This window comes from Butyricicoccus faecihominis, assembly GCF_024462775.1.
Taxonomy (GTDB): Bacteria; Bacillota; Clostridia; order Oscillospirales; family Butyricicoccaceae; genus Agathobaculum; species Agathobaculum faecihominis_A.
In genome coordinates, this window is sequence record NZ_JANGCE010000005.1 from 1 (window position 1) to 115,343 (window position 115,343).

Consider the following 115,343-nt stretch of genomic DNA (forward strand, 5'->3'; position numbering starts at 1 on the left):
CCATCGGCATGACCTACGTGATCATATCGGGCGGCATCGACCTTTCGGTCGGCGGCATCTGCGCGCTGGTCAGCGTGCTGTACGGCATGCTGCTGCAAAAGGGCGTTCCGTTCGGCGTCGCGGTGCTGGCGATGCTGGGACTGGGTCTGCTGCTGGGCCTGTGCTACGGCTTCTTCGTGGCCAAGGTGGATATCCCGCCCTTTATCGTCACGCTGGCGGGCGTCAATGTGTGCAAGGGCATCGCGCTGGTGCTGACGGACAGCGCCGCGGTCGGCGTGACCGATCCGTTCACGCTCGACGTGGGCAGCCTGAGCTTGCCGACCGCGCCGGCGCTCGTCCTGCTCGCGGCGGCGGCCGTATACTGTGTGTACAACATGGTGCAGGGGGCCAAGGCAAAAAGCTTCCGCTGGATCAATATTCTGTTCCTCGTCATTTTGGCGTACAGCGCGTATCTGGTGATGAACAGCAAGGGCATCCCGTATCTGGCGCTGATCTGTATCGCGCTGATTTTGATCTTTAACTTTGTATTGAACCATACGGTGTTCGGCAAGGGCATTTACGCGGTGGGCGGCAATATCGACGTGGCGCGCATGGCCGGCGTGAAAACGGTCAAGGTATTGGTGAGCGTTTACGTGGTGGACGCGATGCTCGCGGCGCTCGGCGGCGTACTGACCGCGGCGCGCCTTGGCGCGGGCGCGCCGACCATCGGCACCAACTGGGAGTTGGACGCGATCGCGGCGGTCGTCATCGGCGGCACCAGCATGACGGGCGGCTCGGGCAAGCTGACCAAAACCGTGATCGGCGTGCTGCTCATCGGCGTACTGAACAACATGCTGTCGCTGATGAACGTGCAAACCAACGTGCAGATGATCTTTAAGGGTCTCATCATCCTCGGCGCGGTCGTGCTCGATAAGGTGACCTCGAACCAGCAGCGCTGAGCGTGGGCAGGGCGGCACGAAGGATGGGCAAGGGAAACAACGAAACGACCTAGGCAAACCGTCACAACACTGCGGAATAGGAGAATAACATGTTAAAAAAGTTTACGGCAGCCCTTCTCAGCTTACTTACGCTATCTTTGGCGGCATGCGGCGATCAGCAAGGTTCTCAAGGGAACGCATCGGACTCTGCGGATTCCAGTACGGAAAAGACCTATAAGATCGGTTTTGTGGCCAACGGCGCGACCCTGTGGGAGTATCCGAAAAGCAGCATCAATTTTTATATGGAATTGCAGGAAAAGTACCCGATCGAGGTCGTTGTGTTTGACGCGCAGGGCGACGCGGGCAAACAAAGCACGCTTGTGGGCGACGCGATCGCACAGGGGTGCGACGCGATCACGATCATTCCGATCGATAACAAATCGGTGATCCCCGCCTGCACGGAAGCGATGAATGCGGGCGTTCCGGTTTTCAATCTGGGCAGTGTGGACATGGGCGAGGAAAACGCGGGTAAATCCTTTGTTTCCATGATCGGCGCGGGCAGCGGTTTGGCGGCTTCCGAGATCATTGGCGAGGCGTTTGTCGAGCATCTGGAGCCCGGCAGCAAAGTCGTTTCCATTATCGGGGTTGCGGGTACCAGCGAAACCGAGCAGCGCAACGAGGTATGGCAGAAAATGTGCGAGGAGCACGATATCGAGATACTGGATGTGCAGAGCACGGACTGGGATGCCAGCAAGGCGCTGCAGATTATGCAAAACTATTTGGTGCAATATCCGCAAATCGACGGCGTGTTCTGTCAGTGGGATGACGGCATGGTATCCGTGGCCAAGGCGCTGGAAGCCGCGGGGCGTTTGGAAGGCACCTTTTTGGCGAGTATCGACGGCAACAAAAACGGCTTTGATCTGGTAAGGGACGGCACCATGTATTGTACGGCGGCGCAAAATCAGAAGGAGATTTGCGAAAAGGCGGTCACGACGACACTGGATTATCTGGCGGGCAACGAAGTGGAACCCTACATCACCATTCCCTATATTAAAATCACCAAGGAGAATGTGGATGAGTACAGCCCTTGGTGACCGCATCGGTTTCAGGTAACAAAATGCGGATCGGGCCGCCGGGATGCGTAGTCTTTGGCGGCTTGAATTCTATCATGTTAGGAGGCGGACCGTGCATTCAGAGAATATCTTGGAGATTAACGGCGTTTCAAAGTCGTTCCCGGGCGTCAAAGCGCTGGATCATGTCTCGATAGCCATCCGGAAGGGCGTCGTACACGGCATCGTGGGTGAAAACGGCGCGGGAAAATCTACGTTGATGAAGATCCTGTCGGGCGTGTACCGGGCGGATCGGACGGAAGGCTCAAGCATCTGGTTTGATGGGAAACAAATGGAGATTAGCTCCCCGATACAGTCGATGCAATTAGGGCTGAGTATTATTTATCAAGAGTTTAATTTGGTCGATTCCATGTCTGTCGGCGAAAACATTTTTCTGGGCAGGTTTCGGGAAGCGGGCGGTATGCAAGCGCTGCACCGTAAGGCGAGAAGCGCCTTGGATCGTATCGGCTGCGACATTGACACACGCGCCATGGTGGGCGATCTCAGCATCTCGCAAAAGCAGATGGTAGAGATTGCAAAGGCGATTTCGCTGAACAGCAAGCTGATCATTATGGACGAGCCAAGCACAACGCTGACAAACGACGAGATGGAAAACCTGATTCGGCTGATCAACGAGCTGCGGGCCGATGGGATCACGATCATTTATATTAGCCATAAACTGGAGGAAATCTTCGCGCTGTGCGATCAGGTCACGGTGATCCGGGACGGCAGCGTGATTGGCACGCGCGATATTGAGGATATCACGCGCGAAGAAATGGTCTCTATGATGGTGGGGCGTTCTATCGAAAGTGAATTCCCCCCGAGGCCGCAAACCGCGGGCGATGTGCTGCTTGCGGTGCATCACCTGCATACGAACAAGCTGCACGATGTTTCCTTTCAGGTAAAGGCGGGGGAAATTCTGGGCTTGGTCGGTCTGGTGGGCGCGGGCCGGACCGAGATCGTGCGGGCGCTGTTTGGCGCGGACGCGAAACAAAGCGGCGAGATCCGCATTCATGGCGAGGCGGTGACGATCCGCAATCCGGTGGATGCAAAAAAAGCGGGAATCGGGTTTGTTACCGAGGATCGGAAACAGCAAGGCCTGTTCATGCGGTTTTCCGTAGCGGATAATATCGTGGTCGCCACGATGAACAAGCTGGCGAAACGCGGCTTTGTCAGCAAACGCAGGGAGGAGGAGATCGCACAGGGCTATGTGGAGAGCTTGGGCATTAAAACGCCGAAGCTGTCCACGAAGGTCATGAGCCTTTCGGGCGGCAATCAGCAAAAATGCATCATTGGAAGGTGGCTGGAAATGGAGCCGCGCGTCCTGATTTTGGACGAACCGACCCGCGGGATCGACGTCGGCGCCAAATATGAGATCTACCTGCTGATGAAAGAGATCGCAAGCAAGGGAAACGCTATTATACTAATCTCTTCCGAACTGCCCGAGGTGTTGAACCTGAGCAACCGTTGCCTTACCATTTCGGCCGGCCGCGTTGTAGGGGAGTTTGACCCGGCGGTGGACTCGGCGGAACGCATCATGCAGAGCATATTGACATAGGGGGGCGTGGAATGAGACAAGCCACAAAAGGAATGCTTTATAGGTTTACGGCAAATTACATGATCTTGATCGCCATTTTTGTTCTATGCGCTTACAGCGCGATCGCAAATCCCGTCTTTTTGCGCATGGATAATGTTCTAAACGTCGGCCTACAGTCCGCCGCGATCGGGATCGCCGCGCTCGGCATGACGACGATCATGATCGGCGGCTATATCGATTTGTCGCTGCCGGGCATGTTCGCGCTCACCTCGGTCACATTTTGCAAGGCGGCCGAATGGACGGGCAATCCATGGATCGCGATCCTTGCCGCGCTTGGAATGGGACTGGCCGCCGGCGCGCTCAACGGTGCGATCATGGTGCTGTTCGGCGCCAGAACCATGAACAACATGTTGTTCATCTCCTATGGCATGGGTATGGTATTCAAGTCGCTAACGGCGTTTATCAACGACCGGGTCATCAACCTGACGCCGCACCCTGTGTTCAAGGCGATCGGAGAAGAACGCCTGCTGCGCGTCCCCATCTCCTTTTTGATCTTTTTGGCGATCGTGCTGCTGATGCATCTGTTTCTCAAAAAGACCGTATCGGGAAAGTCGATCTACTATTTAGGCTGTAATTACGAAGGCGCGCGGCTGGCCGGTATCAATACCAGACGCACGGTGCTGCTCATCTTTATAATCGGCGGGTTACTGGCCGCGGCGGGATCGATCGTCAATGTTGCGCAGGTGTCGCAGGCAAGCACCAATTCGGGCTATAACTATGAAATCAACGCCATCACCGCGGCGGTGCTGGGCGGTACGGCGTTCAAGGGCGGCCGGGGCGGCGCGTTTAATACATTTTTGGGCGCGATTATGTTTGTGCTGCTGGCCAACTCGCTTCAGCTTTTGGGATTCAGCGCGTATGCGCAATATGCCATGAAGGGCCTTATTCTGGTGGCGGTGATCCTGCTGGACAGCAAAAAGGATGTTTTGGAGGCGCGAGGATGAAAAAAGAGATCTGGCGCCGCGACGGCGTACTTCGGTTTTTCAAAAAGAATATCGCGGTGGATATCATCATTTTGTTTTTTATAGTCGCTCCCTTTATGAATGCTTCTTTTCTCAGCGCCTACAACCTATCTCAGATATTGGTGCAGACCGCGACGACTCTAATCGTGGCGGTTGGGGTTATGTTTGTCATCATCACGGGAGAATCCGATCTGTCTATTGGCGGCCTCATGTGTTTGTCGGGGATCGTGGCCATATACCTGCAGCCGGAACTTCCGCTGCCGGTCATTTTGCTGATCGTCATGGCGATGGGCTGCGTGCTCGGCTGTTTGACCGGCCTGCTTGTATCCGTTTTAAAGCTCGATGCGTTTATTGTGACGCTGGGCATACAAATGATCTATCTGGGCGTCAACCTGATCATAACGGACGGTCAAACCGTGGTGGGGGAAGACCCCGCGTTTGTACAATGGGGGACCGGCAAGCTGTTTCAATTTGTGCCCTATGCGTTTGTGATCGCGCTCACGCTGGTAGTGATCGCTTATTGGGTGCTTTCCCGCACCCAATTCGGCCGCGATTGCTACGCGGTGGGCGGCAACTATGAGGTGGCGAAGTATGCGGGTATCCGCGTGGTGCGGCAAAAGCTCCTTTGCTATGTGATATGCGGCTGCTTGGCGGCTCTGGCGGGGTTCTTCCTGTCGGCGCGCATGAACGCGGGCAACGGTAATTTCGGTACCATGATCCCGTTTAACGTCCACTGCGGCATCGTCATCGGCGGCACGTATCTATCGGGCGGCACGGGCGGCGCATGGCACACGCTGGCGGGTATTTTAATGATGAGTGTGCTGCAAAACGTGATGAATATTATAGGCGCGGACGCATATATCCAGCAGCTGGTGCAAGGGCTGATTATCGTATTGATTATCGGGTTTGCCTGTTACGAGCAAACGCGTAAAAAGCAAGCGGCCTGATCGCTTGGGAAAGGATAAAAGACATGAAAAAGAGGATTTTGAACGAACGGCTGGCCGCCATTTTGGCCAGCGCGAGACACGGCGAAATGATTTTTGTCGCGGATGCCGGCAGCGGTTCTTCCGACAAGGCGTTGGTGCCGCTCGATCCCAGCGTGGAGTATCTGGATTTGGGCGTGGTGACGGGGGTGCCCAGCTTTTTAGACGTCGTCACGGGCATGGCGGCGGCAGGCGATATCGAATCGATCATTGTGGCGGACGAAATGCCGCGGGTGAACCCCGCCTATTATCAGGCGTTGGTCGATCTGGTGGGCAAGGAAAACGTATGGCTGGTGCGGTACATTCCGGAACTTTATGACCTGCGCAACAAATGCAAAGCGATGGTGCAGACCGGCGACTATGGCCTGCAGGGCAATGCGATCTTGGTCGCGGGCTATCCCAGCGAGAATATTCCCCTGAAATGGCTGATGGACAGAGATCCGGAAACCTATAACGAAAAGGAGAAATAAACGATGCCGTACCTGTCAAACGAGCCAGCGGTGTTCTACCGGGTATGGAACACGGAATGCCCCAAGGCAAACGTTGTTTTCTTGCATGGAGCGGGCGAGCATAGCGGCTTATACCATCGGTTTGCCGCCGGGCTCAACGCGGAAGGATATCGGGTCTGGGCGATCGACCATATCGCCCATGGACATACGCCGGGCTCGGTCGAAGCGGTGTATGAAGTAAGCGCGCTGGCCGATAACGCACGCCGGCTGATTCGTTTGGCGCAAGAGGAGACTGACGCGTTAAAAACCGTGCTGATCGGCAACTCGCTGGGCGGCGTTACCGCCGGCTTGCTGATGAGCATGGAGGACGCGCCTGCGATCGCGGGGCTGGTGCTCACCTCAACGCCGCTGGCGCCGCTGCAAAACATCGATGAACTGGACAAGGCGATCATGTCGCTGGAGCCGACCTATCTGGACGAACTTGCCTCTGATCCCTTGCTGCCGCGTATGGAACCGCTGGATTATGACCGGCTGGACGCCGCTATGTGCAAGGCGGTCGAACAAATGCAAAGCAAGGCCCCTTGCTGGCCGTTTCCTGTTTTGCTGATCAATGGGGAAAACGATGTGCTGGCCCTGCCCGAAACGGCAAGGGCATGGGCAAAGAACATCCCGCGCGGCCGCGCGTTGACCGTCAAGGGTGGACATCATGATATTCTCAATGATACGAGCTATGCCGTAGTGACCCGTCTGATCGCTTCGTTTGTTTTGGAAGCGACAAACCCATATTTGCTGTACTAGAGCGTCCCAAAGAGGCAAAATACATGAAAGTCTACACAAAGGATATGATACACGGATTACCAAACAACGCCCCGGGCGCTCCTTTAGGGAGCGGCCGGGGCGTTCAGACTGTAGACAAAGGTCTCACGCCGCAGCGCGCATAGAAAGGAAAATGGAGCGAAGCGACGTAAAATCCGTTTTTTCGGGGGCGTGTACCTCGAAAAAACACCTCGACCCGCGCCACCGGGCGCGTAATCCGGGGGTATCGAGACCGGTTTCTCCGGAACTGGTCGAGTATCTAGGGGGCATTGGATGCCCCCTAGACGTTGTTGCATATGTGCGGTAAAAATGCAGCAGCGATCGTTTAGCAGCGCGCCGTGGCAAACGCTTCATAGGAGCGCACGCCTTTTTGCAGGCGTGCGAGTCCGTCCGTCAGGCGCTTTCGCGGACAGGCGATGTTCATGCGCAAAAAGCGGTCGCCGTTGCCGCCGAATTCCGCGCCGGGGGATAGCCAAAGCCCGGTCTCGTTCCGGATATGCCGGGCAAGCTCCTGCGACGACCAGCCTGCTTTGCCGCAATCCAGCCACAACAAATAGGTTGCTTGCGAAGGCACGAGCGATAGCTGCGTAAGCTCCGCCGCTAGAAATTCCCGTACCAGCGCTTTGCCGGCGGAAATGTGTTCCCGCAGCGCGTCCAGCCACGCGCCGCCCTGTGTAAAGGCGGCGATCGCCGCGTCAATGGCAAAGGCGTTGGGCTCGGCTATTTCGTCGGTATTCAGCGCCCGCCATACCTTGTGCCGCAACGTGGGATCGGGCGCCATGGCCGCCGCGGTTTGCAACCCGGCCAAATTGAACGCCTTGGTCGGCGCGAGACAGGTAACGCTGTTTTGCATGCAATGCGCGGATACGGATGCAAAAGGCACATAGGCGCGGCCCGGATCGGTCAAATCGCAGTGGATCTCGTCGGACAGCACCAGTACGTGATGCGTCCAGCACAGCTCGCCGATGCGGGCGAGCGTTTCGCGGCTCCACAGGTTGCCCGTCGGGTTGTGCGGATTGCATAGCAGCAGCAGCGCGGTCTGCGGGTCGGCAAGCTTGCGCTCTAAATCCTCCCAATCGATGCGGTAGGCCGCGCCGTCGTAAGCAAGCGGGCTTTCAAGCACGCGCCTGCCGTTGTTCCGGATCGAGCTGAAAAAGCAACCATACACCGGCGTCATCACCAGTACGTTTTCGCCGGGCGTGGTCAGCTTGCGGATGACGCTGGATAGAATGGGGACCACGCCCGAGGCGAACACCAGCCAGTCCTTCTCCATAGCGAAGCCGTGCCGCTCGCGCCACCAGCCGCAGATCGCCTCATACCACTCCTCCGGCACGGTCGAGTAGCCGAACAGACCGCTTGCGGCGCGGGCCTTGATTGCGGCTGTGATCTCGGGCGCGGCGGCAAAGTCCATGTCCGCAACCCACATGGGCAGTTCATTTTCCGCCGCGCTCCACTTGAGAGAATGCGTGCCGCGCCGGTCGATCAACGTGTCAAAATCATAATTCAAGAATGCACCTGCTTTCAGTCGGTCCGAACGGTCGCTTCCACCTTGCCCGCGCCGAGCGCCGCCGCCAGTCCGGCGGGTTCGTCCACTTGGCCCAAACGGGAATAGCGATACGAGCGGGAAAAGCCTTTGTAAAACAGCACCCATTTTTCATGCGGCAGCGCCCCTCTCTTAAACGGTTTTTCCCATCCGGTACGCAGATTCGAGCGCGGCGGGAAAATTCTTGATTTGTCCCATGCCGTCCGCGCCGCAGCCGCGCGCCACACCGGCGAGTTTCGCGCTTTCAAAGCAGGAAATCCAGCCCTCCAACCCTTGCACAGCGCCGTCCGTCGCGCTATTGTCGCTGTCCGCCGCCGTGGCCAACAAGTAGATATCCCGAAACGCGTACTCGCCCGGAAAAAGCGGATTGGAGCGGTCGAGCAGCGTTTTCATCTGCCCGCACATTTCGTAAAAATAGATCGGCGTGGCGAAGGCGATGACTTCCGCCTGCCGCATCTTTTCCACGATCTCGTTTGCGTCGTCCCGGATCACGCAGCGCCGCGTCTTTTGGCACGCCAGACAGCCCCGGCAAAAACCGATCGTTTTGTCATACAGGCACACCTTTTCCGTTTCGTGTCCCGCGTCCCTCGCGCCGCGCAGGAATTCATTTGCCAGCGTTTCCGAATTACCGTCAATGCGCGGGCTGGTGCAAACGACCAGAACTTTCTTACTCATATTGTTTCCTCCGTTTTGATTTTTTTCATGATACGGGCGGGCACGCCGCCTACAACAGTACGCGGCGGCACGTTCTTGGTGACCACCGCGCCCGCCGCGACGATCGCGCCGTCGCCAATGGTCACGCCGGGAACAACGGTCGCGTTTGCGCCGATCCAGACGGATTGACCGATTACGATCGGCGCAGGGCGCATGATATGCCGCCGCGCCGGGTCTTCCTCGTGGTTGAGCGTCGCCAGCACCACGTTATGTCCAATCAGCGCGTTATCGCCGATCACGATGCCGCCCTGATCCTGAAAGCGGCAGCCGGTGTTGATGAATACGTTTTTGCCGACACGGATATTTTTGCCGTAATCGGTGTAGAAGGGCGGGAACAGGCAAAAGCTATCGTCCTCCGGTTGGCCGATCAACGCGAAGAAAAGCGCCCGCACCTTTTCCGGTTCGTGGTAGGCCCCGTTCAGTTCCTGTGTCAGCCGAAGCGCGCGCTCGCTTGCGGCGCGCATAACGGCCGGGTTCTGCAACCCTAAAGCGATATCTTGATTCTCCATCCTCTTTTACTCCTCCGCGCTGATGTGGACGATCTTATTGCCCCAGCCCTCCAGCACGGGATTTTCCGTGACCGCGGTCTGGAATTCATCGGTAACCGCAAACGCACCGATCTTGGTGTACTCCCCCGCGACCTCCGCGTCCTGATAAATCAGCACGATGCGGCCCGGCTCGGCGTAATACACCTCGCCCGCTTTTTCGGATGAAATGGCATTGGGCGCGGCGGGTACCTCATACCGGCTGGGGATGTCGTAATACTGCATGACCTCCCAGTTTTCAAAGTCGTCATATGCTTGTGTCAAGTAGGGACGTAAAAAAATATGAGATATTTTTGAACCACCATCAAATCACATCGTTCTATTCCCTGACTGCCCTCATTATACCGTACCTACTACATTTTTGAAAGACAAAAGGGTGGCAGCCACAGGTGTCATCCCCTGTGACTGCCGCCCTTGGCTTAACCGTTCATACTCTTTGCAATCCCTGCAATTCTTGCATAGAAATCAGCTTCCGGCAGTCCTACCACACCCGAAGTCGGTGTCAGTATTTCAACGCCGTATCCATTCAATTTCTTAGCACAGTCTAAAAACTCGCTTGTCTTTCTTGTAATCCTGTCAGGATTAACCACAAGCAAGATGTCTATACGCTGTTTAGAAGCAGCGGAAAACACATCGGCCATGCCGTGCCTTTTAATGGACGATCCATGCGCTGTCTCGGCGGTAATACCGATAATTTCAAAGCCCTGTTGTTCAGAATAATCCACCAGTAACTGCTTCTGCTTTTCCAATGCCATGGTATCAGGGTTTGCTACCCTGCAATATATCCAAACTCTTTTATGCTGACTCATTTTTCTCTCCTTTTTCTGAAAAGCTCCACTCGATATGAATGGATTTGTCATTGTAAACATAAACGCAGTCCACAAAGTCAACTACCATCTGCCGTGTAAGGGCATCTGCCTGTAAATAGCGTATGAGCTTTGGTTCACCCTGCTTGGCGGCGGCCAGCTTACTCCGCAGTTCTGTGAGTTCTGCTTCTGCCGCTTCAGCCCGCTGTGCCATCTCTGCCTGCTCCCGTGACAGCTTATCCCGTTCCTGCCGATACTTCTCCCTGCTGATCTTTTCCTCTGCCATCGCATCGTACAGTTCAGCTTTCTGCTCATCTATCTTGGCACAGGCGCCCTGATAGGAAGTGACCTGTTTTTGCAGGCTGGCAAGCGTATCCGTGTTCCCGGCCTTTAGCAGCAGTTCTTTTTCGTCCATCAGGGTTTTTATATAGGCTTGAATGGCAGTCAGCACAACGTCTGCGATTTCACTTTCCCTGACGCTGCCCTCCATACATCCAAAACCGGCAGTCCGGTATCTTGTCTTGCAAAAATATTGGGGATTGGAACGTGACCGTCTGATCAGGGAATAACCGCAATGCCCGCACCGCAGTTTATCCGTAAAAAGGTATATCCCTGCCTGCTCTAAGTCCCGTTCCACAAATTCCGCCAAATGTTCCTGCGCTTTCAGAAACTCCTTTGCGCTGACCAGCGGTTCGTGCCGTTCCTCTGCAATGATCCAATCCGACCTGCTGTTTTTAAGGGTTTTCCTGTTCCCGACCTGTGGGCGGTATCGCTTGCCGTAGATGGTCTTGCCTAAATACCGTTCATCCCGCAGTATGCTTGTGATTGTGCTCTCATTCCATAGGTCGGCGCCTTTTACCCCAATCCACCATTTATGATAGCAGCCCTGACTGTTCTTGATGGCGCTGGGGGTAGGCACTTTCTCGGCATTGAACAGGCGGGTGATTTCCATCATGGTCATTCCTGCGCCAGCCAGTTCAAAAATGCGCCGGACAATCCCTGCGCTGTCCCGGTCAGCGACAAGCCGGTGTTTGTCCTTTTCGTCTTTGCGGTAGCCTATGGGGGCAAAGGGGCTTAAAAATTCACCTTTGCGCGCCTTTGTCTGTAAGCCGCTTTTTACTTTCAGGGACAAATCCTTGCTGTAATAGCTGTAAATCACGTTGCGGAACGCAATATCCACACCGCTGGTCTTGCCGTTCATTTTGGCGCTGTCATAGCCGTCGTTGACTGAAATAAAGCGGATGCCGAGAAACGGGAATATCTGATCCACATAGTCGCTGACCGTGATATAATCCCTGCCAAACCTTGAAAAATCCTTTACGATGATACAGTCGATTTCCTTTGACTTGGCTTTCTGCAAAAGTTTCTGCATATTGGGCCGTTCCATGCTGGTGCCGGAAAATCCGTCATCACACAGTTCCATGACCTCACAGCCCTCAAACTCCGGGGACTGCCCGATAAACCGCCGGAGCAGGTCGCGCTGGTTGGAAACGCTGTTACTCTCGTCCCTGATTCCTTCACGGCTGTCCTCGTCCTCCACAGAAATACGGATATACAAAACAATAACGAAGGTTTTATTCACTGGCCGCCACCCCCATCGGAGGGAACAGCCATTCTTTCATGCACTCATATTCGTCCTCAAATCGGAGCCGCACGGCGATATTGGAGCTGCTATATACAGTAATCCGGTCAATCAGTTCCAACGCCATGCCCCGTGTCAATTCCGGCGCCTCATGGATAGACAGAAGCGCTCTGAGCCATGCCGGTTCGCCGGTTCCCGGTTCCACGACAGCCGCATTCTGTGCCTCCAGTTCTTCCAGCAGCGCTCTTTGTTCTTCTTCCTGCTCTATGTAGCGGTTTCTGGCGTAGAGATAGTCGTGCTCATTCATCAGGTGGTCTAAATAATCGTCATAGAGAGTTTCCCGCAGACGGGCAATCCGGTCAAGCTGTTCTTCCGCCTGCATGATACGGCGGAGGATTTCCTGTTTTTTAGAAAGATTGAGCGCCTTTCTGCCCGCACTTTTTATCAGCCTTTCCATATCCAGCGCCGTTGCAAAATGGGACTGAATTACTTGGGAAACGGCTTCTAAAAGGACATCCTCCGGCACCCTGACACCGACACAGCGGCTGGAATCCTCCGTATGGGTATGGCAGTAAAAAAAATACCGCACATGGATTCCGGGGTCTTTTACCTTGTTTTCGTGGATGTTTCTCTGGCGTGTAAGTTTTCTTCCACAATCCCCACAGTAAACAAGCCCTTTTAAGATGTTTTCAGGATTAATGATTTCCGGGAAAGCCCCTTGTCTGTCATCAAACGTCTGCTTATCCTGTTCCGCCATTCTCTGTACCTTGTCAAAGGTCTGCCAGTCAATAATAGCTTCGTGGGTGTTTTTTACGACCGTCCACTTTTCTCTCGGCTGGGTGGTGCGTCTCTGTCCTTTCCAGAGTGCCTTGCGGGTCTTACCCTGTACCACATGGCCTAAGTAAACCTCACTTCGGACCATGTTTTTAATGGTCTGTCCCGTCCAGATGGAAGCAGCAAAGCGTTTAGACTTCACCATTCCTTTTTCAAAACGGTAACGGCTGGGGGATGGAATCCCCAGTTCAGTCAGCCTTTTTGCGATTTCCTGATAGTCCATACCGCTTAGGCGCCACTGAAAGATGTTACGGACAACCGGGGCGGTTTCTACGTCCACCACAAGGCGGTGCTTATCCTCCGCAGATTTTAAGTAGCCATATGCCGCCCAGTTTCCGATAAACTCCCCCCGTTCCTGCTTCTCTTGCAGCACGGGGCAGATTTTCTGTGAGATGTCACGGGCATATACATCGTTCACCAGATTTTTCAGATGCATAGAAAGACTGTCCGAGGTTGCCGGGTCGATGCTGTCATAACCGTCATTCACAGCGATGAAACGGACTCCCATAAAGGGAAATATCTTCTCTAAATACTCACCGGCTTCTATATAATTCCGTCCAAAACGTGAAAGGTCTTTGACGATGACACAATCCACCTTGCCCGCCCGTATATCATCAAGCAGACGTTCAAAATCATCACGTTCAAAATTCACCCCTGTTTCCCCATTGTCTGAATAGACGGAAAAGAGGGAAAGGCTGGGGTCACTTTCGATATATGCCCGGACAAGGGCTTCCTGATTTTCAATGGAATCGCTGTCGCACTGATGGCCGTCCAGCACGGAAAGCCGCACATACGCCCCTGTGCTATACACCCGCAGTTTCGGTTTTTCCTGCACGGGCGCCCTGAATCTGCTTTTCCTTGCCATGTCACACCGCCTCCCTTCCGGAAGGTACGGTCAGAGCCGGATTGATACGCTCCACGCTCTGTATCAGTGACATCGCGCTGTCATACTCACACTGAAATTTGAACTTTATGTTTATCCGCTGATTTTCAAAGACTAATATGCGGTCAATCAGTTCCACCGCCAGCTTACGGTTCAGTTCCTCAATATCCTGATACTGTTTGAAATAGGCGATCCATTTCTGTTCCTCGGATTTTCCATCCACAAGCCGGTCTATTTCCTGCTCCAGCGAGAGGATTGCTTCTCCGGCGTTCTGTGCCTTCAGGTCATACCTTTTGCCAAAAGCGATGTAATCCTCACGGGAAATGATACCGTCCGCGTAATCCTCGTGGAGCTTCATGCGGTAGAGCTGGTATTTTTCCGCCTCGTCCTGCTTGGCTTTGAGGCGTTCATCCATCTTTTTAATCTGACGGCTGGTGTAGGGCAGCTTTGCAATAGCGGCAAGTATCTGTTCCACATCAAGGACAGAACGGATATGCTCCCGCACAGCCGCAAAAACGGCCTGTTCCAGCAGAATGTCACGGATACTGTGGCTTTTACAGCCGCTCTTTTCCTTGCTGCCTGAACAGATATAGTAATAATAGGGGTGATCTGCGGTGGAGTTGTTCTTTCGCACCATGCTCCGCCCGCAGTCGGCACAGTAGAGAAGCCCTCCCAGCGGGAAAACAGTTTCCTCGCCGGGCGCCGTCCGGGTATCGGTGCGCAGGATTTTTGCCACATTCTCAAAGGTATCACGGCTGACCGCCGGTTCGTGTGTGTTCTCCTTTACCGCCCACTGCTCCTCCGGCACGGCAAACTGCTTTTTGACTTTGTAATTGGGACTGCTGCGCTTCCCCTGTTCCAGCGTTCCGATATAGACGGGATTTTTCAAAATGCGGAGGACGGCGGTTGCTGTCCACACCGCTTTGGGATTACGTCTAAAGGGTGTCTTATAGGTACTCCCCAGCAGCCGCTTATATTCAAGGGGAGAGGGGATACCCTGTTCGTTCAGGCGGTCGGCAATCGCTTCCGAGGAATATCCATCTAATATCAGATGGAACATATCCTGCACCACACCGGCCGCAAACTCGTCAATAATAAGGTGGTGCTTATCCTCCGGGTCTTTCAAGTAGCCAAACATGGCAAAAGGCGCGATGAACTGCCCTTTCCTGCGCTTAATGTCCTGATGGCTGCGTATCTTGATAGAAATGTCCCGGCAATAGGCATCGTTCATTAGGTTTTTTACCGGCACAATCAGATTGTCCGATGCGGTTCTCGGCTTTGCGCTGTCATAATCATCGTTGACAGAAATAAACCGCACACCCATGAACGGAAAGATTTTTTCAATATATTTTCCTGTTTCGATAAAGTTCCTGCCCAGACGGGAAAAGTCCTTGACGATGATGCAGTTGGTTTTCTTATTCTTGACCGACTCCATCATTCGGATAAAATCAGGCCGGTCAAAGTTGACCCCCGTATATCCGTCATCAATCCATACTTTATGGAGGATGATTTCAGGGTGTTTTTCCAAAAAAGCCGTAATCAAATCCCGCTGGTTTGCGATACTATCACTTTCGGCTTTGTCGCCGTCCTCACGGGAGATGCGGAGGTACATATCTCCGTCATATTGCTGTAAAAGTTCCTGTGTATCCATTCGGTATTCTCCTAATCGCTTCTGAATTTCAGAAACCGGATCGGGAGTTTTACCGCAAGTCCTGTACCACAGGGGTTTACCCAGCCCCTGCGGTTTGTGACTCAGCTTACCACAAAACTTTCTCCGCGTCCAGACAGATTTCTGAAATCCCAAAAGCCTGATTTGCCATATTCATTTTGATTCCTCACAGAGTTTGCAGATAGTGTTCCATCCGCTGTTCAAAGGTAGCGCCGCCCTCTGCGTAGCCCACGCTGACGGAAACCTTGCCCACCCGGAAGCAGTACGGGTTCCTGATCTGCCGGATAAACTCCTGCATCCGCTCCCCTTTGGGAAGTGTCCGGTCAATTTCAATTTCTCTTATATCCACAAGTGTGTCGGGATTGACCGTCCGCACATCCACCTGTTTTAATTCCTGTAAATCCATTTCGGATAATTCATAACCGCTCATGGCCGCCCTCCTTTTTTCCTTACCGATTTGTAAAGAGCCGGACGCTTACTCACTGAAAGTAGGCATCCGACTTTTTCTCCATAATAAACCGCCCTATATCATCAATCCGGTCAGTGACCGGCATATCAGGCAGGGCGGCAAGAATGTCCTTTTTATAGCGTCCGGCCGCGCGGCTGTCGAGGATAGAGAACACACAGGTGTCTGTCTCCCTGCGGATGCCCCGGCCAATCCACTGGCGCAGTTTGATGAGCATACTCGGTATAATGCTTTCGGATAAATAGCTGTAAAAATCGTCATGGAGGGTGCGTTCATACTCTGATACCGGATCAGGCGTCGGGAACGGCAGGCGGACTACCACCAGTAAAGAAAGAATATCACCGGCAAGGTCGATGCCCTCACCGGCGCTGTCACTTGCCAGCAGCACGCCGTTTCCGCTCTTTCTGAAAGCGGTAATGGTGTCCAGCCGTCCCTTGCCCATACAGAACAGTGGATAGTCCACAGTCTGCGGTTTGGAAAGCTCCTGATACACAATCTCCATCATCCGGTAGGATGTAAACAGCACCAGCGTATGCCCGTGGCTCTGCCGGATCAGCTCCGTGAGCCGTTCCAGCACCGCCGCCATGTAAGCGCTGTTTTTGGTGTCCGGGAACGGCATATCCTCCGGCAGATACAGCAGGGCGTGGTTCTCATAATCAAAAGGGGATGCTTTGCTGGTCATCAGGAGCCGGTGCTGTTCCAAAAGGTCAATTCCGGTCTGGTGCATGAAATGGCTGAAATCACCTCCAATGGAAAGTGTGCCGGATGTCAGGACGCAGGGTGTTCCCTGATTCCAAATGTCCTCATAAAGCAGAAAATCAAGTGCTTTCGGCAGGGTACAGAGCCGACACGCCGATACGCCGGTACGCTCCAGCCAGCAGATGGACTCCGTATTGTCCTTTAACAATATGAGTTTTGCCTGTTCCTGCTCTATGCGGTTTAACAGCCGCTTTTGTGCGCCGCCTGCCTTGGGATGATAAAAACACACCGACAGCCCGTTCAGTGTGGCCGCCAGTGTGTTCAAAATTCGGATGCTGACAGGGGTGAAATCAAATGCCTGACAGCTTTTATCATAATGTGCGCCCGCTTCATGCCGGATTGTTTCAAACAGCAGGCCATTCAGCCGAAGCAGCTCCCCGCACAGCAGGGCCGCCTCTTTCCGGTTGGAAACCATACCGACTACACGGTAGGCACTGGACACAAGCTGTTCCAGCTCCGTATTTTCAAACGCCATGCCGTACATCTGTCTTGCCGCATCCAGCAGCTTGTGAGCCTCATCAAAAATCAAAATGCCGCTCTGTGGGAGCAGGCGGTTCCTGCCGCCTTTCCGACTTAAAATATCCGCCAGCACAAGGTTATGGTTGGCAATCTGGAAATCATACGCCATGGTCTGCGCCCTGCGAAGGAAGTCCCGGTATCGGCAGACTGCCGACAGGTCACAGTGAAAATGACAGTGGCTTACACAGATACGCCCTTTTACATAGTCCGTCAGTTCAAGACCGTCTAAATCAATGGGGCAGGCTCCTGTGGAGAGCGCCGTCAAAGCTGCCAGAAGTCCGCTGTCCTCCGGGCGGTTATTATGCTGGATGGAGGACAGATAATTGCGTACCCTGTCATCGCAGGCATAATGGCTCTTTCCCTTACGGACCGCATATGTCAGCGGCCGGTTGATGATCCGGTGTTCCAGCAGAATGCCGGAAATCTGTGGGATATATTCCTCCGTCAGCGCCTTTTGCAAGGCGATTGTCGAGGTTGAGATAACAGTAGGGCGCATACTGCCCCGAAAAAGCCGGTACACAATAGCGGCAAGAATATAGGCGTGGGTTTTTCCCGTTCCCACCTCGGCCTCGCATAATGCCAGCTTGCTCTCCCACAGGGCGTCTAACATAGACATAGAAAGAGAAAGCTGGTTATCCCGCAGCACCATGCCGTGCTTCGGTAAAATATCACTGAAAATGTAGGCCAGCAATTCTCTGGACCGTTTTCGTCCATCAGACTGTGCCATGCTTTCCGGCTCCGGCGCCTTTGCTACCATTTTTTCGATTGCCCGCTGATAGCCCTCCTGTGTAAGCGGCTTCTGACGGGAAAACAGGCGTTTTGCCTTTAGCGTATTTAAGTCTACCATGCGGTAGCTGTACGTCTTGCCTGTGAAATATTCCAGCAGCACACAGCTTTGGGTGGCAAGCACCACTTTTTCTTCCGGCCGGAACAGACCGGCCTCATAAATCTTATTTTGAATGTCTGCCATGCAGACAAGTTCTTCATTCATAATTTTTTGCCTCCTTTGCAGCCTAAAGGAGCGACACAAGCATACGGCGGAACCGGGTCTGGTTGGTTGTCTGCTGACAAAAATGCCCGTTCCGCCGCATGGTTTCTATCGCCCCAATAGTTCGATAGAATGTTCTATATTGCAAAGGTGTGAAAGGCGTTCCGCTTGGCCTGCGGACACCATAAAAGCCGCCCCCTGTTCTTTCTCAAACAGGGGTGTGCGTTCTCCCGTTTTCAGGGCTGCCGGTTCTCGGCAGAAGTACCATGATTGTGACAGGGGTTATCGCAATCCGCCCCGCCATGGGGCGTCATCACTGCAAACGGTATCGCTCGGATCGGCAGGGCCTTTCTTTGCTTCCTGCTGTCGTCTTGGCGCGTTCCAGTGCGTCGCTTCCGGTTTCCCGGCCTGTCATCGCTGTGCCTCCACACCCGTATTCACTTGTCAAGGAACCGGTGAAAGGCGGCTATAAACTTGCCTTTCACCTAACGTCCAAAAACAAGGGGGGTGTTAACCCTGTGAAGCAAAATATTTTTTTAATTTTTTCTCTGCAAATTTCAATGACTTGAACACAGCAACGTGGCTGACCTTTTCTATATTTGCTATTTGTCTTGTAGAAAGCCCATTCAAAAAGTGCAGAATAAATCGCTGACGTTGTATCACCGTCAGTTCTCCGCTATCCAAAAGCCGCTTTGCCGCTTTCAGGGCTTGTCCCTTATCGCTGTTATGTATGAGCGTAATATCAACAGATGGAGTTGCATATTCTTCGGATTCCGTCAGCCAGTCCAACTTCCGCGCACGTTTACCATAAGCTGTCTCATCCAAATCCTGCTCATGGTACAACTCATCTGACAGAGCTTTCAGCTTGGCAAAATCCTCTGCTGTCTTGTCGGGATTATCCCGCAGATAATCGGCCAGCGTGACCTCCACGATGCCGTCCGCAAATTTATAAACAATGCCCTCGCTGTACTTATTCAGGGCATAATCGCTTTCCTGATAATTTCTCATTGTCCTTTCCTCCAGTCTGAATTTTTGGTTTCAGACCAGAGGGGCGGACCACGGCAGTGCCATGAAAAGGACCGGACAGAGAAAAAGCACCCACACGAAAAATGTGAGTGCCAACAGAATCCTTTATAAAGAGGATTTTTGCAGAAATTTGTCGAACAGAAAAAGGCTGCAACCCCGTTCAATGGGATTGCAGCCCTGTATCTTTCGCTATTCTGTTTTGCCTTTAAGCCAGCATTTGGCTTTCTCCAATGATGTACGCTGATTAGCTGCCCCTCCTATGTACTTTGAGGGGCGGTTACAATTCTTGTGTTTTCTTTCGTCCATTTCCCTCGGTTATGTATCAAGGAAAATTTTAGCAGGCAATTCAAAGAAACTTCTTAGAACATTCAAAGGAGATTCTAAGAAGTTTCGCAGTTTACGACAATTTTCGCATTTCATGTAAAAATTTATAATTCTCCGGGATTATGGATGAAATAACCCATGCCATATCTGGTTTCAATCCAATCGGCTTTCAGCTTTCTTCTGAGATTGCCGACCTGATAAAAAATCGTGGAGTTGTCCATAAGGTATTCCTCATGCCACACGGCAGTATAAATCTGTTCAAATGTAAGAACACGGTTACGGTTCTTGATAAAATACAGCAAGAGGTCGTATTCTTTCTTTGTGAGGATTACGGTTTCATCATCAATCGTAACCTGTCTCCGCGCAGTATCCAGCATCAAATTGCCATGGCTTACAAGAGCATAATTACGCCCTGTAATGTGATTGAGCTGGGTGTAGCGCCGCATGAGTGCCTGTGCTCTGGCAAGGCATTCTTCTAAATCGTAGGGCTTGTTCAACACATCGTCAGCTCCACACTTCAGTGCCGCCACCTTATCCGCAGTGCCTGCCGTTTCAGATAAAGCAAGGATGGGCAGTGGGTTCATCTGCCGTATCTGCTGAATGAGTGCAGTTCCGTCGTATTGATAGATGCAGGCATCCAGAATTACCAGCGAACAGTTCTCCTTTTCCATAATCTGCAATGCTTCCTGAATAGAACCGGTATAATACACGTCTGTGTATTCGTCCTGCAAATTATATTTGATTTCCTTACAGGTATTCAAATCTCCGTCAATAACCAGCACATAATTTTTCATGGTTATAAGCCCTCCTTTCTCCGTAACGGCGCAGGCGGCGGCCTCCTTTCGGAAACCGCCGCCTGTGGTTTTTGTCGGCGTTTCCGCCTTTGCATTTTGGTTTGTTCTTACTGTGGTATCTTTAGCACGTCGCCGGGGTGGATGACCGAGTAGATGGTCTTGCCGTTGATTTCCGCCAGCGTATACATGCTCACGTTATGTTTTTTTGCAATAAGCCAGAAGTTGTCTCCGGCCTGTACCGTATAGGTGCCGTAGCCGGTTTTCTTTTTGGGGAAATCCAGCGTCACGCCGTAGGCATTGAAGCTGTAATTCTCGCCGCCTATGTTCTTGGTCTGGTTCTTGATTGGCTGGCCGCTTTCATAGTACATCCACTGGCCGTCATCGTTGCGCATCCAGCCCTGTGCGGAGGAGGCGTCAATCATCAGCTCCACGAAACGGCGAAGTGTCGCCGCCGCCTCGGCTCTGGTGGCTGTGCCCTGCGGATCAAACCGGTTTTCGTTCTTGCCCGCGAGGACGCCGGCCATCTGCATGGTTTTCACAGAGTCAGCCGCCCACGAGGAAATATTCGCGGCGTCCGCAAAGGTGTTTTGTGCGTGTGCCCTTGGAAGCTCAAATCCGATTGCCTTTGCATAATTTGCCATGATGACCGCCATCTGCTCACGGGTAACAGCATTGTCCGGCGCAAAGGTGGTGGCTGTTGTGCCTTTCACAATGCCGTTTTTCGCCGCCCATTCCACATAGCCCATGTAATAGGCGTCCGCTTTCACATCGGTGAAGCTGCTCTGCTTGTAGCCGCTTACGTCCGCTCCCGCCAGTCTGCCGAGGGCGGTAACAAACATCCCTCTTGTCATGGCGGTATCGGGGCTGAAGGTGGCGGCGCCTGTGCCGGAGAGCAGTCCGCGGTTTACCACAAACTCAATGTCGTCCTTTGCCCAGTGTCCCACAATGTCGGTAAAGTCAGCCGGCGCCTTATAGCCCACGCCGTAGGTGGAGAAGTGGTTGGTGGAGAAGCGCAGCACCTTGTTCTCGGCGTCATACACAGAGCCGGTCAGCCACTGCACAGTTCTGCTGCCATCCACATAAACGGCATAGACACCGCCCGCTTTTTCGCCTGCGCCGAGGGTGTAGGGAATTGCCACGCTGACGCTGCCGCCGCCAAAGCTCGTTACCTGTTTCCCGCCGCCGTAGTTTACCTTGAGGTCAAAGACCGGACGGGAGCCGATTGCTGCTTTTGCCGCCCCCGTAAGCCCTGCGCCGTTCAGTCTGGTGGCGGTGATGTTCACATCCGCGTTTGCCTGTGTGTTGATGGATTTTACCGCAGACAGATCAATGCCGATTTTAATGTCCGGGTTATTCACCATGATGATCGTGTTCACAATTTTATTGCTGATGATGGTCTCCTGTGTTGTCTTTGGCAGATTGACGGTAACGCTGTTTGCCGTCTTGCCGCCCGCGGCAGAGCCGCTTACATTCAGCACAAGGGTGACGCCGTTATCCAGATTGCCGTTTCTGCGCGCCTCGTCCTCCGCCTTTTTAATGGCGTCCTCTACAGTTTTCTGAGGAAGGTCTACGCTTATGTTGCCGTTTGCGTCCACCCTGCCGTCAACCTTGATTTCGCTCTCGGTGGGGGCGCTTGGCTTTGTTTCGGTGGGCGGAGTTACAGTGCCGCCGCCCGAACCGCCTGACGAGCCGCTGCTGCCGGAGCTGGAGCTGCCGGTATAGGTTCCGGTCTTGACTGCGCTGTTAAAGGCAGCAACCGCACCGTTCAGTGCGCTCACCGCGGCGGTAATATCCGCGGCCGTTGCGGAGGAGCTATTTACCACAGCCTGTGCCGCCGCAATCGCATTGTTCAGCGCCTCCATTTCGGCTGAGGTCACAAATTTTGTGCCGTTTGCAACAGAGGAAGGAGAACCATTGTTGACGGTAACGCCGTTCTTGGCGCTGTTTGCCGCGGCAATGGCGGCTGTCAGCGCGGACTTATCGGCAGACAGCTTAGTAATGACCTTGTTTACCGTAACGGTACCGCTTGCACTGCCGAGCGTCAGCTTGAGCGTGCCTGTGATGGAGCCATCTGCATTTGCGGTAGCCTCGGTCTTGCTGAATCCGTTTGTATCGTCCCATGCAACCGTAACGCCGTGGAGCGTCGCCGCGTTTGCCGCGCTTAAAATATTCTGCGCGGTGGTGGCGTTTGTAACCGTCAGATTTGCAAGCGCCGCCTCAATCGCGCTTTTCGCCATGGCAAGCTTTTGCGCGTCGGTAAGCGCGCCCGCCTGTACCGTTACCGCTGCCGTGCCGCTCTTGCCTGTGTCCACGGTGGAGGTAGCTTTTACCGTCAGCGTTGCCGCCGTTTCATCCGATGCCACGGTCAGCAGGCCGCCCACGCTGATGCTTGTGCCGGTTTTGCCGCCGGTAACTTCCCATGTCACGCTTGTGGCCGGGTTGTTTGTGCCGCTGACAGTGGCGGTAAACTGCTGAGTACCGCCCTTTTGCACCGTGGCAGGGTTTGGAGAAACGCTTACAGAGGTAACGGTGGGAGTGGTTGACGCCGCTTCGGGATGAACCCTGCCCACCGTGCCGCCGGTGTGGCTGTAATAGCTGCTCAAATTGGCGGAGGTCACGCCTATGCCGTCCTTAAAATACACCGAATAGCCCTCGGCTGCCGTGTTTTCCACCGTGCCGCCGGTGATTTCCAGCACAATGGCGGCAGGGTCGGGGATAAAAGGGAGGTAAATTGTGCCCCTGCCTGTTGTTGAATTCGCACTGGTAACGTTCGCAGTGCCGCTGATTTTTATTTTGCCGTTGCGGTGGGCGTTGCGGATGGCAATGCCCGTGCCGGCTGCCGACACTGTGCCGCCGCTTACCGTGACTGTGCCGCCGGAGTTGTTGGATATTGCATGACCACCATTGGTTACCTCCACCTTGCCGCCCGTTACCGTGACTGTGCTGGTGGAGGAGTTGTTGATGGCAATGCCGGTGGTTGACGACACCGTACCGCCGCTTACCGTAACTGTGCCGGCGTTGTAGATGGCATAGCCGAGGGCATCGGTGGCCGACACCGTGCCGCCCGTTACCGTAACTGCGCCGGTGGAGTCGTTCCAAATGGCATTGCCCGACAAGCCGGTTGCCTCTAACTTGCCGCCGGTGCCGCCGTCCTTTACCGTAAGTTCCGCGCCCGTGTTGTTTGTCAGCTTGATTGCGCTGCTGGTGCCGCTGTAGGTAATGGTTTGGCCGTTGAGGTCAAGGGTAAGGGTTTTGCCGTCAATTTCAACGCCGGTTGTGCTAAGGTCGATGCCGGCGGTGATTTTCAGCGTGTCGCCGTCCTGCGCCGCTGTGATGGCGGCGGCAAGGGTATCGTATTTCGTGGTAGTGCCATTTTTTGTAATCTCCACAGCGGCGGCCGCTTCGGGATGAACCCTGCCCACCGTGCCGCCGGTGTGGCTGTAATAGCTGCTCAAAGTGGCGGAGGTCACATCTGTGGGAGCAAAATACACCGCGTACTTATCGCCGGATGCGGCCGTGTTTTCCACCGTGCCGCCGGTGATCTCCAGTACCACCTTATCGGTGGCGGCGGTGTCGGGCACGGCTGCGATGAAAATTGTGCCTATGCCTATCTCTGTGTTTGTGTTTGCGCTTGTAACCGTTGCGTTGCCGCTTACCGTAACTGTGCCGCCGTCGGAGTTGACGATACCGATGGCAATGCCGCTGGCATCGGTTGCCGACACCGTGCCGCCGCTTATGTTGACTGTGCCGCCGCTGACGATGGCAACGCCGTCCTCTCCGGCTGCCGACACCGTTGCATCACCGCTTACCGTAACTGTGCCGGTGGACTCGTTCCAGATGGCATAGCCGGTGTCACCGGCTGCCGACACCGTGCCGCCGCTTACCGTGACTGTGCCGGTGGAGTTGTTCAAGATGGCAGTGCCGGTGGTTGCCGACACCGTGCCGCCGTTTACTGTAACTGTGCCGGTGGAGTTGTTCAAGATGGCTTGGCCCAATGAGTAGGTTGCCTTTAGCTCGCCGCCTGTTCCCGTTACCGTAAGCCCCGCGCTGTTTTCCAGTGTGATTGCGTTGCCGGTGCCGCTGTAGGTAATGGTTTGGCCGTTGAGGTCCAGGGTGAGGGACTTGCCGTCGATAGTCACGCCGTTTTCGCCAAGGTCGATGGTGGCGGTGATTTTCAGCTTGTCGCCGTCCTGCGCCGCCGTGATGGCGTCGGCCAGGGTGGTAAAGTCGCCGTTGGGTTCAACCTTGCTGTCGCCCCGCCACAGCTCCACGGCATACGTGGGGACGGAGGTGGATTTCAGCACGATTTGGCCGCTCTCATTTTTATTCAGCGCCCATGCGGTGTCATTGATAGAGAATTTGCCAAAATCAGTATCGGAAATCGTGTAGCTGCTGCCTGCGGCGACAATGGTTCCAGCCGCGGGTGTTCCCTCCATGCCCTCAATTTGAATGTTATTGGAGAGCGCGGAGGTAACAAGGGCCTTTTTGCCGGTGACGAGATAAATCCCATCCTCAACCTTGGCATTGCCTCCGATGGAGAAGTCCTCGCGGGCATAGAGGCCGGTGCCGCTGTATGTGTTATGGTTTCCGCCGATGGTGCCGCCTGTGACGGTACAAGAGCCGGCAGAGTGATAAATCGCACCGCCGCGCCCGGCGGTATTGTCGCTGATTGTCCCGCCGTCCATCATAAACATACCCATGTTATAAACGCCGCCGCCCCAGGAATCCGGTGATGATGGAATAGTTACTCCTCCGCCGTTTCTCGGCATATACGCCATAGGCGTGGGGATTTCAGGGAGAGAAAATGTATTCGTTTGAGCGCCCGGACGCAATTCTATTGAAATATCGCCATCCCAAGCACCCTGCGATACATTCTCCGGTGCCGCATTTCCTGTAACTTTACCACTACTATGCAGATAGAAAGCACCTTTGTCCGCGATATAAACGCCGGAACCGGCCTCTGCCGTGTTGCCGCTGATTTCACCGCCGTTCATGGTGAATGTGCCGCCCTGCTCGCTTGTACCAAAATAGGCAAAGGCAAAAACACCACCGCCAGTTATCGCTTCATTTCCATGAATCTTGCCGTCGTTCATTACAACGGAACCGCCACCGCAGACACGAACCGCGCCGCCATTTCCGCTGCTATTTTTATTGTTTTGCAGGATTGCCCCTGTGTCCAGGATAAGATTGCCTCCGTCAACTTCCAGCAATCCGTCTCCGTTAGCGTTGTCTTTATTGCCATCCAGAGTAATGTCAGTAAGGGTCAGTTGACCCTTTACATCAAAAAGCGGCTTGCTGTTGAATGTTTCGGCGCGGGTTAATGTGCCGCCAGTCAATTTTATATACTTATCCACAGGAATTATAAGTGTGGTGTCAACTTCTATTCCAGATTGCGGAATAGAAATTACAGTGGGATCATTGTCAGTACCATTCGCATTGTCAATTGATTGTTGCAGTCGTTCTAAGGATGAGATTTTTTTGCCTAATACAATTTTATCTGCCGTCTCGCCAGTACCCATCTGCAAGACGAAATCCTCGCTGTCCAGCGTAAACTTGGATAAATCAAGTGTCCCTGATACCCCGCTTGCCAGCTCTACGACAACGGCTCCTTCCGTTTTTATATATGTACTGCCAAGAGCCAATTTATAGTTTGTGGTTGGAACCCCAGTGAATATTATTTTTGAACTATCCAAGGAAATCAAGCCACTGACTGTTAGATTTGGAGAAATTTTTACTGTGACCTGTGATGCTGAAACAGCGATGGAGCAATCCACCTCACCGTTAATGTTATTCTGGATCGTTCCACCTTTGAAATCAATACTGCTGGTTCCCCCAACGCTGACAGCGCCATTGGAAGTCAACAACGTATTGTTTTGGATTGTACCTCCATTCATAGTTGCATTACTGCTGGATAACATCAAAATAGCTGGGCCACGGTTGTTTTGCAGAACCGTCCCTGTATTGATGACCAGATTCCCATAACTCGCCTCAATGATCGGACCATTCTCGGTGCCAGCATTTGAAGATCCGCCGTCTATAACAATATTATTTAGGGTCAAGGTTGCATTGTTACTTACGCTTATCATTTTTGACGTATTTCCAGGCGCACGCATAACTGTTACATTGGGCTTATCCAATAAGGACCAAGTCTCTGACGCAGATGAAACAAAGTAAGTTGACTGAATATAAATTGTACCGTTATCAGCAACTGCACTTTTTGCCCGCTCAAAAGAACGGAATGGAGATGCGGAAGTCCCCAAGCCAGTATCAGAACCCGTCCTACTCAAATATACCGACGGTATATTGGTCGTTGGGATAACTTGAATTTTTTGACCGTTAATGAAAAGGGTACTCCATTTCAACATGCTGGCAGAGACAGGAGTTCCGTCTGTTGAGTAGACGCCTACAGCTTTGAAAGCAGTTGATACTGGAACTCCGGTAGGAAATGTGATTCGTCCAAAAACCCCTTTTTTAATGGATGTAGAATAGGTTCGGTTATTATCGTTTACATAGATTATATTTCCGTAATTACCTCCATCAACGATAAATGATGTATTTGTAATTTGCACACGCTCTTCCGACAAATCGCCGGTCTGGTTTTCACTGGAATCTTTTATCGTGAAGCCCTGTGCATCATTGACAGTCACAATGCTTATATTCGCTACGGCTGAGAGCTTATAGCCGTTCAGATCCAGAGTGAGATTACCTCCAGTAATTTGGATATTAGAAGAAGTCCTTGGAATCTCAATATTTTTAAGTATTGTAACCGTATCACCATCAACAGAGGCATTGTCTGATCCGCCCAATGCCGTTTGAAGCTCCGTAGCGGTTTGAATTTGTGAACCGCCCGGTGCTGATCCGGTTTCCGCCTCTGGCGCCCTCTCGGCCATCATCTCCGCAAAGTTCACCAAATCAAGTAGCTTACCTGTATGTTCCTCATCAATCAGCTTCTTATCACCATCGGAAAGCGTATCATAGGCCGCCTTGGTCGCCTTAATATCTTCGATTGTTTTCTGCATTTTCTCCAGCCACGCTGCAAATTCCGGTTCAGAATCGCCCGGCATATTCTCATAGATGCTGTCCATGGTGGGTAGCGCGTCAATCATCATAATGACTGCATTCACTGCCGCCTCGTCAGATGGTGGAGTAACAGCATTTTTTCCTGCCGCACACAAGCCGTAGTCTTCGTTGCAAACAGAGCAGTCCGTATTCGCCTGCTCTGCGGTACATAAAACCAAGCAATTACAAACTACCGCTTTTTCTACATAAAATGGGCAGTCCTTATTTGTATGCTCCCCATCTTTCTCAACTGTCGGATCACAAAGGCACTGCTCTGCCTTCCGCTCTTTACCCAAGCACTTCGATAAGTCCGCGCCCTCCGCCGAGCAGACAGGACAGTCAGGGTTAATGACACCCTCTGTACAGAGGGTGTCACAGATACATGTATCTGTGACAATAGCATCCTTGTCGGGCGGTGTTTCCACAGGCGGATTTTCAACCGTCGGATCGCACAGCTCGCAGGAATGGGTGCAGTCCGCGCCCTCCATTGCTTCCGCATAGCCGCAGCCATCCTCGTGGCCGCACACATAGTCCGCATCGCTTGGTGTGGCGTTCCCGCTCACGCCGCTGTCTAAAACAGGGGCGCAGGAATAGGTACCGTCCTCGTTTAAGTGAGAACAGGGAGCGCCCTCCACGGCTTCGATATAGCCGCATTCTTTATCGTGAACGTGACCGCACACGCTGCCGCTTGCTCCCGGCAGTGTGGTTGTTTCTGCGGCAAAGGCCGTCATGGGCAGCAGGTTCGCCACCATGCAAAGGGACAGCGCACAGGCTGCCAGCCGCCGCGCTTGCTTGCCCCGCAGCGTTTTCCATAACAGCTCCGCTTTTTCCAATACCGCTGCCGCGGCATACAAGAAGCAGATGCAAAGCAGGGCAAGGGGCAAATTCGCCTTGCGCTTTTTGCCGAAGCTTACTAATTTTCGTGTCAGCTTATCCATAAAATTTTATTCCTCCTCTTGATCCTTTTTCTGTTTTCCCGATTATAACTTATAGCTTCCTCCGCCTTGTGGCAGGCGGCGCCTTTGGGGCGGATATATCTCTTATTCCGGCGGAACACCGGAAAACCCAAGCGGTTCCAAGCTCAATTTTCAGACACCTCCGTTTCGTAAAAGGCAGACAACCTTGCTTCGGTTTGACAAAATGCGCAGGTTCGCGCTAAAATAAAGTATTATTTTATACAAGCATACAAAGGTACACTTGCTCAGTCGATTTGCTTTTTCGGCCAGCAGCAGATGCCAACGTCCAATGACGTCCGCTCCTTCAAGTGGAAATCGGCGTATTTGCAATACCAGCACGCCCGTTCCTCCGGAAGCGCGGCCGCACGGGGCGTGAACACCGGGCAGCATTGGCGCGGCCAGACGCTCCCGCCCACCCGCGGCTCCTTCAGAGGACTGTCCTCGGCAAAGCAGTGGCTTCTCATGTCTTTACGCATTGTCAAATCCCTCCTGTTCGCACAAGGCAACACCACACGCTGAATTTGTGGGGATTACCTCAATCAAATGGTTTTGTTTCCGGGGATATCCCCGGAAACAGTTGAGGGGCGCGCCCCTCAACTGTATGCTTATTGTTTTCCTGTTGGGCGGATTCGGCTTGACAGGAGCCTGTCCGTTTGTTACTTTTACTTTAGCAAAAAAAACGATATTTTTGGGGCGTTGTTCGAAAATTGCACTTGAATGTACGAAAATTGACTGTTTGCCCCTTGAAATTTAGGAAAGGAGGTGCGGCCCATGCTGCAGCTCGCTGTCTGCGACGATCAAATACAGGAATTAAATGAGGTGACGGCTCTGCTCGCTGAGTATGTCCGCCTCCATCCCGAAATCCCCGCCCAGCTGCGGCCGTTTTCCTCCGGCAGCGAGCTGTTGGAATGTATCCGTTCACAGGGCGGCTTTCCCATTTATCTGCTGGATGTGATGATGCCGGAGCCGGACGGCCTTGCCCTCGGCGCGGCCATCCGGGAGGACGACCCCGACGCGGTGATCGTCTATCTTACCAGCTCCCCGGACTATGCGGTGGAGTCCTTCGGCGTGCAGGCGTCCGGCTACCTGCTGAAGCCCGTGAAACGCGCGGCGCTGTTTGCCCAGCTGGATCGGGTGCTGAATAAGCTGTCCCGCGAGCAGGGCGAGGTACTGACGGTGAAAACAAGGGATCGCGTTTCGCTGATCCGCCTCTCCGACATCCGCTATGTGGAGGGAACGAACCACACCGCCGTTTTCTATCTTTGCGGAGAGCGGACTGTCACCGCCGCAAAGCGCGGCTCCTTTGAGGAGATGGCGGCGCCGCTGTTGGAGGATGAACGCTTCCTGCGGGTCGGTATGTCGTTTTTAGTGAATATGCTCTATGTGGACAGTATGGAACAGGGCTGCTTTTTGATGCGGGAGGGCGGCAAAATCCTGATCCCCCGCTTAAAGCGCGGCGAGGTGCGGGAGCGGTTTTTGGAGTTCACTTTGAAAAGGGGGCTGAATTTATGACGGCGGCGGGAAGGAAAGCAGCTATGGAAACGAGTAAAAACCGCCGTATCCCGGCGTGGGCGCTGGCGCTTTGCTATCTGGCCTTGGCGGTGGCCGCGCTGGCGCTGTTCCATTCCTACACCGTGACGGACGCGGAAAAGATATTCCTTACCCCGATGTTTGAGGATAGCAAGGGCTGGGACATCTACCGGCTGGACGAGGCGGGCGGGCGCGTGGCGCTCACCCCCAAAGAGTCGGCGGAGATCACCGGCACGGTGTATCTATCACGGGTGCTGGACCCGGCCTATGAGGAAAACGGCTATACCACGCTGGAACTGGACGGGCCGGTCAGCGTGTTTTTAGATGGAAACCTGCTCTACACCACGGCCCCCGGCTCCGGGGAAGATGTGGAAAGCGTGGAGCTGCCCACGGGTTATGAGGTCCCCGCCGCCGGGGAGATTCCCCGGCTCACCCTGCCCCCCGGCTACGGCGGCAAAACGCTGACGCTGGTCTTTGCACAGGACGCGGCGGACGAGAGCACACCCACGGTGTCTCTCTCCAATCGGGCGGCGGAGGACGCCCTCACCGCCACCACGGCAAACCGGCTGGGTATGCCCGCCGCCGCTTACATGACCGCCGCCTTTCTGCTGCTGGGCCTGTTTCTCTACGGCGGGGTTCAGGGCAAATGGGACTGGCCTATGCTCCTGCTGACGCTGGCGGCGGCATTGCAGGCGTTCTATCAGCTTCGGGAATACGATATACAGCTCGTGTACCGCTCCGCGCTGGACATTCCTGCGGCGGCGCTGATCCCGCCCCTCTTTACGGCGCTGCCCCTTTGCTATCTGCTGTGCCGGATGGAGCGGGGCCACGGGAGGCGCAGGGCGGCCCTCATTTTAATTCCCGCCGCCGTCTCCCTGCTGCCGCCGCTGCTCTATTTATTTGGCCTATCCATACCGGGCAGCCCCTGCACCGAGGCGCTCTACCTCTCCATTGCCGCCACGCTGGTGTACGCCGTGCTGGAGGCGCACAGCGGCAACCGGGGATTCCGGGTCTTTCTGGCGGGGCTGGGGGCGCTCATCGCCGCGCTGGCCGTGGCCTGCCTGTTTTCCGGCAGCCTTGCCGCCTATGTGGGCGCGGTGCTGGAACAGGTGGTTCGCGGCCTGCCCTCGCTGCCCCTCTACTGGTGCGGCGCTGCACTGTTCGTGCTGTGCGCCTGCATGAGCGTGGGCGACGCCACCCGGCATATGGCGGAAAGCCGGAACAGGGCGGATATGCTCATCATGCAGGTGTCCGCCCTGCGCCGTCAACAGGACGTGGTGGCGCGCAGTGAGGAAAAGATTCGGCTTTACCGCCACGATATGCGCTTCACCCTGCACGCGCTGACCGCCATGCTGGAACGGGGCGACATTGCCGGCGCCTTAGAGCATTTGGGAAAATCGGACGCAAGGCTCGCCGATACCGCCCTGACGCATTACTGCAAAAGCCCCGTGCTCGACGCGCTGCTGGCCTATTATGAGGAGCAGGCGCGGGACAGGAACATAGAGGTGCAAATCCGCATGACCTTGGCCCCGGAGCTGCCGGTGGACGAGACGGAGCTTTCCACCGTGTTTGCAAACGCACTGGAAAACGCCATCCACGCCTGTGAAAAGCTGCCGGAGGGCACGCCCCGGCGAATTGAAGTCACAGCGGTGTCCGCTCCCCATTTCTGCGTTGAAATCTCCAACACCTGCGACGGAAAGGCGGCATTTGACGGCGAGGGCTTTCCCATCACCCACGCACCGGGCCACGGCATCGGCACCCGCAGCATCGCCGCCTTTTTTGCAAAGCACAAGGCGGTCTATCAGTACAGCGTGACGGAGGACGGTATGTTCCGGCTGCGGTTTCTGATTAACCGGCCACGCCCGCAGGATGAAACACACTCTGGCGCAGTTTGATTTGTCCCATGGGAAGTAGTATTCCCCGTGCTTCCAATTTGGCATGGAACTGTCCGTTTTATGAATACACATTTATTACTTTACGCTTTTCTAAACCGTTAGACTGAGTAGTTCAAGGAGGGTGCAAACTGAACCCCACCCCCGTCCAGTAAGTAAAAAGAGAAGCACAGGGCAATTTCCGTCCTGTGCTTTTTCCTATAAACTGCACCTCCCACACATGGTGGACGTACCGCTCAAACAGCAAGTGAACGGGGGTGCTGTTATTGAGTACAGACAAATGTTCTTGACTGTTTTGTTGTTCCGTATCAACGGTTTTCTCCGTAATTACTTCCAACTCTGTTTCTTGGGCTTCTATATCCGCAAAGGTAATGTGCCGCACCCCGCAGGGCCGCTTTGCCGCTTTCTGTACGTCTGCAACATGATTCTTCATATCCGGGGCGGATGTCAGCTCCGGCGCGTCCTCCGGCTGCACAAGGGTATAGAGATTCGAGGTCTGCCCCCGGTTCTTCTCACGAAACCGGGCTTCTTTTTTGATGAAACCGGCATCCACCAGTTCATGCAGGGAACGCTTCACCGTGGAAACGGAAATGTGGAGCTGCTCCGCCATGGTAGGGATGGCCGGGAAACAGGTCAAGTCCTTATTAGAACGGTCAATCAGGTAAATCAGAATGGAAAGCGCACGGCTCTTTAATCCACTCTGATAGGCTTTCTGCTTTAACTCGGCTTGTTTTGTCATCATCAAAAATTCCTCCTAACGCTGGGGCGTCATGCCCCGGCAATATATTTCGTTATCATCATTTTGAATTGCTTTGCATTGGCCGTTCCGTCTGTCGGCTCCGGCTGATAATCCAGAAACAGCACCTTATGGTAATCATCCTGCAATGCTTCCGCTACATCCGCTCTGGAGTCCTCCAACACAAACGGACACAGGAGATAGGCATGATTGCCGTCCTGTGTCCGTTTCAGCTTGGCCGTATGTGGAAGTTCCCATGCTTTTGTTCCACAGAGCAGAACCAGCAAATCCGTGTCCTGCGGCGGCGCTTCTTCACTGCCCATATCCCGTACAATAAAGTTGACCGGCGTTTCCGGTTCCTGCCTGCGGTACTGCACTCCCTCAAAACGCCAGCCGTCCCCGTCCTGCTCCATGCCATAGCTTCGGGCAAGAATCGGGAGAATCCTGCTTTCGTTATCCTCCACATAGCAGACCGTTGCGCCTACGCTCTGAAGCCAGTGGCACAGGCTGATGGCGGCTGTGGTAACGCCGATCCTCGGCTGGGAGCCAACTACTGTGATACGGATATTCTGGCAGTCAAAGCGGTATTTTACACCGCCCGCCGGAGCGGGGCGCTCCTTGGGATTATAGCGGGTCATGCCGGTTTCACTCAAGCACTCGGTAATCTCCTGCTGAATAGCGGCAATCTCGGTATCGCAGACGATATTGCCCACGCCACTGTCAAGGAGCGCCTGAAAGAGCGGATCGACAGGGGTAAGCCCCTCGCAAATCACCGTCACTCTGGCATGGTACATGGTCAAAAATTCTTCAATGGCTTCGGCAAATTCGGTATCGTCATCCCCAAATGCCAGACGGTCAAGCACCACATCCGTGAAGTGGCTGAAATTGCGCATATCATGTACCACAAACTGTTTCAGCATATAGCTGCCTACCAGCTTTTTAATGGGCATATCGCTGTCCGGGTCATACCGCCCGGTGAAATCCAGCAGATTGGTGTGCTGGGTAGATGATAGATATAAAATCACAGTGTTCCCTCCGTTTCCGTTATTTCCCTATCGCCCAATAAGGGCCTCCGGCTGCTCCGGCCTTGTTGGACTCATTCATAATGATGGACAAATCCCATTCCTGTTCACTGCGGCGGTAGCTGGCCGGGTCTGCCACAAGGATTTTCCCGCTGCTCGTCACGCCGCGCAGGACAATGAAATGCCCGCCGTTTGTAAAATGCCCCTTGCTCATGATGACCACCACCAACTTGCCGGAGGAAAGGGCGTCCACAATGCCCTGTGCGTCCAGATTCTTCTCACAGGTCAACCCATAAGCGGCAGCGGCGGCCGGAATCAGGCTGTGATAAGAGCCGTTCCCCTCACAGCGGTGACCGTTTTCCACAGACCAGTTACAAAGTTCTATGGGGTCGTGTGCTTCTCCGGTCAGCGTGGATATGGCAATGGACATGGAGGTGGGGCCGCACCCGGCTTCCCCGATGGTGCTGGATGTGCCGTACATGACATCTGCCCAGCGTTCATCAAGCTGGTTGTAATAGGTCACTTCCATGCCGCCGTCCGTGAACACCACACCCTCATAGGACTGTCCGCTGCCGTCAATATAGTCCTGTTCAAAAATGCCGAGGTTCTGATTATAGCCATAGCCCTGCTGGAACGATTCAATGGCCGTCAGCTCGTTCCCGCCAAACGCCCACTCCGCAAACATGGAAAGTGGGCTTGTGAGCAGATATACAATGAAAGCAATCAGCAATAGCAGGGAAATGACCGGTGCTAAAATGATGATGAGCAGGCGTTTTCGCGCCTGCTCATCGGTGGCGGCCTGTACCGCCAGATCCGCTAAGATTTTTGCGGTAATCGGGTCTACTGCCATCAGCGGCCACCCGCTTTCCCCATGTAAAACATCTTGTAATCCGGAATCTCAAAGTTGATATGGAGCCGCTTGGCGCCCACCATGAACAGGGCGTGACCACGTTTCCTCGCCAGCAAAAGTTCCTGTTCCGCTTCGGTCAGATCGTAGAGCTTCGCCGTTTCTTTCAGGTTCGGACCGTCCGTACCCATCAGCAGCTTATAGCAGGGAATGTCAAGAAGCGCCTGTCCATACTGCTTGATGCTCTCGGATAAAAAGTCGATGACGCTGTGGCTGATAATTCCCAGTGCCCCCTCGTATTTTCTTGCCCGTTTCATCACGTTGCGGAGATACACAAGGGACTGCGGCACTTTCTGGTCAATCATCAGATACGCCTCGTCACAGATCAGCAGCACCCGTTCCTCCCGGTTCCGGCTCATCTGCTCCCAGCAGTAGGTCAGCAGATTGAAATACTGCGTCCGCTTAATGCTGTCGCTGGTTTCCTGCAAGGCGTTGGTATCAAGGCAGATAAAGGGGCTGTCCGTGGCAATAGTGCTGTGCCCGTTCCATATAAAGCTGTCGGAACCCTCGGCAATATCGTAGAGAAGCAGGGAAAGGTCGGCATATGCCTGCCGGTCTTTTTCCGTATCCGCCTTTTCCTTTACCAGCTTGTAGAGGTCGGAGAAAACCGGAAAATCCATGGGTTTCAATACTGCCACGTCTGTATCCCATGTGATATGAAACTGCTGGTACAGCTCCACCAGACACTTCTTCAGCACGGCTTTCTGCATATCGGTCAGGGAGGGAATATACAGACTGAAAAAGATTTCAAGGTTCTTCATGTGCAGGGCAAGGTCATTCATGCCATATCCTTCATCACGATAGAGCCGGTCGGCATCCTTTTCACCCTCATCGTCACGGGGTGACGGGCGCACCTGAAGGGGGTTGAACCGGCCGCCAGCGCCGCCCACGGCGTTAATCCAGTCGCCGCCGAGGTTGTAACAGAGGTCTTTATATTCTGACTCTGGATCGACTACAAGGATTTTCGTGCCTTTCATATACTCGGACATGATGATGTGCTTGATTGCCGTAGACTTGCCCACGCCGGAATTGCCCATAACGACAAAATTACTGTTGGTGCGGTCGCCGCCGCGCTTCCACACATCCACAATCACAAGCCCGCCGCTGGAGTCCTGTGCAAAGTAGTAGCCAGCCCCGTCATTGAAGCCGCTGGACGCAAAAGGAAAGCCGCCCACAAAGGTGGACATCGGCACAATTTTCTGCAAAATGCTTTCCATCTTCCCACTGTTCGGAAACGAGGGGGATAGGTGGCGGAAGCACTCCTGCTGTAAATTGGGGATCACCCGCATTTTGCATTTCATCACGCTGACCACGCTCTCCGCACGGCGGCACACCTTTTTGAATGTTTTATCGTCCTTGGCGATGGGGCATACCTGAACGCTCATCAGCCCCACGGTTTCGCCCTCCCGGTCGATCTGCATAATGATTTTTTCGCCGTCCTCGGCGGCTTTTTCCGCTCTTTGACGGGAAAGCGGGTCTTTGGCGCCCTCGGCAAACCCCCGCTGCTGAACTACGCTGCGGGAGATAGCGGAAATCAGGGTGGCGTTGTCCACCGGCTTGAAGCCAATAGACACAATCGTGGCGGGGATATTGGTGATTTTGGAAAGCCACTCCACCTCTACCTTTTGCGGGTAGCGGATCAGGCCGTAAACCTTTCCGAGATTTTCCCCGATGGAAAGACTGTTCTTCTGAAATTCCAGCCCCACGGGGGTGATGACATTCAGCAGGGCGCTGTTCTGTACGTCCTGCTCCTGTACTGCCTGTTGTTTACGCATAAATATCCTCCTTCAGCGTCGGCACGCTGGCACTGTACTCGGTGTCCTCCAAATGGGTATAGGACGGGTTGTTAATCAGGTTCAGCAGACGGACAATTTCCTTTTCCGTCAGCACATCGCAGCCGATCCCGTTGCCGGTGAATTTCTCCGCCAGCAGAGCCGCACGTTTGAACAGGTCTTTTTCCGCCCCGTCCTCCTGTTTCTCCCAAATGGAGATATAAAACTGCCGCTCCACGATTTCGCCGGAGAGCGCATAGCCGCTCATCTGCAAAATTTCCTGCCGGAGCAGTTCCTTTTGTTTGTCGCCTGCTTCCTTTAACATGGACTGCATATCCGCAATCAGGGGGGAAATGTCCACAGGACGGCTCACCGCCATAAACTTGAACGGATACTGAATGTCGGACAGCTCGGCGGTGAGCTGCCGGATCAGGCTGTGCTTTTCGGATTTGCTATACAGGTCAATGCTGATTGAGTGAACCCGCAGGAACGTCAATACCAGCCCGTCCTTGGTGTAGAGGTACTTATCCTTTACATCCCGGACGTTGATAAATTCCTGTGCCGTGCGGATGGCGGCGCTTTCCTCGCCGCTCTGGTGTTTGGGTTTCTGGTGCTTCAGCACCAAAAGAAAAATACCGCCACCCACAAGGGTGACGGTAAGCATGATAATTGGGAATAAAAGTCCCTCCATAGGTTATTGTTCCTCCATTTCTTCGTTTTCCGGCTCTGCCTGACAGCCCGCCAGCTCCCGGTATCTTTGCCGCTGTTCCTCTGCTTCCGGGGAATCCAGATATTCCTCCATCCGCATGGAGCCACGGGCGCTTTCCAGCATCTCAGCAAGGCCGGTGCTGCGGTCGTAGATGGCAAGCAGCCTGTAAAAATCAGTAATCCCACGTTCCCGCCCATGCTCCAGCAGCCTTTCCACGTTGGCAAGCCCGTCCGTCAGGGAAATCGACAAACTGCCCATGGTGCGATACCACGGGCAGTTTGGGTTATAGGAAAGGTTGCAGTTGTCGTGATCGAGGTCGAGGGTGATGTGCATTTCATATCCGCTGTGGTGGTTGTAGCTTTCCTGAAGGGCGCGGCGTTGTTCCGGCTTCACAGGAGCGCAAAACATATCCTCATCTGGCAGGCGCGGATTGTGATACTGCCCGTCATCGCCTAAGTGGGTGAAAATGTGGGCGATTGTCAGCGGCTCTGCAAGCCTTGCCTGTATTTGCTTTGCCTGTGCCAGCCGCAGCAGCGGCGACAGCGCGTTTGCCCCGTTGTGAGAGGTAAAAACAGCACTCTCGCCATTCTCAAGGATTTGATAAATTGCCCGGTTTCCCATGGCTCACCTCACCTTGCAGGGCCGATGTGCCAATCATCAAAAACGGAATCTTTAATGGTCATATCATCGGTCAGGTTGATTTGCAGCATACCGGCCGGCGTCCATGCGTCGATGCATTCCGCATAGGTGGTGTAACGCCCATCAGGGAACCACACCGGTGAAAAATGTGATGGACGGCCATAGGTGCTGTACTTGTTTTTCTGAAGTTCAAAGCTACTGGACAGGTCGGTATTCAGGCGTTTTAAGAGCCGCCAATAAGTCGCATAGTTAAATTCAGGGAAGTAGGCAACCACGTTCTGAAGTCCCGTGATCTGACTGCTGGGTGCGTTGGAGCGCACCTGTGCCGATACGCTGGCATTCAGCCCATAGCCGCTTTTCATCTGCCTGCCGGTCGCCGTGGGCGATTTCTCATCCGGCTTGGTTTTGAACGTGGCGATCAGGCTGGCGGAATACGGTATCCACGCATATTCCCACCACCCATGGTCACAGTAATACCCCCCGCCATCGCCGTCCGAGTGCCATACCCAATACTCATGCCACCAGCAGTCCCACTCGCCCCATGACAGGCTGGTCACATTCGGTTTGGACGGTTTTGCCGGAATGGAATAGCCGTCATTGCGGTCATTGGCCTGCGGATCGGGCGGCGGGTTCTTGTCAAGGTCAACAATCTGCGCCGTGATATGATTGGTGCTGGTGGAACAGTTGCTTCGGATAGTGATAGTAATGACACCCGGTTCCTTGGGCGTCCGCCATTTCACCCATGCAAGCTGACTTCCGCCCTCCGGGATATAAATATCCGTGTGGGAATATGTCCTGCCATTGATGGAGAATGTCGCATAAGCCGGGTTGTCCGGCGTTTTCTGTGAGCCGGTGGACAGCAGCACGGAAGTAACAACCTCTGTGTCACAGCGATAAGTCACATCGCTTTCTTTGGGCGGTTCCGGGTCATGTTCAGAAAAGCGGACAATGCCTAATCCCAGTTGGGCAATAATGGTATCGTCATTCTGTTTATCCGTGGTGGAGCCGCCCCACGCTGGGAATCCCAAATCAGGTGTTTCAAGGAACATGGCAAGAGGGAGGTTCTTGTGTGTCAGTGATACCATTTTACTTCTGAGACCGCCCGCCACCTGTTTATTATAAAGCGCCGCTTCCGTGGCGGTCATGGCGAACATCACACCACTGTATTTGAAATAGGCGATTGGCTCCAAAAGAATTTTGTAGCTGCCGCTGACTAAATCCTCATAGTTAAATCCTGTTGCCGCCGCAATATCCCGCATGGTTCCCTCTCGGCAAAAGTAGCTGCGGATTGCTTCAATGTTCGCATTTCCACTGCCTGAACTAATAATGCGGGGCATTGGATTGGACGGTTTTCTTGAGACATATCCACCTTTCTTTGGAGCAATTCCTGCTCCATTTCGGTAGGTAATCTTATTGATATACTGAAAATGAACTACTATATCCCCATTTCCCTGATTAGAGAAATCAATAGGGGCAGAGACCGGGGTATTGTCACTATCTCTGATAATCGTTACACGCACCCCGTCACGCCCCGGCGTCCACGAGTTCTGACTGGTTCCCTGTCCCATGCCGCCGCCACCGCCATCTATATTCGGGTTTCCGTCCGCAAGAGCCGGTACGGACAAAGAAAAAAGCATTGCCAGACACAGCAATACTGAAAGGATTTTTTTCAATTTGCACCTCCAAAAAGAGGGTACAGCCACAATGACTGTACCCTCATAAAGTTCTTATTCGCTTTCACATTTCACCAACAGGCTTGCCTGTCCCCGCATTGGGAGCAATAATCGTTTGATTTTCCTCCCCACTGTCCTCAACCCAGCCAAATCCCGGCACGTATACCGCGCCATCGGAACGGGTTTCCCCACCTTGCGGCTGCCCCGGCTCCGGCTGGGGCGTATGCTCCGGCTGGCACTGGCCGCCTGCGTCCGGGTTCTCCACCGGCGCACTGCTTGCTGCCTCGTCCTTGGGCGGCTCTGCCGGGGGTGTGGCTTCTTCCTGCGTTTTCGGCTTGCCCTCGGACGGCTTCTGCTGGACCTCCCCGGTTACAGTTCCCGCTTGGACGCTGCTTTCCGGCTCCGGCTCTGAGGTAGTTTCCGGTGCAGGCGTTGTTTCTGGTGCTGTGGTACTCGGCTCCGTGGTGCTTTCCGGTTTGATTTGCGGTGCAATCACGGTCGGCTCCGTTTCCGGCTGGCTCTCGGTCTGTGCCACGGGCGGCTGGGTATTCCCCAGCGTTCCCATGTACCAGAACAGACCACCGGCAAGGCAGACTGCAACAGCGGAAAGGGTGATAATGGTAATACGTTTCTTTTTGTTATAATCATTTTTCATAGTGGACCTCACTTTCATTGTTGGATGAACAGCTCAGCCCTATTTACCCAAATGCTATCTTTACCCGACTCCATTATAAGGGGAATCTGCCTGCGCGTCCAGACATTTCCCAAAATCTTAGAATCTTCTTAGAATTTAGGCATATAGGCCGCCCGTGTTCGGATTTCCATTTGAAGCGGCGGCACCATGCTCCACCCAAATGACAGGGGGATTTCAATGGTGATCCGTGCGTCCGCTTCAAAGTTTTGACTGGTGTTTCCCGGTGTCAGGGGCGTGTTGAGAATTTCCACCTCCAGCCCGGACAGCCGGTATTCATATCCCTCTGGCTGCCATTTCGTCAGCGTGTCGCCGCCCATATCCGCACCCAGCAGCGTACCCATACGGGCAAGCACGTCATCATAGTCGAGGTTTTCCCGCCAGCTATCGCCGGACAGCACATAGCCGCCGGAATATCCCTCGCGCAAGCCGTTATAGGTTTCGTCATAGTTGGTGGTTGCCACGGTAATGACCGACTGCTGGAGTCCGTCACGGACGCCCTGCACAATAACCGCCAGACGGAAAAACTCCGCCATGGCACACATCAGGAGCAGCAGTCCCAAAATAAGGGCAACCGTCAGGACGGTGGCTTCGCCTCTTTTCTCCCGCAGGATTTTTCTAATTTTCATAGGCTCCACCTCACTTATAATAGACTTCGGATTTTCCTGTTGCCTTGGCGGTAATTTCAATAGGGAATGAGCCAAAGACGAAAAAGCCGATGTCCACGGTTTCAGTCAGCGTCACTTCAATGTCGCCGTTTAACTGCACCTTTTTCCCACTGTAATAATCACAGTCCCAGCGGATAGAGGGATCAAGTCCAGTTTCGGTTTTCAAGTCACTGATACGGCTGCCCACATTCGTGCCACCTACGATTTCCGCCTGACGGACAATCTCGGTGGCGAATATATCAAGCTGCTGTTTTGCGGTAAATACCGGCAGGAAGCTGACTGCCAGCGCAACCACCAGCATTAGGCATAAAAGCCCGATTGCCACATCAATGTAGCCCTCGCCGCGCTTGGATTTCAGTAGTTTTTTGAGCATAGACCTCCCTCCTTAGAATATCCCCGACATCGTGCCGAGGATTTGATAGCCCATCACGCCCATGAACAAAAGCAGCATACAGGCAAGGAGCATAAACGAATATTTGCGGATTTTAGGCGGCCGTTCCAGAGCCAGCTTTTTCAGGCGCTGCAATTCAAGCTGTTTCATATCATGCGACAGCATACGGAAGAACGCCACACCGTCATCCCCACGCAGGACACCGATCAGCCCACGCACCACATCGGAAAGCTGTGCGCTGGATATTCTGGCTTCAAAACGGGTAAGCGCCCCCTCAAAGTTGCCGGTACGCATATCCGCCACGGTGATTGCCAGTTCGTTTTTCAGGGCGGCACCGGCGTTTCGCTGATAGGTTTCCAGCATGGAAAGCACATCACGGCTGGCCTGAAGCTCCTGCGTGATGGTTGCCACGAACCGGGGCAGCTCATATTCAATTTCCTCCCGCCTTGCCGTGATTTTCTTGTCTGCCTTGGTGCTTTCGCCAAAATACACCGCAATGCCGATAATCACAAAGGCCGGAGCAATGATGGGAACCACCAGCAGGCAGGGAACGGCACAGAGGAACACCAGACCGGCTTTTACCAAAGCCTCCGCCGCATACTGCTCGGCGGTCATGGGGATTTCCGCTGATTTCAGGGTGGCGGTCAGCTTACGTCGCTTGTAATCGTCCATGGACAGGATTTTTGCCAGCTTTGCCGCCAGCTCCGTAATGATGGCGTCAGAGTTCTTTGCCTGTTTCTTATTCTTCTTGACGGCTCCCAGCACCGCCCTGGTCGCCTTATAGGTCGGCACCTTGAACACCGCCGCCAGTATCAGATACAGCCCCAGCGAAAAGAACAGGGCAAACAACAGTAAAATCATGTTCTGCAAATGCAAAGCACCTCCTATCTCTTATATTCGATTGGCCGGGTGTGCTTGGCGACAGCGGCAATGGAGATAAACAGCACCACACCGCAGACTGCCAGAAGCACCTTGCCAAACTCTGTGAACATCAGTGTCTTGTACCACTCGGCATTTAAGAAATACATCAGCGGAATGCTGCCTAACAGCAGCACAATCATGGTAATATACTCTTTGACCGGCTCGAACAGGAGCAAGTCCAGCTCCGCCGACACCACCCGCATATCGCTGAGTTTCGATACAATGGGCGGCAGGGTGGATTTCAAGTTGTAATCGTCCTGACACGCCACCACCGCATCCACCCATTCATGGAACACTGCATTGTCAACACAGGGCTTCATCTGCTCCAACGCTTCTTTTAAGTTGGAGTTAATGAGCTTCGCCTGCAGCAAAAAGTTTCGGAATACCTCCGCTACGGGCGGATTCAAATAAGGCTGGTTTTCCTCAATGGCGCGGATGATGGTGTTCTTTCCCCGCAGATAGCTGGTCGTAATGATGGAAAGTGCCGTTTCCAGCTCCGTGTTGATCTGCTTTTTGTGCCGCCCCGCTGTAAATTTAATATAATAAAACGGGAGCAGGGCAAAGCCCACCGCCAGCACCGGAACCAGATAGCCGTTCTTCATGGTAAGGGAAATCATCACGCCCAGCACGAACAGCAGCATAGAGAGGATACACAGCACGGTAAACATCCCGGACTTTCCCGTGACACGCAGGGTTTCCTTGGTTTCCAGCAATAACCGCTTTAAGCCCCTCGGCTGCTTATTCTTCCGGCTTTTCTCAATCTTGCTTTTCATGGAGGGGTTCTTCGGCTGCACATAGGCGGCAAGCCCCTCTAAAAAAGAAAAGGGCGACAACGAGAGCATGAAAAAGCTGCCCGCTACCGCCAGTAAAAATGCAATCGTTACAAGTATCGTCAATATCGTTCTTCCTCCATTTCCTCTGTTTCATCTCTGTTAAAATAATTGTCCAGATAATCACTCAGCCATGTGCCGGAAAAATTCTCATGTGTTTTTATCCTCCATACCGCCAGTTTCCCCATATCCAGATTCACATCATCCATGTGAAACAGCAGGCTGGTTACTTCTCCATTCTGAAATACAGAAATATTACGGAACACATCCCCAGCCAGTAGGATTCCGGCCTCTGTCAAAAGGCCGTTAATACCAGCCACCCATTCGTTTAAGTCCCCGCCACACCCCTGAATGATCAGACCCTCTTTTCCTTTCATGTTCCTTAATTCCTCTATCGTTATCCGCTTCATTTATGCTTCCTCCATTTCCTCTAAATCTTCCACAAAGTCCTCGTAGCTTTTTTCACGGGTCACGGTGTCGGACACCTCCTGCAAATGGTCAACTATGTCCCGATGGCTTTCCGGCAGATTACCGGAAATATCTTTGAGAACATCAGCAAACGCACCTAAAAAGCCCCAGCAACTATCCGTTTCTTCACCGTTTTCATAGAGCCGGAAGCCGTAGCACTGGCCGGACAGGTAATAATCGTAGGTTTCCACCTCGGACTTCAAGAGTGTCTTTGCTTTTTCCACGCTTTCTGCGGAGCAGTTACCATATTCTCTGCGGATGTCCTCTGCTGTGGCATAAATCCACCCCACCTGACCGGAATCCCATTCTGCGTGCTGGGCGCGTCCAAGGAACGAGGATGCTGACATACTCAGCCCCGAATGGTCATAGAGATTTAACGGCAGGATGATGTTCTTCTGTCCCGCAATCTCCATCAGCTCCGCATTGGACATGGTTTCAATCAGGCTGTCCTTTACCTCGCTTTTATTGGCTTCCAGACTGCCCTCAAAAAAATCGCCATGATACCACTTCTTGAAGTAGCTGTCATAGCTGCCAATCTCCCAGCCGTTACGGGAACGGTCAAATTTTAGCTCCGTGGTGGGCGCTTTGCCGGAACGCACAAACTCAAACAGGGCATATTCCGATACTGTTCGCTGAACCAAATCCTGCAAAAAGTCGTTGGGATCGGCAAAGCTGTGTTCATCGCCCAGATTATAGCGGCTGTGCCAGCACACCATACGCCCGAAATTATCATAATCGGTGCGTGGGTTTAACGGTTCATCGTCGTACATGACCTGTAAAAGATAGGGCTGTTTCATTGCGACAAGGCTCATGCCCATAGCTCACACCTCCTTTATGCGCTGAAAAGCCGCTGCTGTGCCGTGTAGGACATTCCATTTTCCCGCAGGCGTTTGAGCAGGCTTTCCGAGGGCGGTTCCACCGTTTCATAGTGACCGATGATTTTCGGTTTTCCGTCCACGATTCTGTTGTCCGTGATGTTAAACCGGAACAGGGTGCGAATACGCTGCTTGCTGCCACCGGGACTCCCGGCGTCCGGCAGATACTCATATTCGCAAATCTCCATCAGACGGCGGCTGTTGTCCTCCAGCTTTTTGGCAAAGGCCACGATGGGGAACGCCTTGGTCGCCAGCCCCATGAGGGTGGCGTCATCCATGGAATAACTCTGCTTGCACAGCGTTACCATGCGGTAATAGGTATCAGCGCAGGAATTGGCATGAATCGTGGTAATCACCGCATGGCCGGTATTTGCGGCATTGATGGCCTGCATACTCTCGGCGCCTTTCATCTCCGCCACGGCCACACAGTCCGGGTTGATGGTCAGCGTGGTTTCTAAGAGTTTCACAAGGGTGATGTTCTGCTTGGGATCATCGGAAAAGCGGGTGACAAGATGTACCACGTTATTGAGGACGTTCCCGTCCTCGTCTGTTATCGTCAGGTCAAATTCCCGGCAGCCCTGTTCCAGCGTGACAATCCGCTTGTTATAGGGGACCTGCCCCAAAATCCATGACATCAGGGTGGTCTTTCCGCTGGAAGTCGCCCCGGTGATACACATGGAAACGCCGTGGCAGTAACAGGCCGCCAGCAAATCCAGCATTTCGGTGGTCGCCGTGCCGAAGCCCACAAACTGCTCCTTGGTCAGCTTGCGGGGGTTGACAATACGGATAGAAGCGGAAAGCCCCTTGTCCTTGTCGATTACGCCGTCCCCCATAACCGTAATACGGATTTTGTTGGACAGATGCCCTACCACGATGGTTTGTGCGCTGTCAAAAATCATACCGGACTTGTGGAGCATACGCCGGATCACGTCAATGGCGTGCTGGGGAGAGTTGAAATGCTCTTTGCTTGGCAGAATATCGCCGTTGGAATAAGTGATTTTTACGTCTTTCCACTGGTTGATGTTGATTTCCTCCACATCGTCCCGGTAGAGGTATTTGGTCAGGAACGAAAAGCCGGTCATCTCGCCGTAAATCAGTTCGCACAGTTCGTCCGGCTCGGTATCGGCCACGCCGATCCGGTTCGCTTCAAGGTACTTCTGGATATAGCTTTTAATCAGCTCCCGGCTCTCGTCCGGGTCATCTTTCAGGGTGCTGGCATAGTGCTTGGTGATATGCTCCTGCACCTCTTTCAAGACTTCGGGAAATGGACGCAGGCGAATTTCTCCGCCCATCAGTCCAATGTTGTGAATGTTAATTGCTTCCTGCAATTTCGGTTTCCTCCTTTCGGCTGAGGATGATTTCATATAAATGCTTGGGGCAGACCGGCGCTTTATCGGTTCTCGGTCTGCCCGGTTGGTTCCAGCTCCCGCCACGTCCGGTATAGCAGTAGGAAAAACCACTTGCCCGCAGGCTTGCACCGCTCTCACTCTCCAAAATATAGGTAATGAGTCGGTCGTAGCCCAGCGCTTTTGCCGCACGGCGGCAGGCTCCGTACAGCTTGGAACAGGCATTTTCCGTGCCGTCCGTACACAGCCGCAGCACTTCCACCGTGCCGTGCTGGTCAATCCGGCGTGACCGTGGCCGCCCCACAATGGCAACACCGCACAGCCGCCCATCCACATGACAGGCAAGAGAAAAACGGTGTCCCCGCACGGCCTTGTGGTGGCGGTGATATTCGGTCACATAGGCGTTGGCGTCGGCAAGTTCTATGTGCCGGATTTCCAGCATCAGAACTCGCCCCGGTTTCTTGAAAAGGGCAGTTTCAGGCCGCCTTTTGCTCTGCCGGGTTTTGCCGCCTGCGGGGAAACGGACGGACCGGCGGCTTTTTCTTTCGTGCGCTTTTCTTTTCCCATGGCCGCCGTCTGGAGTCCAAACAGTTCTCCCACAATCCGGCTGATTTCCACGCTGTACGGGGCGCTCTCCTGTGCCTGAAGCGGCTGGAATAATCTCCGTTCATTGTCCTGCTGTTCCAGCTCCGCCACATAGGGCAGCACACGATCCACGCCGCCATACTGCCCGGACACGGCCTCCCAATCCTGCCCGGCCTTCAGACATCCAATAGCGGTCTGGAACCGTTCTTTATTGAAACGGCTGTCCGCCAGCATGGGATTATGGGATTGGAAGTAAGATATGCCTTTCAGATTTGCCGTTCCCAGCCGCAGGACCTTATCCGCAATCCCAATCCCCACAAAAGAGGCCGGGTCTGCTTCAAATACGGCGGCACAGTCCAGAATGATGTAATCTGCCAGATACCGCAGGGACACGAACAGCTCCACAGCCTTATCCCGCGTAATCTTCGGGTACTGCATCAGGCCTTCGCCTCCCTTATATCCCAGCAGACTGATATACTCGCTATCCGGCACGGGAACGCAGGCATTCAGGATATTGGCCTGTGTCAGCCCCGGCGCGGTCAGCAGTTCTCCGAGGGAAGTGTCATGGATAGCGTCCGGGGGCAGCATGACCGGCATGACCGGTGTAAACGGGTCGCAGAACACCACAATGACGTTTTTCTTCTGTTTCGCAAGGGCCGCCGCCAGCTTGACGGCTGTGGTGGTCTTGCCGCTGCCGGGACTGCCCATGACCGCTAAAATTTTATCCCCCAGATGACCTTCTCTTGTCCCTTTGGGACAATTCACCTTGTCCTGTTCCATCGTGACCGCCCTCCCTTATTCTTTTGCTTCATTTTCTGTGCCTGTGTCGGCTGCTTCACCGGGAGCCGGTGCCGGTGCGCCGTCTGTATTCTGGCTTTCACCCGAAACGTCCTCGCTTTCCTCGGTTTCTTCTGTTTCCACGGGGTACAGTTCCTCCAGCACCTTGTCCTGCTCGTCAAGGAATTTCCGGACGTTCTCACTGCCGCCACGATAGACCAGAGCGGCGTGGAGCTTCCCGGTCTGCTCCAGCTCCGCAAGGAGCCTTGCCTGCTCCGGTGTGGCAAGGACAGTGATGGTAGAAGCGAGTTCGGCGTCCTCGCCGTCCTCCGGTTCCTCCTGTACGTTGTTATCCGTGCCGCTGCTGGCGGTGGTGGCGATGATTTCAACATATTGAAGTTCGGCAGGAATCAAGGTCTGCCTTGCTTCGCCCACGTCACTGGCAATCAGCGAAACGATGTCGCCCCGTTCCAGCTTGCCGGACAGCCCAGCCGCAAAAGATTTAATTGTGACGGAAATCGCCCGGTTCGTGCCGTCCAGCCCAGTCAGGTACTCATTTTTAAGCTGGGGTGTGTCGGACAGCTTGCTTTCCAGCACATAATCGCCTTTGTAAAGGTCGGTATTTGCATACTTTCCAACCACGTCCTCGGCTCTGTAAACGACGTTGCCGGGGAGGTTATAGCCGCCCACCTCCACAGTGGTGAGCATTTTCGGCGTAATCTCATCGCCCTTTTTAGTTTCCGTGCTGACACGCACAATCTCCACCTTGGATTTCAGGGCATCGTTGAACATGGGCGTCAGTCCAAAGCAGATGACGAGCGCCACCACAATGCAGACCAGCCCCACCACGATACGGTTTTGCAGTAATTTCTTCATTTACGTTTTCCTCCAAATTCAAAATTTTAGGTTGACAACAGCACCATAAAACAGCCAAAAGCCAGAAAGGGTGCAAGGGGGATGCTCGGCTTTTCCCGCCGAAAAGCAGCGTTCCATAAAAGTCCCATGAACAGCCCCCATACCATCATCCAGACACCGCCTGTCACGCCGAGGGCAAAGCCGCTGGCCGCCATCAGCTTCACATCGCCGCCGCCGATTTTGTCCGTTTTCACGGCGGCAATCAGAAATGGAAGGGGAACCAGCAGAAAGCCCAGCAGGGCCGGTAAGGTTTGGAACCCCATCAGCCCCGCCATGGCAATGAGAAGATGCAGGAAGTCCGGTATTTCATAAGTAGCGGCATCACAGGCGCCCGCCATAATCAGCACTTGGCACAGCAGGATGGAACGCAGGGCCTCCATGGAAAAACCATGCAGGCATAAAAAGACTGCCGCCACCGCCACGGTAATGTGGGCGGTAGGCGGCAGTTCTTTCCATTTCAAGTAATGGCGCAGAGCCATGTTGCAGAGCAGACTGGAAAAGAGTGCCAACAGCAGGGCGGCAACAAACCGTTCCCCGCTGTCAGCGTTCCAGATCATCGCTGTCCTCCGGCGGCTCCGCTTCCTGTTCCAACAGCGCCCTTACCTCGCGCCGCAGCCCCACAGTCAGGTCACTGAGCGTTTCGGCAAGTATATCCGCCATATTGAAGCCTTGTCGTGTAAAATCCTCGTACAGCTTTGAAACGGGTTTCTCATAGAACAAAAACACAGCCGTTTCTTTAGGAAAGCTCGGCTTAAAGTTTTCGATATTCTCTAAAAATGCCTTGCATACGGTGAGTTTCTGCGCCGTTTCCTCCACATCTTCTGTGGAAAAGGATGCTTTTTCCCGTATGCTTTCATAATCCGCCCTTGCAGTTCGTATCAGGCGGGCAAGCAATTCTTCCTCTGGTTTCAATTTATCCCTCCATTTCTTTCAAGTTTTGAATGGCCTCCCGTATGTCCAGTCCGTCAATTTCATCACCCAGACACACCCAGCCATCATACTTCTGCCGTGCGAACAGTTCCACACGGGGAACCTCTCCCATAAGCTGCTCAATGCGGCGGCGTACCTCGTCCGGTTTCTTGCTGTGCCGCTCCACCGGCGTGTCCACGATACAGTGGACGGCCTTTGATGCGCGTTTCGGTCTGCCTTTGGTGGCAATCAGGCACAGCTCCGGGTTGGCTCTTGTCCAAAAGCCTAATCCCCAAAACCATTTATCCGTCTGCTTTTTGCACCGCTTCACCCAGCAGAAGCCGAGTGTCTTATAAGTAAAGCCCCAGCGCCTGATTGCTTCTAAGCCTTCCAAAAGACATGGAAATGTAACCCACAAAAATAAAACACAGTCCTCCGCTGCAATCCCTGCCACATCAAGGGCATAGATGTCCTCCTTGCTCATGGTGTGATAATGGTTTTCTGCGCTGCGCCCCCGTCCTTTTTGAGAGTAGACCTGATACGCCCATGGGGGATCGAGATATAACACGCCAAACTTCATAGGCCGTCCTCCAGTTTCCGTTCCACCACAATAATTGTGTCATAATGGTTGCCGCCATGGGGAATCAGACGGATATGCTCTTTTTCAAAGCCGTATTTTGTCCCAATGCCCCCACTGTTCCAACCACAGGTGATGACGATGCCGCCCGGACGCACAATACGGCTGATTTGCTCCTTTTGTTTTCGCCAATAGCTGTTCTGCGTGGTTTCCATGTTGACCGTGTAACCGAGTTTTTTATAACACTCTGACACCTGACGAGAGGAATAGGGCGGGTCATACAGCACCATCGACACACTTTTGTCCGAAAATTGCTGCAAAAAATCCTCGGCGTCCATGTGGTAATCGCTGGTACAGGCGGGGTCTAAATCGTTTGTTATTTCTGCAAAGCGTGAGTTATTTGCAAACGGGTCTATGCTCAAACCTGCCGGGCGGTATCTGTCAATCAGCTCCGCTATGGGTTTGATAGAAAAGGTAAAGCGGTTGGGCATTGCCCAGACTCTGTCAATCGTCATAGGCCGCCCCCAATCTCCGCCAGCCGCAGGCCAATCTCATAGACCACATTGACCGTCACGGCGTTGCCTGCCTGCTTGTAAAGCTGGGCGTCGCTGATCCCAGCCGCCTTTGCCCGGTCAAACAGGAAGTCCTCAAAGGCTTGGAGCCGGAAACATTCCCTCGGCGTCAGCCTGCGGATACGGCAGCACAGCAGCACGCCCATGCTCCCGCCTGTCAGCAGTGTCTGGGCGCACTGTTTCCCCACACGTCCCCGGCTGACCGTGCTGTTTGGATAGGCGAGATTGATGCCATCCCCATGGTGTGCCGTGGTATAGCCGTCCGCTTTTGCCTCCCGTATGGGAAGTCCCTCGTCATAACAGCAGATTAAAATGCCGTGTTGATCCTGACAGGTAAGCGTAAAGCAGGGTTCCCCCGGCTCCTTGAACCGTCTGCCGTTCTGCCGCTTGTTCAGCCTGTCCGGGGTAATGACCGCCCTCACGCAGTCCGGGTGTCCCTCACAGATAAAAACGCCGGAGGTTTCCCCTTTGAAATTGCCGATCCCGGAATACTGCCTTGCCCGCAGGCACCGGGCGTTTTCCGTAAACTGCGGCTTTTTTGACAGGTCAATGAAGGTGGCGCAGGGCGGTATCTGATGTTCCACAGCATACAGGCCGGTTCTTCCGGCAAAGCCCCCACCGTTTGCAGTCAGGGTAATGGAAGTGCCGGACGGGTCGTAAACCCGTTTTCCCTGCGGGCCGTCTATGAGTCTTTTAACAGGCGCAGGGTTTGTTCCGCAGAGAGGAAATACTTCTCCGGCACATCCGTCTCTAAGATGTCCAACAACGTACACGCGCTCCCGGTGCTGGGCGGTGTGAAAGTCCTTGGAATTGACAATACACCATTCTGTGTCATACCCTGCTTCCCATAGTTCAAAGAGAACGGTGGTAAAAGCTGTGCCGCTTTCGCTTGACACAAGATGTTTAACATTCTCAACGATAAGGTATCGGGGCTTATTTTCGGCAGGCGTGCTTTTGAGCAGACCAACAACCGTAAAAAAGAGTCCACTTCTTGTTCCATGAAGTCCTGCCATTCGGCCGCTGATACTAATGTCGGTACAAGGAAACCCAAAAGTCCAGATTTCAGCTTTTGGAATTTCTCCTGCTCTGATCTGCTTAATGTCCTTGGCGTACCATTCGCCTTTACAGTTTGTTCCGTCACAGTTTTTCCTCACCTCCGCACTGCACATTTTACAAAAATTCAAGCTGGAGTCCGTCCCATAAGGGCAGGCCTCCAGCTCGTACATTGCCATATAGCTTTTATTTGCGTATTTATCAATTTCGACATGACCGACACAGGTATGTCCGCTTCTTTCGAGACCTCTACGGAATCCACCGATTCCTGCAAACAGGTCAAGAAATTTCAAAAAGTTATTCTCCTTTCCTCATTCCCCACTCGTCAATCATGCGATAGGGGAAAATCTGCTGGCTGCGCCAGAACCGGACCATGTTGCCGATCTGGTCAACCACGCTTTGGTTGTTCTGGTCTTTGGTACACATCATCACGCTGCCAAAAACGCCGGACAGCACCGCCACAACGGTCAGCGCCACATTTCCGGCAGCCAGCCATAAAAGAGCCGCCACCGCACCGCCGAACAGGGAACCGACGGCACTCTGCAAAAGCTCCCGTTTGCCGAACCCGTTGAACAGCTCGTTTTCTGCCTTTACGCCGGTAGGGATGTAAAGATTGATTTCGTTCATCGCCGCCTCCTATGCTCCGTAATAATAGAACACAATGTCTTTAATCTGCCAGATACACTCTGCCAGCACATAAAACAGCACGGTGTTCTTGGCACGTTTCTTGAATTGTGTCTGTTCTTCCTCCGCTCCTTGGAGCCGCACCATGCAGTAAATAAACCGGAACACGGCTCCCGCCCGGATCAGGACGATGACGGCCGTGGAAATATCATCAAGCGTAATCATGCCGCCACCTCCTTACTTCATCATATTTTTTGCCATGCCTACCAGACGGACCGAGTGGTAGATGTTGTTGACCATACCGCCGCCCCCGCCTGTGGGAACCATAAATTCGGACAGGAATTTCGGTGTCTTGATGGCAAGCACCAGACAGGCGATGCCCCAAAAGACGTTGAGGTTGATGCCCACATTCATCATCATACCCACGCCCAGCTTGCAAAGGCTGATCTGCACCATGACCGCCGCCGTGGACTGAAAGAATTTGGTCAGGTAAGTCTTGAATACGCCTTTATCGTTGTCCAAAAGACCGGAGCAGGCAAGGGGCAGACCAATCCGCAGGATCATAATCTCCACGCCCCGCATGAGGAATTGGAAATAGAGGATAAAATAGCAGATGACAAACACCAGCCCGAAAATGGCGGTCACAAGCCCCGCCGAGGACAGGCCGTTTACCCACGCCTGCCAGTCGTAATTGGTGGATGCGCCGATTGCCGTGATAAGCTGGTTCGTCAGGTTCTCCGTGATGTCCGCAAGCCAGCCGTACATGACCGGGAAACAGACTGCCACGGCGATGGCCTGCACAAACCGGATGATAAGCTGGACCGGCTCGCTGTCCGGGTCGCCGTCTGTCCACATCACATAGCATTCAAACCCCTTTTTGAGAAATTTCAGGATAATCAGCGACACGCCGAACCCCAGCAGGATTTCAAACAGCACATCCACCATGCTGCCGCCGCCAGCCGCCGTCATGTACTGGTCTGCATGGAGCGTCATGGGAACGAGGTCGGCAAGCATACTGTCAATGAATGCCACCGCGCCGTTTAACACCGCTACGATCAGCAGCACAAGGATAATCTCCAAAATAATCACCTCCCTGCCCGGTAGGACAATGCTTCCCACCGGGCGTTATCTTTTTCCTTATGCCTGCGGCTCGTCCAAAGCAGGCGGCGTTTCTTCCGCTTCCTGTTCTGCTTTATCAAAAGCGGCGAGGACAGTATCCTTAATCTGTTTGTGAAGCTCCGGCGTGATGGGGAAACAAATATCCTTGTATTCCCCAGTTTTCAGTCTGCGGCTGGGCATGAATACTGCCAGCCCTTTTTCACAGTCAGCAACACGGACTCCCGTAATCAGGAATTTCCCGTCAAGGCAGACGGTGGCAATGGCTTTCAGCCTGCCCTCGTCCTCAAACCGTGCTGTGATTTTCGCACTTACTTTCATGTTCTATGCCTCCTAAAGAAGAATAAGCCGCCCCTCTCTGTGTGGGGCGGCCATGCCGGTTACTATTAGCCCTTGTAGTCAAAAAGCTCTTTAATACGCTCAGTCAGGGTGGGGAGGATCGTGTCCTTAAAGAGCATATACAGCCCTGCCAGCAGCAGAGCGCCGACCACAACACTGATAAGGATTTTTAATGCTGTATCGACGAAGCCTTCACCGCTCTGACTTGTTAAAGCGTCCTTGATTTTTGCCTTTGCCTGCAAGCCCTTGACATACCCTCTGACCGCCAGATTGTTGACCTTCGCAGATACCTTGTTCATCATGTTTTTCATAGTGTTGTTCTCCTTTTTTTGATTAAAATTTGATTGGAATATAGAAAAACCGCAGACCTTTCCTGCGGGTTCTCACAAATAAAATGTACCGGCTTACTTGTAGTAGCCGATGATGATATTGAGGGTGGCGCTGCCCAGCACCGCGCCGATGCAGGACACTATGGCAACCACGATACGGTTGTTCCACTTCTTCTGATCCATCTCATCGGCGGCGCTCCTGCGGATGCAGAAATAGATAATCAGCAGTCCCGCCACAACCGGGGCAAGCACCATGAGCCATGTGGTGGCGTCCTGAATCAGCTTTTCGGTGCCTTTGGCAATCTGGCTGTCCGAAATACCGGCAGCATACGCCGTGGTACTGTTCGCCAGCATGAAAAGAGCGGCGGACCCGGTTATGGCCGCCGCTCTCACTTTGCTTTTTAGTTTCTTAATCTTCATCTTCACTCTTGTCTGAGCCTCCTTTTTTGTATCCTTTCATGGATGAAAACATAGCCCCTGCTTGGGATGCAAAGGCTTGTGATTTTTGCTGTGCTTCTTTGAGCTGCAAATCCTTGGTGTAGTACACCCAAATATTCCACAGCGGGATTTCCCCGGTCTTTTGGGAGAGGACCGGCCTTGCCGCTTCTCTTGCCGCCCGTACTTTTCGGTTATGCTCCGGGTTGCCCAGCCCGCACATCCGGTTAAAGTACCACTGTGACAGGTCGGGAGCATACATCATGGCGGGATGGGCGCGGCTGATTACGATTTGACTTGGCCGGGAGATCCGCCGTATCTCATCGGTGGTCAAAAGCTCCCGTGCCACAAGGCTGATGCTGTGGGAGCTGCTGGGGTTGACGTACCGCCCGTGCTGGCTGGATAGCTGGTAAGCCGAGGTGGTATATTTGCCCAGCTTGTCGCACACATCCTGCAAGGTTTCCTTATCGTCCGCCTGCAAATACACCCACGTCTGGCAGTTGGATTTGACGATAGCCGCCGTTTCCTTGTCATACTTTTGGGTAAGCTGTTCAAAACTTTGCAGGAACAAATTAAACCGCACCCCGCGTCCGCCCGCCACGGTCAGTTTGTTGGTAAAATCATTTAACTTCGTAAAATTTCCAAATTCATCAAGGACAAAGTTGACCCGGCGTTCCAGCCGTCCGCCACGCATATCCGACTGGCGCACCAGCAGTTCATAGAGCTGCGACACCATCAGGCTGGCAATGGGATAATAGGTGGTCTTTTCATCCGGCAGGATTAAGAATAGTGCCTGCTTTTTCCTGCCGATGTCCGCAATATTGTAATCACTCTTGTGGGTGATGGAGTAGACGGAACGGGAAGTGAACAGCCGCAGGGTGGTCAGCGCCGATGTGTCAAAGCTGCCCTTGGTGCGGCTGGGAGCCACCTCCGCAATGGACATGAGCGCCCTTGCCGGATGGCTGCTGTCCAGCTTTTTCATGTATTCGCTCATGGGGGATTTGCCGCCCACGGACTTGCTCATTTCCGCAATGAACCAGTAGACGTTTGTAAGGTTCTGATACTGCGGCCGTTTGGCGTTATCTACCACCACACAGAGAATTGCCGCCGCTATGGTGGATTTTTCGCCGTTCTCCCAAATCTTTTCATTTGAGGTGTTGTCGCCCACCAGAATGTTGGTAATATCCCATGCGTACATCTCGGCACGTTCCATATCCTTTTCCTTTACCGCGTCGATCACCGGCTGAAGCAGGTTGTAGCGTGTGCTTTTCTCCGGGTTTTTGAAGTCAAGACAAATGACCTCGTAGCCCAGCTTTGTGAGATACCCTGCCGTGTAGTCGTAAAGTTCGGCTTTGGGATCGCTGACCACTAAACTTTCCCCGGCCAGCGCAAGGGAGCAGATGGACTGCACCACCAGACATCTTGTTTTTCCTGACCGGGTTGCACCGATGGTCAGGGAATGGGTATCGTCCCCGATGCAGTACAGCTTTTCCGTGTTCCCATGCTTCTCCATACCCAACACAATCCCGCCGCTGTCAAACAGCCGATAGGGGTCTGACGGTTCTCTTTCCTCCTTTTTGGCACCGCCCTTGATTGGCTTTTCTGCCTGTTCCTGTTGCTGCGGTTCCTGCCTGACCTGTTTCAAATCAGGAGCCGCAACGTCATAAGATACCGTTTCAAAATTTTCGTCCTCCTTTGTCTCATTTTCATTTATAGAAACGGGCAGGGCGGCGGGGTTGTCCTGTTCCGCCTGCTCCTGCCCGGTTTCCGCTATGGGATTGCCTGTGTCTTTCTTCATAAAGGGCAAATCATCATACCCAGTGTCCAGCAGCATTTGAATGAGCGGATTGGCCGGGTCAATGAGCTGCGTTTTAAAGGTCTTACCCTTTTCATCGTCCTTCAGCCATCGGGAGGACCCGTGCTGAAACTGCCCCACGGGAGCCGGGGTATAAATATCCCCGGCCACCTTGACCAGATCGCTCTGATAGGGCCGGTCATTCTGCACCCAAAATAGGACACAGCACAGGCAGATGAACCCCTCAAAGGAGAGGAACATCAAAAACTGCTGGTGTTCCGTAAACAATCCGGCAATACACTGGAACAGCGGAACAAGGGTCAGCGTGTCATACTGTCTCGACAGCAGACCGTGGAGAGCCGCTGTGAAGAACAGGTTGAAAATCGTGCCAAAACCAATGATGACCCCGCTTAAAATCAGCTTTTCCTTTTTCTTCATCGGCACAGCTCCTCGTCCGGCTCCGCCACAGGCTGCAAAGCCGTCAGGTTCTCCCCCAGTGCGGGGTAGAGTTCCGTCAGCCGTTCCAGCGTTTCCGGCTTTGCAGCGCCCCACACTTCGCCCCTTGCGATTGCAAAATGATCCCGGTCAACCGGATGGAGCAGATGAATGGTATCGCTGAATTTGTGGATGGCCGGGCAGCCGGGTCCATGGGTGCAGAGCCATAGCTGGTTTAACGGGGTTCGGTGTTCCTCTGCCAGATTCTCATGGCGAAGGATTATCCATTGTCCCTCATAATTCTCTTTGCGGCTGTTCGGAATACAGTTGCTTTCCGATAGCAGGCAGTTTCCGTCCGGGCTGATTGGGTAATACTGCGGAGCGGTCGGGTTCCGCATATAGAATGTCGGGATGCCATGCGCTGCGGCAAATTCTATTTCGCCGCGCATACCCTCGCTGATCTGCTTTCCCATCACCCACAATTCCTCGGAGTGGGCCAACAGTTCCAGCCCCAGCTTCAACCCCTGTTCCCGCTGTTCGGGTACAGTATCATTGCACCACTGGCTGAAAATAATGTGTGGGGCCAGTGCAAGCACACCATTTTCCGTTGCCAGATGGCAATACTCTACGGCGTTTCGGATATTGGTATCGTAATCCCCACGCAGGGGGCTTGCGATATAGACTTGTTTCAAAAAATCACCTCCAACAAACAAAAAACAGGGCATATCCTCCACTGCGGAAGATATGCCCCATTAAATTTTATGGCTGCTTTTCATCAGTCAGGGCTATTACCTGAACCGGCTTTCCCTGCTTTTTTGCATATTCAATTGTGTACTTGGTTCCCCGGCTTTTACCGTCCCATACGGCAAGCACACTGTCCGCCTGCTGTACCATAATTTCATTGCGTTTGAGTGGCGCGCCCTTGCCGAACCGCTCATAATCCGGCTTCAAAATCATCGTTTCAATACCGTGGGCAAGCGCATACTGCTCGGCCAGCGCGTCCACTCCTTTTGCGCCGCCGCTAATAATCAGGCCGCAGTCTGATGGAATGTAAGGGGAGAGGTCAAAGGCGGTAATGGAGCGGGAGCCGGCGACCAGCACACGGACGGTCTTTGCCTTGCGGATGACAAGCGTTTCCTCCGAACAACTCACTTCAATATGGCTCCCCGGCAGGAAACCGCAGTCCTCCAGCCATTTTCCCTGCAAGCGGAGCTGCGGCGCCAGAGTCCCTTGCCCATCCCGCACTCCATAGATTTTTAGCCTCCGCATATACTTTTCTGTTTCTTTATCCTGCAAATCTATCCTCTCGTTTTCTTATTATTTTGGGAACCGTTCCGGGGTATAGACAACAATACCGTCAATCTCCCTGTCCCCAAACTCAAAATTCATGTAGTAATCCCGAATAAAACAAGCCGTGCATTTCCCGTTCAGGGAATAAATCTCCCCTGTGACAAAATCAATCATGGCAAAGGGACAGCGTTTCCCATCCGGAAATTCGTCCGCCCAGCTCTTGTCCAGTTCTGCAATCTTAGCCATACAGTCCCGGCAGTAGAGCGGGGCGATTTCCTTCAGCGTGATTTCTTTTCCCTCGTCCCATGACAGATTTAAATCGCAGATGCCACGGCCGCCCATAACCATCATATGCCCAAAGCGTCCATCCCCGTCACCAGCCATCAGCATACTGGAATGCCCGGAATTATCTTTGAGTGTGCCGTCATCCTCGTATTCAAAAATCCGCAAGTCACTGATTGTCCCATTTGCAAGGTTCAGAACCCCGATGGAGTCCAGCCTGCTGTAATATCCCCATATGCTATGCTCACCACAAAGGGCGCAATCCTCTTTTTCTGCTGTTCCGGCCGGTAGATACACCGTCTGACTTTCCTCTGTTATTGCTGTTTTCTCCGCCGTCATGCTTTCTCCGGCCACCGGAGGGATATTCTGCCGGGTACAGCCGGAAAGACACAGCAGGAGCACCAATATCAATGCAGTGCATTGCTTCATGGCTCGATTTCATAGCCGGTTTCTTCGTTGAAGTCCGGTTCATAAGAACATCCCTGTTCCGCTTCTTCCTGCATATCCTTGGCGGCCTCCAACTGCACGGCAAGAAACAGTCCGTCAGGAGCATTTACCTCTGGAATCTGGCTGTCCTCCGGCATACAATGATTGTACTCGGACACATATGCCTGAAACCGGTGGTTCAGGGTAGCATACAGGCTGTCCTCTGACACAATCAGGGCCTCTGTCTCGTTAAACACGTCTTTCAACTCATTCAAGGCAATGGCACTGCTGGTCAGCTCGTAGAACAGATACTCGCCTTTTTTCTGCCCGAAAGAAGCGGCGATAGGCGTCATAAAGTTATCGGCCACGACCTCATGGACGGCAAATTTCATGTTTTCATGATCCTGCGTAAAATAAATGCCGTTGCAGATGGGGAGCGCGTCCGACACCTCGCTCTGCGGAGACTCTGTGGGCGGAGCGCACTTTCCGAAATAATCTGTCAGGGATACCTTGCCGTTCCGTTTGATTTCCTCCATCTGCTTCAAAGCGGCGGATTCCACTTTTTTGCACTGCTCGATTCTTCGCTGAAGTGTCTCATAGATAGGAATGTCCTTGGTGTTCTCGTCATAGCAGAGCCAGTCGCCGTCCTGTGTTCCCATACTGGCCGCCTTGGGAGAAAGATTCGCCGTATCCCTCCGGGCCATCACGCCGGTGCGCTCTACGCCGTTTTTATCTTTGGCGGTGATTTCATAAATGTTGAGGGCAATTTCCACACAGGTATTGATAGTTCCCCATATGGATTCGCCTTGTGGCTGTTGGTGCATAGTTTACCTCCTTATTGCTCTAAAAGCATATTTTATTGCTTGTCAGGCAATATATATTGTATGACATCAAATTACTTTTTTCAAGATTCATTGATACAATTTTCTTGTGAGGTGATGAATATGAAATTTGAACATAGTGACCAGTATATCAAATTGGGATTGAAGATTTCTTATTACAGAAAATTGAAAGGTCTGACACAAGAACAGCTTGCTGAGAAAATTGATAAAAATCTTTCTTTCATCGGACAAGTTGAAGCCCCTAACATCAGCAGGGCAATTTCGTTGGACACGCTTTACGACATTGCGGAGATTTTAGAGGTTCCCGCCTACAAATTCTTTCAATACGAAGATGACTAAGCCTGCCGGAACCGTAAGGACGGCAGGCTTTTTTGTCCGCACTTTTTAGGGAGCGATTTTAGAAACAGCCTTTTCCTGACCGCTATCACTGTTTTATCGTTCCAGTGCATTTTCAATCTGGCTGAACAGCTTGGTAAAGTCAAATGCCCGTTCCTTTTTGGAAAGCTCCGGTACAATATCCTCAATCCGGTCAACCAGCGCCGCCACCGAGTCCATATCATCTTGGTTTAAGTCGTTGTCCACGGTGCGCATTTTGATAAGACCGGCGTGGAGGATTTTCAGTTCTGTCTCGGAAAACAGCTTCTTTTCATCCACAAGACCGCTTCGGAGGGCAAAGTCCTCAAAGGCGGCCTCTTTGTTATAGAAATACCGGCGCTGTATGGCGGCGTTTCCATGCTCGGCGTCCTTACGGTAGGTAGACAGCACATAATCAAAAATCGGATGCTGCTTACAGGCCAGTACCACCCCGTTATGCTCGTTAATCCTGACCGCGCCGCCCTGTTCCTTTCCGGTCAGTGCATCGTCATAGGGCTTGTCGGAACAGATACCGCAGGCAATGGCGGTGGTCTTGGCAAGGCTCTGGAGTTTGGCAATCTGTTTTTCATCCACCTCCACAAAGGGGTTTTTGATGATGGCGTCCTGCTTGGAATAAAAGGCAACCGGCTTTTCCCGGTGGTAGATGTCCGCCACATAATCAGGGGAGGACGGCGGACGGATGGAAAACCCCTTTTTCTCAACTGCTTCAAAAAATGCTTTGTAAAATTCCGTCTTACTTTTCATAGGGCACACTCCTTATTCAATCTCGCGCTGGAAACAGTGCCGGGGCGATAGCTCCTGCTCTGTGGGCAGATAGCTTTCTATCTTTGCCATGAGCGTGTTGATCCGGTTCTCCACGGTGGCGTCCAGTTCATTATCCAGCATCACGCATCTGGCACAGCAGGAAACCAGCAGCCGAAGTTCCCCGGTGGAAAATTGCAGGGGACTTTGCAGGCATAGACCGCTGCGCTCCATAAAGCTGCCCTGTGCCGCCGCAGGGTCATAGAAATACTGTTCCCGGTAAAATCGGCGGCTGTTGTGCTTGGGTGCGGTCTTTTGGCAGGTCACAAACTCATAGCCGAACAGCGTTGTCCTGCGGCAGAGCAGCACCACGGCGGCGCTCTCAAACACTTTATAGTAGGAACCGCTCGTCAAATTGATTGGTTCCATGCGTTCCATATCCGCAAAGGGCGGCTGCACATGGCAGTCAAGCGCCCTGCGGGTTTCCTCACCGGCCTGTTCCAGCGTCCGTGCGTTATCGGCGTTGTATGTCTCATAGATAATCTCGCCGTCCCGTGTGATGACACACAGCAGGGGATTCCCCATGTAGACCTCGGCGGCAAGATCACCGTCCGGCAGCGGTTCTACCCGGAACCCTGCCTTACGGAGCCGGTCAAAGAAATCCTCCAGAAATTCAACTCTTGTTTTCAATCTCATTCCTCCGTTTCATCAGCTTTTTATAAAAGTGCCACGCACAGTCGGGCGGCCTGCTCCCCATGGTACAGCTTGGGGCGTTCACGGGGAACTGATAGGGACAGCCCCGGCATGGGTGGTCTTGGGGGTATTCGTAAAATGCGGCGCTGCCATGACCGGCAACGCCGCACCCATTGTAATATTGTGTTTGCTTGGGATACATGGTTCTCCTTTCCGGCTCTGAACGTCCCGGCCGGAAAGCGGCGGGGTCAATGCTCGTAGCCTTTGTCCTGATACTTCAAATACAACTCTTTTTTTGCCTCCTTGGACAGCCCGCCGCCCGTTTTCAACTCGTCCTCAAACTGCTGATTGTTTGTGTCCGTCAGCCCGGACAGCATGGAAAGAGCCTCCATCAGCATATTTTCCATGTAAAACTGTCGCCGGTCATGGCGGTACTCGGCCGACCTCATTTCCCCGTCCAGCCGGTTCAGGGTCTTGACCATACCTAAAATACGGTTCGCAATGATTTTGTCAGCTTCCGTGCTGAATTTGTCTTTCATGGATGCAAAATAGTCCTCACTCCCACCATAGAGCAGAGTCATTTTCATTTTGCTTTGGACATAAGCCTCTTTCTGCTCCTGCAAAGGCGGGACATTTTTCAGCAGATATTGAATCAGGGCCTCTACCTGTTTTTTCACCGCAGGCGTTAAAAGCTGATAAGCGATCCGGCCATGCTCCGGGAGAGCCGCCTTGATTTTGAATACCCGGTCAGCCGTTTCATTCAGCACTTTATCCCCAAAATCAAAGGTATCGGAAATCTCGTCCTCTGTATCGTATTCCGCCCGAAGCCGCTTATATCTTTTGCTTTCAAGCTGCCGGATATGGTGTTCAAACTCGTCTACCAGCCCGTCACCCAGCCGCCGCAGTTCAGCGGCGGCAAAGTTCTTTTCCTCACCAAATACCCGGATTTTGTCCGGGAACGTATCCTTTATCATCTGCCTGCGGATAGCGTTTGGAACGGCAGGCGGGGTAAAGGGATTTTTGATTTTTGTAGCCTCCGGGGAATTATCCCAAAATACCACATGGATATGTGGATGCCCTTTCTCCCTGTGGAGCGCACACGCCCATTGCAGATTTTCCACCCGTATGCCGTTCTTTTTCGCAATCGTCAGGATATGGTTGTCAATGTAGCGCCGCCACGCTTTCTGGCTGGTCAGCCGCAGTTCTTCAGCGGTGGACTCATCAAAAGAAATCACACTGCGGTACATGGTGATGTGCCGTTTAGAGTTCTGATAAACCAGCCGTGCAATATCCCGCCAGTCGGCAAACTCGGTGACAGGGCCGGGCGTGAGCTTCCCAAACAAACCATGGTTCATGCCCTCATTCTTTGCCACTCTCGGACGGGTTGCGATATACCGGATATGAGCATAATTCTTGCTGGCTGTACTTTTATAGTTAGGATTTTTGAAACGCTGCTTGTAGATTAGGATAGAGATAGGCCGTCACCTCCTATCAGCGTTCCCAGCCGTCGTCCTCTGGCAGTTCGTATTCCTCGTCCTCGGCCGCCTTACACGCGCGGGTGTAATTCTCCATGGTGATACGGTAGCGGTCGGCTTCTTCTATCAGATACTTCACGCCGGTGGCAGTGCTGGGCGGTGTGGTGCAATACTGCTGATAAAAATGGAATCTGTCTCTTAGCACATCTTTTTTGGGGGATAGCATATCCATAAATTCCTCATACCCATAGGGGCAGTTCTTACGGATTTCCTGACACGCCACATTCAATCCTGTCAGCGTATCGTCCTGCGCCAACTTGGACAACACCAGTTCGCCCACTGGCTCCTCCGCCGCAAGCTGCACTTTGATGTTCTCCGTTCCGCCCACCGTCAGTTTAGAAGCCTCTGATGTAATGCCGATGCTTGCCAGATGATCCCGCAGGTCGTAAAGGTTGCATGGTAGGGTCACAATCAGCGTACTGCCGGTTCTGGCATTGTTTTTAATCACTCCGGTTATCACAAGTTCCCCCTTTCAACGCTCCATATCCTCGGTTTCGTCTTGCCCCGTCAGTTTCTCCGCCCACATCTGATTGATCTGCCGGTGGACACGCTGCGTCCGCCGGTAAGGGGAATCGTCCAGCCGTATTTCCGGCTCCCCGTTTTCGGCGGCCTGTATCTGCACCTGAACCTCGCCGGATGCAATGAAAATGGCATTGCACGCCTGCTCCATATAGGGATAGCCCAGTCTGGAAATGTCAAAGGGCGTTACCTTGCATTTGCTCGTCCACGAAAACAGGTTGTGGGCAAGGTCAATCATCTGCTGGGAAGTTTCATCAAAGCCTTTGGTCAGGCGTTTGATTTTCGCAAATTCAATGCCGTCCACCGTCACGCATTTCCGGGCGGTTTCAAAAAGCTCCGGTTCTTGGGACAGTAGGTAAAAGGCCGCATGATAGGAACAGTCCAAAGGTCTGTTGCCCGTCAATGCGGCCAGCTCCATATATCGTTTTGTCTGTGACATAATCTACCTCCATCAATATTCTTCTTCCGGTTCATATTCAAAGCTGAAAAAGTCGGACAGGATTTGGTCAATGCCATATTCCTCGCCAATTTCGTCCTCATACTGTTCAATCAGCTTCAGTTCATCCTCGTCCGGTGATTCGCTCTCGCCGGTGCCAACGGAATAAGCTGACACACTGACATTGACCTCTGTTTCGTCAGCCTCCTCCATCATTTCCTGATACTGGTCGCTTTGTTCCAATGCGTCACGGTCACAGATGCCCGGAACCAGAAAGCAGGCATAGTCATGGTCGGTGCGAACCTCTACGGTAGAATAAATAAGGGAACGGTCATCGAGACTCAGCGATGCTACTGCATCAATTCTTTTCTCATTGATTAGTTCCTCATAAGCATCTCCAATTCCGAGTGTATCGTCATAGGATTCGGGATCGTTCATCTGCGCATTTGGGCAGGTCTGTACAAATCCATATTTGATTTTATCCATGCTGACCTCTCCTGATAAATAATCTAACAGAAACCGGGTACTTGAATTTTTAGCGTTACCGCCATATTCCATATTTCCATGTGTGATTTCAGCTAAAATCGAGGCATAGAGCATCATCTTATCTGTGGTCACACATAAAATCCGCATACTGTCGCGTCCCGCCCATGCGTCGCAGGCGGACAGGATGTAAATATCATTTGCCATAAGCACCTCCTACAATTTGTCCGCAAGTCTGCGGAGGTTATCAGTGTCCTGCAAAAAACTGTTAATCTGAAAATCCTTTTTCTGCATATAGTCCACGCCCAGCGTGACGGCCTCATTCAACATCTGGTCAAACTCGTCCTCTGTGCCATCATGGGCCATGTTCATCAGTACCTTAATCAGCAGAAAAAATGCCGCGCCGTCCAGCTTGCCGGACTTCATCAGCATTTTTGCAAGGCGGTTCGTCTGCTGTTCCATGACCGCCTTAATATCCTCGATGTGATAAACAGAAGTAAACTCCTGCCGGATAATCCCGGCGATAAAATCAATATCCTTAGTATAGCCGTCCACAGTCAGTCCCTTTTCAATGAACCGCCGTATCTGCTCATTGCGAGAGATATGCTCCCGGTCAGCCAGCTTGTCAATCTGACCGCACATTTCTTTTGTCAGGTAGACCGATGTAATAATCCGGTCGGTCTTTGTTGGCATTGGCGCCCTCCTTTCGGCGTTAGTCGAAAATTAACAACGATAGCTTCTGTTTAACAAGGGTACAGGCTTTGCCTGTACGGTGTTTCCGTGGGTTGTTTAACAACCCTATTCCTGCCTTAACTCCAAAATCTAAGATTTTGGCACTAAGTAGCCCCCACCGCAGGCGGTGAGGGCTGTTGGTCGCTCCGCTCCCCAAAAGGGCGAAAACAAAAGTCTACCCGCGCCACATCAATAGTGATCCATGAAGATGGTGGCATACCGGCACACACGCTTCCCGTGGGCGATTACCAGAACCGCCACAACAAGCCCGGCGATAACTCCGCCGCAAATCAAAACTGCTTTCATAAGCTCTCCTTTCATCGTTCCCATTCGTTATCCTGCGCAGGCCGCTGGTCACAGCGCCCATTCGGATAAACAAAGTCAGGAACCCTGTCATGTTTTCTCGCTTCTCTTAAAATGCTGGAGATAACAGCGGCGTCCGCAAGGCGGAACTGTTCATCCGCTTTTCCTGACTGAAATTCCTCGGCGTAAAACACCATGATATAATCCAAATCCACGAGTTTAGAGTCCATGCCGTTCTGCACCGCTTCCTCAAAGCTCATGCCGTAGTAACGTTCCACTTCGGTTATGTCACCACCGCAGCCGTGCAGGATCAGCCCCTCCAGCATTTTTCTGATTTCCGCCTGCTTTTCCTCTGAAAGCTGGCAGACATATACCGGCCTCATCGTTCCACCGCTTTCTCCGGTTCGCCCTGACCGGCCTGCAGCATTGTTCGGAACGTAAGCAAGTCCTGATTGAAGTCCTTGGTCTGCGGAGTCTGGATATAACATTTGTAGCCTAAATCCGTGAATGTGCCTGCGGAAACCTCCGCCTGCACCTGACCGTGGTTATGGGGCGTACCGTCCGCCAGCTTGCCGTCCACATCGTTGTCATAACAGAATACAATCTCTGTGATTTCAGGGTGGAGCTGCAAATAGCGGTAAAGAGCTTTATCTGACAGGCATCCCTCCGACACCCTGTGATCCTCCCGCCAATCAATACCATTCAGCTTGCAGAGTGTGGCGTGGCTCATGGCGTCGATAGGGGCCTCAAACTCATACACACGGTTGGAATGCCCCTCCATGGTAAAGCCGTAGGTCTTGTCCGAGTTCTCCACGTCCTGCCGGAAATGGCTGTCCGCGCTGGGGGCGCGTAAGGCACAGTACCGGGGTTTTCCGCCCTCGTCATAACCTACAAAAGCGCAGTTATGAAAGCTGTACCCGCTTTTTTCTGTTCTTGCCCCATACACCTTGCCCTGTTCTATCATGGCATACACGATTTCCTTATCAATGCCACGGGTACGGGTCAGGTAGGCGATGGTACGGTCAAAGTTCCTGTCCTTCGGCGGCAGTACCAGATCACCGCGTGGCTTTTTCTCCACAGGCGGGATGTAATGTTCCGTCTGTTCATAGGCGCGGCAGTTCAGAATCATTTCCGCAGCGCTCTTAAAATCGCTGGCGCCCATATATTCCTGCACAAAGTTCACGATATTGCCTTTGGAACCCTCTTTTGAAAAGCATACATAGCCCCGTCCATGCTTGAACAGATACAGGCCGCCGCTGTGCTTTACATGAACGGTATTCCTGTCGCCTTTTTCGATTTCAAAGCCGTGCTGAACGGCAAAATCAATGAGGTTCGTGTTGTAAATCTGCTGCATCTGTTCCTCGGTAAAGGGCATGGGCCGTGATTGCATCCGCATTTTTCTCACCTCCTGTCAAACACAAAAACGCCGCCCGGAAGTGGTTTTCATCACTTCCGGGCGGCGCTGTATTTGATTGATTGTCAGTCTTTTTTTCCGAATGTTTCTTTCAGGGCGGACAGTGTATCCACATCCTCCAAGTCTGCCTCTGAAAGAGGGGGATAACCCTTTTCCTCACGCAGCTTGTTTCCTTCCTCCAGCAATGTGGAACGTACAAAGGCGTCAAACTGTTCCATCAGTTCCTCATCCGTTTCTTTCCGCTTTTCATCTGCCATATCTGCAATCCTCCTTATCATTTAGCGTTCCAATTTCTCTCCGCTGTATGCCACATCCTCCTCTACATCAGCCGTGTGGTCATCCACCGGGTAAAAACTCCTGTGTTCATCCATTATCTGCGCCAGCCGTTCCACGCGCCCCCGCAGGGCGGCGCAGAGGGCGTCCGTGCGGGCCGTGTCGATAAAGAGGGAGCCTTTTACCAGTTCCCGCAGTTCCTCGTCAATCCCCGCCAGTGCAGTAAGGTCAAGCCAGTCAAAGGAGGACACCAGTTTAATCTGCTCGTCATGGGTGGCCTTGAACGGCTTGCTGGGCGCCTTTGCATGAGCGCTGATCATTGTCCACGGCTTATCAAACCAGAGGGATGTGCCGCTGTCATAAACCGGCGCGCAGCCTGCCCATTCTAATGTGTTGGCGTTTCGGACAGCCCCAAAATTGTTCTGATGTCTGTCCTCGTTGGCAATCAGGTAATCCAACACCAGCATACGGTCAATGCTGTCCTTTACACCGGGGATACCCAGCGTTTCACAGCAGTTTAAGTAATGCTGGTACACGGAAACGTGGTTGGGCTTTGGCTGTGTCTGCATAATGTACCACGCCGTTACCAGTTCCGTATCCGGCGTAATAAAATCCTCACACACGCTGTACGGATAATCCTCCTGCACGGTCAGCGTGTAGGGGACATAGGGGATATGCAGCCGCTCCATAATCCTGCCTGCCAGTACCTCGTTGTACGGCTCCTGCTGGGTCGCGCCGCTTCCACCTTTGAGCAGGCAGCGTTTCCCGTCAATTATTGCCCATTTCTTCTTCAGCCATCCATCCGAGGTGTTGTCCGGCGACATCAGGCTGACTGCCCCTGCGCTGGACGGGTGTCCGAACAGAATATTGCCCACATCCTCGGAAAACGGATTTTCAAAAAAGTTGACTTCATGCCATGAGACCTGCCTGTCGGCGGGGCAGAGCCAATACTGATCCGACAGGGACAGCCCCAGACACTTCTCCAATAACGCCTGCGGGGAACTGATGTGCAGTTCCTCCAACGCATGGCGCAGACCGGCGCGGCTTGCGGGGATTGCCCGCCCCCGCCACCATTCATTGAGCGCGGCGCGGTCAATCTTCCCCTTTTTCACAGGGATGCCCACCGGAACATGGGCAGGGTTAAATATTTCCCCAACAGCGGAAACAGAGGCAGTTTCACTGTCCAGACGGATTCCCGCCACGGGGATTTCCCTGTGCATTAAAATATATGTTTGAATTGTTTCCACCATTTTCTCAACTCCAATCTATTGTTATTATTCTACCAAATTGCAGGAACTTAAACAAGCGGTTTTACGCTGCTTTTCATCAGCGTTCCAGTTCCCCGTCCGCTTCCTCTGCTGCTTCCTTGTTTTTGAGGCCACAGGGGATGAATTCATGCTCCCTGAAATGCTCCAGCACCTCCCGCATAGCCTGCGGGAGTCTGCTCTTATCCACATGGATGTCATCTGTCAGCGTGGCGGTATAGCCATAGTCATAAGCTCCGTAGGTTTCCCGGAGGAACTTACACACCTTATCCGGCATTTCCTGCTCAAACTGGCTGATACAGCCATAGCGGATCAGGAAATCCGTGGCGCAATGCTCGCCGGAGGACTGCAAATCCAGTTCCAGCAGGGCAATGCATAATTCTCCGGTATCCTTGGACTGCACCACGCCGGGGAGCAGCACATAGCCGCCTGCGGTGTCACGGTCAAAGGTTTCCGTTCCATACACCGCTAAAAGCCCTTGGTGCAGGGCGTTCAGCACGGACTTGGCATAGGCTTTTTCCTCCGTGCCATAGTCTGCCTGAAGCCGCTCATAGTTGATTTTCGTCATTACATTGGCGTTGATGTAATCCACATAAAGATTCATGGGTTCATAATCGGCGGCCGGTTCTTCAGCGGCCGGAGTTTCTGGTTCCTGACTGCCGCTGCTCTGTTCCTGCGGCGGCAGGATATGAAAGTCATCCACGTTTGTGACAAGGGCAAGGGAACGCCCATTATCCCAGTGCATATGTAGCTGCCCCTGGTCATCAACAAATTCTACCGTTCCACAAAGACCGTCCGGCATATTGCGCTCGCCCTCCATGTGGTCAAGTTCAATCCGGGTTCCCACGGGATATTTCTTCTTAATCTGCTCCACCTGATAAGGCTTTAAGAATCCCTGCATAGTTCCTCCTGCTCTGTATGGTCACGTCCCATGCCCTGCTCCAAAGCTGCGCTTTCCGGCTGTCCCATGGTCAGCTCCGCTTTATGGATAATGCTGTCCAGCAGACCGGCGCTGTCCCGTCCGACCTCTTTCCCAGTCTGAATGGCAAGGGCGCAGATCAGTCTCGTTTCCTCCGGCGTAAAAAGCGGGGAACAGTCCTGCTTAAAATACTGCAACAGCTTGGTTTCCTGTGCTTCCATACCAAATAATCCGTAACTGGACAGGTGCTTTTGAAACATTTCCCTGTCTGCCACAGACTCCCGTGTGCCGTCCCTATGCAGGGCATAACAGCAAAGTCCTTTCTGTACCGCCTTTTGAGCGTCCATTGGACCAATGCGCTGCACATCATCGGCGGTATAACCGTAATCATGAAGCCGGTCATGCTCCAGCCGCTTGATATATTCATCCACCTCCATGGGTTTTGCGGCGTCCCAAACAAGTCCATGGGCGGAGATAACAGCATAGGCAAATTCCTGTTGGTTCTCTACCCAATATTTCACGCGCTCCACTGTCCCGTACCGCTGGCCGATGGACTGCCAGTTTTCATTATATTCCTGATAAGGAAAGGTACGGACATCATTGGGACTTTTGAACACCACCTCCGCATACGCAGGGTCAAAGGAATGGGTGCAGAGATAGTCAAGATGCTTCTGATAGTCCATCTCCACAATATCGCCTATGAGTTTCTTATCATCACCCTCCACACGCTTTATATCAATCCAAAAGGCTTTTACGTTCTCGTCCCTGCTTCCTCCATAGTAAGTCCATGTGTTGGCGGCATAGGTGTTGCGGATATAAACATCCCGTTCCGGGAAACACCATGTGCCGTTTTTCCGGGTGAGCCAGAAAAAATTGCGGTAGCCGCCGCGATCCTCGGCAGCCTCCCGCAGCGTTTCCATATCGTACTTAAAATCCGTCTGATAGAAGTCTGTGTTATGCTCCATTATTTTTTGCATGGTGGCAATCACATCCACATCTACAAAAGCGGCGCTGGGCCGCAGGCTGTAACCCTGTGTTTTCAGGTTCTCCCGCAGCTCCGCTATGATTTCCTCTCGTGAGCCACGGACAGAGGTTCCGTTATAGCGGTTCCTGTCCACAAACTCTGTCCCCATGTCCACCGGGATAAGCCGCAGGCCGTCCTCATGGGGAAGGACAAACTGGAAGGTTCCCTCCGGCTGCTCATCCGTAAGGGAAACCCCCTCGAAAATCTGCCGTAAATCGCCGGACACCGCTTCCGGTGTCTGCCTGATTTCATGGATTTTCTCACGGGGCATAGTGAGTTCCCATAACTCGTAATCATTTGCCCCCAGCTTGGACAGGGCGTTAATCTGGTTGTATTCCATGGCTGTCCTCCTGTTCCGGCTGTTCTTTGTCAAATATCAGGTTGGGGATATTGTCCTCCACCTTTTCCATGACAGCCTGTAATTTTTTATCATCCTCATAGCTGATTTCATCATCATTCCGCCCACGGAACACGCAGGCGTCATGGAGCGCCACCAGTTCGTCCTTGGTAAAGAGCTGCTTCTCATCCACCAGCCCTGCGCGGACGGCAAAATCACGCTTGGCGCCCTTGTAGTTGGTTTCATAGTAATGCCCCCAATGGACGCCCTCACGGTCGTAATCGTACTGCCATGTCGTAAACCGGACCTCGTTATCCCTGCCCAGCTTGGCGGCAAGCAGGGTATCGCCAAATTCGGAGATCAGCCGGAAGCCGTCCTCCTTGTCAATCCCCCCAATCTCCAACGGCCTTGCATCGGCATAGAGGTCATGGGTCTGCTTCATATCCAGCAGAAGTGCGTGGAGCTGCTTCCGCTCCACAATCAGCGGATTGTCCGGGAAGTAACGCATACCCCCAGACAACACAAATTGGCACACCTCCGCCTGTCCCTGATAGGCAATCAGACACAGTTCTTTATCACTGTTTGCAAAGGCGGTTCTTATCTCAAAGCCGAGAGCCGCCGCCCTTTTTGTAAAGGCGGCGGTCAGCTCCGGGGATATATCATGGTTCATGGAAATCCCTCCTATCTTTCATAATCCTGTTCTTCCTCCTGTCCGTAGGTCTTAACCGTCTCCGGCTCAAAGCCCTGATTTTTGATGTTGGTAAACCACTCGCTCATGAACAGCTCCAAATCTTTTATTTTTGCGGGCGAAACGGTTTCCGTTTCATAAAAAATCCCCTTATCGTCCTGAAGGAACGAGGTGGGGCGGATGGAACGGTTTTCCTTATCAATGGTAAAGGTGATTTCAGGGTCGCGCATGGCGTCACCGTTTCGGTCATAGTAGTGGGCAATACTGTACCCGGCGCCAATGGCCTCGATTTTCAAATCTTCAAAGCCGTCCGCTTTCAGCTTCATGCAGTAGGCGCTGCCCTCCAAAACGGGAGCGGCGAACTCCGCCAGCTTCTGATAGAGCCGTTGTTCCAGCGTAAGCGGGCGTCTCGGCGCCACGGGCGTATTTGTACTGTCCGTTGGTTCTTCCTCACCGCCGTCCTCCGCCATCACATCATCGCCATCTTCCTTAAATTCCAGCGCAAGGTCAAGCGACACCTTTCTCTGCTGCAGTTCCGCCAGCCGTTCCTCATCCGTAAAAGGCTTCTCGCTTTCCGCTTTTGATGCCGCAAGCTGTTGGTTTAAGTTTTCCAGATTGATCTCCTCGTCCTTTTTATGCTCGGCAATACGCTGTGCCAGATTTTCGATACGGGTGATGTTCCCCAGCTCCGAATCCCCCATATCTGTCTGGTAGGTGCATTTCCCGCAAAGCTGGATATTTACACCGCCGCCCCAGTTACGGAGCAGCCGGACCTTAAACCCGGCATAAACGCCAATATCAAGGGTATCGCCGGTTTGCCGTCCCAGCTTACGGGAACGCACCATGAAATGCTCCGCCGCCTTGGTACGTTCCTCATGGGTTTTTCCGTCAATGACCATCTGAAATTCTTCCGGCCGCTTTTCTTCATAAGTGCCGATGTCTGCGGCCATGCCCTCTATTTTCCGGGCTGTTTTCGCTATTTCATCCGGGTAATGCTTGGTAATATTGAACCGCAAGTCGTTCTGCTGTGTCTGCCACGCTGATTTCAGCACGGTCAGACGGTTGATTTCGTTATCCACCTCCATTTTTTCTTTCACCCTTGGGTCAGAAGTTGCAAGCGCCTTAAATTCAGCATACTGCAAAACGGTTTCGTCTAAATCCTCACAGGTTCTAAGGGCGGAGCGGCCGGTCATGATCTGGCTGATATACCGCTGTTTCTGCTCTAAAATCTGCCACAAATAGGCGTCAAAGGTGTTTTCCGTAATATAGTTGAAGATAGAGATTTCCTCATTGTCGTTGCCCTGCCGGAGAATGCGCCCGTTGCGCTGGGTTAAGTCGGAGGGCCGCCACGGTACGTCAAGATGGTGGAGGGCAATCAGCTTGTTTTGCACGTTCATGCCGGTTCCCATCTTCTCGGTGCTGCCCATCAGGATACGGATTTCCCCGGTTTTCACCTTTTCAAATAGCTGTTCCCGCTGGACATCCGTCTTGGCGTCATGGATGAACGCAATCTCCTCCGGCTTTACGCCCTGTGCAAGCAGCGCCGCCTTGGTCGCTTCATAGAAGTTAAAGCTGCCGTCATATTTAGGCGTTCCCTGATCGCAGAAGATAAGCTGCGTCAATTTTTGTTCCGCCGTATCATGGTAAATCTGTGCCACGTTTCGGGCGCACACATTTAACTTGGTGTCAGGGTCATCCGGCAGGGTGGGGTCTAACGCCCTTGGGTCGGTGGAAAGCAGGCGGGCCTCATGGGTCAGCTTCAGGAAATTGTCCACACTGCTGTCCACTGCACCGGCACGGATATTTTCCGCCCGTTCCGCCAACTCCATGACAATCCGTTTCTGTTCCGGGGTGCAGACGGTCTTTATGACCTGAACGCCGCCTGTTTTCAGCTTTGGCGTGGGCAAGTCCAGCATATCCGCCGTTTTGATGTCTGCAATCATGGCAAACATATTCATCAGTTCCGGCAGATTGTGGAATTGAGAGAAGCGGTTTTTCATCTGGTAGCCGTTGCCCTCCGGTTTGATTTCAAGGGAGGACACCACCTTTCCATAAGTTCCCGCCCATTCATCAAACATCAGCAGGTCGCGGCGTTCCAATTCCTGCGGCTGCAAGGTCTTTTGCAGGACATACAGCTCCGCCATCGAATTGCTCACTGGCGTGCCGGTCAGATAGACCACACCCTTGCCGCCGCTGATTTCATTGATGTACTGGCATTTCTGGTGCATATCCATCGCCCGCTGGCTGCTTGCCCCGCTGACACCGGCCACGTTCCGCATTTTCGTATAGGAGAAATTGTTTTTATAGGCATGGGCCTCGTCCACGATTAAAGCATCTACGCCGAGTTCCTCAAAGTTGATCATGTCATCTTTCTTGTCTGCGTTAAACAGGCGGTCATAGCGGAATTGGAGGTTCTTTCGGAATATCTGCATCTGTTTCATGGACCAGTCCTTGTCATTTTTCGCTTTCTGCTCGCTGATTGCGTCAGTCACAGCGTCAAGCTCCGCCTGCATCGCCGCAAGCTGCCGTTCTCTGGACAGCCCGATCAGTTCAAAGCTGGAATGTGCCATGATGATGGCGTCATAGTCCCCGGCGGCAATCCGTCCTGCAAAGCGGCGGCGGTTCTTCCGCTCAAAATCCCGTTTTTCCGCCACTAAAATATTGGCATTGGGGTACAGCTCCATATAGGCGTCCGCCCATTGTCCCACCAGATGGTTGGGAACGGCGAACAGGGGCTTATGTACCTTGCCCAGCCGCTTCAGTTCATAGGCGAGGGCGATGGCGGCGTAGGTCTTGCCAGCCCCTACTTCATGGGCCATGAGCAGATTGCCGTCCCCATAAAGGCCGTGAGCGACTACATCCCGCTGGTGGGTTCGCAGATGGACATCCTCCGACATATCCGGGAAAACAAGGTCAGAACCGTCATACACACGGGGACGGAGGTTGTTAAATTTGTCATTATAGAGTTTCGTCAGCCGCGCCCCGCGTTCCGGGTCAGCAAACAGCCAGCGTTCAAACTCCCCCTTGAGCTGCGCCTGCTTTTCACGGGCAAGGATGGTTTCCTTTTTGTTCAGGACGTATTTGACCTTATCCTCGCCATTCTCGTCCACATAGTCCACCCGGTCTTTTACCTCCACAAACCGGAGGTTTAAGGACGCTTCCAGTATCTCGTAGGCGTTCATCCGCCCGGTGCCATAGGTCTGGTTGACTGTCACGGAGGTTTTTTCCGCGCTTTTGCTTGAAATAAAGTACGCACTGCTGAATTTGGAAAACTCCAGTGCAACCGCATAACGCCCGTTCTGATTGTAATCAGAGGTCTTAAAGGTTTCATACATGAAGTCCTGATAGACATCCACCGGTATCCACGGCGTTCCCAGCGAAAAACTGATGTCCTGCGGGGTCAGCGGTTCCGGCTGCACGGTACGCAGGGCTTCCACATTGCGGGTAAACCGTTCCGGTTCTTCCTCCGCCCGGAGGATTGCCGTCGCCAGCTTATCCTTGACATAGCCGCTTAAATATTCCCCTGCGGTCTGCCAGCCGGAGAGCGGGTTCCCGCTGCATTCGTCAGGGTCTTGGTAAATGGCGTCCCCCAGCTCCGCAATGATTTCCTCCGGCTCTGCCTTTCTGCCGTCAGGCATCTGGTACAGCCATGACATATAGGCAAGGTCAACCCTGCCTTTTACGTTGAGCGAAACCTTTAAGGCTTCTTCTGCCGAAAACACCGCCCCCGGCATGGTCTTGGGCTTGATGGTCGCCTTGTAGAACATGGCGGACTTCTCAAACACGCCTTTTTCCGTTTTGCTCTCCCGTTCAATGGAACGCAGGAGCGGGGCGTTGGCGTCCCGTGAAAAGGCAATCACGTTGCCGTAGGAATTAAGATAGCCATATTCTTTTACAAAACGGTCATAAACCATGTTCAGGCGCCTGATATGCTCCTGCAACTGATTTTCATATTCCGCTGTCGGCAAATCCCCGGTCTGCTGGTTCTGGAAGTCAATGAGTGTGCGGACAGCGGCGGTAATCTCCACCATGCCACGGATTCGTTCTGCCTTTCTGCCTGTAATATCCTGCAAATACATACGGGAGTTTTCCTGAAAATAAATGGCGTCATCCCGTATGGCATAGCTGAAATTGCGTACCGCAGGGTCAGCGGGGAGAGAATCCTTTAATACGCCCTTTTCCCCGGCGTACTCCGATGTGGCTTCGTGATACTCGCCCTCCAGATAGGAAACAGCCTGTTCCAGCCGCTCATTCAAATCGTCACCCTCGACTGGATGGCAGGCGGTGGTTTTCTCGTTGCCAAACATACTCTCGTCAAACACCATCTCGCCCAGAACCATTTCCGGGTGGTTGATAAAATAGGTATTCAGCGGGATACCGGCCTCGTTTTCCTCAATGGAAATCCATGGGCTGTTGTCCTCGTCCGGTACGATTTCCCGTTCCCGCTTTTGCAGGAACAGAATGTCTGTGGTGGCTTCCGTTCCCGCCACCTGTTTGAACGCATTGTTTGGGAGCCGGATTGCCCCTAAAAGCTCCGCCCGCTGCGCCAGATACCGGCGCACCTTGGAATTTGCCTTATCCATGGTGTACTTGGAAGTGATGACCGCCACAATTCCCCCCGGCCGCACCTGATCCAGCGACTTTGCCAGAAAATAATCATGGATGCGGAAGTTATGGCGATTATATCGGGGATCGTCCACACGGATTGAGTTAAATGGGATATTGCCGATGACCACATCGAAAAAGTGGTCTGGATAGCTTGTCTGTTCAAAACCCCTGACCTGAATTTCCGCTTCCGGGTAGAGCTGCTTTGCGATTGCCCCGGAGATGGTATCCAACTCCACGCCGTACAGCTTGGATTTTTCCATGTTCTCCGGCAGTACAGAATAAAAGTTGCCCGTTCCCATGGCGGGGTCTAAGATATTGCCGCCCCGGAAACCAAACTGTTCCAGAGCATGATAGACGTGGCTGATAACGCTCTGCTCGGTATAATAGGCGGTAAGGGTGCTTTCCTGTGCCGACTGTAATTCTTCCGCTGTCAGCAGGCTTTTGATTTCCTCATATTCGCTCTCCCAGCCGGATTTCCCCGCTGTCAGGGCATTGGCAAGGCCGCCCCAGCCCACGAACCGGGCAAGGATAATCTGTTCCTCTGCGGTTGCCATGCGTCCCTGTGCCTGCAATTCTTTTAGCAGCCGAATGGCGGCGATATTGTTTTTACACTTAGTCTTTGCACCGCCGTCGTAGAGGTGGTGTTCTTCGGAATAGCGGTAGTTTAGCCCATGCCCATGGGTGCGGTTTTCAAAATCCTGCATGGTATCAACGTAGTCATCATTTGCCTGATTGACTTGCAGGGCGGCTTTCAGGTTATCTTTGGTTTCTTCGGAAGTGTCGCCGTTCTGAACGGCTTTAACTACCATTTCTGCAATTTCGCCCTCGCTGTAACTGTCTTTCAGCAGCTTGCAGTCTAAAATTTCCGACAGTGGCACACGCTCTCTGATTTTGAATCCGACAAGATTTTGAAGTTGAGAAACATCCCCTATTTCCACGGTGCGGCCGTCATGCAGGAATTTCAGAATCTCATACACCCTGTCATGGTAATAGATGCGGTCGCCCTCTTGGAACGGAAGCTGCTCCGGCTCTCTGCTGTTCTCATCAAGCAGATTGTCATTGTCGCCAACCTCTGTGTCCTCATAGGTATCTGACGGTGGTACAAAATCAAACAGGGTAATTTGACGGTTTTCCGGTTCTGCCTGAACAGGCGGCTGGCTGGCCTCCGATACTTCATCTTCCGCGAAATGTAGTTTTTCCAATGTATCCCATAGCTTTTTTTCTTCTTTGGTGAGATAGGCATCCTGCCGCACCAACTCCGTAATGCGATGCTCAACCTCTGCCCATGAAAGCTGCTGGCGAAAATGCTGTTCCCCTGCGTGATATTCAATCACAATTCCCTTTCCGGGAATGGCATTTAAGCGCTGTCCCTGGCCTGATATACTATACCAGCCATACTCGTGCTTAATAAAATTCTGCCGTTCTTTCTTCGACTGCATGGACAGGACGGCACGGTAAATTTTCTGCTTGCCGCTTTGTACGCCGGAGCCTTGCCGCAGAAAATCCCCTATGATTTTCTCTCCATCCAACGGTTCTGACTGGCCGCCCATATCCTCCGGTTCGCCCCTGACACCGTTCATCTCACCGGCTTCGTCAGGGATGGTATAATCGTCCAGCATACTGTCCTCGGCGCTGAACGGGTAGATACCTTGCAGGATCAGGCGGTCGATCCGGTCTGCCAGCTCCCAATATTCAAAGGAGAATTTCTGCCCCTCCGTTTCAAAATCAAGTCCAGTATCCGTTCCGGCAATGTGCAGATAATCGCCGGTCTTAGTGGTATAATCCGTATCCACACTGCGGTAAAAGGCTTTCAGGGCATTTGCCTTGGTTGTCTGCTTGTGTCCGCCCTCAAAGAAGTCGCATAGTTCTTTCATCCATTCCCGTGTATCCGGCGTCACATCATCGGCGCACAGCACCACATCCACAAGGTCAGAGATTTCTTCCTCGTCAAGCACCGGTATGGAAAGAGAAGCCATTTGCCTTTCATAACGGTCAATGTCCTGCTCCGTCAGCCATTCCGGTTTTTCAGGCACGGCATCGTATAACTCCCGCATTTTGGAAATCTGTGCTTTTACATTTCCTGCCCACAAATTTTTTCCGCTTCTTTGCCCTGCGCCTAAAAAATATTCACAGTCAGATTGCAGGCGGCCTAACAGCCGGTACTGCGCGGAAAAGGCCTGTTCTATTGCCGATGCGGTCTGCTCTGCTGTCACAGAAGAAACTGTACCGCCTTTTTCTTCCGTAGGTGATACGGCAGAACTATCATCCTGTGTTTTATCATCAGCAACATCCGTAACCGCTGACTCCGGCTCAGGCGGTGCCTTTGGCGGGACAGAGAAAAAACCGCCCACAGACGGCTTTTTACCATCTGTGGGCGGCTCTGCGTGTTCCTTTTTTGGTTGTGTTACCTGACTTTCATCACCAGTTCGTTCAGGACGATTTCCTCTGCCTGCTTCGTTAGGCTGTTCATGTGTCCGGCTCTCTCCATCGTGTCCTCGGTGTCCGGCATCGGCTGGGTGCTGAGAAGCTGCTGAATTAGTTCCTCCTTGCGGCGTTCCGCTTCCTCGTCCACTTTCAGAATCACTTCGTTGATTTTGCCCTGCGCCACCAACTCCGACAGGCGGTGCGGGTGGTTCTCCATCATGTAGGCTTTCCAGCGTTTCCCGTATTTGCCCACCGGCATTTTGTCCGTCTCCGGGTTCTCCGAGATTTGCAGTTCGGGATACATCATCCCGTCCTCGCCCTGCCTGTAACTGAAGTTCATTAACGGTTCGGTTCTCATAAATTTGGCTCCTTTCGATTTTGATTGTTTCTATTTCCTGCTGGATTTCTTTCAGGATAGGCCGTGCAAGGGAAACCGTACAGCTTCCCAGCGCCATGAACATTCCCAGCGTATTGTACCGGCTGATATTCTCAAAGCTGTTTTCCTCAAACAGTTCTGTGGATACCCCGCATTTGGAAAAGACCGCATAGGCGACGCTCTCCGTAACAAGCTCCTGAAACTCCGCTTTCACGGCTTCCTCCGGCATACCGTAGAGAGGACTGCTTTCCTCCCGTACCTTAAAATTTGCCATGTACTGCGGCAGGATTTGTGCCACACGCTTGCTTACCAGCTTATAAAGGCAGGCTTCTATGCTTGTGGTCGGAACGGCATATTTTTCATGGAACCGCAGCATCAAGCTGGGACGGTACTGTTCCTCCAACTCCCAATGATAGCGCATGAAGTTCCGAAAACTCTGCTCTGTGCCATTGGTGTCCATGAAGTCATACAGATATTTCAGGCTGGCCGATGGATTACGCATATCAATAACGGCAATGCTCTTAGCTCCCTTATTGAGCCTGCGCCCGATTCGGTCATCGTGCCAGTCATCCCATGTGCCGAGCTGTGTGGCGTCCGGTTTCTGTGCGTAAATCAGCACCGCATTGTCAAAGGAACGCTTATAAAACCGTGCCACACAGGATAGCAAGCCTTTCCATTCAGCCGGAGATTTCGTGTACTCCTGTACCGCCTTTTTGTAAAGGTCAGCAAGAATGGTCGCTTTGCTCAAACTGTCACCTCCATTTCCTGTTCTTGATTTTCAAAGTAAAAGGCAAGCGCCTTGTCTATGGTTTCCTCTATTTCCTTGGCGGTCTGTGTCGTAAAATATTTGGAGATTACCGCAGGCTTGACCTTGACCGGTTGGGGCTTGTCGCTCTTGGGTTTTCTCGTTTTCTCACCAGAGAGTATCTGCACGATAGCCGTATCGGTCAATTTGCTAGTTTCGTAATAGCTGCGGAGCAGTTCTGCCTTTTTCATATCCACCTTGTAGCTGTCGGACTCCATCAGGTTGGCAATCTGCTGTTGCTTGGCATTATCTACTACAAACGATAGGGTATATGCAACAGAAAGTGGAAATTGACTCATATCAAAGAAATTCATCAACGGCGTATCCAAATGCTCACCAACGCGGATGTATTTTGCTACGCTGTCCTCTGTAAGACTGTATTTTTCAGCTAATTCCGCACGGCTTCCTGAACTTCTGCTGATTTCAGCAGAAGTGGCAGAAACGTCGGTTTCATGCGGGTTCATGAGCCTTTCAATCTCTAAAATCAGGTCGCTTCGTTTGCCCTGAGACTTCATTGCCTTGTAATGCTCAAACAGACAGTAAGCCCTTTCGGATGGACTCATATCGGTAAAGGAACGCTGACGCAAATTGGTTTCTATTACGATTAATACAGCGTCATCATGGGTCAGATTTTCTTTGACGATGACAGGAGCCTCTTTAAGACCAGCCGCCTTTCCACATTCTTTTCGATTGTGTCCACTCAAAATATAGTTGTGATTGTCCTCGGTATGCCACAGAAGAAGCGGCTGCAAAATACCATACTGACGGATACTGTCAGCCATATCATCGAATTGTTTACCGACATAAAGTTTAAATTTGTGGTTGGGAAAGGACTCCATCTGGTCAAAGTTCATTTCCTGAATACCACTGTCCCGTGGAGCAGGAACCGGAGCAGGGGCGGCTTCCTCCGTCCGCTGTTCCTGCTCAAAATTCAGCATATCATCGAAATCCGATAAATTGATTTTCGGTTTACCCAACCGTACACACCTCCGTTTCTTCTGTCACTTCGATTTCTAAAAACTCATCCGCAAATCGCTCATAAGCGACCGCCGCAGGATTGTCCGGCAGAAACTCACAGATTGTCTTGTGATACAGTACGGCTTCCGCCACTTTTATGGAACGTGGAATATGTGTCTTGAAAATCGGCACTTTCCCTGCAAACCCATTTTCCAACAATTTATGAACCTGCGCGGACAAAATGGTGTTAGGGGAGTCCATGGTAATCAGAATACCGTCAATCCGTAGGCGATGATTGCTGTTGCTTCGGATGGTCTGATAATGTTTCAGCAGTTCGGTCAGCCCCTGTGTGGAGAGAAGTTCTGCCTGTGTAGGCACAATAATACTGTCTGCACACATCATCACGTTAATCATAGGCGTTCCCATCTGCGGCATACAGTCGATAATGATATACTGGTAGCTGTCCTTGATGGTATCAACGTACCGGGAAAGCATACGCTCCCGGAAATCCACGTTGCAGAGATTTCGTTCCAGCGTGAAAAGCTGGCTGTTGGACGGGATGACATCCACACCGCACTCGGTTTTCAGTATGTAGCTGTCCGGCTCCGGCAGTGGCTCGTCCTCAATTACTCTGCGGATCAGGGTGTTGATTGTGACTTCCAGTTTGTTTGTGTTCTTTACGCCATAGATTATACTGGCGTGTCCCTGACCGTCAAAATCAATCAGGGCGGTCTTGTGACCTCGTTTTGCTAAAAGGTAGGCAAGAGTGGTCGCCGTGGCTGACTTTCCTACACCTCCTTTTTCGTTCATGACTGCGATAACTTTCGCCATCGGCGTTCTCCTTTCTTGGGTAAAGTATTTTGGGTATTGGGTAAATAGGGTAAAAAATAGGACTTAATCGGTAAAACCCTCAAATCAAGGTTTTCTGATTAAGTCCTATTTTATCGCATCCATAGTGGTAAATGGGCAGCCGCCAAGCGGCCGTGCCCACATAGCCCGCGATCGCGGCGGCGGTCTCGTTGTCCTCCAGCTGCATGGTAAAGGGCGCACCGTCGTCGCCAAAGCGGACTGTGAGCGCGGTCGGCGCCGCGGCAGGTTCGCCGCCGGTATCGGCGGGCTGGGTCACCGTTTCGCCGGGAGCGGCGGCGTCTGCCGTGTTTTCCGTGTTGTTCCGGCCGCAGCCGGTCAGCAGCGCGATCGTCGCCAGCAGGATAGCCGGCAGTATGGATAAGCGTTTTCTTCTCATAAGTTTTCCTTCCCGCGCCGCATCGGGCGCATCGTAAGCGGTCATGTTTCCGCCACCAGGGCGGTCAGCTCCGCTTTTTGTATCTTTCCGGCGGCCAGATAGGAAAAGCCGGTAAACAGCAGGATCACAAACAGCGCGGGCAGCAGGACGCCGCCGAGCGCCGGCCGTGAAGCGAAGCTGCTGATCCCGGCGAGCCGCATGGCCGCCGCCACGAGCGGGTCGGTCAGTATCCCGCTCAACGCAACGCCAAGCCCGGCGCCGAGCATGCTTGTCACGCCGAAGCGCAGGGCGAACGACAGGCGCAGGCGGCTGACGGAAAAACCCAGCGCCCGGTAGAGGCACAGATCGTTCTGCTCCCGGCGCAGCAGCCGTCCGCCGGTCATCGCAACGGTCACAAAAATGAAGAGCGTCGTAAGCGCCGTCATCACGAGGAGCAGCGCGCGCATGGCCGATAGAATACCGGCAAGGCCCGGCCACGTGTTTTGGTGCACATGCACGTTGTGCCCAAAGGCCGTTTCCAGCGCTTGCGCGGCCGCGTTTCGCCGGTTTGGTTCAGTCAGAAAATAATGGGTGCACCACATGTCCGGCGTGTCGCGCCCAATGCGGGCGTATCCCGCTCGGCTCAGGCCGATGTTCGCGCCCATATCGTTGGCGCACTGGTAAATGCCGGACACTGTAAATGTGCCGCTGCCCGCACCGGCGGAAAGCGTGACCGTGCCGCCGATTTTGACGTTCAGGTCGGCTGCCGCAAATTCCGTCAGCACCACCTCGTTTTCAGATGCGCTGGTTCGCCCTGCCAGCAAATGAAAACGCTCCGGCGCGGTGATGACATTCGCGGTGAAGTCCATGCCGTTTACAGCGACTGTGGGCATGGCCAGCTCGTACCGGCCGGAAATCGCGCTGTACCGGGCGATCACCGACTCGATCTCCTCCCGGCCGACTTCGCCCAAGGGCTGCACGGCGAGATCCAGATCAGCCGGATTGAACGCATCCATCATGCCCTCGCCGTTTGGCCCCAGCCAGCTGTTCATCCGCCCCATCATGGAGCAAAAGAATACCAGAAGCAGCGCCGCGAGGCAGGCGGCCCCATACTGCTTTTTGCCGCTGGTGAGCTGGCGCAGCGCCATCCAGAAGGCAAGGCCCTTTTGCCGGAGAGGCAGAAAGCGCGGCTTTTCCGCGTTTGCCGCTGCACCGCCGCGTATGGCGCGTAGCGGAGCAATGCGCAGAATGACAGCCGTTTTGCGCCAAATGAGCGCGCAAAGCAGCAGCGCTATGCCAGTCAGCGCGGCGGCGCAAAGCCCGAGCGGCATGGCGGCGGGCAGCAACAGGCCGGTGGTCGTCACCGTCATGCGGCTGGCCGCGCCGGCCAGTGGAATGGCGCCCAAAAGGCCGAGCGCCAAGCCGCACAGGGAGGGAAGCAAATACTGCGCCAGCTGCACCCGGCGCAGTCCGCCGCCGGTAAAGCCGATTGCTTTCAAAATACCGATGCTTGCCGTATCCTGCTCCATGGCGCTGCCGGTACTGTGCGCGAGCACGACCATGGAGACCGCGAGCAGCACGGTGACAAAGGCCAGCAGAAAACCGGCGAACGCGTTTTGCAGGATCAGCATAAAGCCCGCGATCGACGCGGCGGAATGCGTGGATTCCGCGTACCGCGGCAAACTGGTGCGCTCGTTCAGCGCGGCGTTCAGCGCGGCGGCCGAAGCCGTCTTATCCGCTTGGGTAATATGGTACATCGCTCCGCCGCGGGCAAGCGCGTCAATCCCGGCGTCAGCCGCGAGCGCCGTCACTTCCTGATAGTCCTGTCGGCTGATCAGAAAGCTTTTCATACCGATCATGGAGCTGCCCATAAAGGGGTCCTCAAAATAGCCCTTGATGGTAAACGTCTTTTCCACGCCCTGCCGGGTCACCGGAAACGAGATTTCGTCTCCGATGGCGGCGCCGAACATGGAAACGAGCGCGGGGGAAACATAAACTTCGCCGGGTGCGGGCGCCGCCGGGTCGGACTGAAAGCCGTCAAGGCCCGTGGTATAGAGGCGATAAGGGTATCGCGCCGGGTCATAGGCGAGCAGCTGCCCTTCGCTGTCCGATTGCTGCGCCCCGATGCGGTAGTCCGCGAAGAGCAAGGGCTGCACGTTTACTTGCCCCACCTCGGGGAGGGCGGCAAGCTCCTGCGCCAGCGCGTGGGTGTCCGGCGCGCCGGATACCCATGCGGTAAGATCGCCAAAGCCCAGCCGTTCCATTTCTTCGCGTACATAGTTTCCCGCGCCCGTCCAGACGGACAGCACGGTGTTCAGACACAGGGAAACAAGCAGCAGCAGGATAAAAAGTCCCGCGAGCACGCGCTTATGCCGTTTGAGTCCGGCACGCAGCAAGGTGATAAACGCCATGTTGACACACCGCCTTACCAGTTCAGCGCGGTCAGCCATTCGCTGATCTGCGCTTCCCGCTGCTTGGCTTGGTCCGGCGCATAAGCGGCCAGCCGCAGCTCGTCCAGCACCTTGCCGTCCTCCAGATACAGCAGCCGGTTGCCACGGGCCGCCGCCCGCAATTCGTGCGTGACCATCAAGAGGCTTTGCCCCTCGCGGTTCAGCGCGGTGAGCAGGTCCAGCACTTCGTCGGTGCTGCGCCGACCCAGCGCGCCGGTCGGTTCGTCCGCGAAAAGCAGGCCCGGACGGCCGATCATGGCCCGGGCGATTGCGGCCCGCTGGGCTTCGCCGCCCGACACCTCGCTGGGTAAGCGGTTTTCCGCTTCCGCCACGCCCATGCGGCGCAGCAGGTCGTGCGCGCGTTTTTGTGTTCCCGCCTGCTTGGGATGCAGATAACCCGCGACCGCAACGTTTTCCAGCAGCGTCAAATTACCGACCAAATGCGTCTGTTGGAATACGAATCCAAATTCATCAGCGCGCAGCCGCGCCATTTGCTTTTCGCGCAGGCGGGTGATCTCTTTGCCCTTATAAAATACCTGTCCGCCGCTCAATCGATCCATACCGCTGAGCGTGTAGAGCAGCGTGGATTTTCCCGCGCCGGACGACCCCATGACAACGGTGAAATCGCCTTCCAAGATCTCCACGTCGATCCCACCGAGTACCGGCTCGGCCCGGCCGGAAAATCGTTTGACCAGCTTTTTGCCGGAAAGCAATACCTTATTCATGCGCTTTTCTCCTTTTCAGCCGGTCCGGTCAGGATCAGTTTTTTCTTGCCCGTGCGCGGGTCGGGCAAAATCCGGTCCACGAACCGGATCTCGAATGCCACGTGCGCGAGACACTTTTCCCGCAAGATCCGCGCCATCTGCTTGCGCAGTTCGTTTCCAACGGCCGTGCGGCAGCCCTCCGCGGCTTCCGCCAGCAGTTCAAAGCTGCCCGCGCCGGTCTGGCGGAACTGATAATCCCGCAGGCCTTCGATGCAGAAGCCCTCGACCGACAGCGGGTGCAAAAATTCCCTGCCGCCCGCGCCGTCGTCGAACCAAAGCAGGTCCTCGCAGCGCCCCAGAACCAAGTCCGCGCGGGTAAAGGGATAGGGATCGTCCGGCGCGGGCTCACGCAGCGTCAGCCGGTCTGAAACGCGGTAGCGGATCAGCGGCTGCGCATAGTTGTACAGCGAGGTCAGATACATTTCTCCGTTCTCAATTTCTATCACGTTCATATCGTCGAACAAAACCATGCCGTCCGCGTTTCCGGTATCCACGCCGAGCGCCAGCGATTCGCTCGCGCCGTAAAAATTCACCACATCGCAGCCAAACGCGTTTTCCAAATACAGACGGAGACCGGGTGCGAGCGGCTCGCCGCAGCATATCACGCGGCGGATTTCGTACTCTGACGCGCCCCGCGTGAGCTGTTCGCCCAAGATCTTGACCGCGGAGGGGTAACCGATGATGATGTTGGGGCGAAACGCCTGTATGCGCCGGTCCCATTCGGCAAGCGGCGTGTTGACGTCGAGATGCAGCTGCGCGGCGCGCAGCCCGGCCGCGCCGTCGCCCACCGCCATGGCCCCGCCATAGCGGCCGCCGGTCGCGGCAAGATAGAGGATACGCGGCCCGCCGAGCAGCAGGCGTAAAATGTCCCCCGCGCCCATGTTCCACAGCGCGCCCCGGATGATGCCGAGCAGCATTTGCTCCCACGCGGCATTGTCGTACACAAAATAACCGGGGGTTCCCGTGCTGCCCGAGGAATGCACCACATGGTACCCGCCCGCAAGCGACCGTTCGCCCAACGGATCATTTTCATCAAAGCGGCGCAGGTCGTCTTGCCGAAGACCCGGCACGGTGACGATTTCGTCAAAATGCGTCAGCAAATCGCGCTTGCTCATGGTGGGGAAGGCGGCGAGCGGCAGGGAGGAAAGCTGGCCGCGGGCGATACCGGCCTGCTCGAAGCGGGCGCGGTGCCAGTCGGAATGGTCCCATGCATACGCAAGCAGCGTTCGCAGCCGTAAGTCCTGTAGGGCTGTTATTTGGGCCCTTGTCTTTTTCGCGTTGGCGCGTAAACGGAAAAACTGCCGCAGCAAACCGAGGTAGTTCATGGATACGCTCCTTTCAGCCGGCGGAGGGAACGGTCAGCACATATCCGCCCGCATAGTTTTCGCGGTGGAAATACCGCAGTTCTCCCGCGTTCTGGTCATACACAACCGTCCATTCGGTGGAGGAGAATTCGTTAAAGCCGTCCTTGCTGACGCTGTCCATCGCGTCGCGCACGCCGTCCATCGTCATTTGCGGGGCTTCGGCAAGCGCGTCCAGCAGCATTTCATAGCGGGTATGCGACTCGGCGCTGCCGATCCCGTGTTTTTCCCCTTCGGCCAGATAAAAGTTGGTCAGCACAGGCGTTTCGGTCACGACCATCTCGTTATTCACATACTCTACCGCAACCGATCTTCCGGCGGCGTCCGCAATGGCGAAATGCACCATCATATCCATCGAGGCATGCATATCGTACTGCGCCAGCAGGGTGAGCGCCTCGTCCACGGTGGCGGCCCGATCAAGCAGCAGCCGGATGGCGGTGGTGGTCGTGATGCCGGGCTTGCCGGTGTTCTGGTCGATGGTGTCCGCGTCCTCGATCATCAGCACCGCCGCGCACAGTCCTTTTTCATTCATGCCGTCAAGCGGCGCGTAAACGGCGGCGGTCGTGACCGCTTGCTCCGGCAGCAGCCGCAGCGGGATGCCCGCGCTGCTCAAAAAACTCAAGTTCACGGTGGAGACCGATGCATACCCTTCATGCGGCGTTGCGCTGACGATCAAAGCGTCGCAGGCCTCCCAGTCGAAGTTGCGGCCAAACAGCGCGCCGCCGTCCGTACCCGGGACTGACAGCGTGCTACAGCCAAACCCGCCCGTCTGGAGCGTTGGGCCGTCGCCGTCCAGCAGCGCCTCGCTCAAATAATCCATGACCTGCGCGTCGCTCGACGCGCCGCCCTGCTCTAAAAACCGCGAAAAGCCGTAATCGCCCTGATAGCCGACGACGGACAGACCGTCCTCCAGCTGTACCTGCGCCTGCGTGGGGGAGATCACCGTCAGTGCCGGCGCCGCGCCGCCGACGCTGCGCTCCGGTACACGAGCGGGGCCGCAGCCGGTCAGCAAAGCCAGCGCGAGCACGGCGGTCTTTTTTATAATGGATAGTTTTCTATGCATAGGACCTCCTTCGGTCAAACGTTGCGGATCCATAGGATCGCGCTCAATAAAATCATCAGCCCGCCCAATACCTGATTCAGCTTGCGATGCATGTTCTTTGTGACGCGGCCGCGGAACGCGGCTACAAGGCCGGACAGCAGCGCCCACCATCCGCCCGTGCCGATCAGAACGCCCGCGATCAGCTGCGCGCCTTGGCCCGGCGTCAAACGTCCGGTGATGCCGAACGCGGCGAACGCAACCAGAAAGGAGAGGATGGTCGCCGGATTGGCAAGGGCGAGCACAAACGAGGAGACAAAACACAAGGGCAGGCGGGCCTGCCGGTCAGTCGCCGCCGGTACCGGTTCCTTGGCGGCCAGCATCCGCACGCCGCACGCGGCGAGGAGAACGCAGCCCGCCATGCACATACCGGTCTGATGCGCAAGCAGAAAATCGGATACCGCGGTCAGGCCGCATACGCCGATCAAGGCATACAGGCTGTCCGCCGCGGACGAACCCAGCCCGGTCGCCAGCCCAGCGCGAAAACCGTGCGCCAGCGTGCGCCCGATGGTCAATGCGCCGATCGCCCCGGCAGGCACGCCGAACACCAGACCGACCAGCAGCCCTTTCAGCAAATAGCTTTCCGGCAATGGGCCGACCTCCTCTCGTTCACCCGGCTAAATCCTGCGGCTGTACGGCAAGGGTGATCGCGGTTTTTTCGCGTTTGATCTGCGGGTCGTCAAAGATCAGCTCTTTGATTTGCCGGGCGGCGATCCGTCCGGCGATCGGGTTTTTCACACTGTCGACGCTGTTTAAGATCGTCGCGTCCACGGTCGCGTATTCAAAAGCCAGATCGGTGTTCAGCAGGCGGCAATCTTGCAGGACGATGTTGTCCATATAGCACATGCCCTGCTCGCTTTCGATGGTGCAGCCCACAAACGTCACGTTTTTGGCGTTCCAGCCCAGATATTGGCCGGAGATAAAAGAATCATACACGGTCACGTTTTCACAGTTCCAAAACGCGTCCTTGGACAGCATGCGCGCGTTTCGTATCACAACGTTTTTCGCGCCGTCGAACGAATAGTTACCGGTCAGGGTAAAACCGTCGATCTCAATATCCGAGCTGTTCATGGCAAAGTAGTCGCCGCGCGCGGTCACATGTTCCATGCGGATGCGGCTGCAATTCCATAGGGTTTCGCCGGCGTTTGAAAACGTGACGTTTTTCAGCGTAATACCGGATGAGCGGCGAAAATTCTTCGGCGCGTCCACCACGCAGTCGGTAAGCGCGATATTCTCGGTATACCAGATACCGGCGCGCGCCATTTCAAACAGCGTGCAGTTTTGCAGCACGATATCCTTGCTGTACCACAGCGGATATTTCCACTGAAACAGGCTGTGATATAAGTTGATGTTGCGGCTCTCCTTCAGCGGCGATTCGCCGTCGGCAAAGGTGGAATAATAGATCGCGAGATCGCGGCCTTGGAACAGGGCGCGCTCGCCGGTGAGTAGCTGCTGTTCGATTTTGTTTTTCATGGTGTCGGTTTCCTTTCTTCCGTAGGCTTGTGTGGGATCAGGCGAGCGCCCAAACGACGGTCGCGTCGCCCGCGCCGAGCGCTTCCGCCAACCCCGCCGGGTCATCCACGCTGCCAAGGCGCGTGTATTGGTAGGTGCTTTGTAAGCTTTCGTAAAACAGCACCAAGCAGTCGTCGCCGTACAGCAGGATATCGCCGGCGGCGATCTGGCCGGGCGTTTCGGGATCGGTGGGCAGGCTGCCGTCTAAGTAAAAGTATTTTTCGTTGCCGTTCATTTCGGACATCGGCAGGGTGAGGGGAAATTGTTCGGTCAGCGCCTGCGCCGCGTCAGTGTCGATCAAGGTAGCCGCAAAGCTTTGACTGCCGATTGTAAGCGTGATGGCGGTCAAAGCGCTTTCGGGCTCGTTCGCGGCTTGCGTTTCGGCAGGCTCCGTTGCGCCGGTCGGTGGCGCTTCCGGCGCCGCCGTGTCCGCTCCCCCGCAACCGGTTATGGCCAAGAGTATCGTCAGTGTGGCAAGAAAATGGTGCATTGCGTGATTCTCCTTCCTAAAAACAAAAGCTACTGATCGTTCTTTTTCGGTTTTTGCATTTGGTACCGCAAATAATCCAACCGGTCGAGTTTTTGCTGTTCGTCATGTACGCGCGCCAACTGACGGCAGCGCTGGCAGGATAGCAGCCAAAGCCGGTCGCCCTGCGTGGACGCCCCCAAAAAGCGCGCCGCAAAATCATCCGAACAGCCCGCGTCCTTTAGATTTTGCATGATAGCGTCCTGTTTCTTTTTCTCGTCCATTGTGTCCGCCCCTTTATAGTGCTATTATACCGTGGGGTAAGATGGATAGCAAATACCTATATTGAATGATAATTCATGCTTGACGAGCATGAATTGTGGCGTTATGATAGCAGGGAAGGGAGGGGAGCGATGAATGGAAGTACGTGTACTGCAATATTTTCTCGCGGTGGCGAGGGAGGAGAGCATATCGGGCGCGGCCGAATATCTGCACCTGACCCAGCCGACCCTGTCGCGCCAGCTCATGGATCTGGAAGCGGAGCTGGGCAAAAAGCTATTCGTCCGTGGCAGCCGCAAGATCTCGCTGACGGAGGACGGCCTATTGCTGCGTAAGCGGGCGGGGGAAATCATCGAACTGGTCGAAAAGACCGAATCCGAATTTCGCCAGCCGGCGGAGGAGATCGCCGGCGATATCTGTATCGGCAGCGGCGAAACCGACGCGGTGCGCCTGATCGCGCAGACCGCGAAAGAATTACAGGGGCTTTATCCCCAGATACGCTATCATCTGCACAGCGGCAATGCCGACGATGTGACCGAACGGCTGGATAAAGGCCTTTTGGATTTTGGTATTTTGATCGAACCGTTTGATATGAAGAAGTATGATTGCATCAAGCTGCCGGCGACCGACATCTGGGGCGTGCTGATGCGTCGGGACAGTCCGTTGGCCGCGCGGGAATCCGTCCGGCCGGAGGACCTTTGGGAAGTGCCCCTGCTGATTTCGCGGCAGTCCATGGTCAAAAACGATTTGGCGAGCTGGCTGCGGCGCGACCCGGAATCGCTCGATATTGTGGCGACCTACAACTTGGTTTATAACGCTTCCCGCATGGTGGCGGAGGGCGTGGGCTATGCGCTCACGCTGGACAGGCTGATCAACACCTCCGGCAGCAGCCTATGCTTTCGTCCGCTGGAGCCACGGCTGGAAGTCGGGCTGGATGTGGTTTGGAAAAAGTATCAGGTATTCTCCAAAGCCACGGAAAAATTTTTAGAGCATTTGCAGGCAAAATTTCTGGGAAATCGCGCCTGACGGATCCTGCCGTTTGGCGAACCGAATGCGGCAGGCGCTCACCGCGAATAGGCATAAACCATGTCGTACGACGGCGATCCGGCTGAGAGAAAGCAAAGCCTCTGCGGCCGTCAAAATGAACAGCCCCAGATTGTGCTGTCTGCACAATCTGGGGCTGTTTATACGATCATCATTGGATGAGGAGCGCCGCTTTTAGGCGCAATACGTTATAACTGCGCCAAAGCCCGGATCAGGAAAGCAATCGAATCCGCATTCGTCGCTGCGTTGCCATAAGTTAGGCCGTGGATGTTTTCCTCAAATTCCTCCATCGTATACATATAGGCGATATCGTCTGTTCCCAAGCTTGTATCGTAATGGGATAGTTCGTGTAGAATGGTCGTCGCCACGTCTTCTGTCGGATCGTCCGCAACGTGGTCCTCGGAAATATTGATTATGGTGTTAATTGTCGGATTGACCCATGCCAATGCGCCGCGTATGTGGCTTGATAAAATTTGTTGGACAGTGTTATAAGCCTTTGAGACGCTCCCAATAATGTGATAACCGATTTTCTCTGTGTATCTGATTTTCGCATTATGAAAAACCGCTTGCGCACCCGGATTCAATAGATTGATGGCGGCAGCATCGAGCCATTTTCCTGCAAGGGCGAAGGCTGCAAAGAACTTATCCCAATCCATTGCCCGCTGAATCACTTGGCTGGTCCGCGTGTTTGCATGATGTGTGGGGGTGTGGCTGGCGGCCCGTTCTAATTGTGGATCGCAGTTAAGCGGCATACCGTGAACTGTGGCGTTGGCGCGTACGAATCCGGCTTTTTGTTGTACCACGTGGCCCAGCTCATGCGTCAGATAGCGCTGCTGCCCGGGGCCGATATGCACCTGCGTGCCCTGCGTATAAGCCAAGGCGCCGATCCGTCTGGGCTTGTCCGAATTGTAATGCACGCGTACATCATCCAGCGAAAAGCCGGAAGCAGTTTCAAAGCGCTGTTTGATAGGGGCCGGTATGCCGGTTAAATTTTGCATGGGCTTTTTCTGGGCAGACTCGGTCTTTGACTCTTTAGCGGCTGCAAACATGATAGCCCTCCTTCCGCCTATATCGTATCTCTACTATATATCATAAATTGGCAAAAGACAATCAAAATTGGGGTTATAAGAAAAAATGCGCAGACCCGATTGACAGGGTCTGCGCATTTTTTATATATCATGGGCCGTTTTTGTATTGATGCCTTATAGCAATACAATTATTCACACAACCTATTTCGGCATTAAACAAACAAAAAGTGCTGAAACCAAACGGTTTCAGCACTTTATGGCGGAGAGTCAGGGATTTGAACCCTGGGTGCGCTCATCACGCACACACGATTTCCAATCGTGCGCCTTCGACCACTCAGCCAACTCTCCAAAGCGGCCGATCTGCTCTCGCAGAGGACGAAATACATTATATCGCATTCAGTGGCCGCCGTCAAGCGTTTTTAGAAAAATATGTGCATTTTTTCGCCATGGGTTAGCGCCGCAGCAGGCCCATCAGGCCGCGCGTAAGGGATTTGGAAACCTCGCGGCCCAGCGTGTTCAGCGCGGTTCCCGCGACCTTGTTGATCATCTTGGCGCGCTCCCGCGCTTCCCGCGCGGCTTCGCGGTCGGCCGCGGCCTGCTCGCGGGCCAGTTGACGGTCGTAGGCGTCCTGCTCCTTTCGGGCCTTGGCTTCGGCGGCCAGCTCCGCCTTGGCTGCCTTCAGCGCTTCCTCTTTCAGTTTGGCCTTTTCCTCCTCCGCTGCCGCGCACTGCACCTTTTGACTCAGCTTTTCATAGGCGGATTCGCGGTCGATAGCCTGATCGTATTTCGCGCCCATGGGGCTTTGCTGCATAAGCGCCGCGCGCTTTGCGTCGTCCAGCGCGGCCATCAGGCTTTGCGGCGGCAGGATGCGCGCCTGCTCGACGATGGAGGGGCGGCCCTCCTCGTCCAAAAAGGAGATAAGCGCCTCGCCCGTGCCGAGCGCTGTGATGACCTCCGCCGTTTTGAAGGCGGGGTTTTCGCGGAAGGTCTCGGCCGCTACCTTGACGGCCTTTTGCTCGCTCGGCGAATAGGCGCGCAGCGCGTGCTGGATGCGGTTGCCGAGCTGGGCCAGCACGGTATCCGGCACGTCGGTCGGGCTTTGCGTGATAAAATAAATACCCACGCCCTTGGAGCGGATCAGCCGCACGACCTGCTCGATCTTTTCAAGCAGCGGCGCGGGCGTATCCCGAAACAGCAGGTGGGCTTCGTCGAAGAAAAAGACCATTTTGGGTTTGTCCATGTCGCCGATCTCGGGCAGACGCTCGAACAGTTCGGACAGCATCCACAGCAAAAAGGTGGAGTACAGCTTGGGGTTTAAAAACAGCTTGGCGCAGTGCAGAATGTTAATATAGCCGTGCCCCTCGCCGTCACACCGCATCCAGTCGGCAAGATCGAGCGCGGGCTCGCCGAAGAACACGCCGCCGCCCGCGTCCTCTAAATTCAGCAGCTGGCGCGTGATCGCGCCGATGGAGGGCGTGGGGATGGCGCCGTATTCGCTTTTCAGCTCCGCGGCGTGGTCGCCGACATACTGCACCATGGCTTTCAGGTCCTTCAGGTCCAGCAGCAGCAAGCCCTGATCGTCCGCCACGCGGAACACGATATCTAAAACGCCCTCCTGCGTATCGTTCAGATCCATGATGCGGGAAAGCAGCATCGGGCCCATTTCGGAAACGGTCGCGCGCACCGGATGCCCCTTTTCCTGATAGACATCCCAAAACTGCACGGGATAGCCGCGGTAGGCAAAGCCCGTTTGATCAAGGCCAAACTTGGCAATGCGTTTTTGCATGCCCTCGCTGTCCACGCCGGGCGCGGCCATGCCGGAAACATCGCCCTTGACATCGGCTAAAAAGACCGGAACGCCCAGATCGGAAAACGATTCGGCAAGCACCTTGAGCGTGACCGTCTTGCCGGTGCCGGTCGCGCCGGCGACCAGTCCGTGCCGGTTGGCCATTTGGGGGAGCAGGCAAATGTTCCGGTCACTCTGCGCGATCCACAGCTTTCCATCGGTGTACATAATATCCCTCCGTCGTTCAATATAGGCCCAGTTTAGCACGTTTCCAGCGGTTTGTCGAATATTTCCGTACAAGGAAAATTTATGTGAAAAAAACGCCCGGCCGTGTGTAAATGGCCGGGCGCAAACGCTTTATTTGGAGAACTGGTCGCGTACCGCGAGGTAGGCGACGATGGCCTCTACCGTGCCGTCAAAGCCCAGTACAGAAGAGTTGAGGGAAAGATCGTAATTGCGGGCGTCCATCCATTCCTGACCGGTGTAACGCTTGTAATAAGCGGCGCGGTAGGCGTCCACCTCGGCGATCTTCTTTTTGACCTCGCGTTCGGGCAGCGAATCGACCTTCATGGCCTCCTGCAAACAAAAATCAGCGGTCGCGTGGACGAACACGCGCGTCACGTCGTCGCGGCCTTGCAGCACATAGTCCGCGCAGCGGCCGATCATGACGCAGGGCCCCTTGTCCGCGAGCTGGCGGATGATCTTCGCCTGATATTCAAACAGGTTGTCCTCCGCGGTGAAGCCGGACTGCTCGGGGCTGACCGGCTTGCCGCCGCGGCTCTGGTAACGGCTGCGCAGGCGGGAGAGCAGGTCGGGCTTCAGGCGTTCATCCGAAAACAGCACGGCGTTAATGCCGCTGTCCTCGGAGGCCATGGTGATGATCTCGCGGTTATAGCAGGGGATGCCCAGCCGCTTTGCGAGCAGCTGGCCGACTGTTTTGCCGCCCGAGCCATACTGCCGGGCAATGGTGATGATGTGCTTTCCGTTCATCGCGTGTTCCCCCTTATTCTCCCAAATAGGCTTTTTTGATATCTTCGTCGTCCAGCAGGGCCTTTGCGTCGCCCGACTTGACGATGTGGCCGGTCTCCAGCACGTAGGCGCGGTCCGCGATGGACAGCGCCTTGTTCGCGTTCTGCTCGACCAGCAGCACGGTCGTACCCGCCTTCGAGACCTCTTCGATGATCTTGAAGATCTCGCTGACGAACAACGGCGACAGGCCCATGGACGGTTCATCCAGCAGCAGCAGGCGGGGGCGGCTCATCAGCGCGCGCCCCATGGCGAGCATCTGCTGTTCGCCGCCGGACAGCGTGCCCGCGAACTGGTGCTTGCGTTCCTCCAAGCGGGGGAAGCGTTGGTATACGTCGGCGAGCGACGCGGCGACCTCGCTTTTCGGGCGGGTGTACGCGCCCATTTTCAGGTTTTCATACACAGTCAGCCCCGCGAATACGCGGCGGCCCTCGGGCACGTGGCTCATGCCGAGCCGCACGATCTCGTGCCCCGGCTTTTTGGCGATCTCCTTGCCCTCAAACACGACCGAGCCGCTTTTAGACGGCAGCAGGCCGGTAACGGTGTGCAGCGTGGTCGTTTTGCCCGCGCCGTTCGCGCCGATCAGCGCGACGACCTCGCCCTCGTTCACCTCGAAGGAAACGTCGCGGAGCGCGTGGATCAGGCCGTAATAAACGTTTAAATCCCGGACTTCCAGCATTGCCATAATCTCGTTCCTCCCTTATTCGCCCAGATAGGCCGTGACGACCTCGGGATCGCGCAGTACCTCGGCGGGCGCGCCCTGCGCGAGCTCGCGGCCGAAGTTCAAAACGTAAATGTATTCGCAGATGCCGGAAACCAGCTTCATATCGTGCTCGATCAGCAGAATGGTCACATCGAACTTATCGCGCACCAGACGGATGGTGTCCATCAGCTCCGCGGTCTCGTTCGGGTTCATACCGGCGGCCGGCTCGTCGAGCAGCAGCAGCTTGGGCTCGGTCGCGAGCGCGCGGGCGATCTCCAGCTTGCGCTGTTTGCCGTAGGGCAGGTTGGCCGCCTTAAAATCGGCCATGCCGTCCAGATCGAACACGCTGAGGATTTCAAGCGCGCGCAGGTCCATCGCGCGCTCCTTTTTGCGGTAGGAGCCGAGGTGGAACACACTTTCGCCGAGCGTATAGGTCATTTGGTTGTGCAGGCCGACCTTGACGTTGTCCAAAACGGTCAGCTCCTGAAACAGGCGGATATTTTGGAACGTGCGCGCCACGCCCATTTTACAAATCTCGTGCGGTTTCTTGCCGATCAGGTTTTTCCCGTCCAGCCGGATACCGCCGTCGGTCGGGCGGTACACGCCGGTCAGCATGTTGAACACGGTCGTTTTACCCGCGCCGTTCGGGCCGATCAGGCCGACAAGGCCGCCTTTTTCGATCGACATGGAAAGCTCATCCACGGCGCGCAGGCCGCCGAACGAAATACCAAGTTCGGTCACTTCCAGCATCGGCATATCACGCGCCCCCCTTTCCGGCCATACCGGCTTTTTCGATCTTTTCCATCTGCTTCAGCCCGCGCTTTTCCGCAAGGCGGCGCTTGAAGCCCGAATTGTTGAACAGCATCATCGCGATCAGCAGGATCGCGTAGATCAGCATGCGCCAATCGTTCACCGCGCGCAGCACCTCGGGCAGTACGGTCAAGAGCGCCGCCGCGATGATCGAGCCCCAGATGTTGCCCAGTCCGCCGAGTACGACGAACACCAGAATCAGAATGGACGCGTTAAAATCGAATTGCGTCGCCGATACCTTGGTGTAGTTCATGGCGAACAGCACGCCCGCCATACCGGCCAGCGCCGCCGATATGACAAAGGCGAGCAGCTTGTAGCGCGTGGCGGATACGCCCACCGATTCGGCGGCGATGCGGTTGTCGCGCACGGCCATGATCGCGCGTCCCGCGCGCGAATGGATCAGGTTCAAAACGACGAACAGCGTGATCAGCACGAGCACGATGCCCGAAATAAACGAGGAAAGCTTCTGGTTGCCGCTCAGGCCCATCGGTCCGTTGACGATCATCTTGCCGCCCTCGGCAAGCGTGAAGCGCTGCTCAAGCAGGCTGAAATGCAGGCCGCCCCCGTCTATGCCGATGTACAGGACGTTGACCATGTTTTTGATGATTTCGCCGAACGCCAGCGTGACGATGGCGAGATAGTCGCCCTTAAGGCGCAGCACCGGCACGCCGACGATCACGCCCGCGACCGCGGCGAACAGGCCGCCGCACACCATGGCGATCGCGAGCCGCACGGGCGCGAACGGAATCGCCTCCGCAAGACTGGCCGCGACGACCGCGCCCGAAAACGCGCCGACCGACATGAAGCCCGCGTGGCCGAGCGATAATTCGCCCAGCACGCCGACCGTCAGATTGAGCGAGACCGCCATGGCGACATAGGCGCAGATCGGCACGAGCTGACCCTTGAGCGAGCTGGAGATGCTGCCCGCCGACAGCATGATCTGAATGACGATAAAGGCCGCGAGCACAGTGCCGTAGCACAAAAGGCCGGTGCGCGTCGACCGTTTCAAACTTTTCAGTTTCATCTTCGCGCCCCCTTACACTTTTTCACTGCGGCGCTTGCCAAGCAGGCCGTCCGGCTTGATGATCAGCACGATGATCAGCACCGCGAATACGATCGCGTCAGACAGCTGCGTGGATATGTACGCCTTGGAGAAGATTTCGATCAAGCCGAGCAGGACGCCGCCGAGCATCGCGCCCGGGATCGAGCCGATGCCGCCGAATACCGCCGCCGTGAACGCTTTGATACCGGGCATCGCGCCGGTGGTCGGCATCAGGGTGGGGTAGGCCGAGCAGAGCAACACGCCCGCGACCGCCGCAAGGCCCGAGCCGATGGCGAAGGTGATCGAGATCGTCGTGTTGACGTTAATGCCCATCAGCTGGGCCGCGCCCTTGTCCTCGGACACCGCGCGCATGGCGGTGCCGATCTTGGTCTTGGTCGTAAAAAGGGTCAGGCCGACCATGATGATGATGCACGCCGCGACGGTGACCACCGTCGTCATTGTGATGGACAGCTCGCCGCCAAACAGCTTGAACGTGTGGCTGCCGACGACCGAGGTAAAGGTTTTGGGATTCGCGCCCCAGATCTTGAGGGCCGCGTTTTGCAGAAAATAGGATACGCCGATGGCGGTGATCAGCACGGCGAGGGACGAAGCCTGCCGCAAAGGCTTATACGCCAACCCCTCGATTACCACGCCGAGCACCGTGCACACCACGATGGCAAGCAGCACGGATACCAGCGGGGTCAGGCCCCAGTACGCCGTGGCGCAGAACGACATGTACGCGCCGATCATGATAACGTCGCCGTGGGCGAAGTTCAGCATTTTGGCAATGCCGTATACCATGGTGTAGCCAAGCGCGATGATCGCATACACGCTGCCGAGACTGATCCCGCTGATCAAATAGGACAGGAAGGTCATGGGTAGGAACACCTCACATCTTTTATTTCTCATTTCTTGTGGAGCGGGGCGACGGTTCGCCGCACGCGCCAAGCCGCCGCCCCACCCCATAAACGGGGCGGAATGCAAAAAAGGGCAAAGGAGGGACCGTCGTCACGATATAACGGCGCCCTCCCTTGCTCTTCATTGAGACTTGCTTTAAATTACATGCCGACGTAAGCGCCGTTCTGGATGACCATGCCCTTCGGGCTCTTGGATACAGCGCCGGTCTCATCCCAAGTCACGCCTTCGCCGGTCAGGCCGTCGAACGTGATCGTCGGGAAGGTCGCAACCATCTTCTCGCAGAGATCCTGCGCGCTCATGTCCGCCGTGCAGCCGGCCGCTTCAAGGGCCGCCTTGTAGGCGTAAATGCAGTCGTACGCATCCGCTGCGAACTGGTTCGGCACGTCGCCGAACTGGGTCTTGTAGGTTTCAACGAACTTCTTGGTGCGCTCGTCCTCCGCGTCCGCGTTGAACGGGGTCAGCAGCATAACGCCTTCGGCAAGCGAGGTGTCGAAGCCTTCAAGCGTCAGAATGCCGTCCATGCCGTCAATGCCGAATACCTTGGGTGCGAAGCCCGTGTCGTTCGCCTGCTTGAGGATCAGGGAAGCCGGCTGGTAGTAGATGGGCAGGAACAACAGATCCGCGCCCGCGGCCTTGGCTTCGCCGATCTGCACGGAGAAGTCGTTCGAGCTGTCCTTGGTGAAGGTCGTGGCCGAAACAATCTCCAGACCGAGCTCGTCCGCCTTGGTCTTGAAGGTGTTATACACGCCCTGCGAATAGTTGCTGTCGTTCTGATAAATGACGCCGATCTTGGAGCCAAGCTTCTGATCCACAATGTACTGCGCGGAAGCCGTGCCTTGGTTCGGGTCGGCAAAGCACATCTGGTACACGTTGTCCACACCCGCGGTCACGTCCGGAGACGAAGCCGACGGGGTCAGCGCAAAGATGCGGTCCTCGTTGTGCAGAACGTTGGTGGCAGCGCCCGGCGTCGAGGTGACCGTGCCGAGAGAAAGCTGCAGGCCCCAGTCCTTCAGGGCGTTATATGCGTTTTCAGCCTTTGCCGGGTCGGACTCGTCGTCCTCATACTTCAGTTCAAACTGGATCGCGCCGCCCTCGGCGTTGATCTCGTCTACCGCGATTTGCGCGCCGTTCTTGGCAGCGTTGCCGTAAATGGCGTTATCGCCGGTTAACGGGCCGGTGCCGCCGATCTTAAACGCCGCGGCGGACGTGCTCGCGCCGCCGTTATCGGCGTCCGGCGTCTTGTCGGCGTCGCCCTGCTTGCCAGCATCGCCGCCGCAACCGCTGAGCACCGATGCCAGCATCGCGCCGGCCAAAAGCATGCTTAGTGTCTTCTTCATGGTGAATCTTCTCCTTTACGATATAATCTCCCCGCCCCCTATGAAATGCAACCGCTAAGAGGTCTCGGATTATTTTCTTATTATACTACCTTTTGTTTGTTTTTGTATCTTTTTTTTCTTCTCTTGAGTAAATTCATAGAAACCGCTGATTATCATTTCAGAGAATGCACCGCTTTTGTGTGTTCTTACCGAAAACACTTGTCCACCTTGCAAGGAATGATGCAGCTTTGCAAGCACGCTCTTGCAAAAAGAAAGATGCACTGCAAAACGCCGAAATCGGTGGTTCGCTTTGCTCACAATAAAATGCGCGGCGGTAGCCGCGAGGGACGCTGTGGCGCCCGCCGCAAGGGCAAGAGGGAGCGGACACCTTGCGGTTTCCTCGCCCTCTTGACTTCCACTCTTTCCCTGTCTTCTGGCCGGGGCGGCGCGTGCCGCCCCTTTGTTTCTGTATGACGTATTGTGGCGCTGTGCCGGGTGCCTAGGGATTCAGTGGAAAGCTGCCTTCGCTCGGCCGGACCGGCCTGTTGTGCGCGCCCACGTATCCCGGCGCTCCGTTTGGCCGGTGGTTCGCTGCGCTCACAATGAAATGCGCGGCAGTAGCCGCGTGCGGCGGCGTGAGTCACGCCGCCCTACGCCAGCCGAGCGGCCCCCGCTTGTAGGGCGGAGTGACCTCACTCCGCCGTTTCTACGTAATGCCCCAATAGTATACAGACAGCATGGCGACACACGTAAAAATCAGTAAAACGAAAGTAGCAGTAAACAGTACCTTTCGATAGAATTGTCTTCTTTGGTTTCTCGCAATTTCCCGAAGGATATATTGCCTTTCGTCCATTATTTCATTGTCATCCTGTTTCATAAGGTCACACTCGCTTATTCCGTATTCTAATTGGCCGGACTTCTTTATTCAGACTGCGGGCATATCGCATCGTCAGCGCTGTTTTTTCATCTCCGCAAACGGCTATGATACGTCCTGAAACTCGTAAAAGCTCAAAATTTTGCTGTAAATCACTTTCAGTGCATTCGCCCTCATATAGAAAGCGTATCGCGTCACAGTGATAAAGCAGGTCTTGCACGGAGTTGCTCATATTGGACATATCAACGTTGGGCGTAATCAGAGCGTCAAGAATCAATTCGTCAGGATGGTTCACTTTATGCTGCAACACGGTCTGTACAAATAACAAATCGGCTTCTCCCTCGTTGAAGCCGGCGCAAAACCACGTGTATCCGTCCTCGATCGCCTGTTGAATTTCTTGATGCAGCGCTGCTTTTACATACGCATTCTTCTTTGCCGGGATTTTTTCCACACCTATGATGGAGCAATATGGGGTTATATGCATCTTTGTGCACCTCCTGATTTATATCCGGTTATGCTACCTAAAATTATAATAGCAATGCTGGGTTCATGTCAACATAACTATTACTTAAACTAATAGCATAGACGGAATTACAAATAGGTGGTGATAATATGCGAGTAAAGAAGGAAATTAATATCCAGATAGGAAATGAAATTCGCATAGCAAGAGAACGCTGTGGCTTGACACAGGCTGCATTAGGCGAAATGATTTCGTTGGGTACTAAGAATATATCCGATATAGAGCGAGGTGTAACCGGGATGACCATGTCGACGCTTAAACACCTTTGCGAGCAATTACCGATTTCCAGTGACACTCTATTGTTTGGAGATCGGAGCAAAAATAACGTTGCATATCTACTTGAAAGATTTGAACATTTACCACAAAAAGATTTTGCAATAGTCAACGATCTGCTCAATCATATTTTTAAATCCATGGCTTTGTTAAACAATTAAAACCGCTTTTTGCTTTGGCAGATTCCCACAGTGCAAACAGTTTTATTTATTCCTTGCCATGACATAAACAAACAACACGGAATTAAACTAAGTCATATTTTAGAGAGCGGTGAAAAAATGCGCGATATAAAAGAGATTAATAGGCATATAGGTAATGAAATTAGAAAAGCGCGTGAACGTGCCGGACTTACACAAGAACAATTCGGAGAATTGGTTTCGCTCGGCACGAAAAACGTTTCAGACATTGAACGTGGCGTTGCAGGTATTACAGTTTCTACCCTAAGACGAATATGTGAGAAACTGTCTATTTCCAGTGATTTGATTATAATTGGCGATCAAGGTAAGAACGATGTCAAGTATCTGGCGGAGCGTCTGGAACGTTTGCCTCCGGCACAATTTGCAGCAGTAGAGTCTTTTCTTAACGAGGTATTTCAGCTGTTTGGCACACTCCAGAAGTAACTGCGCTGATGCATAATTTTATTTGCGGCGGGATGAAAGGTGACTCGCGAAAAAAGCAAAGTAGCTGTTTCACAATATGGTTATGCAATATAATTAAAAAGAGAGTGCTTTATGAACGTTAAAAGTGTAGCGATTCGTTTCCCACAGGAAATGCTAAACAAAATATCATATGTTGCCGAATATGAGGGACGCTCGATCAATAGTCACATTTTGGTTCTTGTACGAGAGGATATTGCAAAGTTTGAAGAAGAACACGGAAAAATTGAAGGTGATATTAGTCCCGATGTTAACGTAAAACCTCCACGAAAAAGCAGTATTTAACCATATATTAAGAATAAGAGCCGCAATCGGTTTTTGTGCATTAAGGGAGAAATATATTAGGGGCTGTTAGAATAATCGCAATCCATATGACTAATAAATGAGGTAACCTAAAGATGTTGGGTGAGATATTACAAGAACTGCGGAAGGATAAAGGCCTTACGCAAGTAGAGCTTTCTAAAATTGTTGGTGTCTCTCTTCCTCCATCGGTTCTTATGAGACACAATTAGTTGATCCGCCGTTAGAAATGTTGATCAGATTAGCTGATTACTTCGGCGTTACATTGGATTAACTCGTTGGTCGTTCTCGGACTCGCTTCTCATGGGACGAATTTTTCAGAGTTTCCAAGTTGGAAACGATAAGATCACGTTAGATCACTTTTCAGGTTTGCTCAGTGAAATGGGGCTTTGTGAGCGTGAAGTTTTTTTAACTGTTGGGGAAAGTTTAGCAATGAGCAGCAGCCTGAAAAAGCAATTACGTTAATACGCGATTATATACGAGGGTGGGCCGATCCGGCTCACCCTTTTTGTATTCGTGCGGTTTTATAGGATACGTCAAAGGAAAGGGATACGAACAAAAGCGTGGTGGAATGCAGAATGGAAAGCAGCATAACGGCGGAGTGAGGTCACTCCGCCCTACAAGCGGGGACGCTTGGCTGGCGTAGGGCGGCGTGACTCACGCCGCCGCTCGCGGCTACCGCCGCGCATCAAATCGTGAGCGAAGCGAACCACCAATCAAACGGAGCGCCGGGATATGTGGGTGCGCATAACAGGCCGGTCCGGCCGAGCGGAGCAATCCGTCCACTGAATCCCTAGGCACCCGGTACAGCGCCACAAAACGTCACACAGGTACAAAGGGGCGGCGCGCGCCGCCCCAGCCAGAAAATAGGGAAAAAGTGGAAGTCGAGAGGGAGAGGAAACCGTAAGGTGTCCGCTCCCTCTTGCCCTTGCGGCGGGCGCCGCAACGTCCCTTGCGGCTACCGCCGCGCATAAAATTGCGAGCGTTAGCGAGCCTCCTCGGACAGCAGCCGGCGGTAGGTCATATCCACGCCAAACGCGCCGAGCGGGGCGGTGATCAAAATGGCGAGCACGGCCACCGTCAGCACGATCTGGCCGCAAGCAAGCCCCATCGTCAGCGGAAGCGAGCCAATGGCCGCCTGCACGGTCGCCTTGGGCGTGTAGGCGATCATGCAGAACAGGCGTTCCTTCATGGACAGCGGGGTTTTCAGCAAGCATACAAAAACGCCGATCATGCGGAACACCAGCGCGCCGAAGATCACAAGAACCGCCGCCAGCCCGGCGGAGGCGGCGTACTGGATATCGACTGTGGCGCCGACCAGCACGAATAAAAGCACCTCGGCGGCTACCCAAAGTTTGGAGTACTTGGCCGAGAGCCGCCCCGCGACTTCGGGGCGGCGGCGGTTCACCGCGATGCCGCAGCTCATAACCGCGAGCAGGCCGGAAAAGGGGACCGTACCCTTCAGCGCGTTTTCCAGCGCCACCAGCAAAAACGAAATGCTGAGCAGCACCACCACCTTGGTGGAATCCCGCACATGGACGCGCCGGTAGAATGCCGCGAATGCCAGCCCAAGCGCAAGGCCGCCCACGATGCCCGTCACGATTGAAATGGGTATCTGCACAAAGGTGACGGGCGAAATCGTCCCGCCCTGCGCCAGCCCGGTAAAGGCGGCGAACATGACGATGACGAACACATCGTCCACCGAAGCCCCGGCAAGGATCATTTGCGGAATGCTGCGCCCGGTACCGTAGCCGCCCTCCATCAGCTTCAGCATTTTAGGAACGATCACCGCGGGGGATACCGCCGCAACCACCGCGCCCATAATGGCCGCGTCCAATACGGAAATGCCCAGCAGCCGGGGCGCGATCGTCACCATGCCCACCATTTCAAAGCAGGCGGGGACAAAACACATCAGTACGGCGGGCCGCCCCACCTTTTTCAGATCGTTCAGGTCGAGCGACAGCCCGGCCCGCGTTAAAATGATGATCAGCGCCACCTGCCGCAGATCGGCCGAAATGCCTAAAATAGAACCGTCCAGCAGGTTCAGCACATAGGGGCCGAGTATAATGCCCGTGATCAGCATGCCAAGCAGGCTGGGCAGCCGCAGCCTGCTGAAGAGCCACCCAAGGCTCATCCCCACCAGAAAAATCAGCGCAATACTGGTTAACATATCCTTCCTTTGCCTCCTTAACATAACAAAAAAGCTGATAACTCTGCAATCGCTTGCAGAAGTCATCAGCTTTTTAAGCGGTTTAGTGGTCACCCACAAGGGAGAACTTCATTCCCTGTTTTACTGATTATACCGGAAGCGCGGCAAAATGTCAATCCGCGTTTTGTTATTCCAGCTCGAACGCGCCGGTGTACAGCTGGTAGTACTTGCCGTGCTCGGCGATCAGTTGATCATGGTTGCCGCGCTCGATGATGCGGCCAAGCTCCAGCACCATAATGACGTCCGCGTTCTGCACGGTACTAAGTCTATGCGCGATCACAAACACCGTGCGGCCATACATCAGGCCGTCCATGCCGCGCTGGACGATGGACTCGGTGCGGGTGTCAATGCTGCTCGTCGCTTCGTCCAGAATCATGACCGGGGGATCGGCCACCGCCGCGCGGGCGATCGATAGCAGCTGGCGCTGGCCCTGCGACAGGCTGCCGCCGTCGCCGCCGATCTCGGTATCGTACCCCTCGGGCAGGCGGCGGATAAAGTCGTCCGCGCCCGCAAGCTGGGCCGCCGCCTCGATCTCTTGATCGTTGGCGTCGAGGTTGCCGTAGCGGATGTTGTCGCGGATCGTGCCGGTGAACAGGTTGGTATCCTGCAAAACGATGCCGAGCGAGCGCCGCAGATCGGCCTTTTTGATCTTATTGATGTTGATGCCGTCGTACCGGATCTTACCGTCCGCCAAATCGTAAAAGCGGTTGATCAGGTTGGTAATCGTGGTTTTGCCCGCGCCGGTCGCGCCGACAAAGGCCACCTTTTGGCCCGGTTCGGCGAACAGCGAAATATCGTGCAAGACGATCTTATCCGGGGTATAGCCGAAATCCACGTCGAAAAAGCGTACGTCGCCCTGCACGCGCTCGTAGGTGACCGTGCCGTCATCATGCGGGTGCTTCCAAGCCCAAACATTGGTCTTTTCCGGCGTTTCGTACAGGCTGCCGTCCGCGTTGATGCGGGCGTTGACCAGCGTGACGTAGCCGTCGTCCACCTCGGATTCCTCGTCCATCAGATCGAAAATGCGTTCCGCGCCCGCCAGCGCCATGACGATGGAGTTGACCTGCTGCGAAATCTGGCTGACCGGCTGGGTGAACGTCTTGGTCAGTTGCAGGAAGGAGGCGATCACGCCCAGCGTGATGCCGCCGCCAACGCCCGTGAGCGCCAGCGTGCCGCCGACCACCGCGACCAGCACGTACAAAAGGTTGCCGATGTTCATCATGATCGGCATCAGGATGTTGGCGAAGGTGTTGGCGCTCGTAGCGTTTAGGCGCAGCTCTTCATTGATCTCGTCAAACTGCTCCTTGCACTTTTCCTCGCGGCAAAATACCTTGACGACCTTTTGCCCGCCGATCATTTCCTCGATATAGCCGTTGACCTTGCCGAGGGATTTCTGCTGCTCGAGGAAGAACTTCGCGGAGTTGCCGCCGATCTTGCCGGTCACGCGCAGCATGACGAACACGCCGAGAATGACGAACAGCGTCAGCCACACGTTGGTGATCAGCATGGCGGCGAGCACGGCTATGATTGTGATGGCCGAGGAGAACATCTGCGGCACCGACTGCGAGAGCATCTGCTGCAGCGTATCGGTATCGTTGGTGTAGTGGCTCATCACATCGCCGTGGGTGTTGGTATCAAAGTAGCGGATGGGCAGCGATTGCATGTGGGCAAACATTTGGTCGCGCACGGTCTTTAAAACGCCCTGCGAGATCGAGACCATCAGCCGGTTGTAAAGGAAGGTTGACAAAATGCCGACGAGATACACGCCCGCCATCATGCCGAGCGCCCGGAGCAGCCCGCTAAACACCGGGTTCGCCTGCGCGAGCAGCGGGGTGATATAGTCGTCGATCAGCACGCGCAGAAACATGGAACCGCCCACGTTTGCCAGCGCGGACAGCACGATGCAGATCAAAACGACGAAGAATTTTGCGCTGTAACCTCTTTTAATATAGGCGAGCAGACGCGAAAGCGTCTTTTTCGGGCTTTTGGCCTTTTTGCCGCCGCCCATGCGGCCGCGGCGGCCGCCTCCCATCATCGGTCCCGGCATTATTCCTCGCCTCCCTTCTGCTGCTGGCGGTATACTTCCTGATAGATCTGGTTGGATGCGAGCAGGCTGTCGTGCGTGCCCACCGCGTCGATATGGCCGTTATCCATAATTATGATCTGGTCCGCGTCCTGCACCGAGGAAACGCGCTGCGCGATGATGATCTTCGTGGTATCCGGTATCTCCTCGGCAAAGGCGCGGCGGATCAGCGCGTCGGTCTTGGTATCGACCGCCGAGGTCGAATCGTCCAGAATGAGAATCTTGGGTTTTTTCAGCAGCGCGCGGGCGATGCAAAGGCGCTGCTTCTGGCCGCCCGATACGTTGGAGCCGCCCTGCTCGATATGGGTGTCGTAGCCGTCCGGCATCTGGGAGATGAAATCGTCGGCCTGCGCGAGCCGGCACACGCGCCGCAGCTCTTCGTCCGTGGCGTTTTCATTGCCCCAGCGCAGGTTTTCCTTGATCGTGCCGGAAAACAGCACGTTCTTTTGCAGCACCATCGCGACCTCGCTGCGCAGGGTATCCAGATGATACGCGCGCACATCGACGCCGCCGACCTTGACCGAGCCCTCGGTCACATCGTACAGACGGGGGATGAGCTGCACCAGCGTCGATTTGGCGGCGCCCGTGCCGCCAAGGATGCCGATGGTCTGCCCGGCCTTGATATCAAGGCTCACGTCGCGCAGGGCGAACTTGCTGTGGTCGCCCTTGTAGCTGAAGCTGACATGCTCGAAGGAGATGTCGCCGGTCTTTACCTCGGTCACCGGCTTTTCCGGGTCGTGCAGGTCGGACTTTTCGGAAAGCACCTCGCTGATTCGCTTTGCCGAAGCGCGGCTCATCGTGATCATGACGAACACCATCGCCACCATCATCAGGCTCATCAAAATCTGCATGATGTAGGAGAACAGGCTGGTCAGCTCGCCGGTCGTCATGCTGCCGCCGACGATCAGGCGCGCGCCGAACCACGAGATCAGCAGGATGCAGGCGTACATGCAAAACTGCATCAGCGGCATGGCGCAGGCCATGGTCTTTTGCGCCTTGGAAAATTCGCGGTACAAAAGGCCGGATACGCCTTTGAATTTTTCGGTCTCATACTCCTCGCGCACGTAGCTTTTGACCACGCGGATACCGGTTAGGTTTTCCTGCACCACGGTGTTCATGCGGTCGTAGGTCTGGAATACGCGGGTAAACACCGGGCTGACGATCTTCATCAGAATGCCCAGACCGATCGCCAGAATCGGCAGCACGGCAAGGAACACCCAAGCGACCTCGCTGTTGATGCGAAACGCCATGATCAGCGAAAAGATCAGCATGATCGGGCAGCGCACCGCGATGCGCGTGATCATCTGAAAGGAGTTTTGCACGTTGGTCACGTCGGTCGTCAATCGGGTGACGATCGACGAGGTCGAAAAACGATCGATGTTGGAAAACGAAAAATCCTGCACGGCGTAATACATATCGTGCCGCAGGTTGCGCGCAAAGCCGGCCGAGCCGCGCGCGGCATAGGTGCCCGCGAGCGCGCCGAACACCAGCGCGAGCATGGCGCACGCGATCAGGATCAGCCCGTATTTCCAAATTTCATTTAAATTACCCGCGTCTATGCCGCGGTCGATCAGGAGCGCCATCACCGTCGGTATGACCACCTCCATCACGACCTCGAGTATGACGAAAAACGGGGTGAGCAGCGCGTCCTTCTTGAACTCGCGCACGCATTTTGCCAGTTGTTTGATCATATTTTGTCTCCTCCGAAGCCTCGCGTTGGTATTGTTCCAGATTTACCCGTATTTTTTCACATACGGCAAACCAAATTTCCAGCTCTTCCTGTGTCACGCCGCGCTGCATGAGCGCCTCGGTCGCTTCCAAGCCCTGATGGATCTCTTGATTCAGCGCCCGCGCCTTATCCGTTAAAACCAGACGTTTTAAGCGCGCGTCGTGCGCGGATTGCTCGCGCCGCACCAGCCCATGCTGCTCCATGAGCTGTAAAATGCCGGTCGCTGTCGAGCGGCGCATGGCAAATTGCGTTTCGATATCCTTCTGGAAGCGGTCGCCCTGTCCCTCGGACTGGATCAGATAGTGCAGCACCATCGATTGCATGCCGGTGATGCAGTCGATATCCGATCCGGCCATCATGCACGCCATCTGGCGCTTGATCAGATTGTTCAGCATGCCCAGCTCAGCGCCGATCCGTTGTTTCACGATTGTTAGCCTCCTTACTGTTAGTATGCTAACATATTATACGCCGTTTTGCGTTAATGTCAACAGGGTTCACAGAAAGTTCACCAAACAAAAAAGGTCGATCACTTTACAAATAAAACCGCTTGAATTAATCGAACAAATGTTCTATAATTGCTGTACAGACCAAAGGAAAGAGAGGCGGCGTTTATGGCGCGCGTAATCCTGCATTCCGACTTGAACCATTTTTATGCGGCGGTAGAATGCCTGCACCACCCGGAGCTGCGCGGCAAGCCGGTCGCCGTGGCGGGCAATATCGAGCTGCGCCACGGCATCATCCTGACGCGCACGCCGGAAGCCCGCGCGCGGGGCGTGAAAACCGGCGAAGCCATTTGGCAGGCGCGCGAAAAATGCCCGGAGCTTATCACGCTGCCGCCGGATTTTGCTTCCTACCTGCGGTTTTCCGAATTGGCCCAGCGCATCTACGCGGACTATACCGACCAGATCGAGCCCTTCGGCATCGACGAAAGCTGGCTCGACGTGACGGACAGCGCCGCGGTCCGGGGCAGCGGGGAACAGATCGCGCAAGAGATCAGCGGCCGCGTCAAGAGCGAGCTGGGGCTTACCGTATCCATCGGCGTATCGTGGAACAAGATATTCGCCAAGCTGGGCAGCGATTACAAAAAGCCGGACGCGGTCACGGTATTTTCCCGGCAGAACTATAAGGAGCTGGTATGGCCGCTGCCGGTGGACGATCTATTGTGGATCGGCCCCGCGACCAAGCGCAAGCTGAAAAATCACAGCATCCAAACCATCGGCGAGCTGGCGCAGGCCGACCCGCGCCTGCTGCGCCCAAAGCTCGGCAAAATGGCCGACGTTTTGTGGGGCTTTGCCTGCGGGCTAGACCTGACGCCGGTGGCGCGGGCGGGAGCGGTGCCGCCGGTCAAATCGATCGGCAACGGCTGCACCGCCCCGCACGATCTGCGCTGTGACGAGGACGCCAAGGCCCTGCTGCTCACCCTGATCGAAGCGGTGGCCATGCGGCTGCGCGAGCAGGGCCTGTGCGCGGGCGGCGTGGCAATCGGCATTCGGGACTGCGAGCTGTGGAGCTTTGAACGGCAGTGCCGCCTGCCGCAGCCGACCGATATCACGGAGGAACTGATGGCGGCCGCGCTCGGCCTGTTTCGAGAAAGCTGGGATTGGCGGCGGCCCATTCGCTCGCTCACCGTGCGGGTCATACAGCTTTTGCCCGCGAACCAGCCGGTACAGCTCGATCTGTACCGCGACGAAGCGGGCCGCGAGCGCTTGGAAGCGCTCGACCAAACGCTCGACTGGCTGCGCCGCCGCTTCGGCAACGCCTGCGTGCAGCGCGCGAGCGTGCTGGCCGATCCCGATATCGCCCAGATCGACGCGAAGAAGGATCATATCATTCATCCGGTCGGCTTTTTCGGAAGGGAGGCGACATAAGTGGTACGCAAGGTATATGTGGATGTGCTCGCCGCGTGGAGCCGGGACGGGCGCATCACGCCGCGCGTGGTCAAGTGGGAGGACGGCCGCCGGTTCCCGATCGACCGCGTGCTCGATGTGCGCCCGGCTGTTTCGCTCAAAGCCGGCGGCGCGGGCACGCGCTATACCGTCCGCATCGGACAAACGCAAAGCTTTCTGTTTTTGGAGCAGGACCGCTGGTTCGTCGAAGCGCATGGGTGAGCGATAAAAACGAGACCGAAAGCAGCGGTACCGCTGCTTTCGGTCTCGTTTTTATATCAGCAAATGCATATGGAACCAGCCGTCCGCCACCTGATAGTCGAGCACGCCGCCCCAGCGGGCGGCGAAGATGGCGATGCTGCGGGTGCCGTAGCCGTGCCCGGGGCGTGTGGCGCGGGGCAGGGAGGTGAGTGGGTCGAGCAATGTGTCAAAGGGGCAGGTGTTGGATACGGTGAGCAAAAATTGCGCGCCATGCGTTTCGCCCAGAACCTTTACCGCGCGTTCGCGGCCCTTTGGCAGCGCCAGACAAGCGTGCAGCGCGTTTTCCAGCGCGTTGGAAAGCACGGTGGAAAGCTCGGCAAGGTCGGGTTCCAGCGTTTCCGGCAGGCGCAATGCTACCTGATACCGGGCGTCGCACTGTTCAAGCGCGTCCCCGTAGGAGGAGAGCACCGCGTCAAGTACCGGGCGGCCGGTGTAGCGGGTGATGGTTTGGCGGGTTTGCTCCAACCCGTTTAACGTTTGCTGCGTGCGCTGCAGCAGCGCGCGGGCTTCCTCGTACGCGCCCGCGTCGATGCATGTGGAAAGCGCATTGACGTGATGCCGCAGATCGTGGCGGAAAACGCGCTCGGCCTCGTCCTGCCGAATAATTTCATCCGCCCGGCGCACAACCGCGGCCATCTGCGTGCGCAGCACGTCGTTATCGTGCGTTTGCTGCTGCCGCAGGTAGACCGAGCGGAAAAGATAATGCAGTATGCTGTACACCGTGAAGGCGAACGCCAGCAGCGAGACCGAAAAAAACACAGGAAAGCGACGGCCGCCGTGGGTATAATCGCTCAGCGCCAGCGTGACGAACATCAGCGCCGCAAACATGCTCAGCGGCACGGCGTACAGATGCCCCCAATACGTGCTGTCCGATTGCTTCAGCTGCAGCATGAGCGGTTTGAAAAAACGCCGCACCAGCAGGTAGGAGAGCACGGTTAGGGGCAGCTTAAACACCAGACGGGACTCGTCCGGATACAGGAGCAGGAGCAGGCCGGACAGCGTGCTGCAAAAACAGGCCACCGTGCACATGACGCAAACGGAAAACCAGAAGGCGGGTGTGCGGCGGCGGTAGCAGGTGGCCATGCCGAGCATGCTGAAAATACAGAATAGGAGCTTGAATAGAACCATGTAGTGCGATACATATAGGATCGGCTGCAGCAGCAGGATCGCAATGACGAGCAGGCCCCACATGCCTTTGCGGCCCGGTTTCCAATCGTCGTTCAGCGTCAGCATACCGGCGAACAACAGGACGCAGGAAAGGGAAGATGAAATGTTTTCAAGAAAATATCCGAATGCACTGTCTGGAATCAGCGCGGCCATAGCGCTGGGCGACATAGCGCTCTCCCCTTCCTATTCATAAGTCAAACTATAATGCCTTATTATATAGGAAATCGGTAGAAAAAGCAAGAAATGGGTCGGATCAGGCCGTGGCGCCGAGGTATTCCTCCAAACAGACCCCCTGCGACATGATTTCGTTCGCGGCGGTCTCTCCGACATAGCGGTAGTGCCACGGCTCGTAGCCGACGCCGGTCACATCGCTTTTATCGGTCGGATAGCGCAGGATAAAGCCGTAGGCCGCGCAGTTTTCGATCAGCCATTGCTGCTCGGCGGTCTGCTCCTGCTGCTCGTCGAGCAGCTGATAGGATTCGGCCACGATGTCGACCGCAAGACCGAGCTGGTGTTCGCTGGTGCCGGGGGCGGCGACCCAACCGGCGGCCAGCCGCGTGGCTTCCTCCACGGAATAGCCTTGATTTAAGTAGCTTGCCACCTTGTTTTGAAACAGCTCGGTCTGCTTTTCGTTCGTGCGGTAGGAGGAGCAGATCAGCGGGCGCAGACCCACCGCGCGCGCGTCGTCCATCATACGCTGCAGCGCGGGGTAAACGCGCGAGTCGATGGCTTGTCCGTTACGCAGCTCGGTCAGCTCGATCTGGGGATTGCCCTCGATCGGGTTTTTGGCGTTTACAAGTGTGAGCTGCCAAGCGTCCTTCGGCTGGATCACGGTCTCGTTGCCTGTATTGACAACGCCCGGCAGGATCGAGCGCGGCGTGCGCCCGCAGAGGAATCCGGCCAGCGCGGCAAGGAGCAGCAGGCATAGCACAAGCGGCGCCGTGCGGCGGCGTTTTCGGGAGATATGGGCAGGAGCTTTCATAAAAAACAGTCCTTTCGTTTTCTGTGCGTTTTCCACAGTATACGAAAGGACTGTATCGTACTTCGCGCGTTTTTGCATCAAAGTGGCATCTTTTAGTTATGGTTGATAGAAACGGCGTCGTCGCCGAAACGCGAGGTGCTGCGCATGCTGTCCGCGGCGAGCGAGAATGCCGGCGGGTCGCTCAACACAATGTCGATCGCGTAGGTCGTGCCGTGGAAGAAATAGCGGGAGGAAGCCCCTTCCACCAGATAGTCCTCGTAGCCGTACGCGGCGCCTACCGGGTCGAGCGTGAGGGAAACGCCGAGCTGCTTGGCAAAGCCCTCCGCCATAGCGGCGGAATCAAGCAGCATTTTTTCCATCGTGTGTTCATCCATATCCGGATCGTCCGGCGGGCGGTAAGAGGAAAGGGCGTACACCGCTCCCGTCTCCACATCCATGGTCAGCTCGACGCTGCCGCCGGTGCAGGAGAGCAGCATGACGTAAACGCTGACGCTTTCCCCCGTGGTTCGGTCGCGGTACAGCAAGCGGCTGACGGGGTTGTATTGGTATTCGCAGCTCGCGGCGGGGAAGTCGGCGGGCAGCACGCCGTAATCCACCAGTGTTTGCAGGGCGGCGCGCGCGTCGGTCAAGGCGGTTTGCTGCTCCTTTTCGGGCGGCTGCTGCACCACGAAGATGAGGCCGCTGTCATCCTGCGTCCTGCCCCGGCGCACCAGATCGATGCGCTGCGGCGGGGCGGTCGGCTGCGCGCCGGCCTCCTCGCGCAGCGGCTCGGTGTGGGTCACGCCGAACAGGCCGCGGTCCTGCACGCGCGAGGCGAACGCGGGCAGGATGGCCGCCGTCAGCACGACCGCGAGGGAGAGCAGGGGCAGCAGCGGAAAGGCTCGTTTGCTCATGCGTCGCCGCCCCCCTTCAGAAAAATGGTTACACGGGTGCCTTGCCCCGGAATGCTGCGGAAGGTGAGTCTGGCGCCGTGCAGCGCCACGATCCGCTGGCAGATCGCAAGGCCCAGTCCCGCGCCGCCTTGCGCGCGGGCGCGCGATTTATCCACCATGTAAAACGCTTCCGTGATACGCTCCAGCTCCTCCGGGGGAATGCCCTTGCCGTTGTCGTAGATGGAAATGCGGTAGCCGCCGTCCGGCTGGCTCACGCCCTCCAGCAGCACCGCGCCGCCGCCGTCCATCGCCTTGCGGGCGTTGTCCATCAGGTTGAGCAGAACGGTGTGCATCAGATCGGGCTCCACCTGTAAGACCGCGTCCTCGCAGCGTACGGCAAACGCGATGTTCGCATTCGCAAAAACCGGCCGCAGCCCAAGCTCAACCCGTTCAAACAGCACGCGCGCGGGCACGGAGCGCAGGGGGAAAACCTGCTTGTCCAGCACGATCAGGTCCATCAGCTTGCGGGAAAGCGCTTCCAGCCGCTTACCTTCGGTAAAAATATAGCCCGCGGATTCCGCGACCTGTTCGGGCGAGGAAGGGCGCGAACGCAGCAGATCGGCATAGCCGATGATGGAGGTCAGCGGGGTCTTGGTCTCGTGCGCGAAGCTGCCGACGAAATCCTCCTGCCGCCGGGCCGCGTCCTTTAATTCGTCCACCATGGCTTCCAGCCGCTCGGCCATCGCGTTGAAATCGGCCGACAGCTTGCCCAGCTCGTCCCGGCTGGTGACGGGCACGCGCTGGTTGAACGCGCCGCCCGCGACGTGACGCACCGCGACCGAGAGCCGCCGCAGCGGCCGCGTGAGCAGGCTGGACACCGCGAAGGTGACCAGCCCCACGGCCGCGATCAGCGCCAGCATCAAATAAAAGAAGCGGTGGTACTGATCGTCGCGCGTGTCGAACAGATCGGTAATCTCGCGAAAGTTTTCCAGAAAAACCATGCCGTCGGACAGGGTCAGCGGGCTGGCGGCGTGCACATAGGTCCGCTCGCCGAGCTGCATCAGCTCGTACCCGCGCTGTTCTGCGCCGAGCGATGCGAGCATGTCCACATCGCCCGCCGCGCCGTCGCCGGTGAAGAGCGCGTCGCCGTTCGGCTCGGTCAGGCGAAAGGGGATCGTGCCGCGCCCGGTCTCGATGCGCACCGACTGCGCGACCAGCGCGAGCGATTCGCGGTCGGTCGCGTAGCCGTTTTGCAGCTCGCGGTCGATCGCGTACCATAAAACGTCGTTTTCCTCGTAAGCGGCGGTGATCTCGCGTTTGAGCGAGGTGCGAAACTGCGAATCGATCAGCCAAAAGCCGCCCAGACTGATCGACAACGCCGTGATGACCACTGTGCTGCAAAAGATCTTCCAGAAAAAGCGCAAGCGATCACCCCTCCAAGCGGTAGCCGATCTTGTAAACAGCCTTTAGGCGATCCTCCAGCCCGCATTTTTTGCGCATGCGCTGAATGTGCAGGTCGACCGTGCGGCTGTCGCCGAGGTATTCCTCGCCCCACACCTTTTCATAGATGCGGTCGCGGTACAGGGCGATATTTTTATTCTGCACAAACAAAAGCAGCAGCTCGTATTCCTTGGCGGTCAGCGGTATGGGCTCGCCGTTTTTATGCACCATGCGGGAAAGCGTGTCGATTTCCACGTCGTAAAACACGATGCGCTGTTCGTTTTTGCCATAGCGCCGCAGCACGGTCTCCACGCGTGCGAGCAGCTCCATCAACTCGAACGGCTTTACAATGTAGTCCTCCGCGCCCAGCCGCAGGCCGCTCACACGGTCCTGCACATCGGCACGGGCGGTCAGAAAAATAACGGGTATGCCGAGCGGGCGGATATATTCAAACAGCTCGTAGCCGTTGGCGCCCGGCAGCATGATGTCGAGCAGCACCAGATCAAACGGATTTTTTTCAAGCAGATCGGCGGCGGACAGCCCGTCAAATGCACAGGTGCAGCGATAGCCGGCGTCCGTCAGCGTCTGCCGGATCAGGTTGGAGATCGGCGCTTCGTCCTCGACGATCAATATGGTGTTGTTCATATGGATCACCTCTCGTCAAGAATACCGCGTTTCTCCATCATTTTTGCATCATTGGGGCGGAACGGGCGCGCCGTTGTCCTCCTTGATCTCGCCGCGGCGGTAGGCGGCAAGCAGGTCCTTCAGGTCGCCGATCATGCGCTTCAGCCGCAGGCCGATGTCGGTCTCGCCGATCAGGATGCGGGCTTCCGAGCGGTCGAACGCCATGGAGGTCGAAAGAATATCCTTGTTATTGCGTATCGCGTCCCGCTTGCCGGAAAACGGCTCGTGCGCGGTCAGGTGGATGCCCCACGAATCGTACACGAGCGTGTAGCCCGCGATGCCGGTGGTCGGCTGGTAGGCGCGGCAGAAGCCGCCGTCGATCACGATCAGGCGGCCGTCCGCTTTGATCGGGCTTTCGCCGTCCTTTGTCTTGACCGGTACGTGGCCGTTGACGATGTGGCAGTGCTCGCCCTCCAGCCCAAATTCCGCGAGGATGCGCACGCAGACCTCGTCCTCATTATAATAGGAATAGTAGGGGTTTTTCGGCTCGGCCCAGATGGTTTGGTCCGCGATCAGGCGGCGTTCAAAGGTCGCGATATGGTCGCGCCCGAACAGCGGCGAGTGCCGGCCGCACCAAAGGAACCACAAAAAGTCCTTGCCGAACTGCCGTTCCGCCGTGCCCTCGCGGGCGTAATAGCCCTGCCGCGCGACGGTCTCCGCGTAATCGAGCAGGGCCTTGCCCGAATAGGTCTTGTGATCAAAGGTAAACTGCATGAACTGGCCGTCCTCCGTCATCGGGATGCAGCCGTGGTACAGCAGGTTGCCGTTAAAGCATTTATACAGACCGCCCTTGGAATACAGGAAGCGGATGTGGCGCTGCAGCTTTTCCGAGCGCAGAAAGGCGTTTTTCAGCTGCGCCATCAATTCGTGCTCTTCCGGCGAAAGCCGGTAGGGGTCGGCGGGATCGATGGTGGGGAAGTTCGTATCGCGCAGTGGATATTCGTCGTCGCCGATGCGCACGGTGCCGCGCGCAAAATCGATCTTGTCCAGCAGCAGCCGG

At 54.6% G+C, this 115,343-nt stretch carries 113 protein-coding genes, 1 tRNA gene, 1 pseudogene and 1 riboswitch (1 of these 116 running past the window's edge); of the genes and pseudogenes, 17 read left to right on the plus strand and 98 right to left on the minus strand.

The annotated features are described in order from the left end of the window. From NE562_RS04330 to NE562_RS04360, 7 genes are all read left to right on the plus strand, one after another. A partial coding sequence (locus tag NE562_RS04330; protein WP_280961179.1) for an ABC transporter permease subunit occupies positions 1-938 on the plus strand: 938 nt, incomplete at its 5' end. 89 nt (positions 939-1,027) lie between these two features. After that, positions 1,028-2,011, plus strand: a complete 984-nt coding sequence (locus tag NE562_RS04335) for a sugar ABC transporter substrate-binding protein (RefSeq protein WP_280961180.1) — start codon at positions 1,028-1,030, stop codon at positions 2,009-2,011. Positions 2,012-2,102: 91 nt separating this feature from the next. Next, positions 2,103-3,584 (plus strand): sugar ABC transporter ATP-binding protein, encoded by a 1,482-nt coding sequence (locus NE562_RS04340; RefSeq protein WP_280961181.1) that lies wholly within the window; start codon positions 2,103-2,105, stop codon positions 3,582-3,584. Between the two features lie 32 nt (positions 3,585-3,616). Next, complete coding sequence (locus tag NE562_RS04345) at positions 3,617-4,567, plus strand: ABC transporter permease (protein ID WP_280961182.1); 951 nt, start codon at positions 3,617-3,619, stop codon at positions 4,565-4,567. Further along, positions 4,564-5,532, plus strand: coding sequence for an ABC transporter permease (locus NE562_RS04350; RefSeq protein WP_280961183.1), 969 nt, complete (start codon positions 4,564-4,566; stop codon positions 5,530-5,532). The genes NE562_RS04345 and NE562_RS04350 overlap by 4 nt, the downstream gene beginning before the upstream one ends. Positions 5,533-5,555: 23 nt before the next feature. Further along, positions 5,556-6,038 carry an RbsD/FucU family protein gene (locus NE562_RS04355; RefSeq protein WP_280961184.1) on the plus strand — a complete coding sequence of 161 codons (483 nt, stop codon included), beginning with the start codon at positions 5,556-5,558 and terminating at the stop codon, positions 6,036-6,038. Between the two features lie 3 nt (positions 6,039-6,041). Then, a complete protein-coding gene (locus NE562_RS04360; protein WP_280961185.1) occupies positions 6,042-6,815 on the plus strand; it encodes an alpha/beta hydrolase in 774 nt (257 codons plus the stop codon). A 343-nt stretch (positions 6,816-7,158) separates the two neighbouring features. Here NE562_RS04360 and NE562_RS04365 read toward each other — a convergent pair whose 3' ends face one another. From NE562_RS04365 to NE562_RS04435, 15 genes are all read right to left on the minus strand, one after another. Next, positions 7,159-8,340, minus strand: a complete 1,182-nt coding sequence (locus NE562_RS04365; protein ID WP_280961186.1) for a MalY/PatB family protein — start codon at positions 8,338-8,340, stop codon at positions 7,159-7,161. Between the two features lie 14 nt (positions 8,341-8,354). Then, positions 8,355-8,480, minus strand: a complete 126-nt coding sequence (locus NE562_RS04370) for a hypothetical protein (RefSeq protein WP_280961187.1) — start codon at positions 8,478-8,480, stop codon at positions 8,355-8,357. Between the two features lie 28 nt (positions 8,481-8,508). Continuing rightward, positions 8,509-9,051 (minus strand): flavodoxin family protein, encoded by a 543-nt coding sequence (locus NE562_RS04375; RefSeq protein ID WP_280961188.1) that lies wholly within the window; start codon positions 9,049-9,051, stop codon positions 8,509-8,511. Further along, a complete protein-coding gene (locus NE562_RS04380) occupies positions 9,048-9,599 on the minus strand; it encodes a sugar O-acetyltransferase (protein ID WP_280961189.1) in 552 nt (183 codons plus the stop codon). Before NE562_RS04380 ends, NE562_RS04375 begins: the two co-directional genes overlap by 4 nt. Positions 9,600-9,605: 6 nt before the next feature. Continuing rightward, positions 9,606-9,899 (minus strand): cyclophilin-like fold protein, encoded by a 294-nt coding sequence (locus NE562_RS04385; RefSeq protein WP_280961190.1) that lies wholly within the window; start codon positions 9,897-9,899, stop codon positions 9,606-9,608. Between the two features lie 155 nt (positions 9,900-10,054). Then, complete coding sequence (locus NE562_RS04390; RefSeq protein WP_280961191.1) at positions 10,055-10,444, minus strand: recombinase family protein; 390 nt, start codon at positions 10,442-10,444, stop codon at positions 10,055-10,057. After that, a complete protein-coding gene (locus tag NE562_RS04395; protein ID WP_280961192.1) occupies positions 10,431-12,023 on the minus strand; it encodes a recombinase family protein in 1,593 nt (530 codons plus the stop codon). The genes NE562_RS04390 and NE562_RS04395 overlap by 14 nt, the downstream gene beginning before the upstream one ends. Next, positions 12,016-13,722, minus strand: a complete 1,707-nt coding sequence (locus NE562_RS04400) for a recombinase family protein (protein ID WP_280961193.1) — start codon at positions 13,720-13,722, stop codon at positions 12,016-12,018. Before NE562_RS04400 ends, NE562_RS04395 begins: the two co-directional genes overlap by 8 nt. Position 13,723: 1 nt before the next feature. Then, the gene (locus NE562_RS04405) at positions 13,724-15,391 is read right to left on the minus strand and encodes a recombinase family protein (protein ID WP_280961194.1); all 1,668 of its coding nucleotides are present in this window, start codon (positions 15,389-15,391) and stop codon (positions 13,724-13,726) included. Between the two features lie 184 nt (positions 15,392-15,575). Beyond that, complete coding sequence (locus NE562_RS04410; RefSeq protein WP_280961195.1) at positions 15,576-15,839, minus strand: DUF6870 family protein; 264 nt, start codon at positions 15,837-15,839, stop codon at positions 15,576-15,578. Positions 15,840-15,888: 49 nt separating this feature from the next. Next, a complete protein-coding gene (locus NE562_RS04415; RefSeq protein ID WP_280961196.1) occupies positions 15,889-18,144 on the minus strand; it encodes an ATP-dependent DNA helicase in 2,256 nt (751 codons plus the stop codon). Between the two features lie 507 nt (positions 18,145-18,651). Next, a complete protein-coding gene (locus NE562_RS04420) occupies positions 18,652-19,149 on the minus strand; it encodes a sigma factor-like helix-turn-helix DNA-binding protein (protein WP_280961197.1) in 498 nt (165 codons plus the stop codon). Positions 19,150-19,595: 446 nt separating this feature from the next. After that, a complete protein-coding gene (locus NE562_RS04425) occupies positions 19,596-20,285 on the minus strand; it encodes a response regulator transcription factor (protein ID WP_280961198.1) in 690 nt (229 codons plus the stop codon). 107 nt (positions 20,286-20,392) lie between these two features. Then, a complete protein-coding gene (locus NE562_RS04430) occupies positions 20,393-28,282 on the minus strand; it encodes an S-layer homology domain-containing protein (protein ID WP_280961199.1) in 7,890 nt (2,629 codons plus the stop codon). Between the two features lie 263 nt (positions 28,283-28,545). Continuing rightward, a complete protein-coding gene (locus NE562_RS04435; RefSeq protein ID WP_025483052.1) occupies positions 28,546-28,776 on the minus strand; it encodes a hypothetical protein in 231 nt (76 codons plus the stop codon). Between the two features lie 295 nt (positions 28,777-29,071). Between NE562_RS04435 and NE562_RS04440 the strand changes: the two genes are divergently transcribed. Together NE562_RS04440 and NE562_RS04445 are read left to right on the plus strand one after the other, a co-directional pair. After that, positions 29,072-29,812: a LytR/AlgR family response regulator transcription factor gene (locus tag NE562_RS04440; RefSeq protein ID WP_280961200.1), complete on the plus strand. Its 741-nt coding sequence runs from the start codon at positions 29,072-29,074 to the stop codon at positions 29,810-29,812. A gap of 23 nt (positions 29,813-29,835) precedes the next feature. Continuing rightward, entirely contained in the window at positions 29,836-31,725 is a 1,890-nt protein-coding gene (locus NE562_RS04445; protein WP_280961201.1) for a sensor histidine kinase, read from the plus strand. A 112-nt stretch (positions 31,726-31,837) separates the two neighbouring features. Here NE562_RS04445 and NE562_RS04450 read toward each other — a convergent pair whose 3' ends face one another. The 35 genes and pseudogenes from NE562_RS04450 to NE562_RS04615 form a co-directional block, all read right to left on the minus strand. Continuing rightward, the gene (locus NE562_RS04450) at positions 31,838-32,464 is read right to left on the minus strand and encodes a helix-turn-helix domain-containing protein (RefSeq protein WP_280961202.1); all 627 of its coding nucleotides are present in this window, start codon (positions 32,462-32,464) and stop codon (positions 31,838-31,840) included. 26 nt (positions 32,465-32,490) lie between these two features. After that, positions 32,491-33,483, minus strand: a complete 993-nt coding sequence (locus NE562_RS04455; RefSeq protein ID WP_280961203.1) for a hypothetical protein — start codon at positions 33,481-33,483, stop codon at positions 32,491-32,493. A 19-nt stretch (positions 33,484-33,502) separates the two neighbouring features. Beyond that, complete coding sequence (locus tag NE562_RS04460; protein ID WP_280961204.1) at positions 33,503-34,330, minus strand: C39 family peptidase; 828 nt, start codon at positions 34,328-34,330, stop codon at positions 33,503-33,505. After that, the gene (locus NE562_RS04465; protein WP_280961205.1) at positions 34,330-36,162 is read right to left on the minus strand and encodes a VirB4 family type IV secretion system protein; all 1,833 of its coding nucleotides are present in this window, start codon (positions 36,160-36,162) and stop codon (positions 34,330-34,332) included. Before NE562_RS04465 ends, NE562_RS04460 begins: the two co-directional genes overlap by 1 nt. Then, positions 36,155-36,850 carry a hypothetical protein gene (locus NE562_RS04470; protein ID WP_280961206.1) on the minus strand — a complete coding sequence of 232 codons (696 nt, stop codon included), beginning with the start codon at positions 36,848-36,850 and terminating at the stop codon, positions 36,155-36,157. The genes NE562_RS04465 and NE562_RS04470 overlap by 8 nt, the downstream gene beginning before the upstream one ends. 3 nt (positions 36,851-36,853) lie before the next feature. Next, the gene (locus NE562_RS04475) at positions 36,854-37,489 is read right to left on the minus strand and encodes a hypothetical protein (protein WP_280961207.1); all 636 of its coding nucleotides are present in this window, start codon (positions 37,487-37,489) and stop codon (positions 36,854-36,856) included. Positions 37,490-37,497: 8 nt separating this feature from the next. Beyond that, positions 37,498-39,180: a hypothetical protein gene (locus NE562_RS04480; protein ID WP_280961208.1), complete on the minus strand. Its 1,683-nt coding sequence runs from the start codon at positions 39,178-39,180 to the stop codon at positions 37,498-37,500. A 64-nt stretch (positions 39,181-39,244) separates the two neighbouring features. Next, positions 39,245-39,835 carry a DUF6550 family protein gene (locus tag NE562_RS04485; protein WP_280961209.1) on the minus strand — a complete coding sequence of 197 codons (591 nt, stop codon included), beginning with the start codon at positions 39,833-39,835 and terminating at the stop codon, positions 39,245-39,247. Between the two features lie 128 nt (positions 39,836-39,963). Then, the gene (locus NE562_RS04490; protein WP_280961210.1) at positions 39,964-40,500 is read right to left on the minus strand and encodes a hypothetical protein; all 537 of its coding nucleotides are present in this window, start codon (positions 40,498-40,500) and stop codon (positions 39,964-39,966) included. A 10-nt stretch (positions 40,501-40,510) separates the two neighbouring features. Next, positions 40,511-40,912 (minus strand): DUF4320 family protein, encoded by a 402-nt coding sequence (locus NE562_RS04495; protein ID WP_280961211.1) that lies wholly within the window; start codon positions 40,910-40,912, stop codon positions 40,511-40,513. Between the two features lie 12 nt (positions 40,913-40,924). Beyond that, a complete protein-coding gene (locus NE562_RS04500) occupies positions 40,925-41,791 on the minus strand; it encodes a secretion protein F (RefSeq protein ID WP_280961292.1) in 867 nt (288 codons plus the stop codon). A gap of 23 nt (positions 41,792-41,814) precedes the next feature. Beyond that, positions 41,815-42,747: a type II secretion system F family protein gene (locus tag NE562_RS04505; RefSeq protein ID WP_280961212.1), complete on the minus strand. Its 933-nt coding sequence runs from the start codon at positions 42,745-42,747 to the stop codon at positions 41,815-41,817. Beyond that, positions 42,744-43,091 (minus strand): hypothetical protein, encoded by a 348-nt coding sequence (locus NE562_RS04510; protein ID WP_280961213.1) that lies wholly within the window; start codon positions 43,089-43,091, stop codon positions 42,744-42,746. Before NE562_RS04510 ends, NE562_RS04505 begins: the two co-directional genes overlap by 4 nt. Further along, a complete protein-coding gene (locus NE562_RS04515; RefSeq protein WP_280961214.1) occupies positions 43,092-43,967 on the minus strand; it encodes a hypothetical protein in 876 nt (291 codons plus the stop codon). Positions 43,968-43,981: 14 nt separating this feature from the next. Beyond that, complete coding sequence (locus NE562_RS04520) at positions 43,982-45,352, minus strand: ATPase, T2SS/T4P/T4SS family (RefSeq protein WP_280961215.1); 1,371 nt, start codon at positions 45,350-45,352, stop codon at positions 43,982-43,984. Next, positions 45,336-45,812, minus strand: coding sequence for an XF1762 family protein (locus tag NE562_RS04525; protein ID WP_280961216.1), 477 nt, complete (start codon positions 45,810-45,812; stop codon positions 45,336-45,338). Before NE562_RS04525 ends, NE562_RS04520 begins: the two co-directional genes overlap by 17 nt. Continuing rightward, positions 45,812-46,735: a ParA family protein gene (locus tag NE562_RS04530; protein ID WP_280961217.1), complete on the minus strand. Its 924-nt coding sequence runs from the start codon at positions 46,733-46,735 to the stop codon at positions 45,812-45,814. The genes NE562_RS04525 and NE562_RS04530 overlap by 1 nt, the downstream gene beginning before the upstream one ends. 15 nt (positions 46,736-46,750) lie before the next feature. Continuing rightward, positions 46,751-47,608, minus strand: a complete 858-nt coding sequence (gene cpaB, locus NE562_RS04535) for a Flp pilus assembly protein CpaB (RefSeq protein ID WP_280961218.1) — start codon at positions 47,606-47,608, stop codon at positions 46,751-46,753. Between the two features lie 26 nt (positions 47,609-47,634). Beyond that, positions 47,635-48,204 (minus strand): prepilin peptidase, encoded by a 570-nt coding sequence (locus NE562_RS04540; protein WP_280961219.1) that lies wholly within the window; start codon positions 48,202-48,204, stop codon positions 47,635-47,637. Beyond that, complete coding sequence (locus tag NE562_RS04545; protein ID WP_280961220.1) at positions 48,188-48,559, minus strand: hypothetical protein; 372 nt, start codon at positions 48,557-48,559, stop codon at positions 48,188-48,190. The genes NE562_RS04540 and NE562_RS04545 overlap by 17 nt, the downstream gene beginning before the upstream one ends. Before the next feature lies 1 nt (position 48,560). Further along, positions 48,561-49,136 carry an MT-A70 family methyltransferase gene (locus NE562_RS04550; protein ID WP_280961221.1) on the minus strand — a complete coding sequence of 192 codons (576 nt, stop codon included), beginning with the start codon at positions 49,134-49,136 and terminating at the stop codon, positions 48,561-48,563. Further along, complete coding sequence (locus NE562_RS04555; RefSeq protein ID WP_280961222.1) at positions 49,133-49,648, minus strand: adenine-specific DNA methylase; 516 nt, start codon at positions 49,646-49,648, stop codon at positions 49,133-49,135. Before NE562_RS04555 ends, NE562_RS04550 begins: the two co-directional genes overlap by 4 nt. Then, complete coding sequence (locus NE562_RS17780) at positions 49,645-50,289, minus strand: DNA cytosine methyltransferase (RefSeq protein ID WP_330645838.1); 645 nt, start codon at positions 50,287-50,289, stop codon at positions 49,645-49,647. The genes NE562_RS04555 and NE562_RS17780 overlap by 4 nt, the downstream gene beginning before the upstream one ends. Positions 50,290-50,511: 222 nt before the next feature. Then, positions 50,512-51,051 (minus strand): annotated as a pseudogene (locus NE562_RS17785) (DNA cytosine methyltransferase); the annotation flags it as partial. Positions 51,052-51,055: 4 nt separating this feature from the next. Then, positions 51,056-51,385: a hypothetical protein gene (locus NE562_RS04565; RefSeq protein ID WP_280961224.1), complete on the minus strand. Its 330-nt coding sequence runs from the start codon at positions 51,383-51,385 to the stop codon at positions 51,056-51,058. Between the two features lie 9 nt (positions 51,386-51,394). Continuing rightward, entirely contained in the window at positions 51,395-51,607 is a 213-nt protein-coding gene (locus NE562_RS04570) for a hypothetical protein (RefSeq protein ID WP_025483085.1), read from the minus strand. A gap of 12 nt (positions 51,608-51,619) precedes the next feature. Continuing rightward, the gene (locus NE562_RS04575; protein ID WP_419195988.1) at positions 51,620-52,471 is read right to left on the minus strand and encodes a conjugal transfer protein TrbL family protein; all 852 of its coding nucleotides are present in this window, start codon (positions 52,469-52,471) and stop codon (positions 51,620-51,622) included. A gap of 48 nt (positions 52,472-52,519) precedes the next feature. Beyond that, positions 52,520-52,819 (minus strand): SpoVG family protein, encoded by a 300-nt coding sequence (locus NE562_RS04580; protein ID WP_280961226.1) that lies wholly within the window; start codon positions 52,817-52,819, stop codon positions 52,520-52,522. Positions 52,820-52,884: 65 nt separating this feature from the next. Then, positions 52,885-53,139, minus strand: coding sequence for a DUF6133 family protein (locus NE562_RS04585; RefSeq protein ID WP_419195989.1), 255 nt, complete (start codon positions 53,137-53,139; stop codon positions 52,885-52,887). 102 nt (positions 53,140-53,241) lie between these two features. Then, positions 53,242-53,586 (minus strand): Mbov_0395 family pilin-like conjugal transfer protein, encoded by a 345-nt coding sequence (locus tag NE562_RS04590; protein ID WP_280961293.1) that lies wholly within the window; start codon positions 53,584-53,586, stop codon positions 53,242-53,244. Further along, the gene (locus NE562_RS04595; protein ID WP_280961228.1) at positions 53,576-55,834 is read right to left on the minus strand and encodes a VirD4-like conjugal transfer protein, CD1115 family; all 2,259 of its coding nucleotides are present in this window, start codon (positions 55,832-55,834) and stop codon (positions 53,576-53,578) included. Before NE562_RS04595 ends, NE562_RS04590 begins: the two co-directional genes overlap by 11 nt. Further along, complete coding sequence (locus NE562_RS04600; RefSeq protein ID WP_280961229.1) at positions 55,831-56,523, minus strand: DUF4406 domain-containing protein; 693 nt, start codon at positions 56,521-56,523, stop codon at positions 55,831-55,833. The genes NE562_RS04595 and NE562_RS04600 overlap by 4 nt, the downstream gene beginning before the upstream one ends. Positions 56,524-56,590: 67 nt before the next feature. After that, complete coding sequence (locus NE562_RS04605) at positions 56,591-57,100, minus strand: SymE family type I addiction module toxin (protein ID WP_280961230.1); 510 nt, start codon at positions 57,098-57,100, stop codon at positions 56,591-56,593. 48 nt (positions 57,101-57,148) lie between these two features. Further along, positions 57,149-57,832, minus strand: coding sequence for a hypothetical protein (locus NE562_RS04610; RefSeq protein WP_280961231.1), 684 nt, complete (start codon positions 57,830-57,832; stop codon positions 57,149-57,151). After that, positions 57,829-58,653 (minus strand): hypothetical protein, encoded by an 825-nt coding sequence (locus NE562_RS04615; RefSeq protein WP_280961232.1) that lies wholly within the window; start codon positions 58,651-58,653, stop codon positions 57,829-57,831. The genes NE562_RS04610 and NE562_RS04615 overlap by 4 nt, the downstream gene beginning before the upstream one ends. A 120-nt stretch (positions 58,654-58,773) precedes the next feature. Between NE562_RS04615 and NE562_RS04620 the strand changes: the two genes are divergently transcribed. Next, a complete protein-coding gene (locus NE562_RS04620; RefSeq protein ID WP_280961233.1) occupies positions 58,774-59,010 on the plus strand; it encodes a helix-turn-helix domain-containing protein in 237 nt (78 codons plus the stop codon). Between the two features lie 93 nt (positions 59,011-59,103). On the opposite strand, the gene NE562_RS04625 is transcribed toward NE562_RS04620, so the two are convergent. The 27 genes from NE562_RS04625 to NE562_RS04755 form a co-directional block, all read right to left on the minus strand. After that, positions 59,104-59,790, minus strand: a complete 687-nt coding sequence (locus tag NE562_RS04625) for a hypothetical protein (protein WP_280961234.1) — start codon at positions 59,788-59,790, stop codon at positions 59,104-59,106. 12 nt (positions 59,791-59,802) lie between these two features. Beyond that, positions 59,803-60,477, minus strand: coding sequence for a hypothetical protein (locus NE562_RS04630; protein ID WP_280961235.1), 675 nt, complete (start codon positions 60,475-60,477; stop codon positions 59,803-59,805). Positions 60,478-60,728: 251 nt separating this feature from the next. Then, on the minus strand, positions 60,729-61,955 hold the full coding sequence (gene mobP3 / locus NE562_RS04635; protein ID WP_330645839.1) for a MobP3 family relaxase: 1,227 nt from the start codon (positions 61,953-61,955) through the stop codon (positions 60,729-60,731). Positions 61,956-61,971: 16 nt separating this feature from the next. Further along, positions 61,972-62,475 (minus strand): hypothetical protein, encoded by a 504-nt coding sequence (locus NE562_RS04640; protein WP_280961237.1) that lies wholly within the window; start codon positions 62,473-62,475, stop codon positions 61,972-61,974. A gap of 12 nt (positions 62,476-62,487) precedes the next feature. Next, positions 62,488-62,973, minus strand: coding sequence for a hypothetical protein (locus NE562_RS04645; protein WP_280961238.1), 486 nt, complete (start codon positions 62,971-62,973; stop codon positions 62,488-62,490). A 12-nt stretch (positions 62,974-62,985) separates the two neighbouring features. Next, positions 62,986-63,660 (minus strand): hypothetical protein, encoded by a 675-nt coding sequence (locus NE562_RS04650; protein WP_280961239.1) that lies wholly within the window; start codon positions 63,658-63,660, stop codon positions 62,986-62,988. Positions 63,661-63,669: 9 nt separating this feature from the next. Next, complete coding sequence (locus NE562_RS04655; RefSeq protein WP_280961240.1) at positions 63,670-64,146, minus strand: ribbon-helix-helix domain-containing protein; 477 nt, start codon at positions 64,144-64,146, stop codon at positions 63,670-63,672. Positions 64,147-64,502: 356 nt separating this feature from the next. Beyond that, on the minus strand, positions 64,503-64,871 hold the full coding sequence (locus tag NE562_RS04660) for a hypothetical protein (protein WP_280961241.1): 369 nt from the start codon (positions 64,869-64,871) through the stop codon (positions 64,503-64,505). Next, positions 64,868-65,884 carry a DUF3991 and TOPRIM domain-containing protein gene (locus NE562_RS04665; protein WP_025483111.1) on the minus strand — a complete coding sequence of 339 codons (1,017 nt, stop codon included), beginning with the start codon at positions 65,882-65,884 and terminating at the stop codon, positions 64,868-64,870. Before NE562_RS04665 ends, NE562_RS04660 begins: the two co-directional genes overlap by 4 nt. Positions 65,885-65,967: 83 nt before the next feature. Next, complete coding sequence (locus NE562_RS04670) at positions 65,968-66,159, minus strand: hypothetical protein (protein ID WP_025483112.1); 192 nt, start codon at positions 66,157-66,159, stop codon at positions 65,968-65,970. Between the two features lie 21 nt (positions 66,160-66,180). Further along, positions 66,181-67,287: an excisionase gene (locus NE562_RS04675; RefSeq protein ID WP_330645831.1), complete on the minus strand. Its 1,107-nt coding sequence runs from the start codon at positions 67,285-67,287 to the stop codon at positions 66,181-66,183. Between the two features lie 214 nt (positions 67,288-67,501). Then, on the minus strand, positions 67,502-68,341 hold the full coding sequence (locus tag NE562_RS04680; RefSeq protein ID WP_025483114.1) for a DUF4314 domain-containing protein: 840 nt from the start codon (positions 68,339-68,341) through the stop codon (positions 67,502-67,504). Then, positions 68,326-69,723, minus strand: a complete 1,398-nt coding sequence (locus NE562_RS04685) for a hypothetical protein (protein ID WP_025483115.1) — start codon at positions 69,721-69,723, stop codon at positions 68,326-68,328. Before NE562_RS04685 ends, NE562_RS04680 begins: the two co-directional genes overlap by 16 nt. Beyond that, positions 69,704-70,390, minus strand: a complete 687-nt coding sequence (locus NE562_RS04690; protein WP_025483116.1) for a hypothetical protein — start codon at positions 70,388-70,390, stop codon at positions 69,704-69,706. The genes NE562_RS04685 and NE562_RS04690 overlap by 20 nt, the downstream gene beginning before the upstream one ends. Before the next feature lie 11 nt (positions 70,391-70,401). Next, positions 70,402-77,367: an LPD11 domain-containing protein gene (locus NE562_RS04695; protein ID WP_280961242.1), complete on the minus strand. Its 6,966-nt coding sequence runs from the start codon at positions 77,365-77,367 to the stop codon at positions 70,402-70,404. Between the two features lie 53 nt (positions 77,368-77,420). Continuing rightward, the gene (locus NE562_RS04700; RefSeq protein WP_280961243.1) at positions 77,421-77,798 is read right to left on the minus strand and encodes a TnpV protein; all 378 of its coding nucleotides are present in this window, start codon (positions 77,796-77,798) and stop codon (positions 77,421-77,423) included. Positions 77,799-78,560: 762 nt separating this feature from the next. Further along, positions 78,561-79,598 (minus strand): ParB N-terminal domain-containing protein, encoded by a 1,038-nt coding sequence (locus tag NE562_RS04705; RefSeq protein ID WP_280961244.1) that lies wholly within the window; start codon positions 79,596-79,598, stop codon positions 78,561-78,563. Continuing rightward, entirely contained in the window at positions 79,591-80,409 is an 819-nt protein-coding gene (locus NE562_RS04710) for a ParA family protein (protein WP_240299344.1), read from the minus strand. The genes NE562_RS04705 and NE562_RS04710 overlap by 8 nt, the downstream gene beginning before the upstream one ends. A gap of 79 nt (positions 80,410-80,488) precedes the next feature. Continuing rightward, positions 80,489-80,824 (minus strand): hypothetical protein, encoded by a 336-nt coding sequence (locus NE562_RS04715; protein WP_280961245.1) that lies wholly within the window; start codon positions 80,822-80,824, stop codon positions 80,489-80,491. 41 nt (positions 80,825-80,865) lie between these two features. Continuing rightward, positions 80,866-83,253, minus strand: coding sequence for an ABC transporter permease (locus NE562_RS04720; protein ID WP_280961246.1), 2,388 nt, complete (start codon positions 83,251-83,253; stop codon positions 80,866-80,868). Further along, on the minus strand, positions 83,229-83,978 hold the full coding sequence (locus NE562_RS04725) for an ABC transporter ATP-binding protein (RefSeq protein WP_280961247.1): 750 nt from the start codon (positions 83,976-83,978) through the stop codon (positions 83,229-83,231). Before NE562_RS04725 ends, NE562_RS04720 begins: the two co-directional genes overlap by 25 nt. Further along, positions 83,975-85,342 carry a phenylacetate--CoA ligase family protein gene (locus NE562_RS04730; protein WP_280961248.1) on the minus strand — a complete coding sequence of 456 codons (1,368 nt, stop codon included), beginning with the start codon at positions 85,340-85,342 and terminating at the stop codon, positions 83,975-83,977. The genes NE562_RS04725 and NE562_RS04730 overlap by 4 nt, the downstream gene beginning before the upstream one ends. 13 nt (positions 85,343-85,355) lie before the next feature. Then, positions 85,356-86,441 carry a linear amide C-N hydrolase gene (locus tag NE562_RS04735; protein WP_280961249.1) on the minus strand — a complete coding sequence of 362 codons (1,086 nt, stop codon included), beginning with the start codon at positions 86,439-86,441 and terminating at the stop codon, positions 85,356-85,358. Positions 86,442-86,455: 14 nt separating this feature from the next. After that, entirely contained in the window at positions 86,456-87,067 is a 612-nt protein-coding gene (locus NE562_RS04740; RefSeq protein ID WP_280961250.1) for a LysE family translocator, read from the minus strand. A 19-nt stretch (positions 87,068-87,086) separates the two neighbouring features. Beyond that, positions 87,087-87,950, minus strand: a complete 864-nt coding sequence (locus NE562_RS04745) for a DUF3737 family protein (protein ID WP_280961251.1) — start codon at positions 87,948-87,950, stop codon at positions 87,087-87,089. Positions 87,951-87,987: 37 nt separating this feature from the next. After that, positions 87,988-88,479: a cyclophilin-like fold protein gene (locus NE562_RS04750; RefSeq protein ID WP_280961252.1), complete on the minus strand. Its 492-nt coding sequence runs from the start codon at positions 88,477-88,479 to the stop codon at positions 87,988-87,990. Between the two features lie 29 nt (positions 88,480-88,508). Continuing rightward, entirely contained in the window at positions 88,509-88,739 is a 231-nt protein-coding gene (locus tag NE562_RS04755; RefSeq protein ID WP_280961253.1) for a hypothetical protein, read from the minus strand. A gap of 133 nt (positions 88,740-88,872) precedes the next feature. Between NE562_RS04755 and NE562_RS04760 the strand changes: the two genes are divergently transcribed. Beyond that, on the plus strand, positions 88,873-89,760 hold the full coding sequence (locus NE562_RS04760) for a LysR family transcriptional regulator (protein WP_280961254.1): 888 nt from the start codon (positions 88,873-88,875) through the stop codon (positions 89,758-89,760). A gap of 206 nt (positions 89,761-89,966) precedes the next feature. Here NE562_RS04760 and NE562_RS04765 read toward each other — a convergent pair whose 3' ends face one another. From NE562_RS04765 to NE562_RS04815, 11 genes are all read right to left on the minus strand, one after another. Beyond that, positions 89,967-90,827, minus strand: a complete 861-nt coding sequence (locus NE562_RS04765) for an eCIS core domain-containing protein (RefSeq protein ID WP_280961255.1) — start codon at positions 90,825-90,827, stop codon at positions 89,967-89,969. A gap of 236 nt (positions 90,828-91,063) precedes the next feature. Then, positions 91,064-91,154: transfer RNA gene (locus NE562_RS04770), tRNA-Ser, on the minus strand. Between the two features lie 103 nt (positions 91,155-91,257). Further along, a complete protein-coding gene (locus tag NE562_RS04775; protein WP_280961256.1) occupies positions 91,258-92,820 on the minus strand; it encodes a DUF853 domain-containing protein in 1,563 nt (520 codons plus the stop codon). Positions 92,821-92,949: 129 nt separating this feature from the next. Continuing rightward, positions 92,950-93,582 (minus strand): AAA family ATPase, encoded by a 633-nt coding sequence (locus tag NE562_RS04780; RefSeq protein WP_280961257.1) that lies wholly within the window; start codon positions 93,580-93,582, stop codon positions 92,950-92,952. A 13-nt stretch (positions 93,583-93,595) separates the two neighbouring features. Next, the gene (locus NE562_RS04785) at positions 93,596-94,303 is read right to left on the minus strand and encodes an ABC transporter ATP-binding protein (RefSeq protein WP_280961258.1); all 708 of its coding nucleotides are present in this window, start codon (positions 94,301-94,303) and stop codon (positions 93,596-93,598) included. A 15-nt stretch (positions 94,304-94,318) separates the two neighbouring features. Further along, complete coding sequence (locus tag NE562_RS04790) at positions 94,319-95,077, minus strand: ABC transporter ATP-binding protein (protein WP_280961259.1); 759 nt, start codon at positions 95,075-95,077, stop codon at positions 94,319-94,321. A 1-nt stretch (position 95,078) separates the two neighbouring features. Then, entirely contained in the window at positions 95,079-96,155 is a 1,077-nt protein-coding gene (locus NE562_RS04795; RefSeq protein WP_280961260.1) for a branched-chain amino acid ABC transporter permease, read from the minus strand. Positions 96,156-96,167: 12 nt separating this feature from the next. Then, positions 96,168-97,049, minus strand: a complete 882-nt coding sequence (locus tag NE562_RS04800) for a branched-chain amino acid ABC transporter permease (RefSeq protein ID WP_280961294.1) — start codon at positions 97,047-97,049, stop codon at positions 96,168-96,170. 182 nt (positions 97,050-97,231) lie between these two features. Further along, entirely contained in the window at positions 97,232-98,428 is a 1,197-nt protein-coding gene (locus NE562_RS04805) for an ABC transporter substrate-binding protein (RefSeq protein ID WP_280961261.1), read from the minus strand. 69 nt (positions 98,429-98,497) lie between these two features. After that, entirely contained in the window at positions 98,498-98,665 is a 168-nt protein-coding gene (locus tag NE562_RS04810) for a hypothetical protein (RefSeq protein WP_280961262.1), read from the minus strand. 623 nt (positions 98,666-99,288) lie between these two features. Beyond that, on the minus strand, positions 99,289-99,765 hold the full coding sequence (locus tag NE562_RS04815) for a hypothetical protein (protein ID WP_280961263.1): 477 nt from the start codon (positions 99,763-99,765) through the stop codon (positions 99,289-99,291). A 128-nt stretch (positions 99,766-99,893) separates the two neighbouring features. On the opposite strand from NE562_RS04815, the gene NE562_RS04820 reads away from it, so the two are divergent. The 4 genes from NE562_RS04820 (at position 99,894) to NE562_RS17865 (ending at position 101,242) form a co-directional block, all read left to right on the plus strand. Then, positions 99,894-100,235, plus strand: a complete 342-nt coding sequence (locus NE562_RS04820; protein ID WP_280961264.1) for a helix-turn-helix domain-containing protein — start codon at positions 99,894-99,896, stop codon at positions 100,233-100,235. 30 nt (positions 100,236-100,265) lie between these two features. Further along, complete coding sequence (locus tag NE562_RS04825; RefSeq protein ID WP_280961265.1) at positions 100,266-100,694, plus strand: helix-turn-helix domain-containing protein; 429 nt, start codon at positions 100,266-100,268, stop codon at positions 100,692-100,694. A gap of 111 nt (positions 100,695-100,805) precedes the next feature. Continuing rightward, positions 100,806-101,015 (plus strand): Arc family DNA-binding protein, encoded by a 210-nt coding sequence (locus NE562_RS04830; RefSeq protein WP_280961266.1) that lies wholly within the window; start codon positions 100,806-100,808, stop codon positions 101,013-101,015. Positions 101,016-101,128: 113 nt separating this feature from the next. Next, complete coding sequence (locus NE562_RS17865) at positions 101,129-101,242, plus strand: winged helix-turn-helix transcriptional regulator (RefSeq protein WP_419195985.1); 114 nt, start codon at positions 101,129-101,131, stop codon at positions 101,240-101,242. Positions 101,243-102,015: 773 nt separating this feature from the next. Here the strand turns inward: NE562_RS17865 and NE562_RS04835 are convergent. From NE562_RS04835 to NE562_RS04850, 4 genes are all read right to left on the minus strand, one after another. Then, positions 102,016-103,200 (minus strand): cation:proton antiporter, encoded by a 1,185-nt coding sequence (locus tag NE562_RS04835; protein ID WP_280961267.1) that lies wholly within the window; start codon positions 103,198-103,200, stop codon positions 102,016-102,018. Between the two features lie 49 nt (positions 103,201-103,249). Further along, a riboswitch (Fluoride riboswitch) is annotated at positions 103,250-103,325 on the minus strand. Between the two features lie 41 nt (positions 103,326-103,366). After that, a complete protein-coding gene (locus tag NE562_RS04840) occupies positions 103,367-105,286 on the minus strand; it encodes an ABC transporter ATP-binding protein (RefSeq protein ID WP_419195986.1) in 1,920 nt (639 codons plus the stop codon). Then, positions 105,286-106,965, minus strand: coding sequence for an ABC transporter ATP-binding protein (locus NE562_RS04845; RefSeq protein WP_280961296.1), 1,680 nt, complete (start codon positions 106,963-106,965; stop codon positions 105,286-105,288). Before NE562_RS04845 ends, NE562_RS04840 begins: the two co-directional genes overlap by 1 nt. Then, complete coding sequence (locus tag NE562_RS04850; RefSeq protein ID WP_280961268.1) at positions 106,868-107,476, minus strand: MarR family winged helix-turn-helix transcriptional regulator; 609 nt, start codon at positions 107,474-107,476, stop codon at positions 106,868-106,870. Before NE562_RS04850 ends, NE562_RS04845 begins: the two co-directional genes overlap by 98 nt. A 186-nt stretch (positions 107,477-107,662) precedes the next feature. Here NE562_RS04850 and NE562_RS04855 point away from each other — a divergent pair, with 186 nt between their 5' ends. Together NE562_RS04855 and NE562_RS04860 are read left to right on the plus strand one after the other, a co-directional pair. Continuing rightward, positions 107,663-108,919 carry a DNA polymerase Y family protein gene (locus tag NE562_RS04855; RefSeq protein WP_280961269.1) on the plus strand — a complete coding sequence of 419 codons (1,257 nt, stop codon included), beginning with the start codon at positions 107,663-107,665 and terminating at the stop codon, positions 108,917-108,919. Further along, positions 108,920-109,159 carry a hypothetical protein gene (locus NE562_RS04860; protein ID WP_280961270.1) on the plus strand — a complete coding sequence of 80 codons (240 nt, stop codon included), beginning with the start codon at positions 108,920-108,922 and terminating at the stop codon, positions 109,157-109,159. A 51-nt stretch (positions 109,160-109,210) separates the two neighbouring features. Here NE562_RS04860 and NE562_RS04865 read toward each other — a convergent pair whose 3' ends face one another. The 6 genes from NE562_RS04865 to NE562_RS04890 form a co-directional block, all read right to left on the minus strand. Next, entirely contained in the window at positions 109,211-110,533 is a 1,323-nt protein-coding gene (locus NE562_RS04865; RefSeq protein ID WP_280961271.1) for a sensor histidine kinase, read from the minus strand. Between the two features lie 85 nt (positions 110,534-110,618). Then, a complete protein-coding gene (locus NE562_RS04870; protein ID WP_280961272.1) occupies positions 110,619-111,347 on the minus strand; it encodes a M15 family metallopeptidase in 729 nt (242 codons plus the stop codon). Positions 111,348-111,439: 92 nt separating this feature from the next. Further along, entirely contained in the window at positions 111,440-112,240 is an 801-nt protein-coding gene (locus NE562_RS04875; protein ID WP_280961273.1) for a hypothetical protein, read from the minus strand. Further along, positions 112,237-113,643, minus strand: a complete 1,407-nt coding sequence (locus NE562_RS04880; protein WP_280961274.1) for a sensor histidine kinase — start codon at positions 113,641-113,643, stop codon at positions 112,237-112,239. Before NE562_RS04880 ends, NE562_RS04875 begins: the two co-directional genes overlap by 4 nt. Before the next feature lie 4 nt (positions 113,644-113,647). Then, positions 113,648-114,304 carry a response regulator transcription factor gene (locus NE562_RS04885; RefSeq protein ID WP_280961275.1) on the minus strand — a complete coding sequence of 219 codons (657 nt, stop codon included), beginning with the start codon at positions 114,302-114,304 and terminating at the stop codon, positions 113,648-113,650. A 48-nt stretch (positions 114,305-114,352) separates the two neighbouring features. Next, positions 114,353-115,343, minus strand: the final stretch of a protein-coding gene (locus NE562_RS04890; RefSeq protein ID WP_280961276.1) for a fructose-1,6-bisphosphatase. It continues 1,004 nt past the right edge of the window; the window shows 991 of its 1,995 coding nt (coding positions 1,005-1,995); the start codon falls outside the window, past its right edge; it ends in the stop codon at positions 114,353-114,355.

Excerpts from the sequence above, each read along its gene's own strand:
- NE562_RS04335 (WP_280961180.1), top strand. The coding sequence starts at position 1,028 with ATGTTAAAAAAGTTTACGGCAGCCCTTCTCAGCTTACTTACGCTATCT.
- NE562_RS04345 (WP_280961182.1), top strand. The coding sequence starts at position 3,617 with ATGCTTTATAGGTTTACGGCAAATTACATGATCTTGATCGCCATTTTT.
- NE562_RS04350 (WP_280961183.1), top strand. The coding sequence starts at position 4,564 with ATGAAAAAAGAGATCTGGCGCCGCGACGGCGTACTTCGGTTTTTCAAA.
- NE562_RS04355 (WP_280961184.1), top strand. The coding sequence starts at position 5,556 with ATGAAAAAGAGGATTTTGAACGAACGGCTGGCCGCCATTTTGGCCAGC.
- NE562_RS04360 (WP_280961185.1), top strand. The coding sequence starts at position 6,042 with ATGCCGTACCTGTCAAACGAGCCAGCGGTGTTCTACCGGGTATGGAAC.
- NE562_RS04375 (WP_280961188.1), bottom strand. The coding sequence starts at position 9,051 with ATGAGTAAGAAAGTTCTGGTCGTTTGCACCAGCCCGCGCATTGACGGT.
- NE562_RS04380 (WP_280961189.1), bottom strand. The coding sequence starts at position 9,599 with ATGGAGAATCAAGATATCGCTTTAGGGTTGCAGAACCCGGCCGTTATG.
- NE562_RS04390 (WP_280961191.1), bottom strand. The coding sequence starts at position 10,444 with ATGAGTCAGCATAAAAGAGTTTGGATATATTGCAGGGTAGCAAACCCT.
- NE562_RS04400 (WP_280961193.1), bottom strand. The coding sequence starts at position 13,722 with ATGGCAAGGAAAAGCAGATTCAGGGCGCCCGTGCAGGAAAAACCGAAA.
- NE562_RS04405 (WP_280961194.1), bottom strand. The coding sequence starts at position 15,391 with ATGGATACACAGGAACTTTTACAGCAATATGACGGAGATATGTACCTC.
- NE562_RS04410 (WP_280961195.1), bottom strand. The coding sequence starts at position 15,839 with ATGAGCGGTTATGAATTATCCGAAATGGATTTACAGGAATTAAAACAG.
- NE562_RS04415 (WP_280961196.1), bottom strand. The coding sequence starts at position 18,144 with ATGAATGAAGAACTTGTCTGCATGGCAGACATTCAAAATAAGATTTAT.
- NE562_RS04420 (WP_280961197.1), bottom strand. The coding sequence starts at position 19,149 with ATGAGAAATTATCAGGAAAGCGATTATGCCCTGAATAAGTACAGCGAG.
- NE562_RS04425 (WP_280961198.1), bottom strand. The coding sequence starts at position 20,285 with ATGAAAAATTATGTGCTGGTTATTGACGGAGATTTGAATACCTGTAAG.
- NE562_RS04430 (WP_280961199.1), bottom strand. The coding sequence starts at position 28,282 with ATGGATAAGCTGACACGAAAATTAGTAAGCTTCGGCAAAAAGCGCAAG.
- NE562_RS04435 (WP_025483052.1), bottom strand. The coding sequence starts at position 28,776 with ATGCGTAAAGACATGAGAAGCCACTGCTTTGCCGAGGACAGTCCTCTG.
- NE562_RS04440 (WP_280961200.1), top strand. The coding sequence starts at position 29,072 with ATGCTGCAGCTCGCTGTCTGCGACGATCAAATACAGGAATTAAATGAG.
- NE562_RS04445 (WP_280961201.1), top strand. The coding sequence starts at position 29,836 with ATGGAAACGAGTAAAAACCGCCGTATCCCGGCGTGGGCGCTGGCGCTT.
- NE562_RS04450 (WP_280961202.1), bottom strand. The coding sequence starts at position 32,464 with ATGATGACAAAACAAGCCGAGTTAAAGCAGAAAGCCTATCAGAGTGGA.
- NE562_RS04460 (WP_280961204.1), bottom strand. The coding sequence starts at position 34,330 with ATGGCAGTAGACCCGATTACCGCAAAAATCTTAGCGGATCTGGCGGTA.
- NE562_RS04465 (WP_280961205.1), bottom strand. The coding sequence starts at position 36,162 with ATGCGTAAACAACAGGCAGTACAGGAGCAGGACGTACAGAACAGCGCC.
- NE562_RS04470 (WP_280961206.1), bottom strand. The coding sequence starts at position 36,850 with ATGGAGGGACTTTTATTCCCAATTATCATGCTTACCGTCACCCTTGTG.
- NE562_RS04475 (WP_280961207.1), bottom strand. The coding sequence starts at position 37,489 with ATGGGAAACCGGGCAATTTATCAAATCCTTGAGAATGGCGAGAGTGCT.
- NE562_RS04485 (WP_280961209.1), bottom strand. The coding sequence starts at position 39,835 with ATGAAAAATGATTATAACAAAAAGAAACGTATTACCATTATCACCCTT.
- NE562_RS04490 (WP_280961210.1), bottom strand. The coding sequence starts at position 40,500 with ATGAAAATTAGAAAAATCCTGCGGGAGAAAAGAGGCGAAGCCACCGTC.
- NE562_RS04495 (WP_280961211.1), bottom strand. The coding sequence starts at position 40,912 with ATGCTCAAAAAACTACTGAAATCCAAGCGCGGCGAGGGCTACATTGAT.
- NE562_RS04500 (WP_280961292.1), bottom strand. The coding sequence starts at position 41,791 with ATGATTTTACTGTTGTTTGCCCTGTTCTTTTCGCTGGGGCTGTATCTG.
- NE562_RS04510 (WP_280961213.1), bottom strand. The coding sequence starts at position 43,091 with ATGAAGCGGATAACGATAGAGGAATTAAGGAACATGAAAGGAAAAGAG.
- NE562_RS04515 (WP_280961214.1), bottom strand. The coding sequence starts at position 43,967 with ATGGGCATGAGCCTTGTCGCAATGAAACAGCCCTATCTTTTACAGGTC.
- NE562_RS04525 (WP_280961216.1), bottom strand. The coding sequence starts at position 45,812 with ATGCTGGAAATCCGGCACATAGAACTTGCCGACGCCAACGCCTATGTG.
- NE562_RS04530 (WP_280961217.1), bottom strand. The coding sequence starts at position 46,735 with ATGGAACAGGACAAGGTGAATTGTCCCAAAGGGACAAGAGAAGGTCAT.
- cpaB (WP_280961218.1), bottom strand. The coding sequence starts at position 47,608 with ATGAAGAAATTACTGCAAAACCGTATCGTGGTGGGGCTGGTCTGCATT.
- NE562_RS04540 (WP_280961219.1), bottom strand. The coding sequence starts at position 48,204 with ATGATCTGGAACGCTGACAGCGGGGAACGGTTTGTTGCCGCCCTGCTG.
- NE562_RS04550 (WP_280961221.1), bottom strand. The coding sequence starts at position 49,136 with ATGAAGTTTGGCGTGTTATATCTCGATCCCCCATGGGCGTATCAGGTC.
- NE562_RS04555 (WP_280961222.1), bottom strand. The coding sequence starts at position 49,648 with ATGACGATTGACAGAGTCTGGGCAATGCCCAACCGCTTTACCTTTTCT.
- NE562_RS04565 (WP_280961224.1), bottom strand. The coding sequence starts at position 51,385 with ATGAACGAAATCAATCTTTACATCCCTACCGGCGTAAAGGCAGAAAAC.
- NE562_RS04570 (WP_025483085.1), bottom strand. The coding sequence starts at position 51,607 with ATGATTACGCTTGATGATATTTCCACGGCCGTCATCGTCCTGATCCGG.
- NE562_RS04580 (WP_280961226.1), bottom strand. The coding sequence starts at position 52,819 with ATGAAAGTAAGTGCGAAAATCACAGCACGGTTTGAGGACGAGGGCAGG.
- NE562_RS04585 (WP_419195989.1), bottom strand. The coding sequence starts at position 53,139 with ATGATGAACAAGGTATCTGCGAAGGTCAACAATCTGGCGGTCAGAGGG.
- NE562_RS04590 (WP_280961293.1), bottom strand. The coding sequence starts at position 53,586 with ATGAAGATTAAGAAACTAAAAAGCAAAGTGAGAGCGGCGGCCATAACC.
- NE562_RS04595 (WP_280961228.1), bottom strand. The coding sequence starts at position 55,834 with ATGAAGAAAAAGGAAAAGCTGATTTTAAGCGGGGTCATCATTGGTTTT.
- NE562_RS04605 (WP_280961230.1), bottom strand. The coding sequence starts at position 57,100 with ATGCGGAGGCTAAAAATCTATGGAGTGCGGGATGGGCAAGGGACTCTG.
- NE562_RS04610 (WP_280961231.1), bottom strand. The coding sequence starts at position 57,832 with ATGAAGCAATGCACTGCATTGATATTGGTGCTCCTGCTGTGTCTTTCC.
- NE562_RS04615 (WP_280961232.1), bottom strand. The coding sequence starts at position 58,653 with ATGCACCAACAGCCACAAGGCGAATCCATATGGGGAACTATCAATACC.
- NE562_RS04620 (WP_280961233.1), top strand. The coding sequence starts at position 58,774 with ATGAAATTTGAACATAGTGACCAGTATATCAAATTGGGATTGAAGATT.
- NE562_RS04625 (WP_280961234.1), bottom strand. The coding sequence starts at position 59,790 with ATGAAAAGTAAGACGGAATTTTACAAAGCATTTTTTGAAGCAGTTGAG.
- NE562_RS04645 (WP_280961238.1), bottom strand. The coding sequence starts at position 62,973 with ATGTCACAGACAAAACGATATATGGAGCTGGCCGCATTGACGGGCAAC.
- NE562_RS04650 (WP_280961239.1), bottom strand. The coding sequence starts at position 63,660 with ATGGCAAATGATATTTACATCCTGTCCGCCTGCGACGCATGGGCGGGA.
- NE562_RS04655 (WP_280961240.1), bottom strand. The coding sequence starts at position 64,146 with ATGCCAACAAAGACCGACCGGATTATTACATCGGTCTACCTGACAAAA.
- NE562_RS04660 (WP_280961241.1), bottom strand. The coding sequence starts at position 64,871 with ATGAGGCCGGTATATGTCTGCCAGCTTTCAGAGGAAAAGCAGGCGGAA.
- NE562_RS04665 (WP_025483111.1), bottom strand. The coding sequence starts at position 65,884 with ATGCGGATGCAATCACGGCCCATGCCCTTTACCGAGGAACAGATGCAG.
- NE562_RS04670 (WP_025483112.1), bottom strand. The coding sequence starts at position 66,159 with ATGGCAGATGAAAAGCGGAAAGAAACGGATGAGGAACTGATGGAACAG.
- NE562_RS04680 (WP_025483114.1), bottom strand. The coding sequence starts at position 68,341 with ATGCAGGGATTCTTAAAGCCTTATCAGGTGGAGCAGATTAAGAAGAAA.
- NE562_RS04685 (WP_025483115.1), bottom strand. The coding sequence starts at position 69,723 with ATGGAATACAACCAGATTAACGCCCTGTCCAAGCTGGGGGCAAATGAT.
- NE562_RS04690 (WP_025483116.1), bottom strand. The coding sequence starts at position 70,390 with ATGAACCATGATATATCCCCGGAGCTGACCGCCGCCTTTACAAAAAGG.
- NE562_RS04700 (WP_280961243.1), bottom strand. The coding sequence starts at position 77,798 with ATGAGAACCGAACCGTTAATGAACTTCAGTTACAGGCAGGGCGAGGAC.
- NE562_RS04710 (WP_240299344.1), bottom strand. The coding sequence starts at position 80,409 with ATGGCGAAAGTTATCGCAGTCATGAACGAAAAAGGAGGTGTAGGAAAG.
- NE562_RS04715 (WP_280961245.1), bottom strand. The coding sequence starts at position 80,824 with ATGAGAAGAAAACGCTTATCCATACTGCCGGCTATCCTGCTGGCGACG.
- NE562_RS04720 (WP_280961246.1), bottom strand. The coding sequence starts at position 83,253 with ATGGCTGACCGCGCTGAACTGGTAAGGCGGTGTGTCAACATGGCGTTT.
- NE562_RS04725 (WP_280961247.1), bottom strand. The coding sequence starts at position 83,978 with ATGAATAAGGTATTGCTTTCCGGCAAAAAGCTGGTCAAACGATTTTCC.
- NE562_RS04730 (WP_280961248.1), bottom strand. The coding sequence starts at position 85,342 with ATGAACTACCTCGGTTTGCTGCGGCAGTTTTTCCGTTTACGCGCCAAC.
- NE562_RS04735 (WP_280961249.1), bottom strand. The coding sequence starts at position 86,441 with ATGCATAGAAAACTATCCATTATAAAAAAGACCGCCGTGCTCGCGCTG.
- NE562_RS04745 (WP_280961251.1), bottom strand. The coding sequence starts at position 87,950 with ATGAAAAACAAAATCGAACAGCAGCTACTCACCGGCGAGCGCGCCCTG.
- NE562_RS04750 (WP_280961252.1), bottom strand. The coding sequence starts at position 88,479 with ATGCACCATTTTCTTGCCACACTGACGATACTCTTGGCCATAACCGGT.
- NE562_RS04755 (WP_280961253.1), bottom strand. The coding sequence starts at position 88,739 with ATGGACGAGAAAAAGAAACAGGACGCTATCATGCAAAATCTAAAGGAC.
- NE562_RS04760 (WP_280961254.1), top strand. The coding sequence starts at position 88,873 with ATGGAAGTACGTGTACTGCAATATTTTCTCGCGGTGGCGAGGGAGGAG.
- NE562_RS04765 (WP_280961255.1), bottom strand. The coding sequence starts at position 90,827 with ATGTTTGCAGCCGCTAAAGAGTCAAAGACCGAGTCTGCCCAGAAAAAG.
- NE562_RS04775 (WP_280961256.1), bottom strand. The coding sequence starts at position 92,820 with ATGTACACCGATGGAAAGCTGTGGATCGCGCAGAGTGACCGGAACATT.
- NE562_RS04780 (WP_280961257.1), bottom strand. The coding sequence starts at position 93,582 with ATGAACGGAAAGCACATCATCACCATTGCCCGGCAGTATGGCTCGGGC.
- NE562_RS04785 (WP_280961258.1), bottom strand. The coding sequence starts at position 94,303 with ATGGCAATGCTGGAAGTCCGGGATTTAAACGTTTATTACGGCCTGATC.
- NE562_RS04790 (WP_280961259.1), bottom strand. The coding sequence starts at position 95,077 with ATGCCGATGCTGGAAGTGACCGAACTTGGTATTTCGTTCGGCGGCCTG.
- NE562_RS04795 (WP_280961260.1), bottom strand. The coding sequence starts at position 96,155 with ATGAAACTGAAAAGTTTGAAACGGTCGACGCGCACCGGCCTTTTGTGC.
- NE562_RS04800 (WP_280961294.1), bottom strand. The coding sequence starts at position 97,049 with ATGACCTTCCTGTCCTATTTGATCAGCGGGATCAGTCTCGGCAGCGTG.
- NE562_RS04805 (WP_280961261.1), bottom strand. The coding sequence starts at position 98,428 with ATGAAGAAGACACTAAGCATGCTTTTGGCCGGCGCGATGCTGGCATCG.
- NE562_RS04815 (WP_280961263.1), bottom strand. The coding sequence starts at position 99,765 with ATGCATATAACCCCATATTGCTCCATCATAGGTGTGGAAAAAATCCCG.
- NE562_RS04820 (WP_280961264.1), top strand. The coding sequence starts at position 99,894 with ATGCGAGTAAAGAAGGAAATTAATATCCAGATAGGAAATGAAATTCGC.
- NE562_RS04830 (WP_280961266.1), top strand. The coding sequence starts at position 100,806 with ATGAACGTTAAAAGTGTAGCGATTCGTTTCCCACAGGAAATGCTAAAC.
- NE562_RS17865 (WP_419195985.1), top strand. The coding sequence starts at position 101,129 with ATGTTGGGTGAGATATTACAAGAACTGCGGAAGGATAAAGGCCTTACG.
- NE562_RS04835 (WP_280961267.1), bottom strand. The coding sequence starts at position 103,200 with ATGTTAACCAGTATTGCGCTGATTTTTCTGGTGGGGATGAGCCTTGGG.
- NE562_RS04840 (WP_419195986.1), bottom strand. The coding sequence starts at position 105,286 with ATGCCGGGACCGATGATGGGAGGCGGCCGCCGCGGCCGCATGGGCGGC.
- NE562_RS04855 (WP_280961269.1), top strand. The coding sequence starts at position 107,663 with ATGGCGCGCGTAATCCTGCATTCCGACTTGAACCATTTTTATGCGGCG.
- NE562_RS04865 (WP_280961271.1), bottom strand. The coding sequence starts at position 110,533 with ATGTCGCCCAGCGCTATGGCCGCGCTGATTCCAGACAGTGCATTCGGA.
- NE562_RS04870 (WP_280961272.1), bottom strand. The coding sequence starts at position 111,347 with ATGAAAGCTCCTGCCCATATCTCCCGAAAACGCCGCCGCACGGCGCCG.
- NE562_RS04875 (WP_280961273.1), bottom strand. The coding sequence starts at position 112,240 with ATGAGCAAACGAGCCTTTCCGCTGCTGCCCCTGCTCTCCCTCGCGGTC.
- NE562_RS04885 (WP_280961275.1), bottom strand. The coding sequence starts at position 114,304 with ATGAACAACACCATATTGATCGTCGAGGACGAAGCGCCGATCTCCAAC.